The sequence below is a fragment of the Ottowia pentelensis genome (assembly GCF_964341695.1).
In genome coordinates this window covers 1,498,818-1,609,433 of record NZ_OZ224513.1, presented here as the reverse complement: position 1 = coordinate 1,609,433, position 110,616 = coordinate 1,498,818, and the positions used below count along the sequence as shown (strand labels likewise).

106 protein-coding genes and 1 pseudogene (2 of these 107 running past the window's edge) are annotated in these 110,616 nt (G+C 69.3%); 47 read left to right on the top strand and 60 right to left on the bottom strand.

Annotated features, from left to right (window positions below):
- On the bottom strand, window positions 1–843 hold the 5' portion of the coding sequence (locus ACWHMB_RS07765; RefSeq protein WP_377480217.1) for a M16 family metallopeptidase. The gene continues 567 nt to the left of window position 1, outside the view; the window shows 843 of its 1,410 coding nt (coding positions 1–843); its start codon is at window positions 841–843; its stop codon lies off the left edge, out of view.
- Between the two features lie 90 nt (window positions 844–933).
- On the opposite strand from ACWHMB_RS07765, the gene selD reads away from it, so the two are divergent.
- Window positions 934–2,031 (top strand): selenide, water dikinase SelD, encoded by a 1,098-nt coding sequence (gene selD, locus ACWHMB_RS07760; protein ID WP_377480220.1) that lies wholly within the window; start codon window positions 934–936, stop codon window positions 2,029–2,031.
- 43 nt (window positions 2,032–2,074) lie between these two features.
- Here the strand turns inward: selD and ACWHMB_RS07755 are convergent, their stop codons facing one another.
- The gene (locus ACWHMB_RS07755) at window positions 2,075–5,254 is read right to left on the bottom strand and encodes an IPTL-CTERM sorting domain-containing protein (RefSeq protein WP_377542594.1); all 3,180 of its coding nucleotides are present in this window, start codon (window positions 5,252–5,254) and stop codon (window positions 2,075–2,077) included.
- A gap of 290 nt (window positions 5,255–5,544) precedes the next feature.
- On the opposite strand from ACWHMB_RS07755, the pseudogene ACWHMB_RS07750 reads away from it, so the two are divergent.
- The 5 genes and pseudogenes from ACWHMB_RS07750 to ACWHMB_RS07730 form a co-directional block, all read left to right on the top strand.
- A pseudogene (locus ACWHMB_RS07750) lies at window positions 5,545–5,703 on the top strand (AIR synthase-related protein); the annotation flags it as partial.
- 69 nt (window positions 5,704–5,772) lie between these two features.
- Entirely contained in the window at window positions 5,773–6,696 is a 924-nt protein-coding gene (locus ACWHMB_RS07745) for a ketopantoate reductase family protein (RefSeq protein WP_293222835.1), read from the top strand.
- Window positions 6,697–6,748: 52 nt separating this feature from the next.
- Window positions 6,749–7,894, top strand: a complete 1,146-nt coding sequence (gene ftsY / locus ACWHMB_RS07740) for a signal recognition particle-docking protein FtsY (protein WP_377480226.1) — start codon at window positions 6,749–6,751, stop codon at window positions 7,892–7,894.
- Window positions 7,895–7,977: 83 nt separating this feature from the next.
- Window positions 7,978–9,069 (top strand): NAD(P)/FAD-dependent oxidoreductase, encoded by a 1,092-nt coding sequence (locus ACWHMB_RS07735; protein ID WP_447648493.1) that lies wholly within the window; start codon window positions 7,978–7,980, stop codon window positions 9,067–9,069.
- A gap of 77 nt (window positions 9,070–9,146) precedes the next feature.
- Window positions 9,147–9,341 (top strand): hypothetical protein, encoded by a 195-nt coding sequence (locus ACWHMB_RS07730; protein WP_293222841.1) that lies wholly within the window; start codon window positions 9,147–9,149, stop codon window positions 9,339–9,341.
- A gap of 25 nt (window positions 9,342–9,366) precedes the next feature.
- Here ACWHMB_RS07730 and ACWHMB_RS07725 read toward each other — a convergent pair whose 3' ends face one another.
- Window positions 9,367–10,344 carry a Bug family tripartite tricarboxylate transporter substrate binding protein gene (locus ACWHMB_RS07725; RefSeq protein ID WP_293222843.1) on the bottom strand — a complete coding sequence of 326 codons (978 nt, stop codon included), beginning with the start codon at window positions 10,342–10,344 and terminating at the stop codon, window positions 9,367–9,369.
- A 193-nt stretch (window positions 10,345–10,537) separates the two neighbouring features.
- On the opposite strand from ACWHMB_RS07725, the gene ACWHMB_RS07720 reads away from it, so the two are divergent.
- From ACWHMB_RS07720 to ACWHMB_RS07670, 11 genes are all read left to right on the top strand, one after another.
- Complete coding sequence (locus tag ACWHMB_RS07720) at window positions 10,538–11,482, top strand: GntR family transcriptional regulator (RefSeq protein WP_293222845.1); 945 nt, start codon at window positions 10,538–10,540, stop codon at window positions 11,480–11,482.
- Window positions 11,483–11,663: 181 nt separating this feature from the next.
- Window positions 11,664–12,485, top strand: coding sequence for an amidohydrolase family protein (locus tag ACWHMB_RS07715; protein ID WP_293222847.1), 822 nt, complete (start codon window positions 11,664–11,666; stop codon window positions 12,483–12,485).
- A gap of 36 nt (window positions 12,486–12,521) precedes the next feature.
- Window positions 12,522–15,284, top strand: coding sequence for an aconitate hydratase AcnA (gene acnA, locus ACWHMB_RS07710; protein WP_293222849.1), 2,763 nt, complete (start codon window positions 12,522–12,524; stop codon window positions 15,282–15,284).
- A 15-nt stretch (window positions 15,285–15,299) separates the two neighbouring features.
- Window positions 15,300–16,466 (top strand): 2-methylaconitate cis-trans isomerase PrpF, encoded by a 1,167-nt coding sequence (gene prpF, locus ACWHMB_RS07705; RefSeq protein ID WP_293222851.1) that lies wholly within the window; start codon window positions 15,300–15,302, stop codon window positions 16,464–16,466.
- Window positions 16,467–16,481: 15 nt separating this feature from the next.
- Window positions 16,482–17,216: an ABC transporter substrate-binding protein gene (locus ACWHMB_RS07700; protein ID WP_293222853.1), complete on the top strand. Its 735-nt coding sequence runs from the start codon at window positions 16,482–16,484 to the stop codon at window positions 17,214–17,216.
- A gap of 443 nt (window positions 17,217–17,659) precedes the next feature.
- Window positions 17,660–18,871, top strand: coding sequence for an ABC transporter substrate-binding protein (locus ACWHMB_RS07695; protein WP_377480235.1), 1,212 nt, complete (start codon window positions 17,660–17,662; stop codon window positions 18,869–18,871).
- A gap of 79 nt (window positions 18,872–18,950) precedes the next feature.
- Window positions 18,951–19,814, top strand: a complete 864-nt coding sequence (locus ACWHMB_RS07690) for a branched-chain amino acid ABC transporter permease (protein ID WP_293226515.1) — start codon at window positions 18,951–18,953, stop codon at window positions 19,812–19,814.
- A gap of 82 nt (window positions 19,815–19,896) precedes the next feature.
- Window positions 19,897–20,892, top strand: a complete 996-nt coding sequence (locus tag ACWHMB_RS07685) for a branched-chain amino acid ABC transporter permease (RefSeq protein ID WP_293226517.1) — start codon at window positions 19,897–19,899, stop codon at window positions 20,890–20,892.
- On the top strand, window positions 20,889–21,653 hold the full coding sequence (locus tag ACWHMB_RS07680; protein ID WP_377480239.1) for an ABC transporter ATP-binding protein: 765 nt from the start codon (window positions 20,889–20,891) through the stop codon (window positions 21,651–21,653). The genes ACWHMB_RS07685 and ACWHMB_RS07680 overlap by 4 nt, the downstream gene beginning before the upstream one ends.
- Window position 21,654: 1 nt before the next feature.
- Window positions 21,655–22,464, top strand: a complete 810-nt coding sequence (locus tag ACWHMB_RS07675; RefSeq protein WP_377480242.1) for an ABC transporter ATP-binding protein — start codon at window positions 21,655–21,657, stop codon at window positions 22,462–22,464.
- Between the two features lie 117 nt (window positions 22,465–22,581).
- Window positions 22,582–23,487, top strand: coding sequence for a CoA transferase (locus ACWHMB_RS07670; RefSeq protein WP_377480245.1), 906 nt, complete (start codon window positions 22,582–22,584; stop codon window positions 23,485–23,487).
- Between the two features lie 87 nt (window positions 23,488–23,574).
- Here the strand turns inward: ACWHMB_RS07670 and ACWHMB_RS07665 are convergent, their stop codons facing one another.
- From ACWHMB_RS07665 to ACWHMB_RS07645, 5 genes are all read right to left on the bottom strand, one after another.
- Window positions 23,575–23,961 carry a hypothetical protein gene (locus ACWHMB_RS07665; protein WP_293226527.1) on the bottom strand — a complete coding sequence of 129 codons (387 nt, stop codon included), beginning with the start codon at window positions 23,959–23,961 and terminating at the stop codon, window positions 23,575–23,577.
- 62 nt (window positions 23,962–24,023) lie between these two features.
- On the bottom strand, window positions 24,024–25,826 hold the full coding sequence (locus ACWHMB_RS07660; RefSeq protein WP_293226529.1) for a hypothetical protein: 1,803 nt from the start codon (window positions 25,824–25,826) through the stop codon (window positions 24,024–24,026).
- A 216-nt stretch (window positions 25,827–26,042) separates the two neighbouring features.
- Entirely contained in the window at window positions 26,043–26,693 is a 651-nt protein-coding gene (locus ACWHMB_RS07655) for a response regulator (RefSeq protein WP_293226531.1), read from the bottom strand.
- Entirely contained in the window at window positions 26,671–28,998 is a 2,328-nt protein-coding gene (locus ACWHMB_RS07650) for a hybrid sensor histidine kinase/response regulator (RefSeq protein ID WP_377480250.1), read from the bottom strand. Before ACWHMB_RS07650 ends, ACWHMB_RS07655 begins: the two co-directional genes overlap by 23 nt.
- Complete coding sequence (locus tag ACWHMB_RS07645) at window positions 28,998–30,101, bottom strand: ABC transporter substrate-binding protein (protein ID WP_377480253.1); 1,104 nt, start codon at window positions 30,099–30,101, stop codon at window positions 28,998–29,000. The genes ACWHMB_RS07650 and ACWHMB_RS07645 overlap by 1 nt, the downstream gene beginning before the upstream one ends.
- 153 nt (window positions 30,102–30,254) lie before the next feature.
- Here ACWHMB_RS07645 and ACWHMB_RS07640 point away from each other — a divergent pair, with 153 nt between their 5' ends.
- A complete protein-coding gene (locus tag ACWHMB_RS07640; protein WP_377480256.1) occupies window positions 30,255–31,721 on the top strand; it encodes an RNB domain-containing ribonuclease in 1,467 nt (488 codons plus the stop codon).
- A 110-nt stretch (window positions 31,722–31,831) separates the two neighbouring features.
- Here ACWHMB_RS07640 and ACWHMB_RS07635 read toward each other — a convergent pair whose 3' ends face one another.
- The 5 genes from ACWHMB_RS07635 to ACWHMB_RS07615 form a co-directional block, all read right to left on the bottom strand.
- Window positions 31,832–34,354, bottom strand: a complete 2,523-nt coding sequence (locus ACWHMB_RS07635) for a copper-transporting P-type ATPase (RefSeq protein WP_377480260.1) — start codon at window positions 34,352–34,354, stop codon at window positions 31,832–31,834.
- A 95-nt stretch (window positions 34,355–34,449) separates the two neighbouring features.
- Complete coding sequence (locus ACWHMB_RS07630; protein WP_377480799.1) at window positions 34,450–34,950, bottom strand: c-type cytochrome; 501 nt, start codon at window positions 34,948–34,950, stop codon at window positions 34,450–34,452.
- A gap of 32 nt (window positions 34,951–34,982) precedes the next feature.
- Window positions 34,983–35,489 (bottom strand): cupredoxin domain-containing protein, encoded by a 507-nt coding sequence (locus tag ACWHMB_RS07625; protein ID WP_377480263.1) that lies wholly within the window; start codon window positions 35,487–35,489, stop codon window positions 34,983–34,985.
- A 21-nt stretch (window positions 35,490–35,510) separates the two neighbouring features.
- The gene (locus ACWHMB_RS07620) at window positions 35,511–36,635 is read right to left on the bottom strand and encodes a copper resistance protein B (protein WP_377480266.1); all 1,125 of its coding nucleotides are present in this window, start codon (window positions 36,633–36,635) and stop codon (window positions 35,511–35,513) included.
- Entirely contained in the window at window positions 36,632–38,437 is a 1,806-nt protein-coding gene (locus tag ACWHMB_RS07615; RefSeq protein ID WP_377480269.1) for a copper resistance system multicopper oxidase, read from the bottom strand. The genes ACWHMB_RS07620 and ACWHMB_RS07615 overlap by 4 nt, the downstream gene beginning before the upstream one ends.
- On the opposite strand from ACWHMB_RS07615, the gene ACWHMB_RS07610 reads away from it, so the two are divergent.
- The 3 genes from ACWHMB_RS07610 to ACWHMB_RS07600 are packed head-to-tail and all read left to right on the top strand — an operon-like array spanning window position 38,436 to window position 40,654.
- The gene (locus ACWHMB_RS07610) at window positions 38,436–38,564 is read left to right on the top strand and encodes a hypothetical protein (RefSeq protein ID WP_377480272.1); all 129 of its coding nucleotides are present in this window, start codon (window positions 38,436–38,438) and stop codon (window positions 38,562–38,564) included. The two genes, ACWHMB_RS07615 and ACWHMB_RS07610, sit on opposite strands and share 2 nt — an antisense overlap.
- On the top strand, window positions 38,561–39,244 hold the full coding sequence (locus ACWHMB_RS07605) for a heavy metal response regulator transcription factor (RefSeq protein ID WP_293226548.1): 684 nt from the start codon (window positions 38,561–38,563) through the stop codon (window positions 39,242–39,244). The genes ACWHMB_RS07610 and ACWHMB_RS07605 overlap by 4 nt, the downstream gene beginning before the upstream one ends.
- On the top strand, window positions 39,245–40,654 hold the full coding sequence (locus ACWHMB_RS07600) for a heavy metal sensor histidine kinase (RefSeq protein ID WP_377480275.1): 1,410 nt from the start codon (window positions 39,245–39,247) through the stop codon (window positions 40,652–40,654).
- 53 nt (window positions 40,655–40,707) lie between these two features.
- Here ACWHMB_RS07600 and ACWHMB_RS07595 read toward each other — a convergent pair whose 3' ends face one another.
- On the bottom strand, window positions 40,708–41,334 hold the full coding sequence (locus ACWHMB_RS07595) for a DUF924 family protein (RefSeq protein WP_447648492.1): 627 nt from the start codon (window positions 41,332–41,334) through the stop codon (window positions 40,708–40,710).
- Window positions 41,335–41,427: 93 nt separating this feature from the next.
- Here ACWHMB_RS07595 and fusA point away from each other — a divergent pair, with 93 nt between their 5' ends.
- Window positions 41,428–43,479 (top strand): elongation factor G, encoded by a 2,052-nt coding sequence (gene fusA, locus ACWHMB_RS07590; protein WP_447648491.1) that lies wholly within the window; start codon window positions 41,428–41,430, stop codon window positions 43,477–43,479.
- A 169-nt stretch (window positions 43,480–43,648) separates the two neighbouring features.
- On the opposite strand, the gene ACWHMB_RS07585 is transcribed toward fusA, so the two are convergent.
- Window positions 43,649–44,128 (bottom strand): CHRD domain-containing protein, encoded by a 480-nt coding sequence (locus ACWHMB_RS07585; protein WP_377480284.1) that lies wholly within the window; start codon window positions 44,126–44,128, stop codon window positions 43,649–43,651.
- Window positions 44,128–44,754: a CHRD domain-containing protein gene (locus ACWHMB_RS07580; protein ID WP_377480287.1), complete on the bottom strand. Its 627-nt coding sequence runs from the start codon at window positions 44,752–44,754 to the stop codon at window positions 44,128–44,130. Before ACWHMB_RS07580 ends, ACWHMB_RS07585 begins: the two co-directional genes overlap by 1 nt.
- A gap of 150 nt (window positions 44,755–44,904) precedes the next feature.
- Here ACWHMB_RS07580 and ACWHMB_RS07575 point away from each other — a divergent pair, with 150 nt between their 5' ends.
- The 8 genes from ACWHMB_RS07575 (at window position 44,905) to ACWHMB_RS07540 (ending at window position 50,876) form a co-directional block, all read left to right on the top strand.
- Entirely contained in the window at window positions 44,905–45,318 is a 414-nt protein-coding gene (locus ACWHMB_RS07575; RefSeq protein WP_377480290.1) for a PaaI family thioesterase, read from the top strand.
- Between the two features lie 79 nt (window positions 45,319–45,397).
- The gene (locus tag ACWHMB_RS07570) at window positions 45,398–45,871 is read left to right on the top strand and encodes a DOMON-like domain-containing protein (protein WP_377480293.1); all 474 of its coding nucleotides are present in this window, start codon (window positions 45,398–45,400) and stop codon (window positions 45,869–45,871) included.
- On the top strand, window positions 45,868–47,073 hold the full coding sequence (locus tag ACWHMB_RS07565) for an exo-beta-N-acetylmuramidase NamZ family protein (protein ID WP_377480296.1): 1,206 nt from the start codon (window positions 45,868–45,870) through the stop codon (window positions 47,071–47,073). The genes ACWHMB_RS07570 and ACWHMB_RS07565 overlap by 4 nt, the downstream gene beginning before the upstream one ends.
- Before the next feature lie 67 nt (window positions 47,074–47,140).
- On the top strand, window positions 47,141–47,494 hold the full coding sequence (gene arsC, locus ACWHMB_RS07560; protein WP_377480300.1) for an arsenate reductase (glutaredoxin): 354 nt from the start codon (window positions 47,141–47,143) through the stop codon (window positions 47,492–47,494).
- Between the two features lie 5 nt (window positions 47,495–47,499).
- Window positions 47,500–48,114, top strand: a complete 615-nt coding sequence (locus ACWHMB_RS07555; RefSeq protein WP_377480302.1) for a chromate transporter — start codon at window positions 47,500–47,502, stop codon at window positions 48,112–48,114.
- On the top strand, window positions 48,111–48,707 hold the full coding sequence (locus ACWHMB_RS07550) for a chromate transporter (protein ID WP_293221049.1): 597 nt from the start codon (window positions 48,111–48,113) through the stop codon (window positions 48,705–48,707). Before ACWHMB_RS07555 ends, ACWHMB_RS07550 begins: the two co-directional genes overlap by 4 nt.
- Window positions 48,708–48,828: 121 nt before the next feature.
- The gene (locus tag ACWHMB_RS07545; RefSeq protein ID WP_293221053.1) at window positions 48,829–49,260 is read left to right on the top strand and encodes a tripartite tricarboxylate transporter TctB family protein; all 432 of its coding nucleotides are present in this window, start codon (window positions 48,829–48,831) and stop codon (window positions 49,258–49,260) included.
- A gap of 53 nt (window positions 49,261–49,313) precedes the next feature.
- Window positions 49,314–50,876, top strand: a complete 1,563-nt coding sequence (locus ACWHMB_RS07540) for a tripartite tricarboxylate transporter permease (protein WP_377480306.1) — start codon at window positions 49,314–49,316, stop codon at window positions 50,874–50,876.
- On the opposite strand, the gene ACWHMB_RS07535 is transcribed toward ACWHMB_RS07540, so the two are convergent.
- From ACWHMB_RS07535 to ACWHMB_RS07520, 4 genes are read right to left on the bottom strand one after another with little or no spacing between them, the layout of a single operon-like run.
- Window positions 50,809–52,221: a sensor histidine kinase gene (locus ACWHMB_RS07535; RefSeq protein WP_377480309.1), complete on the bottom strand. Its 1,413-nt coding sequence runs from the start codon at window positions 52,219–52,221 to the stop codon at window positions 50,809–50,811. The genes ACWHMB_RS07540 and ACWHMB_RS07535 overlap by 68 nt on opposite strands.
- Window positions 52,218–52,904: a response regulator transcription factor gene (locus ACWHMB_RS07530; RefSeq protein WP_293221043.1), complete on the bottom strand. Its 687-nt coding sequence runs from the start codon at window positions 52,902–52,904 to the stop codon at window positions 52,218–52,220. The genes ACWHMB_RS07535 and ACWHMB_RS07530 overlap by 4 nt, the downstream gene beginning before the upstream one ends.
- The gene (locus tag ACWHMB_RS07525; RefSeq protein WP_293221041.1) at window positions 52,901–53,851 is read right to left on the bottom strand and encodes an MBL fold metallo-hydrolase; all 951 of its coding nucleotides are present in this window, start codon (window positions 53,849–53,851) and stop codon (window positions 52,901–52,903) included. The genes ACWHMB_RS07530 and ACWHMB_RS07525 overlap by 4 nt, the downstream gene beginning before the upstream one ends.
- A 39-nt stretch (window positions 53,852–53,890) precedes the next feature.
- Window positions 53,891–54,562 (bottom strand): TetR/AcrR family transcriptional regulator, encoded by a 672-nt coding sequence (locus tag ACWHMB_RS07520; RefSeq protein ID WP_293221039.1) that lies wholly within the window; start codon window positions 54,560–54,562, stop codon window positions 53,891–53,893.
- A gap of 113 nt (window positions 54,563–54,675) precedes the next feature.
- On the opposite strand from ACWHMB_RS07520, the gene ACWHMB_RS07515 reads away from it, so the two are divergent.
- The 7 genes from ACWHMB_RS07515 to ACWHMB_RS07485 all read left to right on the top strand — a co-directional run bounded on the left by ACWHMB_RS07515 (window position 54,676) and on the right by ACWHMB_RS07485 (window position 58,624).
- Window positions 54,676–55,128 (top strand): VOC family protein, encoded by a 453-nt coding sequence (locus tag ACWHMB_RS07515; RefSeq protein WP_293221037.1) that lies wholly within the window; start codon window positions 54,676–54,678, stop codon window positions 55,126–55,128.
- 22 nt (window positions 55,129–55,150) lie between these two features.
- A complete protein-coding gene (locus ACWHMB_RS07510; RefSeq protein WP_293221035.1) occupies window positions 55,151–55,600 on the top strand; it encodes an SRPBCC family protein in 450 nt (149 codons plus the stop codon).
- Between the two features lie 131 nt (window positions 55,601–55,731).
- Window positions 55,732–56,382: a dihydrofolate reductase family protein gene (locus ACWHMB_RS07505; protein ID WP_293221033.1), complete on the top strand. Its 651-nt coding sequence runs from the start codon at window positions 55,732–55,734 to the stop codon at window positions 56,380–56,382.
- A gap of 54 nt (window positions 56,383–56,436) precedes the next feature.
- Window positions 56,437–56,922, top strand: a complete 486-nt coding sequence (locus ACWHMB_RS07500) for a VOC family protein (RefSeq protein WP_377480314.1) — start codon at window positions 56,437–56,439, stop codon at window positions 56,920–56,922.
- 22 nt (window positions 56,923–56,944) lie between these two features.
- Window positions 56,945–57,658 carry a DUF899 family protein gene (locus ACWHMB_RS07495; RefSeq protein WP_377480317.1) on the top strand — a complete coding sequence of 238 codons (714 nt, stop codon included), beginning with the start codon at window positions 56,945–56,947 and terminating at the stop codon, window positions 57,656–57,658.
- Entirely contained in the window at window positions 57,655–58,194 is a 540-nt protein-coding gene (locus ACWHMB_RS07490; RefSeq protein ID WP_377480320.1) for a DUF4256 domain-containing protein, read from the top strand. Before ACWHMB_RS07495 ends, ACWHMB_RS07490 begins: the two co-directional genes overlap by 4 nt.
- Before the next feature lie 43 nt (window positions 58,195–58,237).
- Window positions 58,238–58,624, top strand: coding sequence for a VOC family protein (locus tag ACWHMB_RS07485; RefSeq protein ID WP_377480323.1), 387 nt, complete (start codon window positions 58,238–58,240; stop codon window positions 58,622–58,624).
- A gap of 59 nt (window positions 58,625–58,683) precedes the next feature.
- Here ACWHMB_RS07485 and ACWHMB_RS07480 read toward each other — a convergent pair whose 3' ends face one another.
- From ACWHMB_RS07480 to rlmB, 3 genes are all read right to left on the bottom strand, one after another.
- Window positions 58,684–59,094 carry a hypothetical protein gene (locus ACWHMB_RS07480; RefSeq protein WP_377480326.1) on the bottom strand — a complete coding sequence of 137 codons (411 nt, stop codon included), beginning with the start codon at window positions 59,092–59,094 and terminating at the stop codon, window positions 58,684–58,686.
- A 5-nt stretch (window positions 59,095–59,099) separates the two neighbouring features.
- Window positions 59,100–59,453, bottom strand: a complete 354-nt coding sequence (locus ACWHMB_RS07475) for a hypothetical protein (protein WP_377480328.1) — start codon at window positions 59,451–59,453, stop codon at window positions 59,100–59,102.
- A gap of 74 nt (window positions 59,454–59,527) precedes the next feature.
- Entirely contained in the window at window positions 59,528–60,265 is a 738-nt protein-coding gene (rlmB, locus tag ACWHMB_RS07470) for a 23S rRNA (guanosine(2251)-2'-O)-methyltransferase RlmB (protein WP_377480331.1), read from the bottom strand.
- A gap of 66 nt (window positions 60,266–60,331) precedes the next feature.
- Here rlmB and ACWHMB_RS07465 point away from each other — a divergent pair, with 66 nt between their 5' ends.
- Window positions 60,332–61,807 (top strand): phospholipase D-like domain-containing protein, encoded by a 1,476-nt coding sequence (locus tag ACWHMB_RS07465; RefSeq protein ID WP_377480334.1) that lies wholly within the window; start codon window positions 60,332–60,334, stop codon window positions 61,805–61,807.
- 40 nt (window positions 61,808–61,847) lie between these two features.
- Here ACWHMB_RS07465 and ACWHMB_RS07460 read toward each other — a convergent pair whose 3' ends face one another.
- Window positions 61,848–62,603 carry an ABC transporter ATP-binding protein gene (locus ACWHMB_RS07460; RefSeq protein WP_377480337.1) on the bottom strand — a complete coding sequence of 252 codons (756 nt, stop codon included), beginning with the start codon at window positions 62,601–62,603 and terminating at the stop codon, window positions 61,848–61,850.
- A 44-nt stretch (window positions 62,604–62,647) separates the two neighbouring features.
- Here ACWHMB_RS07460 and ACWHMB_RS07455 point away from each other — a divergent pair, with 44 nt between their 5' ends.
- Window positions 62,648–63,250, top strand: coding sequence for an arylesterase (locus ACWHMB_RS07455; RefSeq protein WP_377480340.1), 603 nt, complete (start codon window positions 62,648–62,650; stop codon window positions 63,248–63,250).
- A gap of 58 nt (window positions 63,251–63,308) precedes the next feature.
- Window positions 63,309–64,367: a tRNA 2-selenouridine(34) synthase MnmH gene (gene mnmH / locus ACWHMB_RS07450; protein ID WP_377480343.1), complete on the top strand. Its 1,059-nt coding sequence runs from the start codon at window positions 63,309–63,311 to the stop codon at window positions 64,365–64,367.
- Here the strand turns inward: mnmH and ACWHMB_RS07445 are convergent, their stop codons facing one another.
- From ACWHMB_RS07445 to ACWHMB_RS07420, 6 genes are all read right to left on the bottom strand, one after another.
- Window positions 64,368–65,204, bottom strand: coding sequence for a DUF2189 domain-containing protein (locus ACWHMB_RS07445; RefSeq protein ID WP_377480346.1), 837 nt, complete (start codon window positions 65,202–65,204; stop codon window positions 64,368–64,370).
- 221 nt (window positions 65,205–65,425) lie between these two features.
- Complete coding sequence (locus ACWHMB_RS07440; protein ID WP_377480348.1) at window positions 65,426–66,619, bottom strand: PLP-dependent transferase; 1,194 nt, start codon at window positions 66,617–66,619, stop codon at window positions 65,426–65,428.
- A 25-nt stretch (window positions 66,620–66,644) separates the two neighbouring features.
- Complete coding sequence (locus tag ACWHMB_RS07435; protein WP_377480351.1) at window positions 66,645–67,325, bottom strand: ABC transporter permease subunit; 681 nt, start codon at window positions 67,323–67,325, stop codon at window positions 66,645–66,647.
- An 11-nt stretch (window positions 67,326–67,336) separates the two neighbouring features.
- Window positions 67,337–68,074 carry an amino acid ABC transporter permease gene (locus ACWHMB_RS07430; protein WP_377480354.1) on the bottom strand — a complete coding sequence of 246 codons (738 nt, stop codon included), beginning with the start codon at window positions 68,072–68,074 and terminating at the stop codon, window positions 67,337–67,339.
- On the bottom strand, window positions 68,071–69,003 hold the full coding sequence (locus ACWHMB_RS07425) for a glutamate/aspartate ABC transporter substrate-binding protein (protein ID WP_377480358.1): 933 nt from the start codon (window positions 69,001–69,003) through the stop codon (window positions 68,071–68,073). Before ACWHMB_RS07425 ends, ACWHMB_RS07430 begins: the two co-directional genes overlap by 4 nt.
- A 32-nt stretch (window positions 69,004–69,035) precedes the next feature.
- Complete coding sequence (locus tag ACWHMB_RS07420) at window positions 69,036–70,325, bottom strand: hypothetical protein (protein WP_377480361.1); 1,290 nt, start codon at window positions 70,323–70,325, stop codon at window positions 69,036–69,038.
- A 175-nt stretch (window positions 70,326–70,500) separates the two neighbouring features.
- Between ACWHMB_RS07420 and ACWHMB_RS07415 the strand changes: the two genes are divergently transcribed.
- Window positions 70,501–71,412: a LysR substrate-binding domain-containing protein gene (locus tag ACWHMB_RS07415; protein ID WP_377480364.1), complete on the top strand. Its 912-nt coding sequence runs from the start codon at window positions 70,501–70,503 to the stop codon at window positions 71,410–71,412.
- Window positions 71,413–71,496: 84 nt separating this feature from the next.
- Here ACWHMB_RS07415 and ACWHMB_RS07410 read toward each other — a convergent pair whose 3' ends face one another.
- From ACWHMB_RS07410 to ACWHMB_RS07315, 20 genes are all read right to left on the bottom strand, one after another.
- Entirely contained in the window at window positions 71,497–72,021 is a 525-nt protein-coding gene (locus ACWHMB_RS07410; protein ID WP_377480367.1) for a phosphoribosyltransferase, read from the bottom strand.
- A 70-nt stretch (window positions 72,022–72,091) separates the two neighbouring features.
- Window positions 72,092–73,423 carry an adenylosuccinate synthase gene (locus tag ACWHMB_RS07405; protein WP_377480370.1) on the bottom strand — a complete coding sequence of 444 codons (1,332 nt, stop codon included), beginning with the start codon at window positions 73,421–73,423 and terminating at the stop codon, window positions 72,092–72,094.
- 197 nt (window positions 73,424–73,620) lie between these two features.
- A complete protein-coding gene (locus tag ACWHMB_RS07400; RefSeq protein WP_377480373.1) occupies window positions 73,621–74,778 on the bottom strand; it encodes an ATP phosphoribosyltransferase regulatory subunit in 1,158 nt (385 codons plus the stop codon).
- A 106-nt stretch (window positions 74,779–74,884) separates the two neighbouring features.
- Window positions 74,885–75,076: a DUF2065 domain-containing protein gene (locus ACWHMB_RS07395; RefSeq protein ID WP_293220979.1), complete on the bottom strand. Its 192-nt coding sequence runs from the start codon at window positions 75,074–75,076 to the stop codon at window positions 74,885–74,887.
- Window positions 75,077–75,095: 19 nt separating this feature from the next.
- Window positions 75,096–75,992, bottom strand: a complete 897-nt coding sequence (gene hflC / locus ACWHMB_RS07390; RefSeq protein ID WP_377480376.1) for a protease modulator HflC — start codon at window positions 75,990–75,992, stop codon at window positions 75,096–75,098.
- 20 nt (window positions 75,993–76,012) lie between these two features.
- Window positions 76,013–77,437: an FtsH protease activity modulator HflK gene (gene hflK, locus ACWHMB_RS07385; RefSeq protein WP_377480379.1), complete on the bottom strand. Its 1,425-nt coding sequence runs from the start codon at window positions 77,435–77,437 to the stop codon at window positions 76,013–76,015.
- Window positions 77,434–78,636: a GTPase HflX gene (gene hflX / locus ACWHMB_RS07380; protein ID WP_377480383.1), complete on the bottom strand. Its 1,203-nt coding sequence runs from the start codon at window positions 78,634–78,636 to the stop codon at window positions 77,434–77,436. The genes hflK and hflX overlap by 4 nt, the downstream gene beginning before the upstream one ends.
- Before the next feature lie 83 nt (window positions 78,637–78,719).
- Window positions 78,720–78,968 carry an RNA chaperone Hfq gene (hfq, locus tag ACWHMB_RS07375; RefSeq protein WP_293223544.1) on the bottom strand — a complete coding sequence of 83 codons (249 nt, stop codon included), beginning with the start codon at window positions 78,966–78,968 and terminating at the stop codon, window positions 78,720–78,722.
- 126 nt (window positions 78,969–79,094) lie between these two features.
- A complete protein-coding gene (der, locus tag ACWHMB_RS07370) occupies window positions 79,095–80,435 on the bottom strand; it encodes a ribosome biogenesis GTPase Der (protein ID WP_377480386.1) in 1,341 nt (446 codons plus the stop codon).
- Window positions 80,436–80,454: 19 nt separating this feature from the next.
- The gene (bamB, locus tag ACWHMB_RS07365; RefSeq protein ID WP_447648490.1) at window positions 80,455–81,600 is read right to left on the bottom strand and encodes an outer membrane protein assembly factor BamB; all 1,146 of its coding nucleotides are present in this window, start codon (window positions 81,598–81,600) and stop codon (window positions 80,455–80,457) included.
- The gene (locus ACWHMB_RS07360; RefSeq protein WP_377480392.1) at window positions 81,597–82,274 is read right to left on the bottom strand and encodes a YfgM family protein; all 678 of its coding nucleotides are present in this window, start codon (window positions 82,272–82,274) and stop codon (window positions 81,597–81,599) included. Before ACWHMB_RS07360 ends, bamB begins: the two co-directional genes overlap by 4 nt.
- 17 nt (window positions 82,275–82,291) lie before the next feature.
- On the bottom strand, window positions 82,292–83,599 hold the full coding sequence (gene hisS / locus ACWHMB_RS07355; protein ID WP_377480395.1) for a histidine--tRNA ligase: 1,308 nt from the start codon (window positions 83,597–83,599) through the stop codon (window positions 82,292–82,294).
- A gap of 64 nt (window positions 83,600–83,663) precedes the next feature.
- Complete coding sequence (ispG, locus tag ACWHMB_RS07350; RefSeq protein ID WP_377480398.1) at window positions 83,664–84,929, bottom strand: flavodoxin-dependent (E)-4-hydroxy-3-methylbut-2-enyl-diphosphate synthase; 1,266 nt, start codon at window positions 84,927–84,929, stop codon at window positions 83,664–83,666.
- An 11-nt stretch (window positions 84,930–84,940) separates the two neighbouring features.
- Window positions 84,941–85,894 carry a helix-turn-helix domain-containing protein gene (locus ACWHMB_RS07345; protein ID WP_377480401.1) on the bottom strand — a complete coding sequence of 318 codons (954 nt, stop codon included), beginning with the start codon at window positions 85,892–85,894 and terminating at the stop codon, window positions 84,941–84,943.
- Window positions 85,887–86,711 (bottom strand): type IV pilus biogenesis/stability protein PilW, encoded by an 825-nt coding sequence (gene pilW / locus ACWHMB_RS07340; protein WP_377480404.1) that lies wholly within the window; start codon window positions 86,709–86,711, stop codon window positions 85,887–85,889. Before pilW ends, ACWHMB_RS07345 begins: the two co-directional genes overlap by 8 nt.
- Window positions 86,708–87,877 (bottom strand): 23S rRNA (adenine(2503)-C(2))-methyltransferase RlmN, encoded by a 1,170-nt coding sequence (rlmN, locus tag ACWHMB_RS07335; protein ID WP_377480407.1) that lies wholly within the window; start codon window positions 87,875–87,877, stop codon window positions 86,708–86,710. The genes pilW and rlmN overlap by 4 nt, the downstream gene beginning before the upstream one ends.
- Window positions 87,878–87,904: 27 nt before the next feature.
- The gene (ndk, locus tag ACWHMB_RS07330; protein ID WP_293221758.1) at window positions 87,905–88,330 is read right to left on the bottom strand and encodes a nucleoside-diphosphate kinase; all 426 of its coding nucleotides are present in this window, start codon (window positions 88,328–88,330) and stop codon (window positions 87,905–87,907) included.
- A 78-nt stretch (window positions 88,331–88,408) separates the two neighbouring features.
- Complete coding sequence (locus ACWHMB_RS07325; protein WP_447648489.1) at window positions 88,409–89,845, bottom strand: pseudouridine synthase; 1,437 nt, start codon at window positions 89,843–89,845, stop codon at window positions 88,409–88,411.
- A complete protein-coding gene (scpB, locus tag ACWHMB_RS07320) occupies window positions 89,842–90,561 on the bottom strand; it encodes an SMC-Scp complex subunit ScpB (protein ID WP_377480413.1) in 720 nt (239 codons plus the stop codon). The genes ACWHMB_RS07325 and scpB overlap by 4 nt, the downstream gene beginning before the upstream one ends.
- A gap of 144 nt (window positions 90,562–90,705) precedes the next feature.
- Complete coding sequence (locus tag ACWHMB_RS07315; RefSeq protein WP_377480416.1) at window positions 90,706–91,728, bottom strand: RluA family pseudouridine synthase; 1,023 nt, start codon at window positions 91,726–91,728, stop codon at window positions 90,706–90,708.
- Window positions 91,729–91,742: 14 nt separating this feature from the next.
- Between ACWHMB_RS07315 and ACWHMB_RS07310 the strand changes: the two genes are divergently transcribed.
- Window positions 91,743–92,546: an outer membrane protein assembly factor BamD gene (locus tag ACWHMB_RS07310; protein WP_377480419.1), complete on the top strand. Its 804-nt coding sequence runs from the start codon at window positions 91,743–91,745 to the stop codon at window positions 92,544–92,546.
- A gap of 16 nt (window positions 92,547–92,562) precedes the next feature.
- Here the strand turns inward: ACWHMB_RS07310 and ACWHMB_RS07305 are convergent, their stop codons facing one another.
- Window positions 92,563–94,551 (bottom strand): ATP-dependent DNA helicase, encoded by a 1,989-nt coding sequence (locus tag ACWHMB_RS07305; protein ID WP_377480802.1) that lies wholly within the window; start codon window positions 94,549–94,551, stop codon window positions 92,563–92,565.
- Between the two features lie 206 nt (window positions 94,552–94,757).
- Between ACWHMB_RS07305 and ACWHMB_RS07300 the strand changes: the two genes are divergently transcribed.
- Window positions 94,758–95,558 (top strand): PP2C family protein-serine/threonine phosphatase, encoded by an 801-nt coding sequence (locus tag ACWHMB_RS07300; RefSeq protein ID WP_377480422.1) that lies wholly within the window; start codon window positions 94,758–94,760, stop codon window positions 95,556–95,558.
- On the opposite strand, the gene ACWHMB_RS07295 is transcribed toward ACWHMB_RS07300, so the two are convergent.
- The 9 genes from ACWHMB_RS07295 to ACWHMB_RS07255 all read right to left on the bottom strand — a co-directional run bounded on the left by ACWHMB_RS07295 (window position 95,538) and on the right by ACWHMB_RS07255 (window position 106,922).
- Entirely contained in the window at window positions 95,538–95,948 is a 411-nt protein-coding gene (locus ACWHMB_RS07295; protein WP_377480425.1) for a hypothetical protein, read from the bottom strand. The genes ACWHMB_RS07300 and ACWHMB_RS07295 overlap by 21 nt on opposite strands.
- Window positions 95,945–97,057 carry a cell division protein ZapE gene (zapE, locus tag ACWHMB_RS07290; RefSeq protein WP_377480428.1) on the bottom strand — a complete coding sequence of 371 codons (1,113 nt, stop codon included), beginning with the start codon at window positions 97,055–97,057 and terminating at the stop codon, window positions 95,945–95,947. The genes ACWHMB_RS07295 and zapE overlap by 4 nt, the downstream gene beginning before the upstream one ends.
- Before the next feature lie 69 nt (window positions 97,058–97,126).
- On the bottom strand, window positions 97,127–98,554 hold the full coding sequence (lpdA, locus tag ACWHMB_RS07285; RefSeq protein WP_377480431.1) for a dihydrolipoyl dehydrogenase: 1,428 nt from the start codon (window positions 98,552–98,554) through the stop codon (window positions 97,127–97,129).
- A 27-nt stretch (window positions 98,555–98,581) separates the two neighbouring features.
- On the bottom strand, window positions 98,582–98,905 hold the full coding sequence (locus ACWHMB_RS07280) for a PspC domain-containing protein (protein ID WP_377480434.1): 324 nt from the start codon (window positions 98,903–98,905) through the stop codon (window positions 98,582–98,584).
- Window positions 98,906–98,917: 12 nt separating this feature from the next.
- Window positions 98,918–100,210, bottom strand: coding sequence for a 2-oxoglutarate dehydrogenase complex dihydrolipoyllysine-residue succinyltransferase (gene odhB / locus ACWHMB_RS07275; RefSeq protein WP_293223469.1), 1,293 nt, complete (start codon window positions 100,208–100,210; stop codon window positions 98,918–98,920).
- 70 nt (window positions 100,211–100,280) lie between these two features.
- On the bottom strand, window positions 100,281–103,154 hold the full coding sequence (locus ACWHMB_RS07270; protein ID WP_447648488.1) for a 2-oxoglutarate dehydrogenase E1 component: 2,874 nt from the start codon (window positions 103,152–103,154) through the stop codon (window positions 100,281–100,283).
- 174 nt (window positions 103,155–103,328) lie between these two features.
- Entirely contained in the window at window positions 103,329–105,245 is a 1,917-nt protein-coding gene (locus ACWHMB_RS07265; protein WP_293223463.1) for an AMP-binding protein, read from the bottom strand.
- 78 nt (window positions 105,246–105,323) lie between these two features.
- The gene (locus ACWHMB_RS07260) at window positions 105,324–105,923 is read right to left on the bottom strand and encodes an isochorismatase family protein (protein ID WP_293223460.1); all 600 of its coding nucleotides are present in this window, start codon (window positions 105,921–105,923) and stop codon (window positions 105,324–105,326) included.
- Window positions 105,924–106,010: 87 nt separating this feature from the next.
- Window positions 106,011–106,922, bottom strand: coding sequence for a LysR substrate-binding domain-containing protein (locus ACWHMB_RS07255; protein WP_377480440.1), 912 nt, complete (start codon window positions 106,920–106,922; stop codon window positions 106,011–106,013).
- Window positions 106,923–107,071: 149 nt separating this feature from the next.
- Between ACWHMB_RS07255 and pobA the strand changes: the two genes are divergently transcribed.
- The 4 genes in view from pobA to ACWHMB_RS07235 are tightly spaced (at most 45 nt apart) and all read left to right on the top strand, a layout consistent with a single transcriptional unit that may run on beyond the window.
- Window positions 107,072–108,286, top strand: coding sequence for a 4-hydroxybenzoate 3-monooxygenase (gene pobA / locus ACWHMB_RS07250; protein ID WP_293223454.1), 1,215 nt, complete (start codon window positions 107,072–107,074; stop codon window positions 108,284–108,286).
- Window positions 108,287–108,331: 45 nt separating this feature from the next.
- Window positions 108,332–109,360: an amidohydrolase family protein gene (locus tag ACWHMB_RS07245; RefSeq protein ID WP_377480443.1), complete on the top strand. Its 1,029-nt coding sequence runs from the start codon at window positions 108,332–108,334 to the stop codon at window positions 109,358–109,360.
- A 3-nt stretch (window positions 109,361–109,363) separates the two neighbouring features.
- Complete coding sequence (ligK, locus tag ACWHMB_RS07240; protein ID WP_377480445.1) at window positions 109,364–110,047, top strand: 4-carboxy-4-hydroxy-2-oxoadipate aldolase/oxaloacetate decarboxylase; 684 nt, start codon at window positions 109,364–109,366, stop codon at window positions 110,045–110,047.
- 13 nt (window positions 110,048–110,060) lie between these two features.
- Window positions 110,061–110,616: the 5' portion of an amidohydrolase family protein gene (locus tag ACWHMB_RS07235; protein ID WP_293223445.1), read on the top strand. 377 nt of this gene lie beyond the right edge of the window; only the first 556 of its 933 coding nucleotides appear in the window; its start codon is at window positions 110,061–110,063; its stop codon lies off the right edge, out of view.

Here is a 110,616-nt window from a genome sequence, read left to right as displayed (position 1 = left end):
CGGCACCTTGAAGGCCAGCGACACCACGGCCTGCTCGGCCGGCGCCTTGACCTCGATGCGCCGCTCGCCGGGCTGCGGCGGCTCGGGCTGCGGCTTGCGCGCGGGCACGGCGCGCGCCGGGATGGCGCCATAAGTCTTTTGCGCCAGCGCCAGCACGGCGGCCGCGTCGACGTCGCCCACCACCACCACGGCGGCGTTGGCCGGCACGTACCAGCGTTGGTAGAAGGCGCGCGAATCGTCGGCCGTGAGCGCGTCCAGGTCGCCCATCCAGCCCACCACCGGGCGGCGGTAGGGCGAGACCATGAAGGTGGCGGCCATCTGCTGCTCGAACAGGCGCGCGCGCGGGTTGTCGTCGGTGCGCATGCGGCGCTCTTCCTTGACCACCTCCAGCTCCTTGGCGAATTCGGCGTCGCTGTACTGGTTGTGGGCAAAACGGTCGGCCTCCAGCGCCATCACCTCGGCCAGCTTGCCGGCCGGCACCTGCTGGTAGTAGCCGGTGTAGTCGCGCGTGGTGAAGGCGTTCTCGCGCCCGCCCAGCGCCGCCACGCGGCGCGAGAACTCGCCCGCCGCCAGCGTGTCGGTGCCCTTGAACATCAGGTGCTCCTGCATGTGCGCCACGCCGCTGGTGCCGCTCACCTCGTCCATCGAGCCCACGCGCACCCACAGCATCTGCACGGCGGTGGGCGCGCGCCGGTCGGGCTTGACGATCAGGGTCAGGCCGTTGTCGAGGGTGAATTGACGCACCGCCGCATCGGGGGCGTCGGCCGCGGCCTGCGCCGGCAGCGCCACGGCGCAGGACAAGGCCAGCGCGGCCAGGGCGCGCGCAAGAGAAATGGAAGGCATGGGCTGCATGAGTGCGATCCGAACGGGATGGTTCCCGCCCGCGCAGTGTGCCCGAGATCGTCCCCGCGCCCGATCCCCGACAATCCCCGCATGACCACGACTTCTGCTACCCCGGGCGCCGAGCCGCGCCTGACCTCTCTCTCGCACGGCGGCGGCTGCGGCTGCAAGATCGCCCCCGGCGTGCTGTCCAGCATCCTGCGTGGCACCACGGCCATGCCGCTGCCGCCCGAGCTGCTGGTGGGCATCGAGACCGCCGACGACGCCGCCGTCTACCGCCTGAACGCGCAGCAGGCGCTGGTGGCGACCACCGACTTCTTCATGCCCATCGTCGACGATCCGTTCGACTTCGGCCGCATCGCCGCCGCCAACGCGCTGTCCGACGTCTACGCCATGGGCGGCACCCCCATCATGGCGCTGGCCCTGGTGGGCATGCCCATCAAGCTGCTGTCGGTGGCCACCATCGGCAAGATCCTGGAGGGCGGCGCCAGCGTGTGCCGCCAGGCCGGCATCCCGATCGCGGGCGGCCACACCATCGACTCGGTCGAGCCCATCTACGGCCTGGTGGCGCTGGGCCTGGTGCATCCGGATCGCGTGAAGAAAAACAGCGCCGCGCAGCCGGGCGACGTGCTGGTGCTGGGCAAGCCGATCGGCGTGGGCATCTATTCGGCCGCGCTGAAAAAGGGCGAACTCAGCGCCGAGGGCTACGCCCACATGATCGCCAGCACGACCCAGCTCAACACCGCCGGCCCCGACCTGGCGCAGCTGCCCGGCGTGCACGCCATCACCGACGTCACCGGCTTCGCCCTGGCCGGCCACGCCCTCGAACTGGCGCGCGGCGCCGGCGTCACGGTGCGGCTCGACTGGCCCGCCGTGCCCCTGCACCCCGGCGTGCGCGAGCTGGCCGCGCGCGGCATCGTCACCGGCGCCAGTGGACGCAACTGGGCGGCCTATGGCGACGAGGTGCAACTCCCCGCCGACTTCTCGGACACCGAGCGCGCCCTCCTGAGCGACCCGCAGACCAGCGGCGGCCTGCTGGTGGCCTGCGCGCCGTCCAGCCTGCGTCAAGTACTATCCGTTTTCGAGCAACAAGGGTTCGGCAAGGCGGCCGTCGTGGGCCGCGTCGAGGCGCGGGGCGCCGCGCCGCTCGTGGTGCAAGGCACGACCCGGCGCTGTGCGACCCCGGCCTAACAGGGCCAGCGCAGCGCGCCAGCCCGTCAGGGCCGGAGTGGGCTCAGCGTCGGCGCTTCCCCTGGCGCCGGCGCGCGGCCATCAGGAACATACCCAGGGCCAGAGCCATCAAGGCGTACTGCGACAGCGTCGGGACTGGTTGAACCGCCGGGCCGCCCGCTGCGGCCGGCACGCCGATAGCGCCTGGATCAATGATCGTGCCGTTGGCCACTAGGTCGTTGTCACCCAGCTGGCCATCGGTGATCGTGAAGGTCACCTGGTTGCCGCTCACCGTCGCGGGGATGGTGTAGTAGTGGTCGATCGTGTTGCCAGCTTCTTTGCCGTACTTGTAGTACTGCGCCCCGGGCGGAATGGCGCTGGGGTAGGTCACCGTGATGGTCACCCCACCGTTGGCGGCCGGGCAGCTGGTGGCCGTGAACCGGAAGAAGCCGTGCGGGAAGCTGACGCCCGCGGGCGGCGCCGCCGGTTGGGCCACGAAACCACTGCCACCGGTGACGAAGCCGCAGGCCGCGCCGCCCCCGGTGAGCGTGGCCGTGGCCGTGCCGGTGCCGGTGCTGGTGGGCCCCGTGATCGCGGTGACGATGCAGGCCACCGCCACGTTGGTGATGTTGGCCGCGCCCACCGTGCCCGAGCCATTGGTGACCGAGCATGTCTGGCCCGTCGGTTGCGTGCCCACGGTCACGTTGTAGGCGGCGCCGCTGGCCAGCGCGGTCGCGAAAGTGAAGCCGCCGTTGGCGTTGACCGTGACGCCGTCGCCGCCGTTGTTCAGCAGCCCGACCGACTTGCCTGCGCCCAAGCCCGACACCGTGCCGCCGATGGTGTAGGTGGACGGCGGGTTGTTAACGCAGGCCACCGCCACGTTGGTGATGTTGGCCGCGCCCACCGTGCCCGAGCCATTGGTGACCGAGCATGTCTGGCCCGTCGGTTGCGTGCCCACGGTCACGTTGTAGGCGGCGCCGCTGGCCAGCGCGGTCGCGAAAGTGAAGCCGCCGTTGGCGTTGACCGTGACGCCGTCGCCGCCGTTGTTCAGCAGCCCGACCGACTTGCCTGCGCCCAAGCCCGACACCGTGCCGCCGATGGTGTAGGTGGACGGCGGGTTGTTAACGCAGGCCACCGCCACGTTGGTGATGTTGGCCGCGCCCACCGTGCCCGAGCCATTGGTGACCGAGCATGTCTGGCCCGTCGGTTGCGTGCCCACGGTCACGTTGTAGGCGGCGCCGCTGGCCAGCGCGGTCGCGAAAGTGAAGCCGCCGTTGGCGTTGACCGTGACGCCGTCGCCGCCGTTGTTCAGCAGCCCGACCGACTTGCCTGCGCCCAGGCCGCTCACCGTGCCGCCGATGGTGTAGGTGGCGGCGAACGCCGGCACCATGACGATGCCCACGCCGGAGTCGCGGTCGAAGCCGGGCGCTTCGATGTCGAGCGCCGTGGTGTTCATGGCCGCCAGGACTTGCGCCCGGGTCAGCGCCGGGTTGTTGCCCTTGATCAGCGCCGCGATGGCCGCCGCCGTGGGCGCCGCCGCCGAGGTGCCGCAGAACGTGATGAAGCCGGGGGTCGAGGTCGATCCGCAGTCGGCCGCCGCCATGTCCACCTTGTTCAGCGTGGTGCCGCCACTGGTGCCGAACAGGAAATTGCCGGGCGTGATGGCCGTGCCGTTGGGCTGGTAGAACATCTTGCGCGGGCCGTCCGAGCTGTAGGTTTCCACCGGGTTGGCCGCGCCGCCCGTGAATGCCCCACCGCCGGCCGTGGCCACATTGACCGCCGCCACCGACACTGTGTTGGCCGCAGCGTTGTGGCCGAAGGTGCTGCCCGCGGTTCCGGTGCCGATGGGCAAGCGGCCGCGGTTCGTGTCCAGCCGGATGGCACGTGTCGCCGCGCCGGTGGACTTCACCACGTACAGCCGTGACCCGACCGGGAACCCGGCTCCGCCGAGTTGACTGATCTCGACTGGATCCTGCGTGCCGGTCTGGGCATTGCGACCGCTGCTCCCGAGCACTGTCGTGCCGCCCGCGTTCGTCACCACCAGGTCATAGTCGTTGCCGGACGCGCCAAGGGCATCGCTCCACTTCAGCGAAACGGTCGTCGTGGCCGCCGTGAGCGTGGTGTAGTTGAGGCCCCCGAAAGCGTGCGACTGAACCGGCGTTGCGCCGTAAAACGCTTGAACCGCCGGCGGAACCGGGGTGGCACTGGCCACGAAGTCGCCTTCGTAGGTTCCGGACCGGTTATGTGTCAGGTTGCCCGAGTTGGCTGCCGAGGAGAAATACAGCGCGCCACCTGTCGTGACCGTGTTCACCGCCTGAGCGATCGGCCCGTCCTGGAACGCGCCCTCTCTGAAATACGTGACGTCATCGACGATGATGTTGCAACTGTAGGGGGCCGCGCCGAGCGCCACGATGTTGGTGGCCATCGACGCCTCGCTGCCGCCGAAGCCGGTGGCGAAGTAGAGCGACGCACCAGGCGCCATGTCGTACACGATCTCCAGCATGGCAGTGCCTTCGTCGCCCGAGCCTGCCTGGCCCGGCAGGACGGTGACGGTGGCCGGCAGGTCGCCCGTGGCCTGGCGCGCCGCCAGCGTATTCACGCCGTCCGACAGCACGCAGACCCGGACGCCGGTGCCGGTCTTGCCAGCGGCGTGGGCCAGGTTGGCCTTGTGCGCGGTCACGCCCTGCCATGTCACGCTACCGACATTGGTCGCGGCGCCGGGGGACAGGTTTTTGAGGCTCTCGAGGCGCTCCCGGTACGCCTTCAACTCCTTTGGGCTGAGTTCGTACCGGTTGGTGGTGGCCTGTTCGCGTGGGCCGATCGTCTGCACATCGGCCCGACTGGCGATGTCGTTGATGGCCGCCACCGGCACGCGCGCCGTGATGGTGCGAAATGGCGCAAACTCGGATATGTCAGTACCGCCGTGCGCCTTGATGAAAGCCGTGAGGTGGGGCGAGACGTCACCTCTGATGACGATGAAAATGGTCTGGTCGGCCGCTACGTTCTGCTTGGCAAACTCCTTCACATTGCCCGGCAATTCGCGCATACGTTGAGCCTGGAGCTTGCCCTCCGCAGCGGCGCGCGTAAGCTCGACCAGCGCCGAATCCATTTTTTTCTCGGCTCCGGTCCAACTGGACTTGTCACCCAGCGGCGCCTGGCCGAAGGCCCCCGCCGACACCATGGCCAAGCCCAGCGAGAGACCCAGCGCCTTAATAAGCGATCCAAAACCAATGCATTTACCCATGAATCATCTCCTCCAGCCAATCGCTCAAATGTAGCGAAGTGCTTTCACCCCAGCAAGCTCAAACTGCGAACATCCGCGCATCACACGCCAATACTGACAACCGCGCGCAACATGCGTACCTTGGATTCATCCCGTTGGGCGCGCCGCCCGACGGTCGAAATGCACGGCCGTACCGACTGCAAGGCGACCCACGCGCTTCCGGCAACTGCTCGCAAAAGCCTTGGCTTGAACGTCTAGCACCGAGTCAAAATTCAGATCTTGCTGCCGCAAGAACAACTCGGGCCCCATGATTGCTGAGCGACCCGCAGACCAGCGGCGGCCTGCTGGTGGCCTGTGCGCCCGATGCGGTGGATGCCGTGCAGGCGACCTTCGCGCGCCATGGCTTCGAGCGCGCCGCCGTGGTGGGGCGCGTGACGGCACGGGCAGAACGCCCGCTGCAGGTGGATTGACCCCATCGCCCACGCCCGGGCGCGCAAGCGCATAGACTTTTTCGATCGATCGAAAAAGGTGCTTGGACGATGAAAATTGCAATCATGGGCACGGGCGGCGTGGGCGGCTATTTCGGCGCCAAGCTGGCCCTGGGCGGCAACGAGGTCGGCTTCATCGCGCGCGGCGCGCATCTCGCGGCGATCCAGGCCCGCGGCTTGACGGTGCACAGCCCGCTGGGCGACCTGCACCTGCCGGCGCCCCGCGCCACCGACACGCCGGCCGACATCGGCCCCGTCGACGTGGTGCTGTTCAGCGTCAAGCTGTGGGACACCGAAACGGCGGCCGCGGCGATCCAGCCGCTGATCGGGCCGCAGACGGTGGTGATCTCGCTGCAGAACGGCGTCGTCAAGGACGAGTTGCTGACCGCCGCGCTGGGCCGGCCGGCCGTCGCCGGCGGCGTCTGCTACATCGCGGCCACCATCGAGGCGCCCGGCGTGATCGCGCACGCCAATCCGCTGCAAAAGATGGTCTTCGGCGAATACGGCGGCCAGCGCAGCGACCGCCTGGAGCGCTTTCAGCAGGCCTGCGTGCGCTCGGGCATCGAGGCCGAGATCAGCGAGGACATCGCGCGCACGATCTGGGAGAAGTTCGTGCTGCTGATCGGCGTGTCGGCCACCACCGCCACCACCCGCTGCCCGATCGGCACGGTGCGCGGCCATCCGGCGTCGCGCCGGCTGCTCGAAGCGGTGATGCAGGAAACGGTGGCCGTCGGGCGCGCCGACGGCGTGAACCTGCCGGCCGACTATGCGCAAGACCGCCTGCGCTTTTGCGACACGCTGCCCGCCGCCATGACGGCCTCGATGCTGCACGACCTGGAGCACGGCCACCCGCTCGAAGTGCCCTGGCTCAGCGGCGACGTGAGCGAGCGCGGGCGGCGCCTGGGCGTGCCCACGCCCTACAACACCGCCGTGTTCGACATCTTGGCGGTGCGCGCGCAGGGCGCGCCGAAGTAGCGGACGGCGGGTTGCTCGGCGCGCCCGCCCCGCCTCCTAAAATCGGCGGCAAATGTTCAGTTTCTTCCGCCGCAAGAAGGCGCCCGAGGCGGCGCCCCCCGACACCAGCGAACCCGCCGCGTCTGTCGCCCCCGTCGTACCATCGCCCGAATCCGCGGCCAGTCCTGAAACGATAGCTGCCAGCGCAGATTCCGCGGGCGTTAGAACCGTTTTCGAGCCTAAAGCCGAAGCCCCCGCACCCGAGCCGGCGCCCGCCGCGTCCGAGCCGCCGCCCGCCCCCGAGCCCGTCGAATCGCCCACCCGCGGCGGCTGGCTGGGCCGCCTGAAGTCGGGCCTGCGCAAGACCGGCGGCTCGATCACCACGGTGTTCACCGGCACCCGGATCGACGAGGCGCTGTACGAAGAGCTGGAAACCGCCCTGCTGCTGGCCGACACCGGCGTGCCCGCCACCGAGCATCTGCTGGCCGACCTGCGTCGCCGCGTGAAGGAAGCCAAGGCCAGCGAGCCGGCGCAGGTCAAGGCGCTGCTGCAGGACGCCATTGCCGAGCTGCTGGCCCCGCTAGAAAAGACCCTGGTGGTGGGCGTGTACCACCCCACCGTGATCATGGTGGCGGGCGTCAACGGCGCCGGCAAGACCACCAGCATCGGCAAGCTGACCAAGCACCTGGCCGACGCCGGCGCCAGCGTGCTGCTGGCCGCGGCCGACACCTTTCGCGCCGCCGCGCGCGAGCAGCTGGCGGTGTGGGCCGACCGCAACCGGGTGGAGATCATCAGCCAGCAGGGCGCCGACCCCTCGGCGGTCGCCTTCGACGCCGTGGCCGCCGGCCGCGCGCGCCGGCTGGACGTGGTGCTGGTCGACACGGCCGGGCGCCTGCCGACGCAAAAGCACCTGATGGAGGAGCTGACCAAGATTCGCCGCGTGGTGACCAAGGCCGACATCACCGCGCCGCACGAGGTGCTGCTGGTGATCGACGGCAACACCGGCCAGAACGCGCTGGCGCAGGTGCGCGCCTTCGACGAGGCCATCGGCCTGACCGGCCTGGTCGTGACCAAGCTGGACGGCACGGCCAAGGGCGGCGTGCTGTGCGCCATCGCGCGTGAAAAGCCGCTGCCGGTCTACTTCATCGGCGTGGGCGAGAAACTGGAAGACCTGCAGACCTTCCAGGCGCGCGAGTTCGCGCAGGCCCTGGTCGACTGACCGCGCACGCCGGGCCTGCAACGGTTTGCAACGCCGGCGCCCCTTCATCGCGGCTTGACACGCAGCCCGTAAACTCGGGCCCCATGACCGTGAATTCCCCCCGAAAGCACCTGGTGCTGCTCGGGGCAGGCCGCGCGCACCTGCAGGTGCTGCGGGGCCTGGCCCGTCAGGCCGCCAGCGACTGGAGCGTGTCGCTGGTGGCGCCCCACCCCTACTACATCGAAGCCGGCATGCTGCCCGGCTACGTGGCCGGGCACTACACGCTGGACGACATCCGCGTGCCGCTGGACGGCCTGGTGCAGGCCAGCGGCGCCCAGTTCGTGCCCGCCCACGTGCTGGCGCTGGACCCCGCCGCGCGCCGCGTGCAGCTTTCGACCGGCGACGCCCTGCCCTACGACGTACTGTCGATCGACGTCGAACCCGCGGCCGCGCGCGACGCGGTCGAAGCGGCCATGCCCGGCGCGCGCGGCAACGCCATGTTCATGCGGCCCATGCACGCCTTCGTGCAGCTGTGGCCGCAGCTGCAGCAGTTGGCGCAGCAGCGCCCGCTGCAGGTGGCGGTGATCGCCGAGCGCCTGCCCGGCATCGAGCTGGCCATGGCCGCCGCGCACGCGCTGGCCGCGCCGCACGGCAGCCGCGTCACCCTGGTGGCGGGCGCCGAGCCCCTGCTGGCCGAGCTGCCGGCCAGCCTGCAGCGGCGCGTGCTGGCGCGGCTGAAGGCGCTCGACATCACCGTGCTGCAAGACCGCTGCACCGGCATCGAACAGGGAAGCATCACGCTGGCCAGCGGCGCCACCCTGCTGTGCGACGCGCCGCTGCTGGCGCACGGCCTGGACACGCCCGGCTGGCTGGCGGCGTCGGGCCTGCAAACGGCCGAAGACGGCGCGCTGCAGCTCAACGAGCGCCTGCAAAGCGACGGCCACCGCCAGGTGTTCGTGGTGCCGCCCGGCGCGCCGGCCGAGGTCGGCCCGGCGCTGGAGGCCAACCTGCGCACCGCGCTGGAAGGCGGCGCCTTCCGCAAGGCGCCGCTGGGCGCGGCGCGCCTGCACGTGGTGGGCGGCGGCCACGAGCACGCCATCGCGGTGTGGGGCCCGCTGGGCCTGGAAGGGCGCGAGGTCTGGCACTGGAAGGACCGGCGCGACCGCAAGCAGCTGGCCGCGCTGTTCGCTCGGTAGCAGCTTTGGAGCCAAGTCTCCAGGAAGGCGCTGCCTAACCTACCTAGCGGCATGCGATCGGCGACGCTGTTCGCGCGATGGGTGCCGACACCGACCCTCTGACCAACTTGGAGTACGAAGCCGTCATCTCAGCCATGCGCCACGTGTTCGCGAACGGCAAGTGCAGCATGAGCAACTACACCTCCGATGACCCTCGCGATTTACTCGCGCACCAAGACCTTCCGGTTGAAAATTTGCAAGAGCGCACGAAGCGCTGCCAAAAATTGCTTTAGCACGCGCAGGGGAATCGTGGGGAGATCAGTAGTCCAGCTTTACGTTACCCTCTTTGACGACCTTGGCCCAGCGTTCCGCCTGGGCCTTCATGAAATCGGCCATCTGTGCGGGTGTGCCGCCAACCGGCACTGCGCCTATGGCTACCAGGCGCTCGGACACGGCTGAATCCTTAAGCACGGCGTTCAACTCGCTGTTAAGCCACTGGACCACCGGTGCGGGCGTCCCAGCCGGTGCCAGGATGCCGTACCAGACCGGCACATCGAAGTCTTTTAGGCCCTCCTCAGCGAAAGTGGGAACGTTCGGCAGTTCTTGCAGACGCACACTACCCGTCACTGCCAACGCCCGAACCCTGCCACCCTTGATGTGGGGAAGCGCGGACGAAGCCGTGTCGAAGATCATGTCGATCTGCCCGCCAATGAGGTCCGTCACGGCCGGTGCGCTGCCCTTGTAGGGTACGTGCGTCATGCTCGTCTTTGTGAGCAGCTTGAACAACTCACCGCCCAGGTGCACTGAGGTCCCTGCACCGCCAGACCCAAAATTTAGCTTACCAGGACTCGCCTTGGCCGCCGCGACCACGTCGCTGACGGTCTTGAAAGGCGAACTGGCCCGGACAACGAGGACGGTCGGCGCCGTGGCGATATGAGCGACGGGTACGAAGTCCTTTTCCGGGTTGTACTTGAGATTGGAGTAGAGGTAGGGATTGATCGACAGCGTGATCTGGCCCAGCAGCAAGGTGTATCCGTCGGGGGTCGCGCGCGCCGCCAGTTCGTTACCGATGTTGGTGCCGGCGCCGCCACGGTTGTCGATGATGAAGGTCTTGCCGCTGTGCTCGCCCAGCTTGGCGACCACGAGACGTGCGATGTTGTCGCTGCCACCGCCCGCTGCGAACGGGACGATCACGGTGACGGGCTTGGTCGGGTAGTTCTGGGCCAAGGTGGGGGCGGCGGCACTGACCAGGGCGGAGGTGATAAGGGCGGCGCGGGCGAACAATCGGCGGTTCATGGGGCGTCTCTCAATGCAAGTGATTGAAAAAAATGGGGTGGCTCGTTAAAATGTGTTTATTGCACCATAAACGCAATAAAGCCGTCAACTCGTAAATGTAGTGGTTTTCCCTACACGCACGAAAACACAATTTTTGACAGTTGACGACTGCAAGCGCGTACACCCTCAGTACATCAGTCAGAATCGAAGCACCATGGCAACCGACCTCACCCTCAACCAGCAGAAGGCCCTGCGCGAAATCGTGGGCTACATCCGGCGCGAGCGCCTGGCGGTCGGAACGCGGCTGCCGGAATGGACGCTGGCCAAACTCACGGGCACCTCCAGATCGCCCATCCGGGTTGCTCTGGACCATCTGGTGACCACAGGCGTTGTGCGGTACGACAAGAACCGCGGCTATTCCGTACTCGCCGATGCCGCGCAACTGGCGAGCGATGTGGTCGATGAGGTGAATGCGGCGGACGATCCGCTGTATTTGCAGGTCGCGGACGCCCACTTGCAGCGCCGGCTGGCCGAGTCGGTCACGGAGGCCGACCTGACCCGCATGCTGGGCGCCTCGCGCGCCGATGTGCGCCGGGTTCTGGTGCGCGCCCAAGCCGAGGGCTGGGCCGAACGCGAAGCGGGCTACGGCTGGCGGCTGCTGCCGATGATCGACTCGTTGGAGGCCTATGACGACATGTACGCGTTGCGCCTGGCCATCGAGCCGGCCGGCCTGCTGAGCCCCAAGTTCAAGCCCAACATGCAGGAACTGGCCGAGCTGCGCAGCCAGCAGCAGGCCATTCTGGACGGCGTGCACCAGAGCGCGACCGAGCGCTTCGAGTCGAACGCCAGATTTCACGAAGCCATTGCGGCCTGGTCGGGCAACCGCCTCGCGCTGCAAGCCCTTCGGCGCCTGGACCAGCTCCGCCGCCTGGCCGAATATCGCCAGGCCCGGGAAGATCTGCCCCGGGCGGCGCTCGCCCGCGAGCATCTGGAAATCCTGGACGCCATCGAGCAGGGCGACAGCATCGCCGCCGCCAGCCTCATGAAGCGGCACTTGAGCGGCGCCCGGATGAAGAAGACCAACGACGCCGTTTTCAAAGCGGATCAGCAGCGGGCCGCGCCCCCGCCCGCGCCTGATCGCCTCGCACGGGCGCTCTGAGTTCCAAGCCCACGCCCCGCGGCGTGGTTCGTACGGCCAAGCTTTCCAAGTTCCGTTTGAGCGTGCATTCGCGCGCGACGGCCTCGGCCATACAGTTCAGTCTAATATTTCTCTTTTGCGTTGACAAACGCAGTTTAAACGTCTACAGTACATTTGCGTTTTAGAAGACATAAAGACAATCATGGCCGACATAGTGCAGTCGATTCCACAGTCCACGGACACGCACGCCCACGTGTTCCACCGTGGCCTGCGGTACGTCGAGAGCCGCCGTTTCACCCCGGTCTACGATGCCCCGCTGAAGCAGTATCTGGAAGAACTGGACCAGCACGGCATCGCGCGCGGCGTGCTGGTCGCGTTGAGCGTGCTCGGCACGGACAACAGCTACCTCATCGAGTCGCTGGGCAAGGCGCAAGGGCGCCTGCGCGGCGTCGTGGCCATCGACCCGGCCGCCGACCTGGCCAAGCTGAACGGCTATGCCGCCGCCGGCGTGGTCGGCGTGCGCGTGAACATGACCGGCGGCTTGTCGGTGCCGGACTTCGCCGCCGGCGCCTGGGCTGAAGCGGTTGCGGAGTGCGTCCGCCACGACTGGCACATCGAGATCAACGACCGCTGCGCGCGGCTGTCGGCATCGGTGGAGCCGCTGCTGGCCGCAGGCGCCCGCGTGGTCATCGACCACTTCGGCATGCCGGACCCCGTGCTCGGCACGCAAGACCCCGGCTTTGCCCGGCTGCTGGGCTTCGCGGCCAGCCGCCGCGTGTGGGTCAAGCTGTCTGGCGACTACCGGTTCGGCCCCGCGATTGCGCAGCAGGCCGCGCCCGCTTTGCTGGACGCGTTCCAGCCCGACCGGCTGCTGTGGGCCAGCGATTGGCCGTTCACGCAGCACGAGAGCAGCGAGCACTACGCCACCCAACTCGCCCGGCTGGAAAGCTGGGTTCCTGATGTCACAGCCCGGCAAACCGTGCTGTGCCGCACCCCGGCCGAACTCTTCAAGTTCGACGCCTGATTCCGCCCCACATACCCACATAAGAGAGCGCCCACGATGACCCACCCCTTCCAACCGTCGCAGTACGTCCGCGGCTTCACCACCGAAGACGGCCGCACGCACCGCTACTACTCCCTGTCCGCGCTGGAAGCCGATGGCTTCGCGGGTGTCTCGCGCCTGCCTGTCGCCATCCGCATCCTGCTGGAATCGGTGCTGCGCAACTGCGACGGCACCAAGGTGCTCGATGCGCATGTCCGCCAGCTCGCCACCTGGCAGGCCAATGCGGCGCGCGAGGCCGAAGTGCCGTTCATCGTGGGCCGGGTGCTGCTGCAGGACTTCACCGGCATTCCCCTGCTGACAGATCTGGCCGCCATGCGCAGCCAGGCGCAGCGCCGCGGCGCCGACCCCAAGGCCATCGAACCGCTGGTGCCCGTGCACATGGTCGTGGATCACTCGGTGCAGACGGAATTCTCGAACGTGCCCAACGCGCTGCGCAAGAACATGGAAGTGGAATTCGAGCGCAACCGCGAGCGCTATGAGTTCATGAAGTGGGGCATGCATGCTTTCAAGACCTTCAAGGTGCTGCCGCCCGGCACAGGCATCTGCCACCAGATCAACCTGGAGTACCTTGCCCAAGGCGTGATCGAAGCCGATGGCGTGGCCTACCCGGACACGCTGGTCGGCACCGACTCGCACACCACGATGATTAACGGCATCGGTGTGCTGGGCTGGGGTGTCGGCGGCATCGAAGCTGAGGCTGGCATGCTGGGCCAGCCGATCTACATGCTCACGCCCGATGTGGTCGGCGTGGAGTTGCGCGGCGCGCTGCGCCCCGGCGTCACGGCCACCGACGCCGTCCTGCAGGTGACGCAGACCCTGCGCGCGGCCAAGGTCGTCGGCAAGCTGGTCGAGTTCTTCGGCGAAGGCGCTGCCTCGCTCAGCGCGACCGACCGCGCCACCATCGCCAACATGGCCCCCGAGTACGGTGCCACCAGCGGGTTCTTTGCTATCGACGAGAACACCTTGCAGTATTTCTCGCAGACGGGTCGCACGGCCGAGCAGGTCGACCTGATCCGCCGCTACTTCACCGAGCAAGGCCTGTTCGGCGCACCAAAGGCCGGAGACATCGACTACTCGTCCACCGTCGTCGTCGACCTGGACAGCATCCGCCCATGCCTGTCCGGTCCCAAGCGCCCCCAGGATCGAGTGGATTTGGCCGACTTGGGCCTGCGCTTCGACGAAACCATGGTGCAGGACGCCAAGAGCGGCGGGTACGGCAAGCAGGCCGCGGATCTCGCGGCCCGCTACCCGGTAACGGCGGCGCCGGCCGGCGCCCCTGGCCCGGTCAGCAGCTTCGACATCGGCCATGGCGACGTGCTGGTCGCGGCCATAACTTCGTGCACCAACACGTCCAACCCTGAACTGCTCATCACGGCCGGCCTGCTGGCCAAGAAGGCAGTCGCCCGTGGCCTGCAGGCCAAGCCCTGGGTCAAGACGCTGTTCACGCCGGGCTCGCGCGCCGTCACGTCCTACCTGCAGGACGCCGGCCTGATTGGCGACATGGACAAGCTGGGCTTCGGCATCGCGGCCTACGGCTGCGGCGCCTGCGTGGGCAACATCGGCCCGCTCGACCCCGCGCTGGAGCAGTCCATCGTGTCCAACGACCTGGTGTGCTCGGCCGTGCTGTCGGGCAACCGCAACTTCGAGGCGCGCATCCACGGCAACCTGCGTGCGAACTTCCTGGCCAGCCCGCCGCTGGTCGTGGCCTTCGCGCTGGCCGGCACCACGCGCACTGACCTCACGAAAGAGCCCGTGGGCATCGACCCGCAGGGCAACCCGGTCATGCTGTCCGACATCTGGCCCACGCCCGAGGAAGTCCGCGCGCTGACGCACTTCGCGGCCAATGCGGAGCACTACACATCGGTGTACGGCAACCTGGACAACAGCAGCGACCTGTGGAACGCCATCGCGTCGAGCACCGGCGACGTGTACGACTGGCCCGAGTCGACCTATGTGGCCGAGCCCGACTTCTTCGGCAGCATGGGCAACGGCAACATCGTCGGCGCGCGCGCCCTGGCGATCCTGGGCAACTCGATCACGACCGACCACATCAGCCCGGCCGGCTCCATTGCCAAGGGCCTGCCGGCCGGCGAGTACCTGACCGCGCGCGGCGTGGCCAGGAACGACTTCAACACCTACGGCGCGCGCCGGGGCCACTTCGAGGTGATGACCCGTGGCACCTTCGCCAACGTGCGGCTCAAGAACTTCATGCTGGCCCCCAAGGCCGATGGCTCGGCCGACGAAGGCCCGTTCACGGTGCACCGCCCCACGGGCGAGCGGACCACGATCTTCGACGCCTCGGAGCGCTACCAGGCCGCGCAAGTTCCGTCCGTGATCTTCGCGGGCGAAGAGTACGGCAGCGGTTCCAGCCGCGATTGGGCTGCCAAGGGCACGCGCCTGCTCGGCGTGCGTGCCGTGGTTGCGCGCAGCTTCGAGCGCATCCACCGCAGCAACCTGTCCGGCTTGGGCGTGCTGCCCCTGCAATTCATCGGAGAGGACTCCGTGCAGTCGCTGGGCCTGGACGGCTCCGAGTCGTTCGATCTGCTGGGCATCGAGGCGGGTGTGAAGCCCTTGCAGACCGTCCAGCTTGTCATCCACCGCGCCGATGGCACGACCACCACGGCAAACCTGCTGGCCCGCATCGACACGCAGATCGAGGCCGAGTATTTCCGCCAGGGCGGCGTGCTGCCCTATGTGCTGGACAGCCAACTGGCTAGCCAGGGCGCCGCCACCCAACAACCCGCAACTGCCCAGGCCTGAACTTCGAGATTCACCATGACCCAACTTCGTATTCCCGCCGTCTACATGCGTGGCGGCACCAGCAAGGGCGTGTTCTTCATCGCCTCGGACCTGCCGAGCGACCCCCAGCAGCGCGATGCCGTGCTGCTGCGCGTCATCGGCAGCCCGGACCGCTACGGTAAGCAGATCGACGGCATGGGTGGTGCGTCGTCCAGCACGAGCAAGGTGGTGCTGCTGTCCAAGTCCTCGCGACCGGACTGCGACGTGGACTACCGTTTCGGCCAGGTGGCCATCGACCAGCCCGTGGTGGACTGGTCGGGCAACTGCGGCAACCTGAGCGCGGCCGTGGGGCCGTTCGCCATCTCGTCGGGCCTGGTGCACGCCCCGGCGGACGGCACGTCTACCGTGCGCATCTGGCAGGCCAACATCCAGAAAGTGATCGTCTCGCACGTGCCGATGCGCGGCGGTGAAGTGGTCGAACTCGGCGACTTCGAACTGGACGGCGTGACCTTCCCGGCCGCCGAGGTGAAGCTCGAATTTCTGGATCCTGCGGCCGATGACGATGGCGGCGAGGGCGGCTCCATGTTCCCAAGCGGTCGCAAGATCGACACGCTTCAAGTGCCTGGCGTGGGCGAGGTCGAGGCCACGCTCATCAACGCCGGCAACTCGACCGTGTTCATCGCCGCTTCGGCGCTGGGCCTCAAGGGCACAGAGCTGCAAGGCGACGTGAACGGCAGCAAGGAAATGTTGACTCGCGCCGAAGCGATCCGCGCGGCGGGTGCCATAGCCATGGGCCTGGTGGCCACGCCCGAGGAAGCGGCCAAACGTCCGCACACGCCCAAGCTGGCCTTCATCGCTGCACCGGCCGCCTACGTGGCGTCGGATGGCAAGAAGGTCGAAGCGTCGTCGGTCGAGCTGCTGGCCCGCATCTTCTCGATGGGCGTGCTGCACCACGCCATGACGGGTACGGGTGCCGTGGCGATCGCCGCCGCCGCTGCGATTCCCGGCACCCTGGTGCACCAGATCGCCCCCATCGGCGCGGATGGCCAGGTGCGTTTCGGCCATCCGTCCGGCTCCCTCGCGGTCGGCGCCGAAGCGGCCGAGATCGACGGCGAATGGGCGGTGCAAAAGGTCATCATGAGCCGGTCGGCCCGGCGCCTGATGGAAGGCGCGGTGCTGGTGCCGGCCAACCTGCTGCGTTGATTGGTGGCGCCGGACGTGACCTACTCGACACACGCCGTTGAAGCCCTGGCTCCACGGGGCAAGCTCCGCGCGACGGTGAACCTCGGCAACCCGGTGCTTGCGCACCAACTGCCGGGCCAGCCCCCGGGCGGGGTGTCGGTCGATCTTGCCAGGACGCTCGCCAACCGCCTTGGCGTGCCGCTGGAATTGGTGGTGTTCGACGGGGCAGGCAAGGCGGTCCAATGCCTGGAGTCGGACGAGGCCGACATTGGTTTCTTCGCCATCGACCCACTGCGGGCCAACTCCATTGCATTCACCGCGCCCTACATCCTGATTGAAGGCTGCTACCTAGTGCGCGACGCATCTCCGCTGCATGGCAACGACCAGGTGGACCGGGCAGGCACGCGCGTGGCGGTGGGCAAGGGCAGCGCCTATCACTTGTTCCTGAGCCGCGAGCTCCTCCATGCCGACATCGTGCGCATTCCGACTTCGCCTGCCGTCGTCGCCGCCTTCATTGAGGGCGGCCACGATGTTGCGGCGGGGGTCCGGCAACAGCTGGAGGCCGACGCACAGCGCCACGGAGGACTGCGCCTGCTGCCGGGCCGGTTCATGGTCATCGAGCAGGCCATGGCCGTTCCCAAGAGCCGCGGCGCGCTGGCCGCGTCCTTGCTCAAGAGTTTCGTTGAGGACATGAAATCGTCGGGCCTCGTTCTGGAGGCGCTTCGGCGCCACGGCGTCGAAGGGGCAAGCGTGGCGCCGCCAGCGGCCTGAAGGGGGTTTCGCGCGCGCGAAAGCGTGCGCTGAACAACCACCGGCGATGACACGGAAGGCCGGGCCGAGAAGATCAGGACAGCCTCTCCACCATCGCAGCAAGGGCCTTGGGCTGGGACTGCGCGAGGCTCTTGCACGAAATGCTTGGGGGAGCATGGCGAAGCTGCTGAGTCGGCTCGCCACCCGTGGCCGATCGCCCTCTTGCCGCAACCAGGGCGGCCGCGCGGTCCACCGCCCGCCCGGACAAGCCACCGCTTGGGAAAACCCTAGCTGGCGGGCACCGAACACGCACTATACTTCGCATAGACAGGCACTTTACTTCATGTTTCGACGCCGGCTTGCCCGCAATCCGCAGCGATTGCGGGAAAGCCAAGGGACGCAATCCCGGACCGATGAAACACAATGCAGCACCGTTTGACCGCCATCAACCCAGGAGATACCGCATGTCATCCACCCTCTCTCCCCGCAGCCCCAGCCGCCGCCTGGTGCTCTCGCGCAGCGCCGCCCTGGTGGGCGCCGGCACCGCCAGCCTGCTGCTGCCGCAGATAGCGCGGGCGCAGTCGAACAAGGTGCGGGTGGGCTTCATGCTGCCCTACACCGGCACCTACGCCCAGCTCGGCGTGGCGATCGAAAACGGTGTGCGCATGGCGATCGCCGAAAAGGGCGGCAAGCTGGGCGGGCGCGAGATCGAGTGGTTCAAGGTGGACGACGAGTCCGAGCCGTCCAAGGGCGTCGAAAACGCCAACAAGCTGGTGCAGCGCGACAAGGTGGACGTGCTGATCGGCACCGTGCACTCGGGCGTGCAGATGGGCATCCACAAGGTGGCGCGCGAGTCGGGCGTGCTCAACATCATTCCCAACGCCGGCGTGCTGCCGGTGACGCGCGCGCTGTGCGCGGCCAACGTGTTTCGCGCCAGCTTCACCAACAGCCAGCCCACGCTGGCACTGGGCAAGCCGATGATGGAGCGCGGCCTGAAGAAGGCGGTGTGGATCACCTGGAAATACGCCGCCGGCGACGACGCGTTCGAAGGCTTCAAGGAAAGCTACACCAAGGCCGGCGGCACCATCGTCAAGGAGCTGGCGGTGCCCTTCCCCAACGTCGAGTTCCAGGCGCTGCTGACCGAGATCGCCGCGCTCAAGCCCGACGCCGTGGCCTGCTTCTTTGCCGGCGGCGGCGCGGCCAAGTTCATGAAGGACTACGCCGCGGCCGGCCTGCACGACAAGATTCCGCTGTGGGGCTCGGGCTTCTTGACCGAAGGCACGCTGGACGCCGCCGGCGCCGCGGCCGAGGGCGTGATGAGCACGCTGCACTACGCCGACTCGCTGGACACGCCGCGCAACAAGCAGTTCCGCACCGCGTATGCGCAGCAGTTCAAGATGCAGCCCGACGTCTACGCCGTGCAGGGCTACGACTCGGGCCAGCTGCTGGTGGCGGGCGCCGCGGCGGTCAAGGGCGACCTGGCCAACAAGGCGGCGCTGTACAAGGCCATCGAGTCCACCGTGGTCGACAGCCCGCGCGGCAAGTGGACCATGAGCAAGGCGCACAACCCGATCCAGGACATCTACCTGCGCAAGGTCGAAAAGGGCGACAACGTGGTGGTCGGCGTGGCCGCCAAGGCGCTGGCCGACTCGGGCGCGGGCTGCAAGCTGACCTGAGCCGCCCCACGCAACGGCATGCCGTGGACGGCGGAGCGATCCGCCGTTTTTTCTGGCCCGATCGACCTTCCCCACTTCGATGGATTTCGCCAACTTCCTGATCCAGCTGCTCAACAGCGTGCAGTACGGGCTGCTGCTGTTCATGCTGGCCGCCGGCCTGACGCTGATCTTCGGCATCATGGGCGTGGTCAACTTGGCGCACGGCAGCTTCTACATGCTGGGGGCCTACCTGGCCTATGCGCTGTCGGCGCAGCTGGGCAGCTTCACCGCCGCCATCGTGGTGGGCACCTTGCTGTCGGTGGTGTTCGGCCTGGTGCTGGAGCGCGTGCTGTTTCGCCACTTCTACCAACGCGACCACCTGGACCAGGTGCTGCTCACGTTCGGCCTGATCTACATCTTCGAGGAATCGCGCTCGCTGCTGTGGGGCGACGACGTGCACGGCGTGCCGGTGCCGCCGCTGCTGACCGGCTCGCTGCCGCTGACCGAGACGCTGTCCTATCCGGTGTACCGCCTGTTCATGATGGCCATCTGCGTGCTGCTCGCCGTCGGCCTGTACCTGCTGATCGGCAAGACGCGGCTGGGCATGAAGATTCGCGCCGGCGCCTTCAACCGCGACATGACCGAGTCGCTGGGCATCAACATCAAGCTGATCCACGCCGTGGTGTTCGCCATCGGCGTGGCACTGGCCACGGTGGCGGGCATGATCGCCGCGCCGGTCTCCAGCGTCTACCCCAACATGGGCTCGTCGGTGCTGATCATGTGCTTCGTCGTCGTGGTCATCGGCGGCATCGGCTCGGTGCGCGGCGCGCTGGTCGCCGCGCTGCTGGTGGGCCTGGTGGACACCTTCGGCAAGGTGCTGCTGCCGCAGGTCTCCAGCATGCTGGTGTACATGCTGATGGCGGCGGTGCTGCTGTGGAAGCCCGAAGGTCTGTTTAAATCATGACGACCCCCACGCTCCCCACTTCGTGTGGTTCGCTGCCCCCCAAGGGGGCCTTCGCCACCTTCGGGCGGCCGGGCGGTGGCGCATGACCGCACCGACCACTCACCTCGAAGCCCTGCCCCGCGCCATGAAGGGCCTGCTGGCGCTGGGCCTGGCGGCGCTGGCGCTGTTTCCCTTCGTCGGCAGCGACTTCTACCAGCAGATGGTCGTGCGCATGATGATCCTCGCCATCTTCGCCATGAGCCTGGACCTGCTGCAGGGCGTGACCGGCCTGGTGTCGCTGGGGCACGCGGCCTACTTCGGCATCGCCGGCTACGCGCTGGCGTTTTTCACCCCGCAGGGCGAGCCCGCCAGCCTGTGGTGGACGCTGCCCGCCGCCGTGCTGACGGCCGGCGCGGCGGCGGCGGTGATCGGCTTTTTCGTCGTGCGCACGCGCGGCATCTACTTCATCATGGTGACGCTGGCCTTCGCGCAAATGGTGTTCTACCTGGTGTTCGACAACAAGGCGCTGGGCGGCTCGGACGGCATCTACATCAACTTCCGGCCCGACGCCGGCTTGTTCGACCTGGAGAACAAGCGCGTCTTCTACTACTTCACGCTGGCCTGCCTGGTGGGGGTGTTCGCCTTTTTGCGGCGCCTGCTGTGGAGCCCCTTCGGCCGCGCGCTGGCGGGCATCCGCGTCAACGAGCACCGCATGCGCGCCGTGGGCTACGGCAGCTTCGGCTACAAGCTGTCGGCCTTCACCCTGGCCGGCGCGCTGGCCGGGCTGGCGGGCTACCTGTGGGGCGCGCAAAGCGGCTTCGTCAACCCCGAGCTGATGGGCTTTCACCAAAGCGCGCACGTGATCATGATGGTGATCCTGGGCGGCATGGGCAACTTTGCCGGCGCCATCGTCGGCGCCTTCGCGTTCGAGATCATGCTCGACGTGTTCAAGGACCTGCCGGCCATCGGCGCCTTCGACACCGGCAAGCACTGGCAGCTGTGGATGGGCCTGTTCATCGTGGGAGTGATCTGCTTTGCGCCGCGCGGCATCCTGGGCGTGATCCAGCGCCTGACCACGCGTGGGGAGAAGGCTCGATGAGTGGCCAGCCCCTGCTCAGCGCCCGCCAGCTGACCAAGAAGTTCGGCGGCCTGGCCGCCGTCAACGAGGTTTCGCTCGACCTGTGGCAAGACCGCATCCACGTGGTGATCGGCCCCAACGGCGCCGGCAAGTCGACGCTGACCAACCTGCTGTCGGGCGACTTGCCGCCCACCTCGGGGCGCATCGAGCTGGCCGGCCAGGACATCACGCGCGCGGCGCCCGAGCAGATCTCGCGCCACGGCCTGGGCCGCAGCTACCAGAAGACCAACATCTTCCTGCCCTTCACCGTGTGGGAAAACATCCGCCTGGCGGCGCAGTCGCGCGCGCCGCAGCAGCCCTGGAACCCCCTGCGCTGGCTGCACAGCGCGCAGGCCGACCAGGCCACCCAGGCGCGCGCCGAGGCCGCGCTGGAACTGGCCGGCCTGGCCGAGCGCCGCCACGCCATCGCCGGCGCCGCCAGCCACGGCGAGCAGCGCCAGCTCGAAGTCGCCATGACCCTGGCCACCCAGCCGCGCGTGCTGCTGCTGGACGAGCCGCTGGCCGGCATGGGCACGGCCGAGGCCGAGCGCATGGTCGAGCTGCTGCTGCGCATCAAGCCCAAGCACGCCATGATGGTGGTGGAGCACGACATCGACGCCATCTTCACCCTGGCCGACCACCTGACGGTGATGGTCAACGGCACGGTGATCGCCAGCGGCGAGCCGGCGGCCATCCGCGCCGACCGGGGCGTGCAGGCGGCCTATCTGGGCGAGGACCACTGACATGGCCACCCAAGCCAACGCCAACCTGCCGGACGACCCCAACGACCCGCTGGGCCCGCGCCCGCGCGCCGACGATGTGCCGGCGCGCCCCGCCGCCGACGCCGAGCTGCTGATCCACGCCATCGGCCTGCACAGCTACTACGGCGCCAGCCACATCCTGCGCGGCATCGACTTTGCCGTGCGCCGCGGCGAGACCATCGGCCTGATGGGGCGCAACGGCATGGGCAAGAGCACGCTGCTCAAGTCCATCATGGGCCTGGTCAAGCCGCGCGCCGGCGGCGTGCTGGTGATGGGCAGGCCCATGACCGGCCGCGCGCCCTACGAGGTGGCGCAGCTGGGCGTGGCCTACGTGCCCGAGGGGCGCGGCATTTTCGGCAACCTGTCGGTCACCGAGAACCTCAAGATGGCCGCCCGCGCCGGCACGCGCGGCCAGCGCGACTGGACCTACGAGCGCGTGCTGCAGACCTTCCCGCGCCTGGCCGAGCGCCTGCACCACGGCGGCCAGCAGCTGTCGGGCGGCGAGCAGCAGATGCTGACCATCGGCCGCGCACTGATGACCAACCCCGACGTGCTGATCCTGGACGAGGCCACCGAGGGCCTGGCGCCGCTGATCGCGCGCGAGATCTGGCGCATCTGCGCGCTCATCAAGGGCAGCGGCATCTCCAGCGTGATCGTCGACAAGAACTGGCGCCACGTGACCGAGATCGCCGACCGCAATGTCATCCTGGTCAAGGGCGAGGTGGCGTTGGAGGCCAGCTCGGCGCAGATTCAGGCGCAGCCCGAGCTGCTGACGCAGCACCTGGGCGTGTGACGGCCGGCACGCAAAAACTCCGGTTTTGATAGCTGCTTGCGCTTGATGGACGGGCGCTAGAGGCCAATTTGGCTTGAATGTGCGGTATAACCGGGCGATTCACTCCACGCCCGCCCCATGCCCGCATCCAACCCTCCTCGCCCCCTGCGCGGCACGCGCATCGTCAGCCTGGCGCTCAACCTGCCCGGCCCGGCCGCGCTGATGCGCCTGCGCGCGCTGGGCGCGCGCTGCCTCAAGGTCGAGCCGCCCGGCCCGGCGCCCACCGTCAGCGGCGACCCCATGGGCCAGTACAACCCCGACGCCTACGGCCAGATGCACGCGGGCATCCGCTCCGTCACGCTCGACCTCAAGAGCGCGCGCGGCCGCGACCGGCTGGCGCGCGAGCTGGCCGCCACCGACGTGCTGCTGACCTCGTTTCGCCCCTCGGCGCTGGCCAAGCTGGGCCTGGGCTGGGCTGCCCTGCGCCGCGCCCACCCGCAGCTGTCGCTGATCGAAATCGTCGGCGCCGCCGGCGAGCGCGCCGAGGAACCGGGCCACGACCTGACCTACCTGGCCGAGGCCGGCCTGATCACCGGCACCGCCCTGCCCCCCACCCTGCTGGCCGACATGACCGGCGCGCTGCTGGCCGTCGAGGCCACCCTGGCCGCCCTGCTGCAGGCCCGCGCCAGCGGCCGCGGCGTGCACCGCGAGGTGACCCTGCTGGGCGCCGCCCAGTGGCTGGCCCTGCCGCGCGACTGGGGCCTGACCCTGCCCAGCGGCGCCGTCGGCGGCGCGCACGCGGGCTACAAGGTCTACCCCTGCAAGGACGGCCGCGTGGCCTTTGCCGCGCTGGAGCCGCACTTCGCCGCCGCCCTGTTCAAGGTCGCCGGCCTGCCCCCGCCCGACCTGCGCGCCCCCTTCGCCCCCGCCTCACACGCCACCATCGCCGCCTGGGCGCTGGGCAAGACGCGCCGCCAGCTCGACGCGCTGGGGCGTGCGCACGATATTCCGTTGTATACGCTGGCGCCGGTCAAGGCAGCTTAAAGCTTGACGCGCGCGATCTGGCGCTCCCGGCGCGGTCGGTGGAAGACCCTGTGCTCGCCCGTTTTTCTGCGCGACCGCGTGCGCGTTTCAGCGCGGCACCAGCTGCACGACCTGACCACTGCTGCCGCGCTTGAAATAAATGTTCGCGCCCACCATCCGCACGTCATTGCATGCCGATGGGATGGTCTTGAACTGATAGCACACGCGTCCGTCCTCGGCGCGCCAGGTGCCGCTGTCGGAGCGGCCGCCAAAATAGACCACTATGCCGCTGCTCGCGTCGGCGGCATGGTCGACGCGCGTGGTGCTGCCGTTGGGGTTGGCCAGGGTAAACGACTTGCCGCGCAGCAGCGATGTGATCTCGCCGGTCGCCGGGATGCGGGCGCCGGGCGGAAAGTCGGCGGCGGGCGGTGGCCCAGCGGCACAACCGGCCAGGACGGCCACGACGGACAACAGGGCAGGGACCATGGCTTTCATGACAACACTCCTTCATCTTGCAAGGTAGCGCCGCGGACCGGCAGGCCCGCGGCGGTGCTGGTTTACAGGCCCAGTTGGGTCTTGAACGCCGACCAGGCCGCGCCGTTCAGCCGCAGCGACTGGGCAAAGCGGTTCTGGTAGTCGGGCTTGGTGGCATGGGCGCGGTACACCCACCGGTTGGGCGGCCCGCCGCCCCAGTCGATCTGGGTGTAGACGACGTCGTAGCCGATGCTGGCGTCCACCGCCGGGTGGCCGGCAAAGCGCATGATCTGGGCGCCGTTGACGGTCACGATGCTGTAGGTGCCGGTGGTGGTGGTCTGGCAGTTGGGCGGGTTGGCGAAGTTGCCGCCGGGCGTGGCCAGGTCGCATTCGTAGTAGTGCGCCGCATTGCCAGCGCCGAACGCCACGCGCATGGTCTTCATGTCGGTCGACCCCAGCCCCATACTGAGCGTGGTGTTGCCGGCGTTCGTCCCGGTCGAGGTGTCGACGCTGGCAACCGCGTAATGCGCCACCACGCCCGACAGGGTGTCCCGACCGTCGGCCTGCGTGATGGCACGCGTCCAGGTGTCGGTGATGACGATGTCGGACGACAGGGTCAGTGCGCGGCGGTGGGTCTCCTCGGCGCCGGCCGGCAATGCCGCGCTACCCAGGGCACCCAGCAGGTTGGCGGTCGAGGTGCCGTCGTTGTTGATGCGGTTGAGCGCCCCCCGCCCCTGCCAGTTGGTCACCAGGTCGGCCAGGGTGCCCGTGACCGGGGTGCTCTGGTTGATGGTGATGGCCACCGACGTGCCGCAGTACACCGAGCGGCTGGGGTTGCCGCCGGTGGTGGTGATGACAGGCGTCGGCGTGTTGCGCCCGCACATCTGCCAGCCGGTGGGCGTGAGGTAAGCGGCGCGGTACAGGCTGGTGGCTGAGCCGAAGTCCGGCTGGGCGGCACCGCCGTTCTTGCGCGCGCGCTCGTCCGTGGCGGTGGCGGCCACCGTACCGGCCGGTCGCGCCGCGATCTGCAGGCTGCGCGAGTAATAGTTGCTGGCGTTGAACCAGATCAGGTTGTCCATCAACTCGTAGGCCGCGCCGGCGACTGCCGGGTTGTGCACCGCCAGCGGAATGCCCTCGCGCAGCGCCACCGAGGTGAAGGCCGCGATCCAGCGCGCGGTGTCCTGCACGTTGTCGTCGCTGGCCGGCGGATCGCCCTGATAGTTGTCGATCTTGCCGGCGGCAATGCCCAGCTGGCTGGCCACGTTGCTGCGCGCGGTCGATTCGGTCATGCCTGCGGCCACCCCGGCCTGAACCAGCGTGGTCAGCGGGTTGATGCCGCCGGCACTGCCCTTGGGACGCGTCATCACGTAGTCGGATCCGGTAGTGACAGGCTGGCCCGGCTTGTTGGCGTCGATCGTCACGTTGGCCTTGACCACGGCGATCAGGCGCGCGGCAGCGGCGTCGGCCGGCATGGTGGTCAGCGAGTACTGGCCGTTGACCCCGGTGGCGGCCGAAGCCGGCTCGCCCGCGTCGCAGGCGCCGTTGTCGTTCAGGTCCAGGCAGACCGTGGCGTTCTGGAGCGCGGCGTTGCGCGTGACCTGGCCAAACAGCGTGACAGGAGTCGGCGGCCCGGGGGGGCCGGGCGGCGGCGCCGGCGGCGGCGGAACCGGATCCGGAGGCGGCGGCGTCGGGTCGGGATCGGGGCTGGGTGCCGGCGCGGGTGCGGGCGCGGGCGCAGGCCCCGGGCCAGGGTTGGGCGCGGGGGCTGGCGCCGGATCGGGCGGCGCCGCCGGCGGGTCGTCGCCGTCGCCGCCGCAGGCCGCCAGCGACAGCACGGCGGAAGCGGCGAAAGCGTGGATCAGCAGGTTTCGGGTGCGGGCTTTCATGGTGTTCCTCCTGGGGTTTGCCTGGACCGGGTCTCTCGACACTGGGAACACTAAAAGAAACATATCCCCCGTACATCACCCAGTTGGGTGAGCGATGGAAGCCGATCGATTTGCTTTGAAGAACACCCAGCCGCTCCACCCGCGCCTGCGCGGCGGCTTTCGATCCAGCGCACTCGGCACCTGGACGACGGCGGTGTCGGCCGCGCGCCCGACGGTTCAGGAAGCGTCGTCCCCCAGCACCAGCCCCATGCGATTGGCCGCCACGATGGCCTGGGTGCGCGTGGTGACGGCGAGCGCACGCAACACGGCGCTGACGTGGGTCTTGGTGGTGTTGGGGCTCAGGCCCAACTCGCGCGCGATCAGCTTCATGGGCTTGCCCTCCAGAATCAGCCGCAGCACCTGCGTCTGGCGCGGGGTGAGCCCGAGTTCGGCCGGGCTGGTGCAGGCACGCGCCGGCACGGGCAGCGCGATGCCGGCCAGGCTGAGCGGTGGCACGTAGATGCGCCGCGCCAGCACGGTGCGCAAGGCCTCGAACATCTGGCCGGACGGGGCCGACTTCGGGATGAAACCCATTGCCCCCAGCTGGATCGAGCGCAGCACGGTGACCTGGTCTTCCTGCGAGGACAGCATGACCAGCGGCACGCCGGGGTGGCGCTCGCGCACCGTCTCCAGCGCCTGCAGGCCGTGCATGCCGGGCAGGATGAAGTCGAGCAGGATCAGGTCGATTCCGGCATCGCCGTCAAGAATGGCCAGCGCCTCGTCGAGGTTGGCGGCATGCGAGACCTGCACTGCCGCATCGAGCTCCTTGAGCAGCAGCGCCACGCCGTCGCGAAACAGCGCGTGATCATCGACCAGCAGAATCCTCATGGTCGGAGTCTGATTGCGTTTCCACCACCTCGCATCCCCCAGTTGGGTGAGCACCGAGTTCAGCCTCGATCGCCGCCAGCAGCCGGTCCGCGCCCACCGGCTTGTGCAGCAGCGGCAGGCCGGCGTCGGTGACGCGCCGCAGGTCGGCGGTGGCGGTATCGCCGGTGATGATGATCGCCGGCACCGGCTGGCCGATGTGCGCCCGAACCTGCCGCACGGCAGCCAGGCCGTCCTGGTGCTCGCGCAGCCGATAGTCGCTCAAGATCAGGTCGGGGTCGCGCAGGTGTTCGTCCAGCAGGGTCAGGCACTGCTCGGCCGACGCCGCGGTAAGCACGTGCGCGCCCCAGCTGTGGCACAGCGCCTGCATGGCACGGCGCGTGTCGGCCTCGTCGTCGATCACCACGACGAACGCGCCGGCGATGCGCGGCCTGGCCGCGAGCGCCTCGGGCTGCGCCGGCACCCGCGGCAGCGCCTCGGCGGTGGGCAGCAGGATCGAGAAGCAGGTGCCTCGGCCCGGCGCCGAACGCAATGCGTACCGATGGCCCAGCAGGTCGAGCGTGCGCTTGACGATGGCCAGGCCCAGCCCGAGCCCCTTGCCGCGGTCGCGCTCGGGGTTGTCGATCTGGTAGAACTCGTCGAAGACATGCGCCAACTGGGCCGGCGCAATGCCGATGCCGGTGTCCCACACCTGCAGCTCGATGCCGCCGGGGCGCCGGCGGCAGCCCACCAGCACCTTGCCGTGCTGGGTGTAGCGGATCGCGTTGGACACCAGGTTGCCGAGCACACGCTCCAGCAGCACCGCGTCGGTGTGCACGGCGCAACGGCTGGGTACCACCGACAGCCGCAGCCCCTTGCGGGCAGCCTCCGGCCCGTGGCTGGCCGCCACCCGGCGCAGCAGTTCGGCCAGGTCATGGTCGCCCGGCACCGGCCGGGCCATGCCGGCGTCCAGCTTCGAGATGTCGAGCAGGCCGACGAACAGCGCCTCCATCGCGGCGACCGAGGCCTGGATGTGGTTCACCAGCTGGCCCACCTCGGGCGTGACGGCCTGCCGGCGCAGCACGCCCACCAGCAGGCTGATGGTGTGCAGCGGCTGGCGCAGGTCGTGGCTGGCCGAGGCCAAAAAGCGCGTCTTGGCTTGGCTGGCCTGCTCGGCTTCGTCGCGCCTGGCGTGCAGCAAGGCGTTGGCGGCGGCCAGTTGCCGGGTGCGCTCGGCCACCCGGGTTTCGAGCTGCCGGTACGAGTCGCCCAGGCGCTCGGCCATCTGATTGAACCGGGTCGCCAAGTGGCCCAGCTCGTCACCCCGCGCCAGCTCGATGCGGTGCTCGAGCCGGCCCTCGCCGATGCGGTCGGCGCCCTCGGCAAGCTGCTGGATCGGGTGCACCACCCGGCGTGCCAGCACAGTGCCGACGGCCGAGCCCGCCAGCACGGCGAGCACCAGGATCAACAAGGCTGTGGCCAACGCCCGGTACACCGGTGCAAAGGCCTCGTCGCGCGGCTGTTCGGTGATCAGGCGCCAGCCGGGCACGCTCAGTTTGGTGAAGTAGGCCACGACCGATTCGCCCTCGGGCGTGTCGAACTCGACCAGATCGCCCGGATCGGCGCTGTCGTCGGCGATCGCCGCCTGCACGGCCGGGCGGGCCGTCCAGTCGGGGCGCGCCAGCACCTGCAAAAACTCGGGGTGCGCCAACAGGTGCCCCTCGCCGTCGACAAGGTAGGCATGGCCCTCGCGGCCGAAGCGGGTGTCGTCGATGATGTTGCGCAACTGCGCCAGGTCCAGGTTCGCGGCGAGCACGCCGCTGTGCTCCCGCCAGCCACGGCGCGCCATCACCACGCGCGGCTGGTTGCCGGTGTAGGTGACAGGACCGAACCACGGCGCGTCGGCCCGCGCGTTCAGAAACTCGGGCAAGCCGCTGCGGTCTTCACCCGTGCCGACGCGGTCCGACCCCATGCGCGAGACGCGCACACGCTCCATGCCGTGCGGGTCGATCCAGTACAGCTCGTCGATCGCCGGCGCTTGCCTCATCAGGCGCAGCAGCTCGACCTGGACGTCGGCGTCCACTTCGCCGATGTGGCCCGAATCCAGCAGCGACAGGCTGGCGCGCAGCAAGGTGCCGGCCTCGCGCATGAAGCGGTCGATGCGGGCCGAAGCCCGGTTGGCTTCGAGCGCCTGCTGGGCCTCCACGGCGGTCCGGGTCTCGCGCTGGATCAGCCACAGCTGGGCCACGCCACTGGCCGCCAGCACCAGCGTGACCAACGCGCTGATCCACAGCGCGTAGGTGTGCCACAGGCGGCGGCGCGCGAGCATCAGCGCGCGGCAGGCAAATGGGCGTCGGCCGTTGGCGCCAGCGTGCGTTCGCCCGGCCGGATCAGGCGATCAGCGCGCTCGATCAGCGCCGACGGCAGCGTCACGCCGATGCGCTCGGCGGTGTCGAGGTTGACGACCAGCGCCGCTTCGTACAGTTCTTCGACCGGCAACTCGGCCAAGGGACGGCCACGCAGTATCTGGTTCACATAGCGTGCTCCGCGCCCGCACATGCTGACGCGACCGATGGAGCCATAGCTGAGCAGGCCGCCATGGCGGGTGGCGAACCACGAGGAGTGCGAAATCGCCGGCAGCCGCACCCGCAGCGCCTGCTGCGCGTGCTCGCCGAGAAACACCGAGGAATCCGGCCAAATCAGCACCGCATCGACCCCGAGGCGCGCCAGTTCGTCCCAGGCGCGAGCGATATCGTCCTTGCCCGAGAAACGCACGCGCAGCCCCTCGACGTCGGCCTGCTGCAGCATGTCCGCAAAAAGTCCGAGGCCTTGTGCCCGCTCGTGCCCGATGTTGTCGCGGTTGGAGATCATGCCGATGCGGCGCGCCTGCGGAAACGCCCGCAGCAGCATTTCCATCGGCTTGATCGCGAATTGGCCTTTCAGGCCCAGCGAAACCCCCGTAACGTTGGCCAATGGGCGCAACTGCGCATCCAGAACCTTGCCGATATTGGTCGGCCCCATCACGACGATGGGCAGCTCCTTGGTGGCGTTCATCAGGGCTTCGGCCGGTGGGTTGTCGGTCGCGAGCAGCACGTCCGGGCGGCGCGCCACCATCGCCTGCGCCGCCGAGGCATAGCGGCTCGGATCGTTGGCGACGTCGTTCCATTCGAGCCTCACTTGCCCGTCGAACGACCAGCCTGCCTTTTCCAGTTCATCGCGCACCTCGTTCATGCAAAGCTTCACCGACTCGCTCGGGCCGAGGCCCAGGTAGGCGACGACGCGCGGCGGGGCCTGAGCGGGCACGGTTGCCCGCGGTGTGACGGCAGCCGGCACGTCGCTCTGCGCGCACAGCGGCGGGGAGACTGCCAACCCGACGGCAAGGGCCAGGGCGGCAGGAAGGCTGGGCCAATGAGGACGCTGCGTTGGCGACATGGGGCTCCCTCCATCTCGTGATGCAGGCTCGCAGCCTGCTGTTCGGCCCCATTATTGCGGCCGGACGGCGGTTCGGCAATCCAGACTGGGAGGGCCTGCGCGGGTCGCTCCGCTAAGATGGCCCGAGACAACCCCGACGGAGTTCCTGGACCCATGGCGCTGCACCCGCACCAAAAAGAAGAGCTGGCCGACCTGGCCGTGGCCGCCATGCGCGAGCGGGGTCTGCAGCCCGAGTTTTCCGCCCCGGCGCTACAGCAGTTGCGCGGCATCGACGGGCCGGGCCTGGCCGAGGGCACCGACATCGTCGATCTGACCGGCCTGCCCTGGTGCTCGATCGACAACGACGACTCGCGCGACCTGGACCAGCTCACCGTGAGCGAGACCCTGCCGGACGGCAGCGTGAAAATTTGGGTGGCGATCGCCGACGTCGATGCGCTGATCGAAAAGGACACGCCCATCGACCGCCACGCGCAGGTCAACACCACCAGCGTCTACACCTCGGCGCGCATCTTCCCGATGCTGCCCGAGAAGCTCTCGACCGACCTCACCTCGCTCAACCCCCACCAGGTGCGCGCGGCCACCGTTACCGAGATGGTGTTCGCGCCCGACGGCGCGCTGCTGCGCAGCCACATCCAGCGCGCGCGCGTGCGCAACCAGGCGCAGCTGGCCTACGACGCCGTGTCGGCCTGGATCACCGGCGACGGGCCCCTGCCCGAGGCGGCCGACCGCGTGCCCGGCATGGACCAGCAGCTGCGCACGCAGGATTCGGTGGCGCAGCAGCTGCGCGCGCGCCGGCGCGAACAGGGCGCACTTGAATTTCAAACGCTGCAGCCGCGCGCCGAGTTCGACGGCGACCGGGTGGTGGCGATTCGCCAGCAGGAGCAAAACCGCGCGCGCCAGTTGATCGAGGAGTTCATGGTCGCCACCAACGGCGTCAGCGCGCGCTACCTGGCCGGCAAGCGGCGCGCTTCCATCCGCCGCGTGGTGCGCTCGCCCGAGCGCTGGGCGCGCATCGCCGAGCTGGCGGCCGAACGCGGCACCACGCTGCCGCCCGAGCCCGACTCCAGCGCGCTCGAAAAATTCTTGCAAACCGAGCGCCGGCGCGACCCGCTGCGCTTTCCCGACCTGTCGCTCACCATCGTCAAGCTGATGGGCCGCGGCGAGTACGTGGTCGAGCGTCCGGGCGGCCCCAAGATCGGCCACTTCGGCCTGGCGGTGCGCGACTACTCCCATTCCACCGCGCCCAACCGCCGCTTTCCCGACCTGATCACCGGCCGCCTGATCAAGGCGGCGCTGGCGGACGTCTCATCGCCCTACTCGCACACCGAGCTGGAGATGCTGGCGGCCCACTGCACGCGCCAGGAAGACGCGGCCAACAAGGTCGAGCGCCAGCTGCGCAAGTCCGAGGCCGCCATGCTGCTGGAAGAGCGCATCGGCCAGCTGTTCGACGGCGTGGTCACCGGCCAGTCCAAGGGCAACACCTGGCTGCGCATCTTCGATCCGCCGGCCGACGGCAAGCTGCTGCCCAGCCGCGAGCTGAAGGTGGGCGACAAGGTGCGCGCCCGGCTGGTGGACACCAACGTAACGCGCGGCTACATCGACTTCGAGCAGGTCGATTGAGATCGACTGACGTTGCCGAAAAATTCATTTTTGATAGCTGCTCGCGCTTGATTGGCGGGCGCCAGCGGCCATTTTCTCTTAAATGATTACCCAAACCGTCGGCCGACTTGCTACATCTTGGCCCCGCGCAGTCGCAGTGCGTTGGTGATCACCGAGGCCGAGCTCAGGCTCATCGCCAGCGCCGCGATCATGGGCGACAGCAGCAAGCCGGTGAATGGATACAGCACGCCGGCGGCGATCGGTATGCCGATGCCGTTGTAGACGAAGGCGAAGCCCAGGTTCTGGTGCATGTTGCGCACCGTGTCGATGGAGATCTGGCGCGCGGCCGCGATGCCGCGCAGGTCGCCCTTGACCAGCGTGACCTGGCCGCTGTTCATGGCCACGTCGGTGCCGGTGCCCATGGCCACGCCCACATCGGCGCGGGCCAGCGCTGGCGCATCGTTGATGCCGTCGCCGGCCATGGCGACCACATGGCCTTCGCGCTGCAGTTTCTCGACCAGGGCCAGCTTGTCGGCGGGCTTGACCTCGCCATGCACCTCGTCGATGCCCAGCTTGGCGGCCACCGCCTGGGCCGTGGTCAGGCCGTCGCCCGTGGCCATGACGATGCGCAGGCCGCTGGCGTGCAGGATGCGGATGGCCTCGGGCGTGCTGGACTTGATGGGGTCGGTCACGGCCAGCAGGCCGGCCAGCCGGCCATCGACGGCCAGGTGCATGACGCTGGCGCCTTCGCCGCGCAGGCGCTCGGCGTCGGCCTTCAAGGCAGACACGTCCAGACCCTCCTGCTCCATGAGCGCGGTATTGCCCAAGGCCAGGCGCCGGCCCTCGACCGTGCCGCGCACGCCGATGCCGCTGCCCGACTCGAAGTCGGCCGGCTTGGCCAGTGGCAATTTTTTCTCGCGCGCCGCGCTGACGATGGCATCGGCCAGCGGGTGCTCGCTGCCCTGGTCCAGGCTGGCCGCCAGCCGCAGCACCTCGTCCGCGGTGTAGCCCGGGGCGGCGACGGCCGTGTCGAAGGCCGGCCGGCCCTCGGTCAGCGTGCCGGTCTTGTCCACGATCAGGGTGTCCACCTCACGCATCTTCTCGATCGCGCCGGCATCGCGGAACAGTACGCCCTGCGTGGCGGCGCGGCCCGTGGCCACCATCACCGACATCGGCGTGGCCAGTCCCAGCGCGCAGGGGCAGGCGATGATCAGCACGGCCACGGCGTTGACCAGGCCGTATACCCAGCTCGGCTCGGGCCCGAACAGGCCCCAGGCGAAGAAGGTCAGGATGGCGATCGCCACCACGACCACGACGAACTTGCCCGCCACCTTGTCGGCCATGCGCTGCATGGGCGCCTTGGAGCGCTGGGCATTGGCCACCATCTGCACGATCTGCGACAGCACGGTGGCCGCGCCCACCTTGTCGGCGCGCATGACCAGCGCGCCGCTGGTGTTGAGCGTGGCGCCGATCAGCTTGTCGCCCGCGCGCTTGGTCACGGGAACGGGCTCGCCGGTCAGCATGGACTCATCGACCGCGCTGCGGCCCTCGGTCACCACGCCATCGACCGGCACCTTCTCGCCGGGGCGCACGCGCAGCAGGTCGCCCACATGGACATGGGTCAGCGGCACGTCCTCCTCGCTGCCGTCGGCATTGATGCGCCGCGCGGTCTTGGGCGCCAGGCCCAGCAGGGACTTGATGGCCGCCGAGGTCTGCGAGCGCGCCTTCAGCTCCAGGATCTGGCCCAACAGGGTCAGGGAGATGATGACCACCGCCGCCTCGAAGTACACGGCCACGCGGCCCATGGCCACGAACGAGGCCGGGAACACGCCCGGCGCCACGGTCGCGACCACGCTGTAGACAAAGGCCGCCGACGTGCCCAGGCCGATCAGCGTCCACATGTTGGGGCTGCGCTTGCGGATGGACTGCACGCCGCGCACGAAGAAGGGCCAGCCGGCCCACAACACCACGGGCAGGGACAGCACCAGCTCGATCCAGCTCTGCGTGGCCGGTGCGAACCAACCCAGGCGATGGCCGAACATGGCCAGGAAGGTGACGATCAGCGTGAGCGGCAGCGTCCACCAGAAGCGGCGCTGGAAGTCGTGCAGCTCGCTGTTGTCCTCTTCGCCCAGCGGAATCACCGGCTCCAGCGTCATGCCGCAGATCGGGCAATTGCCCGGATGGTCCTGCCGGATCTCGGGGTGCATGGGGCAGGTGTAGATGGTACCGGCCGGGGCCTCCTGGGGCGGTGCAGCCGCCGTCATCCCGACGTGTTCGCCGATGGCGTGGCCGTGGTGATGGTGGTCGTGGGCTGAAGCCACCTGCCCTTCCGGAACCAGGTTCATGTGGCATATGGGGCAGTTGCCGGGGTGATCCTGCCGCACCTCGGGGTGCATGGGGCAGGTATAGATGGTGCCCGCCGGGGCCTGCTGTGGCGTCGCGGCCGTCGAGGCCTGTTCACCCGCTGCATGGCCGTGATGGTGATGCTGGTCACCCGAAGCTGCCTGGCCCTCGGGCACCAGGTGCATGTGGCACTTCGGGCAGTCGCCGGGATGATCCTGCCGCACCTCGGGGTGCATGGGGCAGGTGTAGATGGTGCCCGCCGGGGCCGGTTCGCCCTCCGCCTGGTCGTGGTGATGCAGATGCTCGTTCATGACAGTGCCTTCATCGATTGAATTCGATTCTGAACCTTCCCATCATGGAAGAGTCAACCCCTTCCACGCGCCCCACCCATCCCGCGCCCGGATGGCTAACGGGACAAGGACTTGCGGTACTCGACGTTGATCGCATCGTGACGCTGCCGCACCTCGGGCGGCCATTGCGCCTTGATCCACGACAGCACGGCCACGATCTCATCGTCGTTCAACACGCCATCGTAGACGGGCATGGCCGTGCGGTAGTCGGGCTGGTTGATCAGCCGGGCCAGGCCCTGCTTGGTGATGGCGAACAGCTGTTCGTCCGGATGGTGCCAGGTGTGGCCGCTCGCGTCGTGCGGCGGCGCCGGCAGCAGACCGTCAGGCCCGCGCTCGCGCCAGTCGGGCTGGCCCTCACCCCTGGCGCCATGGTAGGCCGCGCATTGCTGCGCGTAAATGCGCGCGCCAACGCGTAGCGCTTGGGGGTCATCGGGGCGCAGGCTGTGCAAGGAGCTCGCCTGCGACCCACTGGCGCGCAGGGAAAAATAGCCCATTCCTGCCACCAGCAGCAGGGTCAGCAAGCCGGCAGTGGCGAGGACCAGCGGCTTGCGTGCCAAGGCGGCGAAGCGCGGCACGCTGCCGACCGGACTCAAGGCGCAACCTGGACTTGCCCGACCATGCCGGCTTCGAGGTGCCCCGGTTCGGTGCAAGCGAAATCGACCTGGCCCGGCTGGGTGAACTGCCACACCATGCTGCCACGCTGGCCTGGCTTGAGGTTCAACTGGTTGGGCTCGCTGTGCGCCATGCCGGGATGGGCGCGCATCTGCACAGCGTGTTCCTTCAGTTCATCGAGCGATCCGAGCACCATTTCGTGCCTCACCTTGCCGGCGTTGCGCACCACGAAGCGCACCGTGTCGCCAACCTTCACGTCGATGCTGGAAGGATGAAAGCGCATGTCATCGTCCAGCACCACGTCCACGGTGCGCATGACCCTGGCCGGATCGCCCGGCTGGCCGAACAGGGCGGCGTGCTCGGACGCGCTCATATTGCCGTGCGAGGCCGGCATGTCGTGGCCGCCCGCGTGCGTGCCGGCGGCGAGCGCGGCCAGCGGAACCGCCGCGGCAGCAAGCAACGCAACAACGAATGTTTTCTTCATTCAAACAACTCCTGCAAAGAATCAGAACCAGAAGCTCACGCCGGCCACCCAGCGCGTCTGGCTCGCGCGGTCGCCCGCGGCGCGCACCAAATCCCGTGTGCGGCCAAAGCTGTGCTGCCACTCGACCCCGACGTAGGGCGCGATCTGGCGCGTGATTTCGTAGCGCAGGCGCATGCCGGCGCTGGCGTTGGCAAGGCCGCTGCCGATGGCATTGTCCGGATCGCTCTTGCCGTAGAAATTCCACTCGGTGCGCGGCTGCAGCACAAGCTTTTGCGTGAGCAGCAGGTCATACGATCCTTCGAACCGCAGCGCGGTGCGGCCGCCACTGCCCAGATACGCGGTCGCGTCGATCTCGAACCAATAGGGCGCCAGGCCTTGCACGCCTGCCGCGAGCCACTGGCGGTCCTTACCCGCGCCATGGTCCAGCCGCACGCCGAGCTGCGTATCCCAGTACGCGGCAATGGCGTGCCCCCAGAGCAACTCGGTGCGTGAATCGTGCAGCTTGCCCTTGGCGACATCGCCCTCGGCCTTGATGACCAGATGGTCAAAATCACGGCCGATGCGCGCCTGCAGGTCATACGTCGTGGCGTTTTCGCCGTGGCGCGCCCATGCCCGCTCCAGCCGGTTGACCTTGAGGTTGGCAAAGCTCCTCTGGTCGTCGAGCTGCAGGGGCGGCACGCCCGCCAGGGAATACTTGCCACTGCCGCGCACGAAGCCGTCCGAATAGCCATTGGGGTCGCGCGCGTCGGCGGGCGGGCTGCCGCCCTGCATTTGCATGTTGCCGTGGTCCATGGCGGGCGCCGCGCCGGTGTCCGATGGCGCGCCGGCGGCCGCGGCACCATGGCCCATGCCGGGCATGGCGCCGTACTCCATGGGCGTGGCAGCGTGGTTCATCGCGGGGGCGTTGGTCATCGCCTCAGGCATGCGGTCTTGCATGGGCATGCTGCCTTGGTCCATACCGCCCATCGGCGGCGCCACCGGCGCTGCCGTGGGCTGAGGTGCAGCGCCGTGCGACCCGTGCGCGCCGTGATCCTGGGCCAGGGCCGGAGCGCCGGCACCCCAGAGAACCAGCGTCAAGGCCACGGGAGCCAGGCGCAGCCCACGGGCGTGCGCGATGGCGTGGGTCAGGTTCGGATGCGTTGTCATGCCACCACCACCTCGCGGAACATGCCCATTTCCATGTGAAACATCAGGTGGCAGTGCCATACCCAGCGGCCGAGCGCATCGGCCGTGACGAGATAGCTCACGCGCTGCGCCGGCTGCACGGGGATGGTGTGCTTGCGGGCGACGAAATCGCCCGCGGCGGTCTCCAGCTCCTGCCACATGCCGTGCAGGTGTATGGGGTGGGTCATCATGGTGTCGTTGTGCAGGATCACGCGCAGGCGCTCGCCGTAGCGGAAATGCACCGGCGCGCTGGCGGCGAAGTCCAGTCCGTCGAACGACCAGGTGTAGCGTTCCATGTTGCCCGTCAGGTGCAACTCGATCTCGCGCTCGGGGCCACCCGCATAGAGCGAGCCGCCGATGGTCTTGAGGTCAGCCAGCGTGAGCACGCGCCGGCCGTTGCCGCGCAGGCCGACGCCAGGGTCATCCAGGTTGGTGCGCGGCATGTCCACGCGCATGTCGGTGCCGGGGCCCCACTCGGTGCGCGCGTGGCGCACCGTGGTGCCGGGCTTTTGCAATGGGTTGGGCGCCATGGGGTGCGCCATGCCGTGCATGCTGCCGTGGTTCATTCCGGCCATCGAGCCGTGGCCCACGGCGGCCATGTCGTGGCCGCTGCCTTGCGCCATGCCGCCCATCATGTCGGCCATGGTGAGCCACTGCACCGCATCGAGTGCGGGCACGGGCGCGCTCAGGCCCTCGCGCACGGCGAGCGTGCCCCGCGCATAGCCGGTGCGGTCCATCGATTGCGCGAACAACGTGTACGCGTCGTCCCTGGGCTGCACGATCACGTCGTAGGTCTCGCCAGGTCCGAAGCGGAATTCGTCCACGGTCACCGGCTCCACGTCCTGCCCGTCGGTTTGCACCACGGTGAGCGGCAGACCCGGTATGCGCACGTCATAAAACGTGTTGCTGCTGCCGTTGATGCAACGCAGCCGCACGCGCTCGCCGGGCTTGAAGAGCGCCGTCCAGTTGGCGCCCGGTGCGCTGCCGTTGACCAGGTAGCTGAGCTCGGTGGACGACAGGTCGGCCAGGTCGGCCGGGCTCATGCGCATGGCATTCCACATGTCGCGCTCCGCCATGGCCGCATCCATGCCCTTGGCGCGCACGTCCTGTACAAATTTGGCGAAGGTCGGGCGGTGCTGGTTGAACACGTCGCCCTGGGCCTTGAGTTTGGCCAGGGCGCGCATCGGGTCGCTGCCTGTCCAGTCCGACAGCAGCACCACATGTTCGCGCTCGGCGCGCAGGGTTTCGCCCGCGCGCGGCTCCACGATGAGCGCGCCGTACAAACCCGTGACCTCCTGCATGGCGCTGTGCGAGTGGTACCAGTAGGTGCCGCTTTGCTCCAGCGTAAAGCGGTAGGTGAAGGTCTCGCCGGGCGCGATGCCGGCAAAGCTGATTCCCGGCACACCGTCCATCTGAAACGGCAGGATGATGCCGTGCCAGTGGATCGATGCCGTCCCGCGCAGGCGGTTGGTGACGCGAATCGTCACCGTCTCGCCTTTGCGCATGCGCAGCGTCGGGCCGGGCAGGCTGCCGTTGACGGTGGTGGCGATGCCCGTGCGGCCGTCGAAATCGACGCGGGTCTCGGCCAGCGTCAGGTCGAAGACGGGGCCGCGCAACTCGGGCGCTGTTCCCGTGCGGGCTGCCGGCAGGTCTTGCAGCGCCCAGGCGGGCAGAGCGGCATCGAGCACGCTCAGTGCGGTGCCGGCCGCCAGCGTCCGCAAGAAACGCCGACGCTGCAAGGCCTGGCCCGAGGGGCCGGAGAGGGAATGACTCTTGAATCGCATGCCGAAGATTCTGGCGGGCCTGCCTTTCGGCAAGATGTTTTCAACATTACATTTCTGTCAGTTTCATGCCAGCAATCCACCGGCGCGGCACACTGAAGCGGGAACAGCCAAGGAGCCAAGCGGGTGAAGATATTGATCGTCGAAGACGAGCCCAAGACGGGCGCGTACCTGCGCCAGGGCCTGACCGAGGCCGGCTACGTGGCCGACCTGGTGCCTCATGGCACCGACGGGCTGCACATGGCCCTGCAGGGCGCCTACGACCTGGTGATCCTGGACGTGATGCTGCCCGGCCTGAACGGCTGGCAGGTGCTGCAGGCGCTGCGCGAACGCGGCCTGCGGATGCCCGTGCTGTTTCTGACAGCGCGCGACCAGGTGGAGGACCGCGTCAAGGGGCTGGAGCTGGGCGCCGACGACTATCTGGTCAAGCCGTTCTCGTTCGCGGAGCTGCTGGCCCGGGTGCGCATCATCCTGCGCCGCGCCCCTGCGGGCGGCGACGGTACGCTGCTGCGCGTGGCCGACCTGGAGCTCGATCTGCTGCGCCGCCGGGTCTCGCGCAATGGCCGGCGCGTGGACCTGACGGCCAAGGAGTTCGGCCTGCTGGAACTCTTGATGCGGCGCCACGGCGAGGTGCTGCCGCGCTCGCTGATCGCATCCCAGGTGTGGGACATGAACTTCGACAGCGACACCAACGTCATCGAGGTCGCCATGCGCCGCCTGCGCGTGAAGATCGACGAGGGCCACCCCGTCAAGCTGATCCAGACCGTGCGCGGCATGGGCTACGTGCTCGACGTGCCGCGGGAGGACTAGGTGGCGCTGGCGGCGCGTTGGGGCCGGCTGCCGTTGACGCGGCGCCTGACCCTGCTCTTCACCACCGTGGCGGCCCTGGTGGTGCTGGGGCTGGGCGCCCTGTTTCTGGTGGAGATCGAGCGCCATTTCGTCGAGCTGGACCGGATGGTGCTGCAGGACAAGCAGCACCTGATCGAGGAAGTCCTGCACAACGCCGGTTCGGTGGACGACGCGCGCCAGCGCCTGGGCGAGGCGCTGAGCTACCACCATGACCTCTACGCCCTGGTGCAGGATGGGCAAGGGGCGGTGGTCTTTCGGTCCGAAGGGTTCACGTCCACCATGCGCGGCGAGAAAACCCTGGGCGCCGGTGAGGCCCAGGCGTTTGGGGTGTTGCGCCACGGCGATGTGCGCTTTCACACGCTGGTCTTCAAGGCCGTGCCCGGCTACGCCGGCACCCCGCTTGGCGTCTGGATCGCCGCGGATACGCAGCACCACACGCAGTTTCTTGACGGCCTGCGGCGCAGCCTGACCCTCTACGTGCTGGCCGCCATCGCCCTGTGCGGCCTGCTCTCGTGGCTGGCTGCGCGCCAGGGCCTGGCGCCGCTGCGCGACATGAAGTCACGCGCCGCCAAGGTCACGGGCCAGAGGCTGGGCGAGCGCATGCCGGTGCAGGCCGTGCCAGTGGAGATGGCCGACCTGGCGCAGGAGCTGAACCGCATGCTGGACCGGCTGCAGCAGGACTTCCAGCGCCTGACCGACTTTTCCTCGGATCTGGCACACGAGCTGCGCACGCCCATCAGCAATCTGCTCACGCAGACGCAGGTGGCGCTGGCGAGCAGGCGCGACGCCGCAACCTACCGTGACATCCTGGCCTCGAACGCCGAGGAATTCGAGCGGCTGGCGCGCATGGTGTCCGACATGCTGCTGCTGGCCAAGACCGAGCGCGGCGTGGACCTGCCGCACAAGGAGCGTTTTTCCGCGCGCCAGGACGCGCAGGCGCTGCTCGACTTCTACGAGGCCGTGGCCGAGGAAAAGCGCATCCGGCTCCACTTGGAGGGCGATGGCGAGGTCGAGGGCGACCGCCTGATGTTCCGCCGCGCGGTGAGCAACCTGCTGTCCAATGCCCTGCGCCACACGCCCGAGGACGGGGACGTCGCCATCCACATCGCCAGCACCCCGCAAGCGACCACGGTGGTCGTGGAGAACACCGGCGCCGACATCGACCCCAAACTGCTGCCACGGCTGTTCGACCGCTTCTACCGCGCCGATCCTTCCCGGGCCCATCCGGATTCCGACGGCTCCGGACTGGGCCTGGCCATCACGCGCGCCATTGCCGAGGCCCATGGGGGCCGTGTCACGGCAACGTCGGGCCATGGGCTCACCTGCTTCGCCCTGGAGTTTCCCCGCGAACGAATCGGTGCTCCGAACTGAGAAGGCGTGGCGCCGTGTCCGCTGTCGTTCCAGGCCAGTGGATCGACACGGTGTCAGAACCCCGCCCCCGGCTGCGCCAGATAGGCCAGCTCGTCGGGCGTGCTGGCGCGCCCCAGGATGGCGTTGCGGTGCGGAAAGCGGCCGAAGCGCGCGATCACGTCCCGGTGCTTGTGGGCGTAGTCCAGCGTGCCGTCGAAGTACGCCCGGGGCGTCGCGTCGGGCTCATCGCGCAGGGCCGTGAACAGGGCCACGCTGCGCGCCTGCATGGCGGCGTCCTCGGCGTGCTCCAGCGGCAAGTAGCAGAAGATGCGCGCCATGGGCGGCACCGCCCGGTCGTGGCCGCGCGCGAGGCCCTCCAGCGCGATGGCCAGGCCCTTGGCGTCGGCCGCGAAGCTGTCGGGGCGGCCGCGAAACACGTTGCGGCTGAACTGGTCCAGCACGATCAGCAGCGCCAGGCGGCCGTCGGCGGTGTCGGCCCAGGCGTCCAGCCGGCCGGCGCACGCCGCCTCGATGGTGCTTGAAAAGCGCTGGCCCAGCATGGCGTCGAAGGCCTCGTCCTTCTGAAACCACTGGGTTTGCACGCGCGCCATGGCGGCGGCATCGAGCGGATAGGCGCCCAGCCACAGGCGCAGGACGTTGGCGGCCTGGGCCGGCAAGAGGGGGGATGCAGAGTCGGTCATACCCGCATTCTGGCGACGCCGGCGCGGGTTTGCCAGTGTGCACGCCCTGGCCCATGCTGGCATGATGAAGCGAACCTCGAGGAGTGAACCGCGATGAGCACCGACGCCGACGCATCCATCGAAACCCTGCGCACGCTGGCCCTGGTGGGCGCGTCGGGCAGCGGCAAGACCAGCCTGGCCGAGGCCCTGCTGCACGCCAGCGGCGCCATCGGCGCGATGGGCAGCGTCGAGCGCGGCAGCACGGTGAGCGACCACGACCCGACGGAAATCAAGGCGCAGCATTCGCTGCAGGCCTCGGTGCTGCACCTGCAGCACGAGGGCTGCCGTATCCACCTGATCGACACGCCCGGCCTGCTGGACTTCATCGGCCACAGCCTGCCCGCGCTGGAGGCGGTGGAAACCGCCGCCATCGTCATCAACGCCGCCACCGGCATCGAGCCGATGACGCGGCGCATGATGGAGCAGGCGGCCGAGCGCCAGCTCGACCGCCTGATCGTGGTCAACAAGATCGACGCCGAGGGCGCGGACCTGGCCGGCCTGCTGGCCGACATCCAGGCCGTCTTCGGCAAGGCCTGCCTGCCGCTGAACCTGCCGGACGCCGGCGCCAGCCGGGTGGCGGACTGCTTTTATCAGCGCGAGGGCGCGAGCGACTTCGGCGCCGTGGCGGACGCGCACCGCGCGCTGGTCGAGCAGGTGGTGGAGGTCGACGGCGCCTTCGTCGACCGCTACCTGAACGAGGGCGACGTCGACGCCAGCGAGCTGCACGCGCCGCTGGAGCAGGCGCTGCGCGAAGGGCACCTGGTGCCGGTGTGCTTCGTCTCGGCGCGCAGCGGCGCGGGGGTGAAGGAACTGCTCGACGTCATCGCCAAGCTGCTGGCCAATCCGAGCGAAGGCAACCCGCCCGACTTCCTGAACGGCACGGACGAGACCGCCACGCCGCTGCACGCCCGGCCCGACGCCACGGCCCACGTGCTGGCCCACGTGTTCAAGATCAGCATCGACCCCTACGTGGGCAAGCTGGGCTTCGTGCGCGTGCACCAGGGCACCATCACGCCGGGCTCGCAGCTGTATGTGAGCGAGGGGCGCAAGCCCTTCAAGGTGGGCCATCTGTACCTGCAGCAGGGCAAGGAGCACGTCGAGCTGCCCAGCGCCGGGCCGGGCGCGATCTGCGCCATCGGCAAGGTGGACGAGCTGCAGTTCGACGCCGTACTGCACGACGCGGCCGAGGACGAGGCGATTCGCCTCAAGCCCATGGCCTATCCGGTGCCGGTGCACGGCATCGCCCTCACGCCCAAGCGGCGCGGCGACGAGCAGCGCCTGTGGGAGGTGGTGGGCAAGCTGGTGGCCGAAGACCCCTGCCTGCGCCTGGAGCGCGCCGCCGGCACGCACGAAACCATCGTGCGCGGCCTGGGCGAGCTGCACCTGCGCGTGCTGCTGGAGCGCCTGCGCGAGGTGCACAAATTCGAGGTCGACACGCACCCGCCGCGCATCGCCTACCGCGAGACCATCACGCAGAACGCCGCCGCCCAGTACCGCCACAAGAAGCAGTCTGGCGGCGCCGGCCAGTTCGGCGAGGTGCACCTGCGCGTGGAGCCGCTGGCGCGCGGCGCAGGCTTCGAGTTCGTCGACCAGGTCAAGGGCGGCACCATTCCGGGCCAGTTCATGCCGGCGGTCGAAAAGGGCGTGCGCGAGGCTCTGGCCGAAGGCGTGATCGCCGGCTATCCGGTGCAGGACGTGCGCGTGATCGTGCACGAGGGCAAGCACCACCCGGTGGACAGCAAGGAGGTGGCCTTCGTCACCGCCGGCAAGAAGGCCTTTCAGGCCGCCATGCGCGAGGCCAGGCCCGTGGTGCTGGAGCCCATCGCGCGCCTGCAGATCACCGCGCCCGAGGGCGCCACCGGCGCCATCACGGGCGATTTGTTGGCGCGCCGCGGCATCGTCAGCGGCACCGACAGCGGGCGCGACGGCGAGCTGACCATCAGCGGCCAAGTACCGCTGGCCGAACTGGCCGACTACCAGAGCCGGCTGAACGCCATGACCGCCGGCCAGGGCCGCTATTCGCTGGCGCTGTCGCACTACGCGGCGGTGCCGCCGGCGGTGCAGCAGCAGCTGGTCAGCCAGTACCAGCAGCCGAGCGACGAGTGATGGCGACGCAGAAGGTGTGAATGAATCTAGAGTGCCCGAAAGGATCGCCCAAACACGTCCGATCAAGGCGCAAAGCGCAGTCGTAGCTCGGGCTACGGCGAGCATTTGCAACGCCGAGCGGGCGGGTTTGGGCGATCAAGGCGGGCACGAGGGGTTCGTTCGCACCTTCTTAACGGCGCTGCTCGATCAGCTGCCCACGCAATTCCCCTTCGGGGTAGCTGGCCGTCGTCAGGTTGATGTACCACTGGCCGGTCAGCAGGTCGGCGCGCTGGTGCGCCGTCAGCATGGCGCGGCCCTCGGACGGGCTGATGACCGAGCGGCCCAGCGACAGCACGGGCGGCGCCACCTCGCCGCCCATGCCGGGGCTGTGAAAGCTGGCGCTGCGCACGGGGCCGCTCAGGCCGTTGAAGCTGAGCTTCCAGCGCAGCAGGCCGGTGTTGCGGTTCAGCACCGCCACCAGCTCGCCGCGCGCCGCGCTGTCGTTGGCCGGCACCGCTTCGCGCCCGCTCAGCTGGGCGCTGAAGGCGGCCAGCTCGGGCAGGCGTTCGGGCACCGGCGGCGGGGCCACCGGGCGGCGCGGCGCCGGGCCCAGGGCGCAGCCCGCCAGCAGCGCGGCCAGCGCCAGGGTGATGGCAAGGCGCGAGCGCATCAGTTGACCACCCGCAACTGGCCGCGCAGCTCACCCTGCGGGTAGCTGCTGGTGAACACGCTGACGTACCAGCGCCCGCTCACCAGGTCGGTGGCCTGCTGGGGCGAGAGCGTGGCGCGCCCTTCGTAGCGGGTGCCGAAGGGGCTGGGCCAGATCATGGTGGCCGGGGCGTTTTGCGACGCATCGGCCGGGCCGCGAAACTCCACCCCCGTGATGGCGCCGGCCAGGCCGTCCCACGAGGCCTTCCAGCGCAGCACGCGGGTGCTGCTGTCGTACAGCGCGTCCAGCCGCCCCGCGGCGCCGCTGCGTGCCGGCGGGATCACGCTGGCGCCGTCCAGCAGGGTGGTCAGCGTCACCAGGTTGGGGTTGGCCTCGGGGCTGGATTCGGTCGCGGGCGGCAGCGCCTGCGGCGTCGATGGCGGCGCGGGCGGCACCGGCATGGACTGGGCACCCATGGGCTGCGGCGCCGGCGCCGGTGCGGGCGCCGCCGGCAGCGACTCGGGCATGCGAATGGGCGGCGGGCTGTAGCGCGGGCCCAGGTCCACGGTGCCGCAGGCACTGGCCAGCACGGCCGCCGCCAGCGCCACCAGCACGGCGCGCGCTCGGATCGCGTGGGACTCGGTCATGGGCAAACTCCTCACTTCGGATTCGGGTTTCAGGGGTTCCGCCTTTGGACAGGTCACGACGGGCCGCTTGCACTTGATTGTAGGCAAGCCATGCGGGCGTCCTGTATCCGTCCTGCTATGCTGGCCGCACACCCGCCACCCTGCCCCGCCATGCCCGATCTCGCCGCCCTGCAAAAGCTGCTCGACCCCCTGCTGCCCGGCCTGATGGGCGTGCGCCTGCTGGCGCTTTCACCCGAGCGCGTGCGCGCCGAGATGACGGTGCGCCCCGACCTGTGCACCGCCGGCGCGCGCCTGCACGGCGGCGCCTTCATGGCCTTTGCCGACACCCTAGGTGCGGTCGGCACGGTGCTCAACCTGAAGGCCGGGCAAAGCACCACCACCACCGATTCCAGCACCAAGTTCATCGCCGGCGCGGCCGTCGGCACCGTGGTGACAGGCGAGGCCGTGGCCCTGCACCGCGGGCGCAGCACCCAGGTGTGGCAAACCACCGTCACCAACGCCGACGGCAAGCTGTGCGCCGTGGTCACGCAGACCCAGTTGGTGCTGGAGCCCAAGGCGGTCTGACTGGACCATGAGCCGCTGGCCCCTGCGGCCCCACCCGGCCAGCCCGTGCGCAGCGGTCCAGCGGCTGGAGGTGAGCTTGATGCGCGAACCCGACGGCTGGCGGCTGAGCTATGCGCTGGCGGGCGCGCTGCCCGCCCTGCGCCTGCCACACCCTTCTGAGCACCCCGGCCCCACCGACGGCCTGTGGCGCCACACCTGCTTCGAGGCCTTCGTCGGCACGGCCAGCAGCCCGCGCTACCACGAGTTCAACTTCGCGCCCTCGGGCGACTGGGCCGCCTACGCCTTCGCCGCCGAGCGCCAGCGCGACCCCGCGGCGCCCACCGGGCCCGCCCCGCGCATCGCCTGCACGCACGATGCGCGCACGCTGCGCCTCACCGCCTGGCTGCCCGCCGACGCCCTGCCTGCCATGGGCGGCGTGCTCGGCCTGAGCGCCGTCGTCGAGACCACGGACGGCGCGCTCAGCTACTGGGCGCTGGCGCACCCGCGCGCGCAGCCCGACTTTCATCAGGCCGCCGGCTGGACGGCGCGCTTGCCCGACAATCGCCGACCATGAAATTCGGCCTCGAACGCTTCCTTGAAGACCCCGCCCTGCGCGCCCCGCTGGCCGGCCGCCGCGTGGCCCTGCTGGCGCATCCGGCCTCGGTCACGCGCGATCTGACGCACGCGCTGGACGCGCTGGCCGCCCTGCCCGACCTGCGCCTGACGGCCGCCTTCGGCCCGCAGCACGGCCTGCGCGGCGACAAGCAGGACAACATGGTCGAGTCGAGCGACTTCACCGACCCGCGGCTCGGCATCCCGGTCTTCAGCCTCTACGGTACCGTGCGCCGCCCGACCGACGCCATGATGGACAGCTTCGACGTGCTGCTGGTCGACCTGCAGGACCTGGGCTGCCGCATCTACACCTTCATCACCACCCTGCGCTACGTGCTGGAAGCCGCGGCGGCTTCGGCCAAGGCGGTGTGGGTGCTGGACCGGCCCAACCCGGCTGGCCGCCCGATCGAAGGCCTGACCCTGCGCGAAGGCTGGGAGAGCTTCGTCGGCGCCGGCCCCATGCCCATGCGCCACGGCCTGACCCTAGGCGAGCTGGGCCGCTGGTTCATCGCACACCTGGGGCTGCGGCTGGAATACCGCGTGATTGAGATGCAGGGCTGGCAGCCCGAGGCCGCGCCCGGCTTCGGCTGGCCGGTCGAACGAAGCTGGGTCAACCCCAGCCCCAACGCCGCCAACCTGAGCATGGCCCGCGCCTACGCGGGCACGGTGATGCTGGAAGGCACCGCGCTCAGTGAAGGCCGTGGTACCACGCGTCCGCTGGAGCTGTTCGGCGCCCCCGGCATCGACACGCGTCGCCTGCTGGCCGACATGCGCCAGCTGGCGCCCGACTGGCTGGCCGGCTGCCGCCTGCGCGAATGCTGGTTCGAGCCCACCTTTCACAAGCACGCCGGCCAGCTGTGCGCCGGCATCCAGATCCACATGGAAGACCCCACGCATTACGACCACGCCGCCTTCAAGCCCTGGCGGCTGCAGGCCCTGGCCTTCAAGGCGCTGCGCCGGCAAGCGCCCGACGATCCCCTGTGGCGCGACTTCGCGTACGAATACGAGCACGATCGCCTGGCCATCGACCTCATCAACGGCAGCCCGCTGCTGCGCCAGTGGGTGGACGACCCCACGGCCCCACCCACCGCACTGGACGCGCTGGCAGCGGCCGACGAGCAGGCCTGGCGGGCCGCGCGCCAGCCTTTCCTGCTTTATGAATGAAATCGGGCTACGGCGCCCGCCAGTCAAGCGCGAACAGCTATCGTTGTCATAGTATTCAGGAGTCATCATGAGCACCGTCACGATCTACCACAACCCGCGCTGCAGCACCTCGCGCAAGGCGCTTGATCTGCTGCGCGAGCGGGGCATCGGGCCCGTCATCGTCGAATACCTCAAGCACCCGCCCAGCGCCGCCGATCTCAAACGCATCGCCCGGGCCACCAGCCAGCCCCTGCACGCCCTGCTGCGCACCAAGCAGCCCGAATACCTGGAACAAGGCCTGGATGACGCCAGCCTCACGGACGACCAGCTGGCCGCCGCCATGCACGCCACGCCGGTGCTGATCGAGCGGCCCATCGTGGTCACGGCCAAGGGCGCGCGGCTGGGGCGGCCGATCGAGCGCATTCTCGAAGTGCTGGACTGAGCGCCATGCCCGCCACCGCCCAAAGCGACGCCGCGCCCGGCGCTCCACGCTCGCGCGCCGACCTGTTCTGGTCCTTCAGCTGGATCGCGCTGCAGGGCTTCGGCGGCGTGATGGCGGTGGTGCAGCGCGAGCTGGTCGAGCGCAAGCGCTGGCTCACGCGCGAGCAGTTCGTCGAGGACTGGGCGGTGGCGCAGATCATGCCCGGCCCCAACGTGGTCAACCTGTCGATGATGATCGGCGACCGCCACTTCGGCCTGTCGGGCGCGCTGGTGGCGCTGGCCGGCATGCTGGCGCTGCCCAGCGTGCTCGTGCTGCTGCTGGCGGCCGGCTTTGCCAGCGTGGCCGACTCAGCCCTGGCGCAGGGCGCGCTGCGCGGCATGGGCGCGGTGGCGGCAGCGCTGATCATCGCCACCGGCCTCAAGCTGATCGGGGCGCTGCGCGGCAACCCGATGGGGCGCGCGGTGTGCCTGGCGCTGGTGGCGCTGACGGTGGTGGCGATGCTGGTGTTCAAGGTGCGGCTGGCGCTGGTGCTGGGGGTGCTGGGCGGCGCGGGCTGCCTGTGGGCCTGGCACTGCCTGCGCCCTGCTGCCGCCAACGTCGGCGAGGCGCCACGGCCATGACGATCACCCTGAACGCGGCCGACTGGCTGGATTTGTTCGTGCGCTACCTGTCGCTGTCGCTGCTGGCGGTGGGCGGGGCCATCGGCACGGCGCCGGAGATGCACCGCTACCTGGTCGTCGACCGCCACTGGCTGACCGAATCGCAGTTCAACGGCTCGATCGCGCTGGCCCAGGCCGCCCCCGGGCCCAACGTGCTGTTCGTGGCGCTGATGGGCTGGAACGTGGGGCTGAACGCTGGCGGCGGCGCGGCCGCCGGCTGGCGCGCCTATGGGCTGGCGGGTGCCGGCGCCGTGGTCACCATGCTGGGCATGCTGCTGCCTTCGGGCGTGCTGACCTACACCGCCACGCGCTGGGCGCACCGCAACCGCACGCGCCGCTCGGTGCGCGCCTTCAAGGCCGGCATGGCGCCGATCGTCATCGGCCTGCTGCTGGTCACCGGCTGGCTCCTGACCGCCGCCCACGACCAGCCGGCGCGCGACTGGCGCCTGTGGCTGCTGACGGCGGCCGCCACGCTGGTCGTCTGGCGCACGCGCCTGCACCTGCTGTGGCTGATCGGCGCCGGCGCCCTGCTGGGCGCGCTGGGCTGGGTGTAGGCGCCGCGCCGCAGCGCCGGCGCCACCTGTCGGGAAGCTGTCGTACGTAGTTGCCGAACTGGTGACGCGCGAGGTCGTCGCGAACAATGAAAAGGTCACGCTTTTCGGGTTCGACCTCGACATGAACAATCAAAACCTGCTCAAGGGGCTGCTGCTGGCGGCCGTCGCGCTGGCCTTCGGCGTGGGCGCGTTCCGTTACCCCATCGGTTCGTTTTCACGCGCCGGGCCGGGCCTGTTCCCGCTGGTGATCAGCGGCATCCTGATGGTGATCGCCCTCATCACCATCATCCGGTCGCACTTCGTGCCGCGGGTGCCGCTGGACTTCAGCATCCGCAACATCGTGATCATCATGATCGCGCTGTGCGGCTTTGCCGTGGTGTCCCAGTACGTCAACATGGTGCTGGGCATCATCTTCATGGTCTTCGTCTCGGCCATCGCCGGCGAAGGCTATTCGTGGCAGCGCAACGTCAAGATTTCGCTCGTGCTGATCGCCGTCGCCTACGCGTTCCACTACCTCCTGGGGCTCAATCTGCCCCTGCCAGGTCCCTATTGATCCTGCCTCGACGCACCTTGCGGGGCCAACGCCACCTTTTCGGGAACTGACACATGGAAACGCTGCACAACCTGGCCTTCGGCTTTGAACATGCGCTGACGCTGCACAACCTGCTGTACTGCGCCATCGGCTGCTCGGTGGGCACCCTGGTGGGCCTGCTGCCCGGCCTGGGGCCGCTGGCCACCATCAGCCTGCTGCTGCCGCTGACCTACTCGATCTCGACCACCGGCGCGCTGATCATGCTGGCGGGCATCTACTACGGCGCCCAGTACGGCGACAGCGTGAGCGCCATCACCATGAAGATGCCGCACGCCAGCAGCATCGTGGCCTGCATCGACGGCTACCAGATGACGCTCAAGGGCAAGACCGGGCTGGCGCTGTTCACCGCCGGCGTGTCCAGCTTCATCGGCGGCACGGTGGCCATCGTGGTGCTGGCCTGGCTGGCGCCCACGCTGGGCGAGGTGGCGTTCAAGTTCGGGCCGGCCGATTATTGCGCGCTGATGATGTTCGGCTTTTTGTGCGTCAGCTTCGTCACCACCGGCAGCGTGTTGAACGGCTTTGCCATGTGCATGATCGGGGTGCTGCTGGGCATGGTGGGCACCGACGTCAACAGCGGCATGGAGCGCTACACCTTCAGCCTGCCCAACCTGGCCGACGGCGTGAGCCTGGTCAGCCTGGCGCTGGGCTGCTTCGGCATCGCCGAGATCACCAAGAACCTGGACGCCCACGAGCAGCGCTCGCCCTTCAACGGCACCATCAAGCTGATGCCGACCTGGCCCGAGTTCAAGCGCATCTTTCCGAGCGCGCTGCGCGGCAGCGCGGTGGGATCGTTCATCGGCATCCTGCCCGGCGGCGGCGCGGCCATTGCCCAGTTCGCCGCCTACGCGCTGGACAAGAAGGTCAGCAAACACAAGGACGAGATCGGCACCGGCGCCATCGAAGGCGTGGCCGGCCAGGCGGCCGCCGACGAAGCCGCGGCGCGCACCAGCTTCATTCCGCTGATGAGCATCGGCATCCCCGAGAACGCGGTCACGGCGCTGATGCTGGGCGCCTTCATCATCAAGGGCATCCAGCCGGGTCCCAACATGATCGCCAGCCACCCCGAGCTGTTCTGGGGCCTGGTGGCCAGCATGTGGGTGGGCAACGTGTTTTTGCTGGTGCTGAACGTGCCGCTGGTGCGCTACCTGCTGTCGATCTTCAAGATTCCGTACAACGTGCTGTTCCCGACGATTCTGTTCTTCTGCTGCATCGGCACCTACAGCATCAACAACAACCTGGACGACATCTACACCACGGCGCTCTTCGGCCTGATCGGCTACATCTTCATGCGTTTCGGGCTGGACGCCGCGCCGCTCATGCTCGGCTTCATCCTGGGCCCGATGCTGGAGGAAAACTTCCGCCGCACCCTGCTGCTCAGCCGCGGCAGCTTCGACATCTTCGTCGAGCGCCCGATCAGCGGCACCTTGCTGGCCCTGATCGCCATCTTCATCACCTGGCAGCTGCTGGCCTTCTTCTTCAAGACGCGGGCCAAGAAGCGGGAGGCGGCGCTCACGGTGCCACCGCTGATTCCGGCGGCGCTGGCCGATCAGGTGTCGAAAAGCGGATCCGCACAGTAAAGCCGCTGCCGGCCGCGGTCGTCTCGATCGCGGCCGTCGCGCCATGCAGGCGGGCGATGTCGGCCACGATCGCCAGCCCCAGCCCGCTGCCGCTGCCGGCGGCGCCGCGACCCCGGTGAAAGCGCCGCCACAGCGACTCACGCTCGTCGGCGGGCACGCCGGGGCCGTCGTCTTCCACGCTCAGTTCGGCGCCGCGCTCCTCCAGCGTGCGGGTGCGCACCGTGACCTTGGCGCCGCGCCCGGCATGCTCGATGGCGTTGTGGATCAGGTTGCCGATCAACTCGTCCAGCAGCACCGGATAGCCGTCGACCGCCGCCGGCTCCAAGTCGAAGCCCAAATCCTGCCCCGCCTGCAGCGCGGGCGCCAGCCATTGGTTGGCGCTGTCGGCGGCCAGCCGGCGCAGGTCGACCCGCTGGGGCATGGGCCGGGCCTCCAGCGCCGCGCCTTCGGTGCGCGCCAGTGACAGCAGCTGCTGGGCCAGGCGGCTGCCGCGCTCGGCCGCCAGGTGCAGGCGCTCCAGCGCGGGTTGCAGGGCCGCCGGATGCTCGCTGGCCAGCAATTCCGACGCCTCGACGCGCACGATGGCCCAGGGCGTGCGCAACTGATGCGCTGCATCGGCCACGAAGGCGCGCTGCGCGCCGGCGGCGTCGCGCAGCCGCGCCAAGAGGGCATTGAGCGACTGCACGAAGCCCGCCACCTCGCCGGGCATGCTGCCGGCGTCGATGGGGCGCAGCTGCCGCACGCTGAGCCGGCCGATGGCGTCCGACGCACGCTGCAGGGGCCGCAGCACGCGGTTGACCGCCAGCAGCGCCAGCAGCGCCAGCGGCAGGGCCAGCGCCAGGGCGCCGACCGCCGCCGCCAGCACGGCGGCGCGCAGGGCCGCCGTGCGCTTGCCCATGGTTTCGGCCACCAGCACCGGGCACACCCGGCCGTCCTGGGCACAGCGGTAGCCAAACGCGGCCACGCGCATCGGCCGGCCCTGCATGGAGCCGTCGAAAAACAGCCACTGGCCGGCAGCCAGCGTGGCCGGCGCCTGCGCCGCCAGCTCCGCACTGCCGCCCAGCACGTGCCCGGCCGGGTCGGCCACGGCGAACACCGTTTGATCGATGAGGTCGGCGCTGAGGGCCTTGGCGGTCTGTTCGCTGATCGGCAGGCTGATCTGCCCCCCGTGGTCCTCGACGATCTGCGACAGCGCCACCGCCGTATCGGTCAGCGAGCGGTCCAGCGAGTCGAGCGCCGGCGTCAGCACCAGCACGTAAATCATGGCGGCGGCCAGCGGAATCAGCGCGGCCAGCGACAGCGCCAGCCACAACCCGAAGGTGCGCCGCAGGCTGGGGCGGGTCATCGCGCGCTGTCCGTCGGCGCGGCGGGCTCCAGCAGATAGCCCAGGCCGCGCACCGTGCGCAGCCGCACGCCGGCGGGCTCGATCTTGCCGCGCAGGCGCGACATCAGCAGCTCCATCGCGTTGTCGGAGGTGGCGGCGTTCCAGTCCGGAATCAGCGCGGCGAGCTGATCGCGCGCCACGATGGCGCCGAGGTGCATGAGCAGGTATTCGATGACGATGGACTCGCGCGCGGTCAGGTTCAGCGCCTGCTCGCCGTTGTAGGCACGGCGCAGCGCGGCGTCGAAGCGCAGCGCGGCCACCTGCAGCACCCGGCTGCGCCGGAACTCGTGGCGCCGCACCAGCGCGTGCAGGCGCGCCAGCAGCTCGGGCACGGCAAAGGGCTTGACAAGGTAGTCGTCGGCCCCGTTGGCCAGGCCCAGCACGCGGTCGTCGATGCTGTCGCGCGCGGTCAGCATGAGCACCGGCAGGTTCGAGCCCTGCGTGCGCACCCGATCGAGCGTCTCCAGCCCGTCGATGCCGGGCAGGCCGATGTCGAGCACCAGCGCGTCGTAGTCGTCCTGCAGCACCGACTTGGCCACCGGCTCGCCGCGATGGCTGACGTCGACGTGCCAGCCACGCGCACGGATGGCCTCGGCGACCGATTGCGCCAGCGTGACGTCGTCTTCGACCAGCAGGATGTTCATGTCGATCGGGCGCGTGCCGCCTGGTCCAGCCACACGCCCAGGCCCTGGGCGTTCAGCTCGATGTCGATCACCAGCCATTCGGCGGCCGCGGCCTCGCCGCCGGTCCAGCCGTGGCGCGCGGCGCGGCCGGTGTAGAGCGCGCGCAGCTCGGCACGGAGATGCGCGTGGCGTTCGCTCCCCGACAGCGCCGTGGCGGCGCGGCCGATGCCCACCATGGCGTCGATCTGCTCGTGCAGGTCGGCGGCCAGGCGCTTCACCGGGGTCAAGGGGCCGTAGTGGGTGGGACAGACCGCCGCCGGCTTGAGGGCGAGCAGCCGGTCGATGGAGCGGTGCAGCGCCGGCGGGTCGAACTCGCTTGGCGAGGTGGCCGGCACGATGAACGGCCCCTGCGCGGTATCGAACTCGCGGTAGGACACGCCAAAGGTGTCGCCGCTGAAGACCCAGCCCGAGGCCGGATCGAAGATGGCGTTGTGGTGCCGCGCATGGCCCGGCGTGTCCAGGCAGATCAGGCGCCGGCCGGCCAGGTCGACCTCGTGGCCGTCGGGCGCCTCGACCACGCGCCCGGCCGGCACCGGCACCAGGCGGCCGTAGCTACGCTGCATCTCGGCCTCGCCGTACACCGCCGCGGCGCCGGCCCACAGGCGGCTGGGATCGATCATGTGGCGCGCGCCGCGCGGGTGCACCACCAGGCGCGCCTCGGGCAGCTGGCGCAGCAGCTCGCCCGCGCCGCCGGCGTGATCCAGATGCACGTGGGTCAGGATCAGCCAGTCCACGTCGGCCGGCGCCAGGCCCGCATCGGCCAGGGCCGCCAGCAGGCGCGGCACCGAATGGTTGACGCCGCAGTCGACAAAGGCGCCGCGGCCCTTCTCGACGATCAAATAGGCCGCGTCGAGGCGCGGGCGCACGAAGCCGGTGTCGATGACGTGGATGCCGTGGGAGTCGTTCATGGGGGCAAGGACTTGCGACGAGTGTCGAATTCTGGCCCATCAGGCCACCGCGTCGGCCAGCAGCCCGCGCTCCACCATCGCCACCTGGCGCTCGGCCAGCGCCAGGCGCGCCGGTTCGTCCAGCGCGCGCAGGGGGCCGTCGATCATCAGGAAGGCCATGCCATGCACGGCCGACCAGGCCATGAACTCGGCCCCCGGCCGGCGCTCCGGCGGCAGCAGGCCAGCCGCCACCATGGCATCCAGCGCGTCGCCCAGCAGCTCGAACGGATCGCGCCCGCTGGCGCCGCGCGGCGCCGGATCGTCCAGGGCGAACTCTTGCAGACCGAACGGCCGCGCGGCAAACGCGGTGCGAAACAAGCCCGGCTGCTGCCAGGCAAAGCGCAGGTAGCCGACGCCCACGCCACGCAGGGCCGCGCGCGCGCGCCAGCCGGCATCGCGCTCGCGGCGCGTGGCGGCGCTCACCTCGCGTTCGATCTCCTGTGCCAGCAGGGCCAGCGCGGCGGCGCGCACGGCGTCGAACAAGGCCTGGTGGCTGGCGAAATGCCGGTAGGCGGCGTTGGGCACCACGCCGGCGCGGCGCGTGGCCTCGCGCAGCACGACGGCGGTGGGCCCGCCTTCGCGCGCCAGTTCGACACCGGCATCCAGCAGGGCGCGGCGCAGGTCGCCATGCCGATAGGTGCGGCGCGCGCTTGATTTTGCGAGGTCCGACATTTGGAAACAGATCTTATGTGGACAGCGTCCAAATCCCTACGTAGCATAAGTGTACGGCGTCCACAATTTTTGCACCAGTGGGCACATTTCAATCCCTCACCGAGGACCCGGCCATGCAATTCATCCCCTACCTCAACTTCGATGGCAACTGCGCCGAGGCCTTTGCCTTCTATGCCAAGCTGTTTGGCGGCACCATCGTGTATCAGGGCACCTTCGGCGAGATGCCGGCGCAGCCCGGCATGCCGCCGCTGCCCGAGGCGGCGAAGAAGCGCATCATGCATGTGCACATGCAGGTGGGCACGCAATCGCTGATGGCGTCCGACACCATGCCCGTCGCGCCGGGGCAGGACCCGGCGATCTGCGGCGGCGGCTACCAGAAGCCGCAGGGCCTGTGGGTGTCGATCGGCGTCGCCGATACCACCGAAGGCCGGCGCGTGTTCGACGGCCTGGCGCAGGGCGGCGCAGTGGCCATGCCCTTTGCCAAGACCTTCTGGTCCGAAGGCTTCGGCATGGTGACCGACCGCTTCGGCACGCCGTGGATGGTCAACGTGGCCACGCAGGCTTGACCGGCGCTCACCGGGGATCAGCATGTCCGACGACCGCACCATCCGCCTGCACCGCGTGCTGCGCACCACGCCCGACAAGCTCTACCGCGCCTTCACCGAAGCGGACGCGCTGGCCAAGTGGCTGCCTCCGTACGGCTTCACCTGTCGGGTCCAGCAGCACGACGCGCGCGTCGGCGGTGGCTTCCGCATGTCCTTTCACAACTTCGGCAGCGGCAAGGGGCACTCGTTTGGCGGCGAATACCTGGAGCTGGTGCCGGGCGAGCTCATCCACTACACCGACCGCTTCGACGACCCGAACCTGCCGGGCGTGCTGGAAGTGAGCGTGCGGCTCAAGCCCGTGAGTTGCGGCACGGAGCTGGCCATCACGCAGTCCGGCATTCCGCAGGCCATTCCGCTGGAAGCGTGCTACCTCGGCTGGCAGGAATCGTTGGCGCAGCTGGCCCAACTGGTGGAGCCGGACATTCCGGGTTGAACGCGGGTGACGCAACCGGCCGTTCCCATCGAACGTGGCAAAGCACGGCCTGCAGACCCGCTCGCTTGCGCGGCGCGGCGGCTGCTGTTCAGCGCATGGCCCTCGAGTGGATTGAGAGAAGGTGCTTGATCATGTCCAAAGTACGTGTTGCCAGCTTCAGCATTTCGCTCGACGGCTACGGCGCCGGTCCCGACCAAAGTCTTGAAAATCCGCTGGGCATCGGCGGCAAGGATCTGCATGGCTGGTTCATCGGCACCCGCTGCTGGCAGCGCATGCAAGGTCAGGAAGGAGGCGAAGGCGGCGTCGACGACGACTTCGCCGCCCGCGGCTTCGCGGGCGTGGGCGCCTGGATCCTCGGGCGCAACATGTTCGGCCCGGTGCGCGGCCCTTGGCCGGACGACAGCTGGAAAGGCTGGTGGGGCGACAACCCGCCCTATCACGTGCCGGTGTTCGTGCTGACGCACCATGCGCGCGCACCCATCACGATGGCCGGCGGCACCACCTTTCACTTCGTCACCGGCGGCATCCACGACGCTCTGGCGCAGGCGCGCCGGGCCGCCGGCGATCTCGACGTGCGCATCGGCGGCGGCGCCGACACCATCCGGCAATATCTGCGCGCGCGGCTGATCGACGAGTTGCACCTGGCCGTCTCGCCAGTGCTGCTGGGCCGCGGCGAGCGGCTGTTCGACGACCTGGACATGCGCGCGCTGGGCTACGCGTGCGAACGCTTCACGGGCACGCCCAAGGCAGCCCACTTCGTGCTGGGCCGCACGCCCGCGTGATGTCCGGGCAGCCCAGCGCGCCAGGGCGCGCCAACTTCCACAAGGAGCCATGACATGAGCACTCCCGCCAAGAACACCATCTGCCTCTGGTTCGACCGCAATGCGGAAGAGGCGGCGCGCTTTTATGCGGCCACCTTCCCCGACTCGGCCGTCGGCGCGGTGCACCGCGCGCCAGGCGACTACCCCGACGGCAAGCAGGGCGATGTGCTGACCGTCGAGTTCACCGTGCTCGGCATCCCCTGCCTGGGGCTCAATGGCGGCCCCGTCTTCAAGCACAGCGAGGCGTTCTCGTTTCAGGTCGCCACCGTCGACCAGGCCGAGACCGACCGCTACTGGAATGCCATCGTCGGCAACGGCGGCCAGGCCAGCGCGTGCGGCTGGTGCAAGGACCGGTGGGGCCTGTCGTGGCAGATCACGCCGATCGCACTGACCCGCGCCTACACCAGCAGCGACCGGGCCGCCGCCAAGCGCGCCTTCGACGCCATGATGAGCATGGGCAAGATCGACGTCGCCGCCATCGAGGCGGCGGTGCGCGGTTGATCGAACGAAGGAGAACGCCACCATGAAAGACTCTGCCCGGCCGCCGGTCGTCGATCGCGCGGCGTGGGAACGTGCCCGCGCCGAACTGCTGGCCCGCGAAAAGGCCCACACGCGCGCCGGCGATGCGCTGGCCGCCGCGCGCCGGCGCCTGCCGATGACGCCCATGCCCGCCATCACCGTGGTCGGCGCCCAAGGCCCCGTTCCCCTGCACGAGGTGTTCGAGGGCCGGCGTCAACTGCTGGTCTACCACTTCATGTGGAAGCGCGGCGCGCCGCACGACAAGCAGTGCGAAGGCTGCACCCACAGTCAGGTCGCGATGGACACCGCTGTGCGCGCCTATCTGGCCGAGCGCGACGTGAGCTACGCCGTGTTCAGCCGTGGCCCCTGGCCCGAGCTTGCGGCCTACCGCGACTTCATGGGTTGGACGGCGCCCTGGTATTCGACGCAGGATTGCCAGGACGACGAGATGGCCACGCGCAACGGCGGCGACCTGCGCTGCTACCTGCGCGTGGGCAGCGAGGTCTTCATGAGCTATGAATCGACGCAGCGCGGCATCGAGGCGATGCTGCCCACGCTCCAGCTGCTCGACCTCACGCCCTACGGCCGGCAGGAAACGTGGGAAGACTCGCCCGCCGGCTGGCCGCACCAGGACGAAGCCGGATCCTGGTGGCGGCGGGACGGCCGTCCCGTGGCGCAGTGGACCCGCATCGCGGCAGCCAACGCCGACCAGCCATGACCAACCAGGAACGCGACAAGCTCCTGCGCGCGCTGCAGAACCGCTTCGACCAGCACCAGCGGCGCCATCCCGCCATCGCCTGGGCCGCGGTGCAGCAGCGGCTGCTGGGCCAACCCGAGGCGCTGCGTGCCCTGCACTGGATGGAAGGCACGGGCGGCGAGCCGGACGTGATCGCGCAGGACACGGGCGCCTGCGTGTTTGCCGACTGCTCGCCCGAGAGCCCGCCCGGGCGCCGCAGCCTGTGCTACGACCGTGCCGCGCTGGACGCGCGCAAGGCCAACAAGCCCGGCGGCAACGCCCTCGATACCGCCGCCGAGGCGGGGGTCGATCTGTTGAGCGAAGCGCTGTACCAGCACCTGCAGACGCTGGGCGAGTTCGACACCAAGACCCCCAGCTGGCTGCTGACCCCGTCGGGCGTGCGCAGCCGCGGCGGCGCGCTGTTCGGCGACCGGCGTTTCGGCCGCGTGTTCATCTATCACAACGGCGCCGAGTCCTACTACGCGGCGCGGGGTTTCCGCGCGTCGCTTCGGGTTTGATAGCGCCCGGCCCCATCCTCTCGCAATCCATCCGGAGTCCCACATGGCACACAATCCCGTCGTCTGGTTCGAAATCTACGTGCAGGACATGGCCCGCGCCCAGCGCTTTTACGAGGACGTGCTGCAGTGCAAGCTGCAGCCCCTGACCCCGCCCGACAGCGTGGCCGGCGGCACGAAGATGATGGCCTTTCCCATGGACATGGCCGCGCCCGGCACGGGCGGCATGCTGGTGCAGATGGCCGGCGTGCCCTCGGGCGGTGGCGGTACGCTGGTGTACTTCGGCTGCGACGATTGCGCCCTGCCGCAAGGCCGCGTGCTGGCCGCAGGCGGACGCATCGACAAGCCCAAGTTCGCGATCGGCCCCTACGGCTTCATCGCGCTGGTGGTGGACACCGAGGGCAACTGCGTCGGCCTGCATTCGATGCAGTGAGCCTGGAGGCGATGCTGGTCGGCGTCGTGGCCAAGATCGCACGCGGTCAGAGCGCGACCCTAAGAGAACCAGCGCAAAAACGCGGCAGCGGCCAGCGCGGTGGCACCCAGCGCCGCCAGCACGCGCCACCTCGCCGCGCCGCCCCCACCACCGGTCGCCGCCTGCGGGCGCAGCAGCGCCAGCGCCAGCAGCGCCACGGCCGTCAGCGCACACAGCAGCTTGAGCACCAGCGCGCCGATGGCGATGCCGTGGATGTCCGGCAACTGGCCGTAAAAATGGTAGCTGACCAGGCCGAACAGGCCGCCGCTGGCCAGCTGCAGCGCCCAGCCCGCCAGCGCCAGCCACAGCACGCCACGCGCACCCGCCGATTTGGCGGTGGCCAGCGCGTACAGCGGCGCGGCGACCACGATCACGGCGCCGAAGTTGTGGCCGACCTGGGTCAGCGCATAGGCGAGGTTTTGCCCGTCCAAGCCGGCTACTCGACGCTGACGGTCACGCAGCGCTGCAGCCCGATGGGCACATGCGCCTTGTTGGCGACCTTGATGCAGATCTCGTGCGTGCCGGCGGCCAGCGTCTCCAGCGTGTAGCTGCCCTTGAGCTGGCGCAGGATGCCCGTTTCCTTGCCGTCCACGTAGACGTGCACGTGGTCGCCGCCCGGGCCGGGCACCACGGCGTACACCAGCTTGTTCTGGTTCATCGCGTCCAGCTTGGCGCCGTCCTTGGGCGAGTCGATGGTGATGGAGCCCTCGGCCGCCAGGGCGGCCGGCGCCAGCCAGGCAGCGCCCGACATCAACGCGAGCAAAAGAGTGAAGGCAGGCAGGCGGCGCATGGCAGCTCCAGTCGGACGGGGGGATGGCCCCAGCATACCGCGCGACGCCGGCACGCGCCAGGCGCGGCCAGCGATCAGCCCCCGCGCTGGCGCCGCGCCTCGTACAGGCACACGCCGCTGGCCACCGACACGTTCAGGCTTTCCACCGCGCCCTGCATGGGGATGCGCACCAGCGTGTCGCAGGTCTTGCGCGTGAGCTGGCGCAGGCCCGGCCCCTCGGCGCCCAGCACCAGGGCGGTGGGCACCTTCAGGTCGGCCGCATACAGGCTTTGCTCGGCCTCGCCGGCGGTGCCGATGACCCAGATGCCGCGCTCCTTCAGCTCGTTCAGCATGCGCGCCAGGTTGGTGACCATGAAGTACGGCATGGTCTCGGCCGCGCCGCTGGCCACCTTGGCCACGGTGGCGTTGATGCCCGCCGCGTGGTCCTTGGGCGCGATCACGGCGTGCGCACCCGCGCCGTCGGCCACGCGCAGGCAGGCGCCCAGGTTGTGCGGGTCGGTCACGCCGTCCAGCACCAGCAGCAGCGCGGGCTCCGTCAGGTCGTCCAGCAGTTCGTCCAGCGTGCGCCCGCCTTCCAGCGCCTGCACGCGCGCCACCACGCCCTGGTGCCCCACCCCGCCGGCCAGCCGCGCCAGGCGCGCCGCATCGGCCTCGATCACGCGCACGCCGGCCTCGGCTGCGCGGCTCAGAAACTGCTTCATGCGCGCGTCGCGCCGCGTGGGGTCGACGTAGACCTCGACGATGGAGGCGGGCGCGGTCTTCAGGCGCACGCCCACGGCATGAAAACCGAACAGGACTTTGGGGGCAGACATCGGGCGATTATCGACGCCGGCCCGTCATCAACACTCAGGCATGATCGGCCCACCCCACTGCCCGCCATGCTGCACCTGCCCCACATCTCGCCCCTGGAGCACAGCGCCTTCGTCGCGGCCGGCCTGCTGACCTACATCGTGGTCACGCGCGTGCGCCGCCAGCGCCGCCACCCCTATGCCGCCATGGCCTGGGTGCTGGGCATCGCGGCCTTTCCCTATCTGGGCCTGCCGCTGTTCCTGATCTTCGGCACGCGCAAGCTGATCCGCCCCGCCACGCGCCGCCAGCCAGCCCCCACCGGCCCCTGGGCGCACGCCGTGCCGCTGTGGACGCGGCGCCTGCTGGCCGCGGTGGGCGTGGCCGCTGCCCAGCCGCAGGCCAGCGTGCGCTTCGACGCCGACGGGGCCGCCGCGCTGGAGCGGCTGCGCGCGCTGATCGCCGGCAGCCGCCACACGCTGGACGTATGCACCTACGTGCTGGGCGACGACGAGGTGGGCGCCACCGTGGCCGCCGACCTGGCCGAGCGCGCGCGCGCCGGCGTGCGCGTGCGCCTGCTGCTGGACAGCATCGGCAGCCTGAAGAGCGCGCACAGCCACGACGCGCTGCTGAAGGCGGCCGGCGTGCACACGCGCATGTTCGTGCCCGCGCTGGGCATTCCGGGGCGCGGGCGCGCCAACCTGCGCAACCACCGCAAGCTGGTGGTGGCCGACGGCGCGCGCCTGTGGGGCGGCGGGCGCAACATCGCCAACGAATACTTCATCGGCCGCGTGGGCGAGCCGGCCTGGCTGGACCTGAGCTTCGTCGCCTGTGGCCCGCTGGCGGCGCAGGCGCAGGCGCTGTTCGAGAACGACTGGCGCATCGCGCGCGGCGTGCGCAAGGCGCCGCGCCTGGACTATGCCCAGCGCCTGGCGCGGCGCGAGGCGGAGTCGGGCGTGCACGCGGGCGCCACCCCCGATGCCGCCACCGCCGCACCCGCCCCCGCGCCCACCATCGCCACCCCCGCCCTGCCCCCGCTGGCGCAATGGGTGCCCAGCGGGCCCGACTTTCACGAAGACATCCTGCACGCGCTGCTGGTCTCGGCCATCTTCCACGCCGAGCGCCGCCTGCTGCTGGCCACGCCCTACTTCGTGCCCGACGAGGGCTTGCTGGAGGCCCTGCTGCTGGCCGCGCGCCGCGGGCTGCAGATCACCCTGGTCATCCCCGAGCGCTCCAACCACCGGCTGGCCGACTGGGCGCGCGGGCGTGCGCTGCGCGAGCTGGCCGCCGCTGGCGCCGACGTGCGCCTGCTGCCCGGCATGCTGCACGCCAAGGCGGTGGTGGTCGACGAGGTGCTGGCCCTGTGCGGCTCGGCCAACCTGGACAGCCGCAGCCTGTTCATCAACTACGAGGCCATGGCCGCCTTCTACGGCCCGGCCGAGATCGACTGGCTGGGCAACTGGATCACCGAGACCGCCCAGCGCGGCCAGCGCGCCTCGGCCCGGCCGCCCAGCTGGTGGCGCGACATCGGCGAGGGGCTGGTGGCCACGGTGGGTTTTCAGCTCTGACGACCCGTTTCAAGCCAAATACGGCTGCAGCGCCCGCCGATCAAGCGCGGGCAGCTACGGTATCGATAGTATTTCCGGGCATCCGGCTGTCCTGCGCGATGCGCCCGGCCTCCACCGTCAGCACGCGCTGGCAGCGCGCGGCGATGGCCCGGTCGTGCGTCACCAGCACCAGGGTGGTGCCCAGCTCGCGGTTCAGCTCGAACATCAGCTCCATCACCGTCTCGCCGGTGGCGAAGTCCAGGCTGCCCGTGGGCTCGTCGGCCAGCAGCACGGCCGGGTGCACCACGAAGGCGCGCGCCAGCGCCACGCGCTGCTGCTCGCCGCCCGACAGCAGCTTGGGGTAGTGGCGCAGGCGCTGGGCCAAGCCGACGCGCGCCAGCATCTCGCCGGCCTGGGCGCGCGCGTCGCGGCGGCCGGCCAGCTCCAGCGGCAGCATCACGTTTTCCAGCGCGGTCAGGTTGCCCAGCAGCTGAAAGCTCTGGAACACGAAGCCGATCTGCTGGGCGCGCACCGCCGCGCGCGCGTCCTCGTCCACCGCGAACAAATCCTGCCCGGCCAGCCGCACGGTGCCGCGCGTGGGCGTGTCCAGCCCGGCAATGATGGACAGCAGCGTGCTCTTGCCCGAGCCCGAGGCGCCGACGATGGCCACAGTCTCGCGCGCGGCCAGCTCGAAGTCGATATCGCGCAGAATATCCAGGGTGCCGGTGGAGTCGGTGACCGACTTGAAGACATGCTCCACCGCGATGATGGGCGCGCTGGCCGCGCCGGGCGGATGTTCCGCAGACTGATCCGTCATGTATCTAAGGGCCATTTGATTTGATTCGACGACACTTTATCCGCTTGGCGCTGGCCGCCCCCGCAGCAAAGGCCCTGGCGGCCGCCAATCCCCCCGTGATCCTGGTGCTGGGCGACTCGCTGAGCGCCGAATACGGCATTGCCCGCGGCAGTGGCTGGGTGGCGCTGCTGCAGCACAAGCTGGCGGACGAGAAGATCGCCGCGCAGGTGGCCAACGCCAGCATCTCGGGCGACACCACGTCCGGCGGCCGCGCACGCCTGCCCGCCTTGCTGAAGAAGCACCACCCCGCCGTGGTGGTGATCGAGCTGGGCGGCAACGACGCGCTGCGCGGCCTGCCGCTTGCGATGACCGAGGCCAACCTGAACGCCATGACGCAGGCCGCGCAGCAGGCCGGCGCCAAGGTGCTGCTGGCGGGCATGCAGCTGCCGCCCAATTACGGCGCGCAGTACGGCCAACGCTTCGAGGCGCTGTTTGCCCAGGTGGCGCAGGCGCACCAGGCGGCGCTGGTGCCCTTCCTGCTCAAGGGCGTGGCCGACGGGCCCGACCCGACCCGGCTGTTTCAGCCCGACCGCATCCACCCCGTGGCCGCCGCGCACCCCATCATCCTGGGCAATGTGTGGCCCACCTTGAAGACCTTGCTGCCATGAGCGCGCCGGGCCGCTCCCAAGCGCGAACCCCGCAGCGCGTAGCGCGGAGGGTGCTCCAATGAGCGTGCACCGCATCGCGGCCGGCGAGGCGCTGGCGCGGCTGGACGGCTTCGACACCGTCATCGACGCACGCAGCGAAAGCGAGTTCGCGCTCGACCACCTGCCCGGCGCCGTCAACTGGCCCAGCCTGCACGACGACGAGCGCGCGCGCGTGGGCACGCTGTACGTGCAGGTCAGCCCGTTCGAGGCGCGCAAGCTCGGCGCCGCGCTGGTGGCGCGCAACATCGCCGCGCACATCGAGCAACACTGCATCGACAAGCCCAAGGGCTGGCAGCCGCTGCTGTACTGCTGGCGCGGCGGCCAGCGCAGCGGCGCGCTGGCGCTGGTGCTGGGGCAGATCGGCTTTCGCGTGCACCTGATCGAAGGCGGCTACAAGGCCTTTCGCGCCGCCATGCTGGCCGACCTGCCGGCGCGCATCGAGCCGCTGTCCTTTCACGTCATCTGCGGCCCCACCGGATCGGGCAAGACGCGCCTGCTGCACGCGCTGGCCGCCGCCGGCGCGCAGGTGCTGGACCTGGAGGGCCTGGCGCGGCACCGCGCCTCGGTGCTGGGCGCCATCCCCGGCGTGCCGCAGCCGACGCAAAAGCACTTCGAGATGTGCGTGTGGGACGCCCTGCGCGCGCTGGTCGCCACGCGGCCGGTGTATGTGGAGGCCGAGAGCAAGAAGGTCGGCAACCTGACGCTGCCCGAGCCGCTGATCGCCGCCATGCGCGCCAGCGCCTGCCTGCGCGTGGAGCTGGCCGAGGACGAGCGCGTGGCCCTGCTGCTGGAGGACTACCCCTTCTTCGTCAGCGACCCCGCCTATTTCGGCCAGCGCCTGGACACCCTGGTGGCGCTGCGCGGGCGCGCCGTGGTCGACGGCTGGAAGGCGCAGATCGCCGCCGGCCGCACCGAGGCCGTGGTGCGCGAGCTGCTGGAAAAGCACTACGACCCCGGCTACGCCAGCTCGACGCGGCGCAACTTCGCGCGCTTCGAGCAGGCGCGCGTGGTGCGGCTGCGCGATCGCTCGGCGGCGGCGATGGCCGAGGCCAGCGCTGAAATTCTGGCCGCCGGGTGATCAGTCGGCGCCGGCTGCCGCCGGCGGCTCCTGCCAGCGCACCGCGCCGCGATACGCGTGCCAGCTGGCATGGCCCAGCACGGGGCCGACCACCAGCAGGCCCGCGCCCCAGGGCAGCAGGGCGACGGCCACCAGCAGGGTGATCAGAAAGCCCCACCACAGCAGGGTGACGGGGTTGGCCGCCACCACGCGGATGCTGGTGATGACGGCCGAGATGGCGTCGGTGCCGCGGTCCAGGATCATCGGGATCGACACCACGGCGGTGGCGTAGACCAGCAGCGCGAACAACCCGCCGACCAGGGCGTAGACCATCACGAACTCCATGTTCTCGGGGTTGAAGATGGCGCGGATGACGCCGGTGGTGGACGGCATGCCGGTGTAGAAGAACACCGCGAACACCACCAGCGAGGCGCGCCCCCACAGCAGCTCCAGCACGATCAGCACCAGCACCAGCAGCGCCAGGCTGCGCAGGTGCGGCTCCCAGCAGGTGGCCGAGGCGCCCAGCGTGGGCGGCTGGCCTGCCTCGCGCCGGCGGCTGACCTCGTACAGGCCCATGGCCAAAAACGGCCCCAGCAGCAGGCAGCCCGAGGCGATCGACATCACGTATTCGGGCCGGTTGCGAAACACCAACCCCAGCACCAGCGCCATGCCCCAGAAGCACGCGCCGTAGAACAGGCCGATGCCCGGCGCCGCCCTGAAGTCGGCCCAGCCGGCGCGCAGCCAGCGCAGCGGATCGAGCAGGCCCAGCGGCTGCATGAGGGCCTGCGGCACCGTGGACGGCGGCGGCACGTAGGGCTGGTAGGCGGCGGGCTCGGCCGGGGGCTCGGGTTCGGTCATGGCGCGGCACGATAGGGGCAAAACCATGCTCGCTCAATGGGGACTGACCCCAACCCTTCGCGCCGACTGCGCCGTCGCTGTACTGGACTTCACCCCCTCTCCCTCTGGGAGAGGGTTGGGGTGAGGGCCACGCGCTGCAGACCTTGTGTAGATTTTAATCGAATCAGCCTATGGCGCCCGTCAATCCAGCGCTGATAGCTATAAATTCTATAGTATCGACATCAAATACCGAAGGCCCGTTGCGCCGCCTGCGCCAGGTCGGCCTGCAGGTCGGCCACTGCCTCGAGGCCGGCGGAAAAGCGCACCACCGTGCCGCGCGCCAGGTGCGCCGGCCAGCCGCGGGCGCGGATGGCGGCCAAGTCGTAGGGCACCACCAGGCTGATCGGGCCGCCCCAGCTGTAGCCCAGCCGGAACAGGCGCAGGCCATCGCAAAAGGCATCGACTTGCGATTGGGTGTAACGGGCGTCGACCATCACGCTGAACAGGCCGGCCGCCGCGCCGCACACCTGCTGCCAGTGGGCGTGGCCGGGGCTGCCGGCCAGCGCCGGGTGCAGCACCTGGGCAAACACCGGCTGCTGCGCGCACCAGCGCGCCAGCTGGCGCGCCGCCTGGTCCTGCGCGTGGTAGCGCAGCGCGATGCTGGGCAGCGCGCGCAGCAGCGTCTCGGTGTCGCCGGCGCTGACGCCGAAGCCCAGGCGCATGTGCGTCAGCAGGATGCGGCGATGCAGCGCCTCATCGCGCGTCACCACGCTGCCCATCAGCACGTCGCCGCCGCCGCTGGGGTATTTGGTCAGGGCGTGCACCGACACGTCGACGCCCAGGCCCTGGCCGTCCAGGTCGAAGGGGTTGAAGGCCAGGCCGGCGCCCCAGGTGTTGTCGAGCACGCAGGTCACGCCGCGCGCGTGGCACAGGCGCACCTGCTCCAGCAGATCGGGAAACTCCAGCGTGATCGAGCCGGCGGCCTCCAGCCACACCAGGCGCGTGCGCTCGTTGATGCGCGCGGCCAGGTCGGCCACGTTCATGGGGTCGTAGTACTGGTGCGTGATGCCCCAGCCGGCCAGCTCGCCCTCGGTCAGCGCCTTGTTGGGGCCGTAGGCGTTGTCGGGGATCAGCACCTCGTCGCCGGTCTTGAGCAGCGCCAGCGAGGCGCAGGCCACCGCCGCCAGGCCGCTGGGCAGCAGCACGGCATGCTTGCCGTGCTCCAGCGTGGCGATGCGCTCTTCGAGCGTGAAGCTGCTGGGCGTGCCGTGCAGGCCGTAGGTGTAGCCGCTCTTGTCCTTCCAGTCGCGCGTGCGCATGGCCGCGACGTTGGGAAAGAAGACCGTGGAGGCCTTGTGCAGCGCCGGCAGCGGGGCGTCGAAGCCGGCGGGGGGCTGATAAGGGTGGTGGATGAGCTGGGTGGTCGGGTCGGTCATGCACCGATGGTAGTGCAGTGACCGCCTAGGCTTGGCGCAATCGAAGCTGCACCAGCTTGACCATGCCACTGAGCGTGACGCAGATCACCCAGTAGACAAGCCCGGCAAAAAGAAGCATCTGGACCACCGTGCCGTCCCGCTCGCCGATGCGAACGGCGTTACTGAAAAAATCCCCCAGGGCGATGACGTAAACCAGCGAGGTATCCTGAAAAATCACGATGCATTGGGTCAGGATGATGGGCAGCATGGCTCGAAAGGCCTGGGGCAGGATGATGTGGCGAAAGGCCTGCAACGTGGTCATACCCAGTGATCGGGCGGCCTGAAACTGACCTACGGGCAATCCCAGAATGCCAGCACGAATGATTTCGGCGAAGAACGCGGCTTCCAGCATGGAGAAGGCAACCATGGCGGAAACCAGCCGTATGTCGACGCTCGGCGACAGGTCGAAGATTGATTTGAGTAGTTGCGGCACGATCAGAAAGAACCACAGCAGCAACATCACCAGAGGAATCGAGCGAAACAGGGTGACGTAGGCGCGCGCGAAGGCGTTGAGCGCCCGCACGCGAACCACGGCGCAAACGGCGAGCAGCGTGCCCAGGGCAATGCCGCATGCAATGGCCACCAGAGTGACCTTCAGCGTGATCCAGGCGCCTTCGGCCAGGATGGCCCGCGCATCCCACAGTGAGGCAAAGTCGAATTGCAGCAAGTTGTGAGCCCCTATTCGCCCATCAAACCTGGGCGGGCAGTCAGCCGACGAACCCAGTTCATCAGTTGCAGGATCACCACGTTCAAAATCACGTAGGCCAGCGTAACCATGATGAACGACTCGTAGGGCTGGGCGGTGTAGTCGACCAGTTGCCGCGCCTCACCACTCAGTTCGAGCAAGCCGATCGTCGAGGCGACGGCTGAATTCTTCGAAATGATCAGAAACTCGGAAGTCAGCGGCGGCAAGATGCGGCGAAACACCTGCGGCAGGATGATGTGGCGATATGTCTGCGCTACCGTAAAACCGACCGCCCGCGCAGCCTGAACCTGACCCTTGTCCAGCGCCTGAATGCCGGCACGCAGTTGTTCGCAGATTCGGGATCCGGTGTAGACCCCCAGTGCAAACACCGACGTGACGAAAAACTGGATGGCCGGATCGATGCTCTTGATCGCGTCTCCCATGGACCGTGGCAGCAGTTCCGGCACCACGAAGTACCAGATAAAAAACTGCACGATCAGCGGCACGTTTCGAAAAATTGAAACGTAACCCATCCCGACGAAGCGGGGAACCCGCCCCGGCAGCGTCCGCATGACCCCGAACAGCGTACCGAAGATCAAGGCAATGATCCAGGCCAGCAGCGTGAGCGCCGCCGTGATCAGAAAGCCATGAACAATCCAGCCGAGGTAGGTCGAGTTCTCACCGGTTGCGACCTCCTGCAGCAGGATCGGCCAGTTCCAGTGGTAATTCATTTCGCCTCAGGGTCGATCTTGTCGTTCGGATGTGCAAACAGGTGTTGCATGGCCTGCGACATCGGGAAATCCAAATTTAGGTTCTTGGGCGGGATTGGGCTCATGAACCATTTCTTGTAGATCGCCTCGCCCTTGCCCGAGGTCTCGGTCTGCGCAATGACATCGTCCAGCAGGTGCTTCATCGGGGCGTCGCCCTTGCGAACCATGCAGCCATAAGCCTCATAGGACTGGGGCGTGCCGGTGATCACGTAATCTTGCGGATTGCTGGTCTTGGCGCGCTCACCCGCCAACAGAGCATCGTCCATCATCATTGCCTTGGCCCGACCCGTGGACAAGGTGAGGAAGGACTCGGCGTGATCCTTGGCGCTGATGATGCGCATGCCCATGTTTTGATCCGCATTGAGCTTGCGTAGCAGGATCTCCGACGTGGTGCCCGCGCCGACCACGACGTTCTGGCCCTTGAGATCGCCAAAGTCCTTGATGCCGGAGTCCTTCTTCGCCATCAAGCGTGTGCCGATGATGAACAGGCTGTTGGAAAAATCAACCTGCTGGGCGCGCGAGGCATTGTGCGTGGTCGTGGTGCACTCGAAGTCGATCGTGCCGTTCTGCAGCAACGAGATCCGGTTTTGCGACGTGATCGGCAACCAGCGCACCTTCAGGTCTGGCGCATTGACCTGCTGTCGAATGCGCTCCAGCACCAGATTCGCGAAATCAATCGAATAGCCGATTGGCTGCTTGGCATCGTTGTAGTAAGAAAATGGAATCGACGCTTCGCGAAAACCCACCACCACGATGCCATCGTCCTTGACCTTCTTGAGCGTTCCCGAAAGGTCGGCCGCCAAGGCGATCGATGGGGCGATACCAGAAATCAGGGCAAGCGCCACGATATTTCGAATGCGGCGCTCAACTTTGGACAAGACAGGCTTCATGTTTATCTCCTTCGGTTTGGGTGTGGGATGGTTCAACGGGAATCGACCAGGGTACTGACGTCGATGACGTACATCTGGCGTTCGTGCTCATGCACCGAATCGATGCATACCTGACGACCGTCCCGGCTCCAGCGCGGATGCAGGTCGCAGCGGTTTTCCTTGCGCAGCCCTGGGTCGGTGTAGAAGCTGCCCAGTTCGTGGAGAACCCGCTGATCGCAGTCGTACAGGATCAGGAGCCGTTCATTGGTATGGGGGTCGGGATAGGTATCGGTGAGCAACCAGCGCGGATTGACCGGCGAGTAGGTCATGTGGCCGTTCTCGGTCAGGATGCCATCGCCAATGATCTCCACAGCTCCACCATCGGCGTCGGTATACAGGTGGTAGTGAATACTGCCGTCGTGCGGCCCCCAGACAATGATGTGGCTATCGTCGCGCCACAAAGGATGTGAGATCTGGTACTCCGATTTTTCATAGTCGTAGGTCCCCACGGCTGTCGGGTCGAAGTCGTCGGCGAGTTGAGGCAGCGGGTGGTCGGAACACTCCAGCAGGCGCATGTTGCGGCCATCGGGGTCCATCGTGATCAGACGATGCAAGAAGCACGTCTCATCCTCAACACGCTCCGTCCAGCGATGCAGAAACAGCACCCGCGACGAGGAAGGGTTGATCTCGATGTGGCTGACCCAGTGCAGCGCCTTGTCCATCGAGGGCCGATGGTTGAAATTGCGCAGATCGGCGTAGCTCACCAGCAGTTGGGTCGCGCCCGTCTCGAGGTCGACGCGATGAATGCCGTCGTCCGCCGGATAAAGAGGCAAATCCCGGCGCTTGCCGAATCGCTCACAATAGCCAATCGTCTCGTGCGTGACGTACAAGCGGCTGTAGTCCACGCTGAGCGCATAGCGGCTGTTGGGCGCCGCCACGTAGATGGGAGTGTCGATCTGGTAGGTTTCGCCCGTATCCAGGTTGTGAATCGCAGCACCGAATCCGGGGTAGATCCCACCCGAGGTATCGCGACGTACGTTGTAGATGAACTGTCGACCGGGTCGCCCTTCGAGCCATTGAAGCTGGCAGCCCATTTGCCAGTTCCAAGCGGTCGTTACCCCGCATGCGTGAAAGCGGTCGCCATCTCGGGTGTCGAAATAGCCGACCTGTGCCCGCATGTCGGGAGTGAGGTCGGCCGTCATGCAATCAACTTGGTTGGCCAGTACCAAGCGATCGTCCAGGTCCCACACCGTCTTGTCGTAGTAGCCGAAAAAGTGATGCAAGGGGCCTTGGCCCAGACGCCGGATGGGGTAGCGCGCAGCCAGATTCTTCGATTGAGTCATGGGTTTCGAGAGCAAGAAATTTCCGACAAACCACTCATGCGGAGCCGGTCAGAATTAATTCTAGGAATCGATATCGATATAAGATAATTCTTATTTCTGTGTGATCTATTCACTTTCGATATATATACAAACCTGATCGGCGACACCGATCCGTCTTGGCAATCCTTTCAAGGGCATGACCCGTTCGCTCAACTTCCAGCAGATCCAAGCCTTCAAGGCCGTCATGGAATCGGGTACTACCACGCGTGCCGCCCAGATGCTGAACACCACCCAGCCCTCGATCAGCCGGCGGCTGGCGGAGTTGCGCCAGGCCACGGGCCTGGAGTTGTTCGATCTCCACAACGGGCGCCTGCGTCCCACGCGTGAAGGCCAGCAGTTGTACCGATCGGTGCGGCAGCACTTCGAAGGGCTGGAGCACATTGAAACCGCGGTGCGGGTGCTACGGAAATCCGGCACGGGCGTCTTGCGTATCGGCAGCACACCGACCTTGGCGGCTGGCTTGCTGCCCCGAGTCATCGCTCCGTTCATGCGACAGCACCCAAGCATCTACATCAACCTGCAGACGCATGGAACCCCGCAACTCAAGGAGTACTTAAGCCAGGGGCTGCTGGACTTCGTCCTGACCACCGGACACATCGAGCACAGCGACGTCATCACGACTACGCTGCTGCAGACGCACGCAGTCTGCCTGCTGCCACGAGAGCACACGCTGACGCAGTGCAACGCCCTGAAACCCGATCAGCTACGCACTCAGCGCCTGATCCTGCTGGACGAGAACGACGACATCATGATCGCCATGCGGGAGCATCTTCAGTTACAGCCCGGACACGCGGACCTGGCCGTGGAGACCAATTCGTCACTGACGATTTGCGCGCTGGTGGCCGCAGGGGTCGGCGTAGGTGTTGTCAATCCGTTCGTCGCCAACGCCTTCGCCGATCAGTTGGTGGTCCGGCAGCTTCATCCACCCATTCCGGTCACGGTCACCCTCATGCGCGCTGCGGCCTTGGCCCCCTCGATGCTCGCAAGCCGCTTCGTGGAAATGTTGACCGCTCAATCGTGGTCGGATCTCGCTGATCCCACGAAATAAGTCGAGGTATCACGAACCATCCCAACCCCATTCGCATCAGGTTGCAACGGGCCACGTGCGCCAGCAGCCGCGCACCCTGCTATCTCAAACCTTCCACTTGGCCAGCAATTTGTCGGGCGACATGCCGTCGTAGCCCTCGAAGGGCTGGTGGATCCAGGGGTTGGTGGGCAGGTGCTCGACCGAATAGTCGGCCTCGAAGCTGGACGTGCCCTTGGTCCAGATGACGGCGGTGCGCAGCTCGGTGATCGGCTGGTAGTTGGTGCGCAGGCGCGCGACCACGGCCTGCAGCGTGACGCCGGTGTCGGCCAGGTCGTCGACCAGCAGCACCTTGCCGGCGATCTGGCCCTGCGGCGTGGTGATGTAGTGGGCGATGTCCAGATGGCCCTGCACGGTGCCCTCCTCGGCGCGGTACGAACTGGTGGACATGATGGCCAGCGGCACGTCGAAGATGCGAGAGAGCACGTCGCCCGGCCGCATGCCGCCGCGCGCCAGGCACAGGATGGTGTCGAAGCGCCAGCCCGACTGGTGCACCTTGATCGCGAGCTTTTCGATCAGGTCGTGGTATTCGTCGTAGCTCACGTACAGGTGCTTGCCGTCTTCGGTCAACATGCCGGTAACTCCTCGATTGATAGCTGATTGCGCAGGTGTATCGCGGGCCAGAGCCCGATTTGACTTGAAATCAGTCGGCCAGGAAGGGGTGGTGCATCATGATGGTGTGCTCGCGGTCGGGGCTGGTGGACACCAGGTGGATCGGCACCCCGCAGGCGTGCTCGATGCGCTGCAGGTACAGGCGCGCCGCCACGGGCAGCTGCTCGTAGTCGGTCACGCCGACGGTGCTTTCGCTCCAGCCTTCCATGGTCTCGTAGATGGGCTGGCAGCGCTCGATCTCGTCGGCGCCCAGCGGCAGCAGGTCGATGCGCCGGCCGTCCAGCTCGTAGCCGGTGCACAGCTTGAGCTCTTTCAGGCCGTCCAGCACGTCGAGCTTGGTGATGCACAGGCCCGACAGACCGTTGACTTGGGCGCTGCGCTTGAGCAGCGCGGCGTCGAACCAGCCGCAGCGGCGCGGCCGCCCTGTGGTCACGCCCATTTCGGCGCCGACGGTGGCCAGGTGGTGGCCGACGGTACCGGGCGTCTGCCAGTCCAGCTCGGTCGGAAACGGCCCGCCGCCCACGCGCGTGCAATAGGCCTTGGTGATGCCCAGCACGTAGTGCAGCAGGCCGGGGCCAACGCCCGAGCCGGCGGCGGCGTTGCCGGCCACGCAGTTGCTGGAGGTGACGTAGGGGTAGGTGCCGTGGTCGACGTCCAGCAGCGTGCCCTGCGCGCCTTCGAACAGCAGGTTGGCGCCGCGCTGGTGGGCCTCGTTCAGCTCACGCGAGACGTCGGCGATCATGGGCCGCAAAAATTCGGCGTGGCGCATGGCCTCGTCGAACACCGGCTGGTAGTCGATGGCCGGCGCGCCCAGCAGCTGGGTCAGCACGTGGTTGTGCAGCTGCAGCAGCACCTTCAGCTTCTCGGCAAAGCGCTCGGGGTGGCGCAGGTCCTGCACGCGCAGCGCGCGGCGCGCGATCTTGTCTTCATAAGCCGGGCCGATGCCACGGCCGGTGGTGCCGATCTTCTCCAGCCCGCCCTGCTCGCGAAAGGCCTCGCGCGCCACGTCCAGCGCGGCGTGAAAGGGCAGGATCAGCGGGCAGGCCTCGGACACGCGCAGGCGCGAGCGCACCTCGACACCGGCCTTTTCCAGGCTTTCGATCTCCTCGATCAGCTTGGCCACCGACAGCACCACGCCGTTGCCGATGTAGCAGGTGACGCCGGGGCGCATGATGCCGCTGGGGATCAGGTGCAGCGCCGTCTTGACGCCGTTGATGACCAGCGTGTGGCCGGCGTTGTGGCCGCCCTGAAAGCGCACCACGCCCTGCGCGCTCTCGGTCAGCCAGTCGACCAGCTTGCCCTTGCCCTCGTCGCCCCACTGGGTGCCGACCACGACCACGTTGCGTCCGCTTGTCACACTCATTGCCTATCGCTCCAAAAAAATCCGATCGTCATTCGCCGCCCCGAAATGCCGTCCGCGGCCATTCCTCCCCAAGAGCCTCAAGGCCGCGGAGCATGCCACGCCAGCGATCGCCGTGGCCGGGGTTCCCACGGCGACAGGCGATGCCCCTTGAGGGGGAGGCGCAACATCGCGCAGCGAGTGAAGCAACGGGGTGGTCATCACAGGGCGACAACGGCCCAGCGCTCGCCATGCGGCACCAGCTCGCGGTCGCAGTGAAATTCGTCGAGCTCGCCGTCCTCGCCCGGCAGCACGCGCAGCACCGTCTCGCCTTCACGGCGCAGCGCGGCCACGGCGGCAGACAGGCCCGGCGCGTCGCCCCAGGGCGCGCGGATGGCGGCACGCAGGGGCTGCGGCGCGGCCGCGCGCACCAACTGCTTGAGGTCCAGGCTGAAACCGACGGCGGGCCGGTCGCGGTCGCGCTTGTGGCCGAACACCGCGCCCACGCCGTCGTAGCGCCCGCCGCGCAGCAGTGCGTCGCCCGCGCCCGCGGCGTAGACCGAAAAGCGCATGCCGCTGTAATAGCCCCAGCCGCGCGCGTCGGCCAGGTCGAAGCCGATGCGCACGCCTTCCAGGCGCTCGGCCAGCCACTTCAAGTCCGATAGCGCTGCGCGCACGTCGGGCAAGGGCTGCAGGGCTTTTTCGGCCTCATCGAGCACGCCGGCGTCGCCGTACAGCTGCACCAGGGACTGCAGGCCTTGGCGCACCGCCAGGGGCAGCGCAGCACTGGCCTCGGCCAGGGCGCTGGCGTCCTTGCTGGCCAGCGCGCGGTGGATGTCGGCGCGCTGCGCCTCGTCGCTCACGTCGGCCAGCAGGGCGCGCACGATGCGCGCGTCGGCCAGGTCCACGTTCAGGCCCTGCACGGACGCGGCGCGCAGGCAGTCCAGCGCCAGGCGCAGCACTTCGAGGTCGGCCTCGCGGCCGGCGTAGCCGTAGATCTCGGCGCCGAACTGCAGCGGCTCGCGCGTGGCGTGCGGGCGCTCGGGGCGGGTGTGCAGCACCGGGCCGCAATAGCACAGGCGGGTGACGGCGCCGCGCCCCAGCAGGTGGGCGTCGATGCGCGCCACCTGCGGCGTGGTGTCGGCGCGCAGGCCCAGGGTGCGGCCCGAGAGCTGGTCGACCAGCTTGAAGGTCTGCAGGCCCAGCGCCTCGCCGGTGCCGGTAAGCAGGGATTCGAGGTGTTCGATGAGCGGCGGGATCACCAGCTCATAGCCATAGCCGCGCGCGGTATCGAGCAGCGCGCGACGGAGTTCTTCGATGTGCCGGGCCTCGGAGGGCAGAACGTCGGCAATGTGATCCGGCAGAAGCCAGGCGGACATGGCAAGGCCTTGGCGGCGCTGTTGAAAACAGGATTCTACCGGGCGTGTGTCGCGCCCGTGGGTGCGGGGTGGCAGGCCCCGGCGCCGACGCCGCGCCGCGGTCGGGTCAGTCGGCGTTCAGGATCAGCAGCAGCAGGCCGGCCAGCAGCGCCAGCAGGCCGAAAAAGCGGATCTGCCCGTCGTGCAGCTGCAGCAGCTGCGTGAAGGCGCGCCGCCAGGCGGCGGGCGCCACCAGGGGCAGCAGGCCCTCGAAGATGAAGACCAGGCCCACGGCCGTCAGCAGGGTCTCGCCGCTCATGACGCGCTCCCTGCGCCCGTCAGCGCGTGCCCGCTGTCGGCGGCGCCTGGCGCAGGGCCTTGAAGAAGTCCGACGAGGCCGGGTCGACCACCAGCAGGTCGCCCCGCTTGCCGATGCTGGCCTTGTAGGCGTCCAGGCTGCGGTAGAACTCGGCGAACTGCGGGTCCTTGCCGAAGGCCTCGCCGTAGATGGCGTTGGCCTGGGCGTCGCCCTCGCCGCGCACCTTCTCGGCATCGCGCGCGGCGTTGGCCACCGTCACCTCGCGCTGGCGGTCGGCGTCGGCGCGGATCTGCTCGCCCTCGGCGGCGCCGGTGGAGCGCAGTTCGTTGGCCACACGCTGGCGCTCGGCCTCCATGCGGCGATAGACCGACTCGGTGATCGAGGCCACGTAGTCGGCGCGCGTGATGCGCACGTCCACGATGTCGATGCCCCAGGGCTTGGCGCCCTTGACGGCGTCGCTCACCTCGCGCTTGACGTCATTCATCAGGCTGTCGCGCTGCGACGCGATCAGCTCGCCCACGGTGCGGCGGTTGATCTCCTCCTGGAAGGCGTTGCGCACCACGCGGTTGAGCTGCAGCGCGCCCGCGGCCTCGTCCAGCCCCACGTTGCGGATGTAGGCCTGCGGGTCGGTGATGCGCCAGCGCACGTACCAGTCGATGACCACGCGTTGCTTCTCGGCGGTCAGCAGCGGCTCGGTGTCCATGCTGTCGAGCGTGAGCAGGCGCTTGTCGATGTAGCTGACGTTCTGGAACGGCGGCGGCAGCTTGAAATTCAGCCCCGGCTGGGTGATCACTTCCTTGATCTGGCCGAGCTGGTAGACGACGCCGAACTGGCGCTGGTCGACCACGAACAGCGTGGAGCCGAGCAGGCCCAGGACGACGAGCAGGGCAACGCCGAAAAATCCGATCTTGTTCATGAGCGCAGGGGTTTCATTTCTCAGCGGAAGTCGGCCGGACGGCTGCGCGCGTTGTCGCGGCTGCGGCCGTTGTCGTGGCTGCGGGTGTCGGTGGTGGGTGCCGGCGCGCTCGCGGGCGCGCTGCCCGATGCCGGCGCGCTGCTGGTGGCGGGCGCCGGCGCGGGGCTGCCGGCGGCCTGCATCAGCTTGTCCAGCGGCAGGTACAGCAGGTTTCCGCCGGCGCGGCTGTCCACCAGGATCTTGTTGACGCCACCATAGATCTGCTGCATGGCGTCGATGTACATGCGCTCGCGCGTGACCTGCGGCGCCTTGCGGTACTCGGTCAGCACCGACGAGAAGCGCTGCGAGTCGCCCTGCGCCTGCGCCACCACGCGCGCCTTGTAGCCCTCGGACTCTTCCTTCAGGCGCGCGGCGGTACCGACGGCGCGCGGCACCACGTCGTTGGCGTAGGCCTGTGCCTCGTTCTTGACGCGCTCGCGCTCCTGCGTGGCCTTCAGCACGTCGTCGAACGCGGCCTGCACCTGCTCGGGCGGGCGCACGCCGCCTTGCTGCATGTTGACGGCCACCACCTCGATGCCGACCTTGTAGCGGTCCAGGATGGCCTGCATGTGGTCGCGCACGCGCGGGGCGATCTGGTCGCGCTCGTCGGCCATGGCGTTGTCCATGGTCATCTTGCCGACCACCTCGCGCACGGCGCTTTCGGCCACCTGCACCACGGCGTCGTCGGGGTTCTTGCTTTCAAACAGGTACTCGCGCGCGTCGTTCAGGCGGTATTGCACGGCGAACTTGATCTCGACGATGTTCTCGTCGCGCGTGAGCATGGCCGACTCGCGCAGGCCGGTGGCCTTCATCACCGTGTCGCGCCCCACGTCGACCGAGCGGATCTGCGTCACGCGCACGGTTTCCTGGCGCTGGAACGGCCAGGGCAGGCGCCAGTTGAAGCCCGCGCCCACGGTGGAGTGGTATTTGCCGAACTGCGTGATGACGGCCTGCTGGCCTTCCTGCACGATGAAGAAGCCCGAGCCCAGCCAGATCAGCACGGCGATGGCCGCGATCACGCCGATGCCCAGTCCGGCATTCTTCATGTCGGGCTGAAAGTCGCCGCCGCCGCCGTTGCCGGAACCACCGCCGCGGCGGTTGCCGCCGCCGCCGTTGCCGCCGCGCCCGCCCAGCAGGCCGCCCAGCTTGCGATTGAAGTCGCGCCACAGCTCGTCCAGGTCGGGCGGGCCCTGGTTGGGGCCGTTGCCGCGCGGCGGCTGCGGGGGTGGAGGCGGTGGCGGTGGCGGTGGTGGCAGGGGCGAGGCGCGCCGGTCATCGGGGCGCGCGGGTTCGTCCGCGTTGGCGGGCCCGTCGCCGCGTCCCCACTGCGGGTCGTTCAGGTTGAACATGCCCCGGATCCGGCCCGGCCAACCTGCCGGACGCAAGGCATTGAAACGTGAGCTCATTCGTCGATTTCTCGGCTGTTCATCCATCCATTGTGCCCAATCGCATCGGCGCCCCCCGCGGGTGCGGTTTTGCGCGCCTGCACTGCGACCTGCACGCGGCGCGCCAGTTCCCCGCGCAGCGGCCCCAGGCCCTCGCCGGTGCGGGCGCTGACAAAAAAACGTGCCAGCGGCTGGCCGGCGACCTCCATCACGTCCTGCAGCGCCGCCGGCTGCTGGCCGGCGGGCAGTGCGTCCAGCTTGTTGAACACCACCAGTTGCGGCACGCCCTCGGCGCCGATCTCGTGCAGCACGCGCTGCACCTCGGCCATCTGTTCGGGAAAGGCCGGGTTGGCGGCGTCCACCACGTGCAGCAGCAGGTCGGCATCGGCCGCCTCCTGCAGGGTGGCCTCGAAGGCCTCGACCAGGCCGTGCGGCAGATCGCGAATGAAGCCCACCGTGTCCGACAGCGAGGCCGAGCCCGCCGCCTCGCCCAGATACAGCTGGCGCGTGGTGGTGTCCAGCGTGGCAAAGAGCTGGTCGGCCGCATAGGCGCGCGCCTTGACCAAGGCGTTGAACAGGCTGGACTTGCCGGCGTTGGTGTAGCCCACCAGCGAGATGTTGAAGGTCTGGCGCCGCTCGCGCTGGCGCCGCTGGGTCTGGCGCTGGCGCTTGACCTTGGCCAGCCGCTCCTTGGTGCGCTTGATGGCCTCGCCGATCATGCGCCGGTCCAGCTCGATCTGCGTCTCGCCCGGGCCGCCGCGCCCGCCGATGCCGCCCTGCTGGCGCTCCAGGTGCGACCAGCGGCGCACCAGGCGGGTGCTGAGGTATTGCAGGCGCGCCAGCTCGACCTGCAGCTTGCCCTCGTGGCTGCGCGCGCGCTGGGCGAAGATTTCGAGGATCAGCAGCGTGCGGTCGTTGACCGGCAGGCCGATGGTGCGCTCCAGGTTGCGCTGCTGCACGGGCGACAGCGCCTGGTCGAACAGCACCTCCTGCGCGCCCTCGGCGGCGGCCAGCAGGCGGATTTCGTCGGCCTTGCCGCTGCCCACGAACAGGGCGGCGTCGGGCGCGGGGCGCTTGCAGGTCAGGCGCGCCACCGGCTGCATGCCGGCGGTTTCGGCCAGCAGGCCCAGCTCGACCAGGTCGCGGTCGAAGTGCGGTGCGCCCAAGTCGACGCCGACCAGGACGGCGGCGGTGCGGGGCGCGGCGGAGGCGGGTGACAACGTCGGGTGCAGCGGGACGGTCGTTGCCGGTCTGCTACAAAACAGGAAGCTGCTTGCGCAGGCCGGACAACGTCAAGACGCGGTTATTGCTCGGATTCGGGGGTTTCGGCGGCGGCGCTGAAATTGACCGCGCGGCCGGGCACGATGGTTGAAATGGCGTGCTTGTAGACCATTTGTGTCACCGTGTTGCGCAGCAGCACGACGTACTGGTCGAAGGATTCGACCTGCCCTTGCAGCTTGATGCCGTTCACCAGATAAATCGACACCGGAATGTGCTCCCGGCGCAGGGTGTTCAGAAACGGGTCTTGTAGGAGTTGCCCTTTGTTGCTCACGATATTCTCCGTGTTTCGTTCGGAAGTGAAAGAGGATGGAAGTTACCACATGGGGGCAAGCTTGGCGAACTCAAGGGTTGCCGCGCCCCAATGGGCCGATGGCGCCGGCCGGCCCGGCGCGGCGCCCTACGCGTCCTTGTCGGCGTAGGGGTTGTGCGCCGTCTTCATCTCGATGCGCAGCGGCGTGCCGACCAGGTCGAAGGCCTTGCGAAAACGCCCCTCGAGGTAGCGCTTGTAGACCTCGGTGACGCCTTCGAGCGAGTTGCCGTGCACCACGATGATCGGCGGGTTCATGCCGCCCTGGTGGGCGTAGCGCAGCTTGGGGCGGTACATGCCCGAGCGCTTGGGGGTCTGGAACTGCACCGCCTCCTGCAGCACGCGGGTGAGCTGGGGCGTGGGCAGCTTGCGCATGGCCGCCTGGTGCGCCTGCGTGATCGACTTCCACACCGGGCCCAGGCCCTGGCGCTTTTGCGCCGAGATGTAGTGGATGTTGGCGAACTTGAGGAAGCCCAGCCGCGCCTCGATGTCGCGCTGCACCCATTCGCGCCGATAGGCGTCCACCGCGTCCCACTTGTTGACGGCCAGCACTACGGCGCGTCCGGCCTCCAGGATGAAGCCGGCGATGTGCGCGTCCTGGTCGGTCACGCCCTGGGTGGCGTCCAGCAGCAGCAGCACGACGTGGGCCGACTCGATGGCCTGCAGGGTCTTGACGACCGAGAACTTCTCGATCGCCTCGAACACCTTGCCCTTGCGGCGCAGGCCGGCGGTGTCGATCAGCGAATATTTCTGCCCCCCGCGCTCGAAGGGCACGCGGATGGCGTCGCGCGTGGTGCCCGGCAGGTCGAAGGCCACCAGGCGCTCCTCGCCCAGCCAGGTGTTGATGAGGGTGGACTTGCCGACGTTGGGGCGCCCGGCCACGGCCAGACGGATGCTGCCGTCGTCCTCGGCCGCCTCCTCGTCCTCGGCCGCGGGCAGGGGCAGCGCGTCCAGCGCCAGCTCCAGCATGCCGCGCACGCCCTGGCCGTGCGCGGCCGACACCGGCACCACCGCGCCCAGGCCCAGCTCGTAGAACTCGGCCAACTGGGCGCCCTCGGTCATGCCCTCGGCCTTGTTGGCCACCAGCAGGCAGGGCTTGCCCAGGCGGCGCAGGTAATTGGCGATGTCGTGGTCCTGCGCCGACAGGCCGGCGCGCGCATCGACGATGAAGACCACCGCGTCGGCCTCGGCCACCGCCTGGCGCGTCTGCTTGGCCATTTCCTTGTAGATGCCCGACTCGGCCGTGGGCTCGAAGCCGCCGGTGTCGATCACGATGTACTCGCGCGCGCCCAGGTGGCCCTGGCCGTAGTGCCGGTCGCGCGTGAGGCCGGCGAAGTCGGCCACGATGGCGTCGCGGCTCTTGGTCAGCCGGTTGAACAGCGTGGACTTGCCGACGTTGGGGCGGCCCACCAGGGCCAGGACGGGTTTCACGCGCGGCGCCTTGGCTCGATCAGTCCGGACGGTAGGCGTAGACGCCGCCGGCGCGCGTGACCACCACCAAGGTGTTGCCCGCGGCCACCGGCGTGGCGGCGATGCCCGAGCCGTCGGTCGTCAGGCGGTCGAGCGCGCTGCCGTCCTGGCGCGACAGCAGGTGCACCAGGCCGGTGCTGTCGCCCAGCACCACCGAGCGGCCCAGCACCAGCGGGCCGGTCAGCTCGCGCCACTTCAGGCGTTCGGTCTGCCAGGCGCGCTCGCCGGTGGCGGCGGTCCAGGCCATCACCGAGCCGTCGGCCTCGGCGCCGTACAGGTTCTTGTCGTCGCTGGCCAAGCCCGTGGCGCCGTTGGCCGGCTTGCTCCAGCGCAGGTTGCCCTGGGTGGTGTCGACGCAGCCGACGGCGGTCTGGAACGCGCGCGCGCAAACCACCGGCCCCTCGCGGCCGACGCCGGCCGCCAGGTCGACCAGGCGCTCGACGTCGTTGGTGCCGCGCGCGGCGGCAATCGGCGCTTCCCACAGCACGCGGCCCTGGTCTGGGTCGACCCCCACCAGGCGCCCGGCCAGCCCCGCCACCAGGGTGTTGCCCACCGGCAGCAGCACGCCCGCCTGGCGCAACACCAGGGGCTCACTCTGGCGCTCCAGGTTCCACAGCTTGGCGCCATTGCCGCCGTCCAGCGCGGTCAGCGAGCGGTCGGCACCCAGCACGAACACGCGCCCGCCGGCCACCAGCGGCGCGGTGTAGCTTTGCGTGGGCAGGCGATGGCGCCACAGCACGCGGCCACCGGCCAACGCCACCACCTCGTTGGCGCGCGTGACCACGGCGGCCGTGCGGCCGTCGCCGCCGACGCCGGCGCTCAGGGGCGCGCCAACGCTGGCACGGCCCAGTTCGGCGCCGTTGCGGGCGTCCAGCGTCACCACCGTGCCGTCGCTGCTGGCCAGCAGCACCTGGTTGCCCAGGGTGTGCACCTGCAGCGGAAACGCGATCGGCCCCAGCGTGACGTGCCAGGCCTGCCGCACGCCGATCAGGTCGACGTTGGGCGGCAGCTCGGCCGGCTTGGGTCGCGGCGAGCCGCTGGCGCAGCCCACCACCAGCGCGGCGGCGGCCAACAGGGCCAGCAGGCCCGTCGGGCGGCGCGCGCCGGACGTCGAGGGCCGGCTCACGAGGCCGCTCCCGCCGTGGCGGCGCCGGCCTCGGGGTCGATGCCCAGCGCGTTCAGCTTGATCGCCACCAGGCGCCGGTAGTCGCCGCGGTCGGCGCCCAGGCCCTGGTAGGCCTTGCCGAATTCGGCCGCGGCCTCGGTGCGCTTGCCCTGCAGCAGCAGCACGTCGCCACGGCGGTCGGCGGCCAGCGGCACGAAGGCGGCGGGAAAGCTGGCCGACAGGGTCTTCAGCGCCTCGTCGTAGGCCTTCTCGCCGGTCTGCAGCGAGGCCAGACGCAGGCGCGCCACCGCCTGCAGGCCGTCGTCGGGCGCCTTGTCGGCCACCCAGGCCAGCGCGGCACGGGCCTCGGGGGCCTTGCCCTTTTCATCCAGCACCTTGGCGGCCAGCAAGGCGCCCTGCGCGGCATAGGCGGTGCCGCCGAAGCGGTCCTTGATGTCGCCCAGCACGCGCTCCAGGTGCGCCACGTCGCCGGCGTCGGCGCTGCGCTCCAGCTCGGAATACAGCGCCGAGGCCAGCGCGCCCTGGCGGCGCTGCCAGTAGTTCCAGCCGTTCCAGGCCGCGTAGGCGCCCAGCGCGACGATCAGCACCCAGGTGATGAGGTTGCCCCAGGTGTTCCAGTAGTGGCGCAGCTGGTCGAGTTGTTCCTGCTCTTCGAGGTCGAGATGTTTGGCCATGGGCGGTCAGGTTCGGGTCAAGCGGGGGATTTTAGGGCGTCGGCCCAGGCGGCCGGATCGGTCAGCGACTGGCGCTGCTGCGCGCCGGCGCCGTCGCGCAGGGCCTTGACGGTGACTTGGCCGGCGGCGATTTCGTCGGCGCCGAAGATGAGCGCGAAGCGCGCGCCCGAGGCGTCGGCCTTCTTGAACTGGCTCTTCATGCTGCCCAGGCCGGCCTCGCCGCCGGCGTGCATCTGCACCGCCACGCCGCGCGCGCGCAGCGCCTGCAGGCAGGGCATGGCGGCGGGCACGCTGGCGGCGTCGGGCAGGATGGCGTAGGCGTCGGGCACGGGCTCGGGCACCCGCACGCCCTCCTCGCCCAGCAGCTCCAGCACGCGCTCCACACCCATGGCCCAGCCGACGGCCGGCGCGGGTTTGCCGCCGATCTGCTCGATCAGGTAGTCGTAGCGCCCGCCGCCGCAGATGGTGCCCTGCGCGCCCAGGCTGTCGGTGATGAACTCGAACACCGTGAGGTTGTAATAGTCCAGCCCGCGCACCAGGCGCGGGTTGATCGAATACGGCACCCCGGCCGCGCGCAGCACGGCCTGCACGGCCTCGAAGTGCGCGCGCGAGGCCTCGCCCAGGTGGTCCAGCAGGCGCGGCGCGCCGTCGACCAGGGCCTGCATCGCCGGGTTCTTGGTGTCCAGGATGCGCAGCGGGTTGCTGTGCAGGCGCCGGCGCGCGTCCTCGTCCAGCTGCCCGGCATGCGCCTCGAAGTATTCGATCAGCGCGGCGCGGTGCGCACGGCGCTCGTCGGGCTCGCCCAGGCAGTTGAGCTCCAGCCGCCAGTGCCGGATGCCCAGCTGCGCCCACAGGTGCACGGCCAGCAGGATCAGCTCGGCGTCGACCTCGGGGCCGCCGAAGCCCAGGGCCTCGGCGCCGATCTGGTGGAACTGCCGGTAGCGGCCGCGCTGCGGGCGCTCGCGCCGAAACATCGGGCCCATGTAGTACAGGCGCTTGCCGCCGTCGTACAACAGGTTGTGCTCGACCACCGCGCGCACCAGGCCCGCCGTGTTCTCGGGGCGCAGGCTCAGGTGGTCGGCCTTGCCGTGCTGGTCGGGCCGGTCCTCGAAGGAGTACATCTCCTTCTCGACCACGTCGGTGACCTCGCCCAGCCCGCGCGTGAACAGCTGCGTGTGCTCCATGATGGGCGTGCGCACGTTGCGGAAGGCGTAGGCCGCCATGGCCTGACGCACCTGGTCTTCCAGCCACTCCCAGCGCGCGGACGCGGGCGGCAGGATGTCGTTCATGCCCTTGATGGCGGCGATGCGGGTGGGTGCGGACATACTATCGTTATGATAGCTGTTCGCGCTTGACTGACAAGCGCTACAGCCTTGTTTGACTTGATTTTCAGGCGGCCGGGCCGCCGCCGAAGCGCCGCTCGATGTAGCGCTCGACGAGCTGGTGAAACTCTTGCGCGATGTGCTCGCCGCGCAGCGTCACCGCCTTCTGGCCGTCGATGTACACCGGCGCGGCCGGCATCTCGCCCGTGCCGGGCAGGCTGATGCCGATGTCGGCGTGCTTGCTCTCGCCCGGGCCGTTGACGATGCAGCCCATCACCGCCACGCGCAGCGCCTCGACGCCGGGGTACTTGATGCGCCACACCGGCATCTGCGCGCGCAGGTGGTCGTCGATCTGCTTGGCCAGCTCCTGAAACACCGTGCTGGTGGTGCGCCCGCAGCCGGGGCAGGCGGTGACGCTGGGCACAAACTTGCGCAGGCCCAGCGCCTGCAAAATCTCGCTGGCGATCACCACCTCCTGCGTGCGCGACTCGCCCGGCTGCGGCGTCAGACTGACGCGGATGGTGTCGCCGATGCCCTCCTGCAGCAGGATGGCCAGCGCCGCGGTCGACGCCACCGTGCCCTTGGTGGCCATACCCGCCTCGGTCAGGCCCAGGTGCAGCGGGTAGTCGCAGCGGCGCGCCAGCTCGCGGTAGACCGCGATCAGGTCCTGCACGCCGCTCACCTTGCACGACAGGATGACCTGCGCCGGGTCCATGCCCAGCTGCACGGCCTGCTCGGCCGAGCCCAGCGCCGACTGGATCAGCGCCTCGTACATGACCTGGCGCGCGTCCCAGGGCTCGACGCGCCGGGCGTTGTCGTCCATCAGGGCGGCCAGCAGGTCCTGGTCCAGGCTGCCCCAGTTGACGCCGATGCGCACCGGCTTGTCCCACCTGAGGGCCGCCTCGATCATCTGCGCGAACTGGGTGTCGTGCTTGGCACCCTTGCCCACGTTGCCGGGGTTGATGCGGTACTTGGACAGCGCCTGCGCGCAATCCGGAAACTCGGTCAGCAGCCGGTGGCCGTTGTAGTGAAAGTCGCCCACCAGCGGCACGTCGCAGCCCATGCGGTCGAGCCGCTCGCGGATCGGCGCCACCTGCGCGGCGGCCTCGGGCGTGTTGACGGTGATGCGCACCAGCTCGCTGCCGGCCACCGCCAATTCCTTGACCTGGCGCGCGGTGGCCGCGGCATCGGCGGTGTCGGTGTTGGTCATCGACTGCACGCGCACCGGCGCGTCGCCGCCCACCGTCACCACGCGCGCACCCCAGGCCACGCGCGCCTGGCGCGAGTGGCGCGCCGCCGGCTGCGCCACGGCAATGGCCTGCGGGACTGTCACGGCTTGATCCATCACTTCACCTGAAAACGCGCCACCGTGCTGGGGCCGAGCGAGCGGATGTCGAACGGCTGGCCGCGCACGCTGGCCTGCACCATGTCCTTGCGCCCGATGGTGACCGACAGCGGCAGCGCGCCATCCAGCGTCACGCTTTCGCCCGCCTGCAGGGCGCGGTTGATCAGTTGCTTGCCGTGCGCGTCGTGCACCGTCACCCAGCTCTCGCCGCTGGCGGCGAGGCTCAGGGGTGCGGCGCTGACCGCGGGCGCGGAGGCCGCGGCCTCGGGCGGCGGCACGGGCGCAGTCGCCGCCGCCGGCGCTGCGGCTTCGGCGACGACCGGAGCCGCGGGCGGCGCCGGCGGCTCGGCCGGCACCGGCTCGGCGGCCGCCGTCGGGCTCTCGGCGGGGTTCGCGGCCGCGACCGGGGCCGGCTCGGGCTCGGTCAGACGGATCGGCCAGGTCGGCCACAGCCACAGCAGGGCGGCGCCCAGCAGCAGTACGGCGATGACGACCAGCAGCGGACGCGAGAAGGCGCTGGACCAGGCGGCCGAGCCACCTTCGCTGGCCGCATGAAACGGTGCGTTGACCTCGGACGCCGGCACGCGCAGGCCCGGCGCGGCGGCCGGCATGAGGGCCAGCACCGGCGCCGGATCGACCCCGAAGGCGCGGCAGATGGCCGAGGTCAGTGCGCGCGCGAAGGTCATGTCGGGCAGTTGGTCGAAGCGGTCGTGCTCCAGCGCCTCGATCTTTTGCAGCGACACCTTCATGGCGCTGGCCAGCACGCCGGCGTCGACCCCGGCGGACTCGCGCATCTGGCGCAGCATGGCGCCGGCCGTGGCGGGGGCGCTGGGGGCGGCGGACCGCTCCAGCGGCGCCGGCCGCGTGGCCTCCAGCGGGGCCGGCCGGGTGCCGTCCAGGGATGCGGGCCGCGTGGCCTCGATCGGGCCGAAGCCGGACGGGCGTTCACTCATCGAAACGCCCCCGCTCGTAGGAAATCAGCTCGTTGGAGGCCGGAAAGCGCCGGCGCAGCTGGCCGGCCAGCTGCTCCATGGCCTTGCGGTCGTTCAGGCGCTGCTCGACCTTGATGCCCAGCCACAGCGACTGCGCATTGGCCAGCTCGCTGTTGTTGAGCCGGCGGATGTAAAAGCGCGCGCGCTCGTTGTCGCCGCGCTGAAACAGCAGCAGCGCCAGGTTGTAGGCGGTGACGGGGTTGCCGGCGTCGAGCTCGTAGGAGCGCATCAGCGTCGCCTCGGCCTGCCGGGCCTGGCCGGCGCGCGCCTGGCAGATGCCCTGCACCATCAGCGTGTTGGCACGGCCCAGGTAGGCCGGCACGGCGACGGCGCGCTCGAACAGGGCCTGCGCCTCGGCGTAGCGGCCGGTCTGGCACTGCAGCCAGCCCAGGTTGTGCATGGCGTTGGCGTCCTGCGGGTCGAGCTCGAGCGCGCGGTTGAAATGCGTGAAGGCGCGCGCGTTGTCGCCCATGGCCGCGTAGATGCTGCCGGCCACGTCGTAGGCCTTGGGGTAGCTGGGGTCGGCCTGCAGCGCCGCCTTGACGGCCTCCAGCGCCACCGGGTATTGGCCGTTTTCGTAGTAGCCGCTGGCCAGCGCCAGATGGGTTTCGGCACGCCGGCGCGCGGCGCTGTCGTCCATGTGGGTCGCCAGCTCGGTGGGCGCGGCGCCCGCGCCGCCGCCGGGGGCGGCACAGCCGGCCAGCAGCGCCGATCCGGCCAGGGCCAGGGCGGTCAGGGCCAGCGAAACGCGGGGGCGGCGCGGCGGCAAGGTCTTCATCCGGTCTTTCCTTCGGGTGCGGCACCCACGGCGGGCGCGTCGGCGCGCCGGCGCGTGTAGCTGCGCTGGCGCGCCATGCGCTCGTGCACGCGGGTGCGGTCCTTCACATCGCCGGCCAGCTGGCCGCAGGCGGCGTCGATGTCGTCGCCGCGCGTCTTGCGCACGGTGGTGACCAGCCCCGCGTCATTGAGCAGCTTGCCGAAGGCCAGCACGCGCGGCATCGGCGAGCATGTCAGGCCCGACTGCGGGAACGGGTTGAACGGGATCAGGTTGAACTTGGCGCGCAAGCCCTGCGCGCCATGGCGGCGCATCAGCGCGATCAGGGCCTGGGCGTGCTGGGGCGTGTCGTTGACGCCGTCGAGCATCACGTATTCGAAGGTGATGAAGTCGCGCGGCGCATGCGGCAGGTAGCGCGTGCAGGTGGCCAGCAGCTCGTCGATCGGGTGCTTGCGGTTGAGCGGCACCAGGTGGTCGCGCAGTTCGTCGTCGGGCGCGTGCAGCGACACCGCCAGCGCCACCGGGCAATCGCGCGCCAGCCGGTCGATCATGGGCACCACGCCCGAGGTCGACACCGTCACGCGCCGGCGCGACAGGCCGTAGCCGTGGTCGCTGAGCATGGTGCGCAGCGCGGGCACCACGCGGTCGTAGTTTTGCAGCGGCTCGCCCATGCCCATCATCACCACGTTGGTGATAACGCGCTCGGTGCTGCCCAGGTGGCGGCGCAGGAAGTGCTCGGCAAACCACAGCTGGGCCACGATCTCGCCCGTCGTCAGGTTGCGCGAAAAGCCCTGGTGGCCGGTGGAGCAAAAGCGGCAGCCGACGGCGCAGCCGGCCTGCGACGAAATGCACAGCGTGCCGCGGTCATCCTCGGGGATGAAGACGGTCTCGATGGCGTTGCCGCCGCCGACGTCGAACAGCCACTTGATGGTGCCGTCCTTCGAGATGTGCTGCGTGGTGACGGCGGGCGCCGCCACGTGGGCGCTGCCGGCCAGCTTGTCACGCAGCGACTTGGCCAGATCGCTCATCTGGCCGAAGTCGGCCACGCCGCGCTGGTGAATCCAGCGAAACAGCTGCGTGGCGCGAAAGCGCTTTTCGCCCAGCGTCTCGCAGAACGCGGCCAGCGCGTCCAGGTCGAACTCGAGCAGATTGACGCCAGGATGGGACATGCCAGCGGGCTCGCGCCCTGCGCCGCTTCAGCGGCTGTAGATGCCCATGCCGGAAAAGAAGAACGCGATCTCGACCGCGGCGGTCTCGGGCGCGTCGGAGCCGTGCACGGCGTTGGCGTCGATCGAGTCGGCGAAGTCGGCGCGGATGGTGCCCTTGTCGGCCTTCTTGGGGTCGGTGGCGCCCATCAGGTCGCGGTTGCGGGCGATGGCGTCCTCGCCTTCCAGCGCCTGGATCATCACCGGGCCGGAGATCATGAACTCGACCAGGTCCTTGAAGAAGGGGCGCTCCTTGTGCACGGCGTAGAACTGCTCGGCCTCACGGCGCGACAGGTGCTGCATGCGGGCGGCGACGACCTTCAGGCCGGCGGCCTCGAAACGGGCGTAGATCTGGCCGATGACGTTCTTGGCGACGGCGTCGGGCTTGATGATGGACAGGGTGCGCTGGATGGCCATGAATGACAGGTTCCTGATATTGAAACGAAATGATTTTTTGCTGAATGAACAAAGCTTTTGATTTTAACGCGCGCACCGTCAGCCGGCCGGCCGACCGCCGCCGGAGCCCCGGCGCGGACCCCGAGGCCCCCCCGTGCCCGGTGCACGCGGGCCCCGGGCGTCGCCGCCACCCGGCCCGCGCGTGCCCCGGGCCGCGCCGGGCGCACCGGACCGCGCGCCCTTGAAGCCGCCGGCACCCGGGCCGCCCGGGCGCGGGCCACCCCGGTTGGCGGGTGGGCGATAGCTGTCGGCGCCGATGTAGCCCTGCGAGGTGCGCATCGGATCGGGCTGGCCGTCGCCGCGGCCGCGCGCCGGCGACGGGCCCGGCGGGCCGGCGCGGCGCGGGCGCGGCGCCGGTGGCCGGGCGCCGGGCGCCATGTTGGGCCGCGGGCCGCTGCCACGGCCCCGGTTGGCGCGCCCGCCGCGGCGCGGCGCGTCGGCGCGGCCCGGCTGCGGCTCGTGCGCGCCACGCAGCACGTGCTCGGGCGTGCCCGAAGCCTCGCCCAACGCGCGGATGTCGCGCTCGCCCAGCTCCATCCACTGGCCGCGGCGCAGGCCGCGCGGCAGCAGCATGGCGCCGTAGCGGATGCGGATCAAGCGGCTGACGGCGTGGCCCACGGCCTCGATCATGCGGCGCACCTCGCGGTTGCGGCCCTCGCCGATGGTCACGCGGTACCACTGGTTGGCGCCGTCGCCCTGCCCTTCGGCGGTGATGGCGCTGAACTGCGCCAGGCCGTCGTCGAGCGGCACGCCGTCCAGCAGGCGCTGCCTCTCCTCGTCGCTCAAGGGCCCCAGCACGCGCACGGCGTATTCGCGCTGCAGCCCGAAGCGCGGGTGCATCAGGCGGTTCGCCAGTTCGCCCGAGGTGGTGAACAGCAGCAGCCCCTCGGTGTTCAGGTCGAGCCGGCCCACCGACTGCCACTTGCCCTGCGGCAGGCGCGGCAGCTTGCGAAACACCGTGGGGCGGTTGCCCGGGTCGTCGTGCGTGACCACCTCGCCCACCGGCTTGTGATAGGCCAGCACGCGCGCCGGCGGCGGCGCGATGCGCACGCGGATCGGCTTGCCGTTGAGCTTGACCTGGTCGCCGAACTGCACGCGCTGGCCGATGTGCGCCGGCTGGTTGTTGACCGTGATGCGGCCCTGCAGGATGAGCTGCTCCATCTCCAGCCGCGAGCCCAGGCCGGCCTGCGCCAGCACCTTGTGCAGCTTGGGCTGCTCGGGCTGCGGCAGCAGCACGCGCTTGGGTGGCGCGGCGGGCGCGTCGGCCTGCGCGTCGAAGCGGCCCGACACCAGGTCGTCGAAGGCCACCGGCGCGTCGTCCCCGCCGCCGCTCGCCGGACTCTCGGGCTCTCCTGATTCGATAACTGATGGCGCTTGATCGACGGGGGCTGGAGCCTGATTTGGCTCAAATTCCGGTACCGGTGGCGGCGCGGCCGGCCCGTCGCCGGGTGGCTGCTGGGGCTCTTGCGGGTTCATGGCGTGGGGCTTTCCTCGGTGTCGTCTTCGGCGGCCACGGGCGGTGCGGCGTCGGCGTCCACCATGGGGGCAGCCGCTTCATCTCCGGTCACCGGTTCAGGCTCGGGTGATGGCGCGGCGACCTCCGCGTCCTCGGCCTGCCCGGCGGTCGGGACCGGCGCCTCGTCGCCCGCCAGGGCCTCGAACATGCCGGGCACGGGCTCGGCGGCGTCTTCCAGCACGGGCAGCTGATCGAGCGACTGCAGGCCCAGGTCGTCGAGGAACTGGCGCGTGGTGGCGTACAGCGCCGGGCGCCCCACGGTCTCGCGGTGGCCGATGACCTCGACCCAGCCCCGGTCTTCGAGCTGCTTGAGCAGCAGCGAGTTGATGGTGACGCCGCGGATGTCCTCCATGTCGCCGCGCGTGACGGGCTGGCGGTAGGCGATGATGGCCAGGGTCTCCAGCGTGGCGCGGGTGTATTTGGGCGGCTTTTCGGGGTGCAGGCGGTCGAGGTATTCGCGCAGCTCGGGCCGGCTCTGAAAGCGCCAGCCGCTGGCCACCGGCACCAGTTCGACGCCGCGCAGCGCCCAGTCGTCCTGCAACTCCAGCAGCAGCGACTTGAGGGTATCGGGCCCCAGCTCGCCGGCAAACAGCACCTGCAGCTCGCGCAGGGACATGGGCTGCTGGGCGCAGATCAGGGCGGTTTCAAGAATGCGCTTGGCGTCCGCGGAAGTCACGGCTTGGGTCTCTTTGACAGGGCGCGCCGGGGCAGGCGCGCGGTGCGGGCCGCAAGACCCGAAGGGACGGACCTGGCGCGCGCGAGGCGCCAGGCTGGCGTCGAACGGAACGCGGGATGGCCCACTGCGGCCGCTGGCGCGTCGTCAAGCGGGGATTGTAAGGCCCCAGGCCGCCAGCGCCGCGGCCAGATCGAGCGGCAGCGGCGCCACGACATCGAGCGGCGCGCCCGTGATCGGGTGCGCCAGCGACAGCCGCCGCGCGTGCAGCGCCTGGCGCGTCAGGCCGGCCGCCGGCGCGCCGCCGTACAGCGCGTCGCCCACCAGCGGGTGGCCCAGGTGCGCCAGGTGCACGCGAATCTGGTGCGTGCGGCCGGTGCGCAGCAGGCAGCGCAGCAGGCAGCCCGCATCAAAGTTGGCCAGCCATTCGCAGCGCGTCTGCGCCGCCTTGCCAGGGTGGCGCGCCAGATCGACCACGGCCATGCGCAGGCGGTTGCGCGGGTCGCGCCCGATCGGGGCGTCGATCTCGCGCGCGGGCGGCCCCTGCCAGGGCCGGTGCGCCAGCGCCAGGTATTCGCGGTGCACCTGGCGCGCGCCGATCTGCGCCACCAGCGCGTCCATGGCCGCGCGCGTGCGCGCCACCACCATCAGGCCGCTGGTGTCCTTGTCCAGCCGGTGCACGATGCCGGCGCGCGGCAGCTGGCTTGCCCGCTCGTCCCGCGCCAGCAGGGCGTTCAGCAAGGTGCCGTTCCAGTGGCCGGGCGCGGGGTGCACCACCAGGCCGGCGGGCTTGTCGATGATGGCCAGATGCTCGTCCTGGTAGGGCACGACCAGGTCCATGGCCTGCGGCACGAAGGCCTGGCTCATCGGCGTCGGACGCAGCTCGATGGCCAGCACGTCGCCGGCGCGCAGCTTGTGCGCCGGCTTGGTCACCGGCGCGCCGTTCAGGCGCAGCGCGCCGGCGCCCACCAGCTGCTGCAGGTAGCTGCGCGAGAACTCGGGCAGCTGCGCCGCCAGCACGCGGTCGAGCCGCTGGCCGTGGCCGTCGGCCGGCACCGTCAGGCTGCGCGTTTCCTGCTCGGCACCCGGCTCGCCGGCGTCGTCCTCGGCGCCGGTTTCCGGGCCGTCCGCGAAGGGGGTGGCCGATATAATCGAAGGAGCTTGACTCAACAGGATTGCCCGCAATGCAACGTGCCCGATTATCGGCGGCGACGGCAGCAGCCGTGATGGCAGCCAGCCTGCTGGCGGCCTGCGCGTCCAAGCCGGTCGACAAGACCGCGGGCTGGAGTCCCAACCGCATCTACGCCGAGGCCAAGGACGAGCTCGACCACGGCGCCTACGACAAGGCGGTGCCGCTGTTCGAGACGCTGGAAGGCCGCGCCGCCGGCACGCCGCTGGCGCAGCAGGCGCAGCTGGACAAGGCCTATTCGCAGTTCAAGGACGGGCAAAAGGCCGAGGCCATCGCCACGCTGGACCGCTTCATGCGCCTGCACCCGGCCAGTCCGGCGATCGACTACGCGCTGTACCTCAAGGGCGTGATCAACTTCAACGACGAGCTGGGGTTGTTCTCCTTCCTGTCGCGCCAGGACCTGTCCGAGCGCGACCAGAAGGCCGCCAAGCAGGCCTTCGAGTCCTTCGACGAGCTGGTCAAGCGTTTTCCCGATTCGCGCTACACGCCCGACGCCAAGGCGCGCATGCGCTACACCGTCAATGCGCTGGCGCAGTACGAGGTGCACGTGGCGCGCTACTACTACCAGCGCGGCGCCTACGTGGCGGCCGTCAGCCGCGCGCAGCAGGCCATCAAGGACTACCGCGACGCCCCCGCGCTGGAAGAAGCGCTCTACATCCTGGTGCGCTCCTACGACAAGCTGGGCATGACCCAGCTCAGCGACGATGCCAAGCGCGTGCTGGAGCAGAATTATCCGCACAGCACCTACCTGGCGCGCGGCTTTCAGGGCGACAACAAGCCCTGGTGGCAGCTTTGGTAGTCGGGCGCTGAAGCCGTCAGAACGGCGGCTCTTCCAGCAGCGCGTTTTGCGCCGCGGCGGTGTCGCCGTCGACCGCCAGCTCATCCAGCGCCGCATCGAAGTCCTCGCGCCCGGCCAAGCGCCGCATCGGCGGCAGCGCGGCCAGCAGCCGGCGCCCATAGCCCATGCTGGCCAGGCGCGGATCGCAGATCGCCAGCACGCCGCGGTCGCTTTCGCTGCGGATCAGCCGCCCGGCGCCCTGCTTGAGCGCCACCGCCGCCTCGGGCACCGAGTAGCTTGAAAACGCGCTGCGCCCGGCCGCCTCGATGCGGCGGCAGCGCGCCTCGACCAGCGGATCGCCCGGCGGCGGAAACGGCAGCTTGTCGATCACCACCAGTTGCAGCGCGTCACCCGGCAGGTCCACCCCTTCCCAGAACGAGCCGGAGCCGACCAGCACGCAGCCGGGCCGGCCCGGCGCACCGGCCTGGCGAAAGCGTGCCATCAGCTCGCGCTTGGGCAGGCTGCCCTGCACCAGCACCTCGATCCCGCTGGCCGCGTCGAAGCGCTGGCGCAAGGCCTCGTCGACGTCGCGCAGCGCGCGCAGCGTGGTGGTCAGCACCAGGGTGCGCCCGCCCAGCCGCTGCGCGCCGTCGCCGGCCAGCTGCGCCACCTGCAGCGAATGCGCCGCATCGCCCGGCCGCGCGCCCTGCGCCGGCACGTAGAGCGCGGCCTGTCGCGCATAGTCGAAGGGGCTGTCCACGCGCAGGATGTCGGCCTGCTCCAGACCGCAGGGCTGGGTGAACCAGGACAGGCGCGCGTCGTCGCCCAGGGTGGCCGAGGTGAAGACCCAGGCGCGCGTGCGCTCTTGCGCGTCGGGCGCCGGCGCGGTTGACGTGGGTTCTTCGGCGCCGCGCTCGGACTGGGCCTTGCCCAGAAGCCGCGTGTGCACCGCCTCGGCAATGTCCAGCGGCGATTCGCGCAGGCGCAGGGCGGCGCCGACGTCCACCCAGCGCACCAGGGCCGGATCGCCGGGCGCCTGGAAATGCGCCGCGCGCTCGCCCAGCAGCGCCACGCGCTCGTGCAGGCGCCGCAGGTCCGGGCTTTGCTCGTCCACCGCCGCCAGCGCGTCGGCGGCGGCGGTCAGCGCCGCGCCCACGCGCGCCAGCGCGGCCTGCCAGGCGGCGGCATCCACGTCGTCGGGCGTGGCCTCGCCCCAGCGCAGGCGGGTGTTGCCGCGCGCCGGCCCGCCCGTCAGGCGCAGCTCGCGCGCGGCCTGCTCCACGCCGGCGGACAGCGCGTTCCAGTCGGCCTGGCCGCGGGCGTGCTTGAGGCCCGCGGCCAACAGGTCGCGCGCCAGGTCCAGCAGCTGACCGGTACCCAGCTGCTGGCCCAGAAACTGGATGCCGATCTCGTTGAGCTGATGGGCCTCGTCGAACACCACCACGCGCACCGTGGGCAGCAGCTCGGCCATGCCCGACTCGCGGATCGCCAGGTCGGCAAAGAACAGGTGGTGGTTGATGACCACCACGTCGGCGGCCAGCGCCTCGCGCCGCGCCTGGTTGACGTGGCAGGCGCGAAACTGCGGGCAGTCGGCGCCCAGGCAATTCTCGCGCGTGCTGGTCACCAGCGGAATCAACGGCGAGCGCTCGTCCAGGCCGGGCAGCTCGGCCAGATCGCCGGTGCGCGTGGTCTTTGCCCAACGCTCTATTTTCGATAGCGTCTGGCGCAGATGCGGTGCCGGCGAATCGATGTTTTGGCTCGCCTGTTCCAGTCGGTGCAGACACAGGTAGCTGCCGCGCCCCTTGAGCAGGGCGGTGCGCATCGGCACCCCCAGCGCCTGCGTCAGCAGCGGCAGGTCGCGCCCGTGCAGCTGGTCCTGCAGCGCCTTGGTGGCGGTGGACAGCAGCACGCGCTCGCCCGACAGCAGGGCCGGCACCAGGTAGGCGAAGGTCTTGCCCACGCCGGTGGCGGCCTCGGCCACCAGCACGCCGCCCTGCGCCACGGTACGCGCCACCGCCGTGGCCATGCGCAGCTGGCCGGCGCGCGGGGCAAAGCCGGCCGCGGCGCGGGCCACCGGGCCTTCGGGCTCGAAGGCGGCCAGCACGGCATGTTCCAGCGGGAGGGGCGAATTCACGGAATCGAGCGACAACGAAGCACAGCAGCGGCCGGCGGGCGCGCCGACATCTCATAATACGGCGTCGCCAGCCACGGCAGCATCAGGGGAACACACGCATGGACAAGGGCTACCGACTCAGCGCCGCCACCGGTCTGCACAAGGGCGACCGCGATTACCAGCAGGACCAGGTGGCCCTGCTCACCCACCCGCGCGCCAGCGGCTGCCTGCTGGGCGTGGTGGCCGACGGCATGGGCGGGCGCACCGGCGGGCGCAAGGCGGCCGACCAGGTGCTGCTGACGGCGCGCCAGCTGTTCGAGCGCTACGACCCCGACACCGACGACGCCGCCGCGCTGCTGCGCCAGATCGGCCAGGAGGCGCACCTGGTCATCAAGCTGACGGCCATCGCCGCCGAGCAGGAGCCGCACAGCACGATGGCGCTCTTCTTGCTGAACCCCGGCGGCGAATGCCACTGGCTGCATTGCGGCGACTCGCGCATTCACCACTTTCGCGGCACGCAGCTGGTGCGGCGCAGCACCGATCATTCGTACGTGCAGACGCTGGTGGCGCAGGGCCAGCTGAGCGAGGAAGAAGCCAACGACCACCCGCAGTCCAACGTGCTGACCTCGTGCCTGGGCACCGAGCCCGAGCCCACCTTCACCGCGCAGTTCATCCCGCGCCTGCAGATCGGCGACACGCTGCTGGCCTGCTCGGACGGCGTGTGGCATTACTTCAACACCGAGGAGCTGGGCTCGGTGCTGAACACGCTGAACCCGCGCGAGGCCAGCGAATTCCTGATCGAGAAGGCCCGCCAACGCGCCAACGGCGTGGGCGACAACCTGTCGCTGGTGATCCTGAAGGTGGAGCCGCCGGTGGAGACCAAGCCGACGCGGCGCTCCTCACTGGCGTCCTTGAACTGACGGCGACGGCGCGGCCGGCGCCGCCTTCTGCCCGATTTCGCGCAGGCGCTCGGCGGTGCGCCGCTCGCGCTCCAGCGCGTTGAGCTGCAGGTCTTGCTGGCGCAGCGCATCCAGCGTGCCGCGGCGCTGGCGCTTGGCCGCGCTCAGGCAGTCGTTGACGGCAAAACGGCGCCAGCACACCAGTTCCTCGTCGCGATAGTGCTGCTGGGCCGCCTCGCGCTGCTGCGCCAGGCGCGCGCGCTCGGCCTGCAGCCAGGGGCCGAAGGGCTGGTCGGCCGGCGCCTGCAGCTCCACGGACGAGACGGCCGGCGCCGCCGGCAAGGGCCCTTGCGCGCAGCCGCCGGCCAGCAACGGCAGGCCCAGGATGAAAGGCAGGACGGCCCGGTTCATGTGAGGTGCGTGTCCACCGTGCGGTGCGGTTCGGCCAGATATTCGAGCGACTGCATCTCGGCCAGGCGCGAGACGGTGCGCGGAAACTCGTGCACCAGCGGGCCTTCGGTGTACAGCCCCTCGGGCTCGACCTCGGCCGACATGATCAGCTTGACGCGGCGGTCGTACAGCACGTCGATCAGCCAGGTGAAGCGCCGTGCCTCGGACGCCATGCGCACCGGCATGTGCGGCACGTCGGACAGCAGCACGGTGTGGAACTGGCTGGCGATCTCCAGGTAGTCGTTTTGCGAGCGCGGCCCGCCGCACAGGGTGCGAAAGTCGAACCACACCACGCCGCCGGCGCGCCGGCGCGCGCGGATCTCGCGCGCCTCGATGCGCAGCACCGGGTCTTCGTCGGGCCCGCTGGCCAGGCGCTCGAAGGCCGCCGTCATGGCGGCGTCGGCGGCCGCGCCCAGCGGCGTGTGATAGAGCTGCACGTCCTGCAGCGTGCGGTGCCGGTAGTCGACGCCGTTGTCGACGTTGACGACCTCCATGCGCTCGTTCAGCAGCTCGATGGCCGGCAGGATGCGGTCGCGGTGCAGGCCGTCGGGGTACAGCTCGTCGGGCTTGAAGTTGCTGGTGGTGACGAAGCCCACGCCGTTGTCGAACAGCGCCTTCAGCAGGCGATACAGGATCATCGCGTCCGTGATGTCGGCGACGTGGAACTCGTCGAAGCAGATCAGCTTGAAGCGCCGCGCCATGCGCCGGCCCAGCTCGTCCAGCGGGTTGACGGTGCCCTGCAGGGCGGCCAGCTCGCGGTGCACCTCGCGCATGAACTCGTGAAAGTGCAGGCGCGTCTTGCGCTTGATCGGCACCGCCTCGAAGAAGCAGTCCATCAGGAAGCTCTTGCCGCGCCCCACCCCGCCGTACATGTACACGCCCTTGGGGATGTCGGGGTGGTTGAAGAGCTTTTTCAGCGCGTTGGAACGCCGGCTCTTGTAGGCCGCCCACTCGTCGGCGCAGCGCTGCAAGGCGCCCACCGCGCGCAGCTGCGCGGGGTCGGCGTGGTAGCCGCGCGCGGCCAGCTCACGCTCATAGGCGGCGCGCACGGCGCTCACGACGGCATCCATGAACTATTGTTTTAATAGCTGTCCGCGCTTTCTACACGCGGGCTGGCGGTCAATTTATCTTGAAATCGATCAGAAATTGAGCGTGCGCTTGTCCACCGCCAGCGCCGCCTCCTTGGTCGACTCGCTCAGGGATGGGTGGGCGTGGCAGATGCGCGCGATGTCCTCGCTGCTGGCACGGAAGGCCATGGCCACGCAGGCCTCGGCGATCAGCTCGCTGGCCTGGGGGCCGACGATGTGCACGCCCAGGATTTCATCGCTCGCCGCGTCGGCCAGGAACTTGACCATGCCCGTGGTGTCGCCCAGCGCGCGCGCGCGGCCGTTGGCCATGAAGGGGAAGGTACCGGCCCGGTACTTCACGTCCGCGGCCTTCAGCTGCTGCTCGGTCTGGCCGACCCAGGCGATCTCGGGATGGGTGTAGATCACCCAGGGCACCAGGTTGAAGTCCACGTGGCCGTGCTGGCCGGCGATGCGCTCGGCCACGGCCACACCCTCTTCCTCGGCCTTGTGCGCCAGCATGGGGCCGCGCACCACGTCGCCCACCGCCCACACGCCGGGCAGGTTGGTGCGGCAGTCGTCGTCGACCAGCACGTCGCCGCGCTCGCCCAGCTTCAGGCCCACGGCCTCGGCATTCAGCCCCGTGGTATTGGGCACGCGGCCGATGGAGACGATCAGCTTGTCCACCTCGAGCGTCTGCGCCTCGTCCTTGGCGTTGGCGTAGGACACGGTGACGCCCTTCTTGCCGGCCTTGACCTCGCCCACCTTCACGCCCAGCTCGATCTTCAGGCCCTGTTTGTCGAAGGCCTTGCGCGCTTCCTTGGCGATCTGCTCGTCCACCGCGCCCAAAAACGTCGGCAACGCTTCGAGCACCGTCACCTCGGACCCCAGGCGGCGCCACACGCTGCCCATCTCCAGGCCGATCACGCCCGAGCCGATCAGGCCCAGGCGCCTGGGCACCGCGCCAATGGCCAGCGCGCCGTCGTTGCTGAGAATGCTTTGCTCGTCGAACGGCGCGCCCGGCAGCGCGCGCGCGCTGGAGCCGGTGGCGACGATGATCTGCTTGCCCACCAGCGTCGCGGGCTTGTCGCCGGCCACGGCAATCTTATAGCCGCCATCGACGGCCCTGGCGAATGAACCGCGGCCGTGAAAGAACGTCACCTTGTTCTTCTTGAACAGGTACAGGATGCCGTCGTTGTTTTGCTTGACCACGGCGTCCTTGCGGCCAATCATGGTGGCCACGTCCATCTTCAGGTTGCTCAGGCTGATGCCGTGCTCGCCGAAGTGCTTGCCCGCCTGCTCGAAGTTCTCCGAGCTTTGCAGCAGCGCCTTGGACGGGATGCAGCCCACGTTGGTGCAGGTGCCGCCCGGCGCGGGGCCGCCGGCGGCGTTCTTCCACTCGTCGATGCAGGCCACGTTGAAGCCCAGTTGCGCCGCGCGGATGGCCGCGATGTAGCCGCCGGGGCCGGCGCCGATGACGATGACGTCGAATGATGTGCTCATGATGTTGGGTGAGTTGGGGTGCCGCGCCTATTCGGCCGGCACGAAGATCCACAGCAGAAGATAAACGACGATGCCGGCGCCGCCCAGCAGGGTCAGCACCGCGAAGATCAGGCGCCAGACCCAGCTGTCGAGGCCGGTGGCCCGCGCCAGGCCGCCGCAGACGCCGCCGATCCAGCGGTCGCCGGTGCTGCGCCGCAGGCGGTTGACGGCATCCAGCGCGGGCGGCGGCAGCGGCGGCGGTGGCGCCTCCGGGCCCAGCAGCCGTTCCTTGGCGCGCGCGAACTCGGCGTCGCTCAAGGTGCCGCGCTGGCGCAGCTCATCGAGTTTGCTGAGTTCGTCGGCGATCGACATGGCAGCGCGCGATCAGAGGTCGAACAGCAGGCGCGACGGGTCTTCCAGCGCGTCCTTCATCGCCACCAGGCTCAGCACGGCCTCGCGGCCGTCGATCAGCCGGTGGTCGTAGCTGAGCGCCAGGTAGTTCATCGGCCGCACCACGACCTGGCCGTTCTCGACCACGGCGCGGTCCTTGGTGGCGTGCACGCCCAGGATGGCGGACTGCGGCGGGTTGATGATGGGGGTGGACATCATCGAGCCGAAGGTGCCGCCGTTGGAGATCGAGAAGGTGCCGCCGGTCATCTCCTCGATGCTCAGCTTGCCGTCCTTGGCCTTCTGGCCGTATTCGGCGATCTTCTTCTCGATGTCGGCAAAGCTCATCTGATCGGCGTTGCGCAGGATGGGCACCACCAGGCCGCGCGGCGAGCTGACGGCGATGCCGATGTCGAAGTAGCCGTGGTAGATGATGTCGTTGCCGTCGATCGAGGCGTTGACGGCCGGGAACTTCTTGAGCGCGTGCACCGCCGCCTTGACGAAGAAGCTCATGAAGCCGAGCTTGACGCCGTGCTCCTTGACGAAGGCGTCCTGGAACTTCTTGCGCAGGTCCATCACCGGCTGCATGTTGACTTCGTTGAAGGTCGTCAGGATGGCGTTGGTGGACTGCGACTGCAGCAGGCGCTCGGCAATACGCGCGCGCAGGCGCGTCATGGGCACGCGCTGCTCGGGGCGCTCGCCTAGCTTGGGCGCGACGGGCGCCGCCACCTGCGGCAGCGCGCTGGTCGGCGCACCGGTCGGAATATTGGCAGGTTTTTGGCCTGCAGCGCCCGCCCCACCTGCGCCAGCAGCTCCCGATTGAATAGCACCCAAGACATCGCCCTTGGTCACCCGGCCGTCCTTGCCAGTGCCGGCCACGGAGCCGGCGGCCAGCTGGTTGTCGGCCATCAGCTTGGCGGCGGCCGGCATGGCGATGCCGGACTTGCTGCCACCGATGACGGCGGCAGCGGGCGCAGCGGCGGCGGGCGCCGGGGCTGCTGCGGCGGCCGGCGCGGCAGCCGGCGCCGGCGCGGCAGCACCCGCGACGGCGGCGGTGTCGATCTTGGCCAGCAGCTGGTCGGCCACGACGGTGGCGCCGTCGGGCTGCACGATTTCGGCCAGCACGCCGGCGGCCGGGGCCGGCACTTCGAGCACGACCTTGTCGGTCTCGACCTCGATCAGGATCTCGTCGACCTTGACGGCCTCACCGGCCTTTTTCTTCCATTGCAGCAGGGTGGCCTCGGACACGGATTCGGACAGCTGCGGGACTTTGACTTCTACGATGGCCATGGGATGTGTTTCCTGGTTCGGTTCGGTTGGGCGCGGCGGGGCGGGCGCGCCCCGTGCCGCGCGGAGGCAATCACTTGTTCAGCACGAAGCCCTTGAGGCGCCCGAAGGCGGCATCGACCAGGGCCTTTTGCTGCTCCTGGTGCAGGTGGGCGTAGCCCACGGCGGGCGAGGCCGAGGCGGCGCGGCCGGCATAGCCCAGCTTCTGGCCGGCCACCATGTTCTCGTGGATGTAGTGCTGCACGAAGAACCAGGCGCCCTGGTTCTGCGGCTCGTCCTGGCACCACACGATCTCGGTGGCGTTGGGGTACTTCTTGAGCTCGGCGGCAAAGGCCTTGTGCGGGAAGGGGTAGAGCTGCTCGACGCGCAGGATGGCCACGTCGTGCGAGCCCTTTTCCTCGCGCTTTTTCACCAGGTCGTAGTAGACCTTGCCCGAGCAGGCCAGCACGCGCTTGACCTTGTCGCCCTTCAGGTCGCCGCTGTCGGGGATCACCGTCTGGAAGCTGCCGCCGGTGAACTCGGCCAGCGGCGAGGTGGCGTCCTTGTTGCGCAGCAGGCTCTTGGGCGTGAAGATGACCAGCGGCTTGCGCAGCGGACGGATCATCTGGCGGCGCAGCACGTGGAAGATCTGGCTGGCCGTGGTGGGCTGCACGATCTGCATGTTGGTGTCGGCCGCCAGCTGCATGAAGCGCTCGACGCGGGCCGAGCTGTGCTCGGGGCCCTGCCCTTCGTAGCCGTGCGGCAGCATCAGGGTCAGGCCGTTGACGCGGCCCCATTTGACCTCGCCCGAGGCGATGAACTGGTCGATCAGCACCTGCGCGCCGTTGGCGAAGTCGCCGAACTGCGCCTCCCAGATCACCAGGGTGTTGGGGTCGTTGGAGGCGTAGCCGTACTCGAAGCCCAGCACCGCCTCCTCGGACAGGATGGAGTCGATGACCACGAAGGGCGCCTGGCCCTCGGTGACGTTCTGCAGCGGCGTGTAGGAGCCCACGTCCCACTTCTCGCGCTTCTGGTCGTGCAGCACGGCGTGGCGGTGCACGAAGGTGCCGCGCCCGCTGTCCTCGCCCGACAGGCGGATCGGGTAGCCCGAGGCCACCAGCGAGGCAAAGGCCATGTGCTCGCCCATGCCCCAGTCGACGTTCATCTCGCCGCGGCCCATGGCGGCGCGGTGCTCCAGCACGTTCTTGACCAGGTTGTGGACGGTGAAGCCCTCGGGCACGGTGGTGATGCGCTCGGCCAGGCGCTTCCACTCGGTGAGCGGGATGGCGGTGTTGGCGGCATCGGTCCACTTGGTGGCCAGGTACGGCGACCAGTCGACCGCGTACTTGCTCTTGAAGTTGGTCAGCACCTGGTCGACCGTGTGGCGGCCGGCGTCCATGGCGGCGCGGTAGGCGGCCACCATGGCGTCGGGGCCGTCGGCCGGCAGCACCTGCTGGGTGACCAGCTTGTCGCCGTACAGCTTGCGCGTTCCGGGGTGGGCGGCGATCTTCTTGTACATCAGCGGCTGGGTGAGCATGGGGGTGTCCTGCTCGTTGTGGCCCAGCTTGCGGAAGCACACGATGTCGACCACCACGTCCTGGTTGAACTGCTGGCGGTAATCCAGCGCCAGCTGGGTGCACAGCACCACGGCCTCGGGGTCGTCGCCGTTGACGTGCAGCACCGGCGCGTCGATCATCTTGACCACGTCGGTGCAGTACAGGGTGGAGCGCGTGTCGCGCGGGTCGCTGGTGGTGAAGCCGATCTGGTTGTTGATGACGATGTGCACCGTGCCGCCGGTGTAGTAGCCGCGCGTTTGCGCCAGCGCCAGCGTCTCCATCACCACGCCCTGGCCGGCAAAGGCCGCGTCGCCGTGCACCAGCACCGGCAGCACGCTGTCGCCCTCGGCGTCACCGCGGCGATCCATGCGGGCGCGCACGCTGCCCTCGACCACGGGGTTGACGATCTCCAGGTGCGAGGGGTTGAAGGCCAGCGACAGGTGCACCGGCCCGCCCGCGGTGGACACGTCCGAGCTGAAGCCCTGGTGGTACTTGACGTCGCCGGCGGGCAGCTCTTCGGGCGCGGTGTGGTCGAACTCGGCAAACAGCATCGAGGGCATCTTGCCCAGGGTGTTGACCAGCACGTTCAGGCGGCCGCGGTGGGCCATGCCGATCACGATTTCCTGCACGCCCTGCTTGCCGGCGGACTGCACGATCTGGTCCATGGAGACGATGAAGCTCTCGCCGCCCTCCAGCGAAAAGCGCTTCTGGCCCACGTACTTGGTGTGCAGAAAGCGCTCCAGGCCCTCGGCTGCTGTCAGGCGCTCGAGCACGTGCTTCTTCTGCTCGGCGTCGAGCTGCGGGTTGGCCCGCACCCGCTCCAGGCGCTCCTGCCACCAGCGCTTTTGCACCTGGTCGGTGGCGTACATGAATTCGGCGCCGATGGTGCCGCAGTAGGTTTCGCGCAGCGCGTTGATCAGCTCGCGCAGCGGCATGCTTTCCTTGCCGAAGAAGGTGTTGCTGACGTTGAACACCGTCTCCATGTCGGCGTCGGTGAAGCCGTAGAAGGACGGCTCCAGCTCGGGAATTTGCGGGCGGTCGGCGCGCTTGAGCGGGTCGAGGTCGGCCCAGCGCGCGCCGACGTTGCGGTACGCGGCGATCAGCTGCTGCACCGCCGTGCGCTTGCGCCCCAGCTCGGAATCGGCGCCGGTGGCCACCACCACCTGCGTGCCGCCCTGCTTGGCGCGCTCGGCAAAGGCGTTGATGACCGGCAGGTGCGGCACGTCGCGCGCGTTGCTGCCGTCGGCGGCGGGCACGTGCTGCAGGGCGTCGAAGTATTCGCGCCAAGAATCGGGAACGCTGCCCGGGTTGGCCAGGTAGCTCTCGTACATCTCCTCGACGTACGGCGCGTTGCCGCCGAAGAGATAGCTGTTGCCTTCGTACGTTTGGTAGACGGACTGGGTGTCACTCATTGCGCATGCCTTTTGCACCCCTTCAGGGCGCTCAAGATGGTTGGGAAACCTTCCGCGTCACGGCTGAACCGGTTGGCGGACGCGACTGGCTGGGAAGGGCCTGGATTTCGCAAAGAACGAATTCTGCCACCGATCGGCGGGGCGTGCGGCCGCGTGGGGCTCGCCGCACCGCCGTCAGTTGTCCGAGCGCGGATAGCCCAGGCTGTGCAGCGCGGCCGAAATTTCGGGCAGCACGCTGTCGTCCTCGATGGTGGCGGGCACCTTCAGCGCCTCGCCGTCGGCCATGCTGCGGATGGTCACGCGCAGCACCTTGCCCGAGCGCGTCTTGGGCAGGCGCGCGATCACCTGCACGCTCTTGAAATCGGCCACGGCGCCGAGCTGGGCCCGCACCTTGGCCACCAGCTCGGCACAAATCTCGGCCTCGGACTGCGTCACGCCGGACTTGAGCACCACCAGCCCGACCGGCACCTGGCCCTTGAGCGCATCGACCACGCCGACCACCGCCGCCTCGGCCACCGCGGGGTGCGCGGACAGGATTTCTTCCATCTGCCCGGTGGACAGGCGGTGGCCGGCCACGTTGATGATGTCGTCGATGCGCGCCATCACCCAGCCATAGCCGTCGGCATCGAAGTATCCGGCGTCACCCGACAGGTAGTAGCCCGGGTAGCGCTCGAGGTAGGTTTCGACGAAACCGGCGTCGTTGTTCCACAGCGTGGTCAGCCCGCCGGGCGGCAGCGGCAGCTTGATCACCAGGCTGCCGATGTCGTTGGCCGCTTTCTCGCGGCCGTCCTCGTCCAGGATGTGGATGTCGAAGCCGGGCACCGGCTTGGTGGGCGAACCGGGCCGCACCGGCAGCGCCTCGATGCCCATGCAGTTGCTGATGGCGGGCCAGCCCAGCTCGGTCTGCCACCAGTTGTCGATCACGGGCACGCCCAGAATCTTGCCGGCCCATTCGATGGTGTCCGGGTCGCCCCGCTCGCCGGCCAGAAACAGCATGCGGAACTTCGACAGGTCGTACTGCTTGACCAGCGCGCCACTGGGGTCTTCCTTCTTGATGGCGCGAAACGCCGTCGGCGCGGTGAACAGCACGTTCACCTTGTGCTCGGCGCACAGGCGCCAGAAGGCGCCGGCATCGGGCGTGCCCACCGGCTTGCCTTCGTACAGGATGGTGGTGCAGCCCTGCAGCAGCGGCCCGTAGACGATGTAGGAGTGACCCACCACCCAGCCCACGTCCGACGCCGCCCAGTACACGTCGCCCGGCTGCGTGCCGTAGACCGCCTCCATCGACCAGCGCAGCGCCACCGCGTGGCCGCCGTTGTCGCGCACCACGCCCTTGGGCTTGCCCGTGGTGCCCGAGGTGTAGATGACGTACAGCGGATCGGTGGCGGCCACCGGCACGCAGTCGGCCGGCGTTGCGCGCGCCATCGCCTCGTCCCAGTCGATGTCGCGCCCGGGCAGCATGCTGGCCTGCAGCTGCGGGCGCTGCAGGATCAGGCAGGGGGTGTGCGGCACGCCGGCGATCTGCAGCGCCTCGTCCAGCAAGGGCTTGTAGGGCACGCTGCGCCCGGGCAGCAGCCCGCAGGAAGCGGAAATCATGGCGGCGGGCCGGGCGTCGACCACGCGCTTGGCCAGCTCGGGCGCGGCAAAGCCGCCGAACACCACCGAATGCACGGCGCCGATGCGCGCGCAGGCCAGCATGGCGACCACGGCCTCGGGCACCATGGGCATGTAGATGACGACGGTGTCGCCCTTCTTCACGCCCATCGCCAGCAGCGCGCCGGCGCAACGCGCGGTCAGCACCTGCAGTTCGCGGTAGCTGATCTTGCGCTGCGTGCCGGCCAGCGGGCTGTCGAAGACCAGCGCCAGCTGGTCGGCGCGGCCGCGCTCGACGTGGCGGTCGACACAGTTGTAGCAGGTGTTGAGCACGCCGCCGGCAAACCAGCGGTAAAAGGGCTTGCGCGTGTCGTCGATGACGCGGTCCCAGCGCTTGATCCAGTCGATGCCCTCGGCCTTGTCGGCCCAGAACGTCGCCGGGTCGGACTGTGCTGCCGCGAAAGCCTTGGCGTAGTCGCCGCGGGGGGTGCCGCTCATCTGGTGTCTCCTGTCATCGGGCCGTCTGCCCTGCCGCCCGATGATAGACCGGAGATCTTGACAAGCGCCTGACGCTGGTCAGCGAATCAGGCCCTGCCAGTCCTTGAAGCGCGGATGCCCGGCGTCGCCCAGCCACTCGAAGCCCACCATCTCGGTGCTGACCAGCTCGCCGCCCGCGCTGGCCAGGCGGTCGTAGGCGGCGTCGCGGTTGCGCTCGGTGCGCGAGCCGCAGGCGTCGGTCACCACCCACACGTCCCAGTCCTGGTCCAGCAGGTCCAGCGCGGTCTGCAGCAGGCACACGTGCGCCTCGCAGCCGGCCAGCACCAGGGTGCCGCGCTCGGGCTCGGCCGAAGCCGGCTTTTGCAGGTGCCTGGGCAGGCTGCGGGCGTTGCCGCGCTGGGGCGGCGCCGGCGGCGCCAGCAGCGGCTGCAGCTCGGCCGCGCCGCTGAACGCCGTCTTGGCGACGATGCGCTCGCACAGCGCCGCCAGCGCCTCGTCGGTGGTGCCCAGCTTGGCCGGCACCTGCTCGGTGGCCCACACCGGCACCTGCAGCCAGCGCGCCATCTGCGCCAGTCGGCGCGCGTTGGCCAGCACGGCCGCCCCGTCGTGAATGGCGGGCATCAGGCGGGCCTGGAAATCGACCAGCACCAGTTGGCAGTCGTCGGCTTGCAGCAGCATGGTTGGAACCTCTCGTTCAAATGACCGCACCCCGCCGCGTCGGCCGCGGCCGTCGGGCGCTCTTCGGGATCCAAGTGTCGGTCATATTCAGCCCAGGTAGTGCGGCGTGAGCTCGTGCAGCAGGGCCAGTACCGCGCGCTGGGCGCCGGTGCCGGGGCGCAGCGCGCTCGCCGCCGTGAACAGCGGGATCTGCAGGCGCTGGCCCGGGCCGATCTCGATGGGGCGCAGCTGAAAGATGGCGGGCCGCGCGCCCGCCGCCAGTGCATGGCGCGACAGCACGGCGCAGCCGGCGCCGTCGGCCACCAGGTCGAGAATGGCCGCCACGCCGTCGATCTCCAGCGCGACCACGGGCTGGGCGCCGATGGAGGCCAGCTGGTGCTCGACGTGCATGCGGATGGCATTGGGGCGGCTGGGGATCACCAGCGGCAGGCGCGCCAGCTCCGGCAGGCCGACGGGCGTGCCCGACGGTGCGTGGCGCGGCGCCCGCGCGCTCTGCACCAGCACCAGCTCGTCCATCGCCAGCGGCGCGATTTCCAGGCCCGGCACGGGGCGCGCGTTGTACAGCACGGCGATGTCCAGGCGCCCGCTGGCCACCTGCTCCTGCATGTTGGTCGACAGCGCCTCGGCGATCGACAGGTGCGCCTCGGGCAGTTGGCGGCCGAAGGCGCGCACCAGGGGCACCGCCAGCGCACGCGCCACGCTGGGCGGCAGGCCCACGGCCACGCGCCCGGTCAGGCCGCCGCGCAGCCGCGCCAACTCGTCGCGCGCGCGCCCCACCTGGTGCAGGATGCCGCGCGCGTGCTCCAGCAGCACCTGCCCCGCCTCGGTCGGCACCGCGCCGCGGCCATGGCGCTGCAGCAGGTTCTGGCGCAGTTCCACCTCCAGCAGGCGCACTTGCCGGCTGAGCGCCGGCTGGGCCACATCCAGCGCCAGCGCGGCACGGCTGAAGCTGCCCAGTTCAGCCACATTCACGAAGTATTCGAGTTGACGCAGATCCATTTATGGCCTGATTTGTGATGTCTTGCTGCAAGGTATGCCATTTTGCTCTAGCTGCTAGTGTCCCAAGTCGATAGCGGGACCATTGGCCTTGCTGAACAATGGCTCAAAAGCAAGGCATCGGGCCTTGCAAGCGCCATCAGGAGACAGGCATGAGCACGGCCCAGACATCGAGAACCCAAGTCGCCATCGTCGGCGCCGGCCCGGCCGGGCTGCTGCTGGGCCAGTTGCTGCACAAGGCCGGCATCGACGCCGTGATCATCGAGCGCGTGAGCGCCGACTACGTGCTGGGCCGCATCCGCGCCGGCATCCTGGAGCAGGTCAGCGTCGATCTGCTGGACGAGGCCGGCGTGGGCACGCGCATGCACGCGGAAGGCCTGGTGCACGGCGGCGTGGAGCTGATGTGGGACGGCCGGCGCCACCGGGTGGACCTGAACAAGTACAGCGGCGGCCAGAACGTGATGGTCTACGGCCAAACCGAGGTCACGCAGGACCTGATGCAGGCACGCGCCGCGGCCGGGCTGAGCACGATCTACGAGGCCAGGAACACGGCGGTGCACGACTTCGACACCGCCCGCCCCTACGTCACCTGGGACAAGGACGGCCAGTCCTACCGCCTGGACTGCGACTTCATCGCCGGCTGCGACGGCTTTCACGGCGTGTGCCGCGCCAGCGCGCCGCGCTCGGCCATCACCGAATACGAGAAGGTCTACCCCTTCGGCTGGCTGGGCCTGCTGGCCGACACGCCGCCGGTCAATGACGAGCTGGTCTACATCAACAGCCCGCGCGGCTTTGCCCTGTGCAGCCAGCGCAGCAAGACGCGCAGCCGCTACTACCTGCAGGTGCCGTTGACCCACCACGTGGAGGACTGGAGCGACGACGCCTTCTGGCAGGAGCTCAGGCTGCGCCTGGACGACGAAGGCCGCGAGCGGCTGGTGACCGGCCCCAGCCTGGAGAAAAGCATTGCCCCGCTGCGCAGCTTCGTCACCGAGCCGCTGCGCTTCGGCCGCATGTTCCTGGCGGGCGACGCCGGCCACATCGTGCCGCCGACCGGCGCCAAGGGCCTGAACCTGGCGACCACCGACGTCAAGTACCTCTGCAACGCGCTGGTCGAGTTCTATCGCGACAAGAGCGAGGCCGGCATCGACGACTACTCGCGCAAGTGCCTGGGCCGCATCTGGCGCGCCGAGCGCTTCTCGTGGTGGCTCACGCAGCTGATGCACCGCTTTCCGCACGACGAGCAGATCACGGCCAAGTTCCAGCACGCCGAGCTGGACTACCTGACCCACTCCGAGGCCGGCCTGCGCACCATCGCCGAAAACTACGTCGGCCTGCCGCTGGACTTTGCCGAGCGTTCGCTCATGTAATGTAGGAAGGCGCCAGGCCGCCTTCACGCACCGGAAGAACCCATCATGATCATCGACTGCCACGGCCACTACACCACCGCGCCCGCCGCCCTGGGCGACTGGCGCAACCGCCAGATCGCCGGCATCCAGGATCCGGCCGCCATGCCCCGCGTGGCCGAGCTGAAAATCTCCGACGACGAACTGCGCGAGTCGATCGAAAGCAACCAGCTGCGCCTGATGCGCGAGCGCGGCAGCGACCTCACCGTGTTCAGCCCGCGCGCCAGCTTCATGGCGCACCACATCGGCGACTTCCAGGTCTCCAGCACCTGGGCGGCCATCTGCAACGAGCTGTGCTTTCGCGTGTCGCAGCTGTTTCCCGACCACTTCATCGGCGCCGCCATGCTGCCGCAGTCGCCCGGCGTCGATCCGGCCACCTGCATTCCCGAGCTGGAAAGGTGCGTGCGCGACTATGGCTTCGTCGCCATCAACCTCAACCCCGATCCCTCCGGCGGCCACTGGACCAGCCCGCCGCTGACCAACCACCACTGGTACCCCATCTACGAGAAGATGGTCGAGTGGAACATCCCGGCCATGATCCACGTCAGCACCTCGTGCAACGCCTGCTTTCACACCACCGGCGCGCACTACATCAACGCCGACACCACGGCGGTGATGCAGCTGATCCAGGGCGAGCTGTTCAAGGACTTTCCGACGCTCAAGTTCGTCATCCCGCACGGCGGCGGCGCCGCACCCTACCACTGGGGGCGCTACCGCGGCCTGGCGCAGGAGCTGAAGAAGCCGCTGCTCACCGAGCACCTGCTGCACAACGTGTTTTTCGACACCTGCGTGTACCACCAGCCGGGCATCGACCTGCTGACCCAGGTCATCCCGATCGACAACATCCTGTTCGCCAGCGAGATGATCGGCGCCGTGCGCGGCATCGACCCGGAGACGGGCCACTACTACGACGACACCAAGCGCTACATCGAGGCCACGGCGAACCTGAACGCCGAGCAGCGCTACAAGGTGTATGAAGGCAATGCACGGCGCGTGTATCCGCGCCTGGATGCCGCATTGAAAGCGAAAGGAAAATAAGCCATGTACGAATTGGGCGTCGTCTATCGCAACATCCAGCGCGCCGACCGCGCGGCCGCCGACGCGCTGGCGCACTTCGGCAGCGCCACGGTGCACGAGGCCATGGGCCGCGTGGGCCTGCTCAAGCCCTACATGCGCCCCATCTACCCCGGCGCGCAGGTTTCGGGCACGGCCGTTACCGTGCTGCTGCAGCCGGGCGACAACTGGATGCTGCACGTGGCGGCCGAGCAGATTCGCCCCGGCGACGTCGTGGTGGCCACCGTCACCGCCGACTGCACCGACGGCTACTTCGGCGACCTGCTGGCCACCAGCTTCAAGGCGCAGGGCGCGCGCGCCCTCGTCATCGACGCCGGCGTGCGCGACGTGCGCACCCTGCACGAGATGGGCTTTCCGGTCTGGAGCAAGGCCATCAGCGCCAAGGGCTGCATCAAGGCCACGCTGGGCTCGGTCAACATCCCCATCGTCTGCGCCGGCATGCTGGTCACGCCCGGCGACGTCATCGTGGCCGACGACGACGGCATCGTCTGCGTGCCCGCCGCGCGCGCCGCGCAAACGCTGGAGGCGGCGCAAAAGCGCGAGGCCAACGAGACCGGCAAGCGCGAGATCTTCGCCGGCGGCACGCTGGGGCTCGACTATTACAAGATGCGCGAAGGCCTGGCCAAGGCCGGCCTGCGCTACATTGATTGAAGCAGGCCACGCCATGTCCAAGCCGACCACAGGCCCATTCACCAAGACAGCCGGCTGGCTGGACTGGTACGACGGCCCCAGCCAGCCGCAGTTTCGACTGCCCTCCGGCAGCGTCGATGCGCATTGCCACGTGTTCGGGCCGGGCGACGAGTTTCCCTATGCGCCCGAGCGCAAGTACACGCCCTGCGACGCCAGCAAGGCGCAGTTGTTCGCGCTGCGCGACCACCTGGGCTTTGCCCGCAACGTGATCGTGCAGGCCACCTGCCACGGCGCCGACAACCGCGCGCTGGTCGATGCCCTGCAGGCGGCGGGCGGCAAGGCGCGCGGCGTGGCCACCGTGCGCCGCGACGTCAGCGACGCCGAGCTGGAGCGCCTGCACGCCGCCGGCGTGCGCGGCGTGCGCTTCAACTTCGTCAAGCGCCTGGTGGACTTCACGCCGCGCGACGAGCTGATGGACATCGCCGGCCGCATTGCCAAGCTGGGCTGGCACGTGGTGATCTACTTCGAGGCGGTCGACCTGCCCGAGCTGTGGGACTTCTTCACCCGCCTGCCGACCACCGTGGTCGTCG

What these genes read in the sequence shown, in the direction of transcription:
- ACWHMB_RS07325 (WP_447648489.1), bottom strand. Translation starts at nt 89,845, where the DNA reads ATGAACCCGCAAGAGCCCCAGCAGCCACCCGGCGACGGGCCGGCCGCG.
- ACWHMB_RS07475 (WP_377480328.1), bottom strand. Translation starts at nt 59,453, where the DNA reads ATGCGCCGCCTGCCTGCCTTCACTCTTTTGCTCGCGTTGATGTCGGGC.
- ACWHMB_RS07565 (WP_377480296.1), top strand. Translation starts at nt 45,868, where the DNA reads ATGAAATTCGGCCTCGAACGCTTCCTTGAAGACCCCGCCCTGCGCGCC.
- ACWHMB_RS07245 (WP_377480443.1), top strand. Translation starts at nt 108,332, where the DNA reads ATGATCATCGACTGCCACGGCCACTACACCACCGCGCCCGCCGCCCTG.
- hisS (WP_377480395.1), bottom strand. Translation starts at nt 83,599, where the DNA reads ATGTCCGCACCCACCCGCATCGCCGCCATCAAGGGCATGAACGACATC.
- ACWHMB_RS07485 (WP_377480323.1), top strand. Translation starts at nt 58,238, where the DNA reads ATGGCACACAATCCCGTCGTCTGGTTCGAAATCTACGTGCAGGACATG.
- ACWHMB_RS07680 (WP_377480239.1), top strand. Translation starts at nt 20,889, where the DNA reads ATGAGTGGCCAGCCCCTGCTCAGCGCCCGCCAGCTGACCAAGAAGTTC.
- ACWHMB_RS07595 (WP_447648492.1), bottom strand. Translation starts at nt 41,334, where the DNA reads ATGACCGACTCTGCATCCCCCCTCTTGCCGGCCCAGGCCGCCAACGTC.
- ACWHMB_RS07280 (WP_377480434.1), bottom strand. Translation starts at nt 98,905, where the DNA reads ATGTCGATCGCCGACGAACTCAGCAAACTCGATGAGCTGCGCCAGCGC.
- prpF (WP_293222851.1), top strand. Translation starts at nt 15,300, where the DNA reads ATGACCCAACTTCGTATTCCCGCCGTCTACATGCGTGGCGGCACCAGC.
- ftsY (WP_377480226.1), top strand. Translation starts at nt 6,749, where the DNA reads ATGTTCAGTTTCTTCCGCCGCAAGAAGGCGCCCGAGGCGGCGCCCCCC.
- ACWHMB_RS07675 (WP_377480242.1), top strand. Translation starts at nt 21,655, where the DNA reads ATGGCCACCCAAGCCAACGCCAACCTGCCGGACGACCCCAACGACCCG.
- ACWHMB_RS07540 (WP_377480306.1), top strand. Translation starts at nt 49,314, where the DNA reads ATGGAAACGCTGCACAACCTGGCCTTCGGCTTTGAACATGCGCTGACG.
- ACWHMB_RS07640 (WP_377480256.1), top strand. Translation starts at nt 30,255, where the DNA reads ATGGCGCTGCACCCGCACCAAAAAGAAGAGCTGGCCGACCTGGCCGTG.
- ACWHMB_RS07440 (WP_377480348.1), bottom strand. Translation starts at nt 66,619, where the DNA reads ATGACCGACCCGACCACCCAGCTCATCCACCACCCTTATCAGCCCCCC.
- ACWHMB_RS07615 (WP_377480269.1), bottom strand. Translation starts at nt 38,437, where the DNA reads ATGCGATTCAAGAGTCATTCCCTCTCCGGCCCCTCGGGCCAGGCCTTG.
- ndk (WP_293221758.1), bottom strand. Translation starts at nt 88,330, where the DNA reads ATGGCCATCCAGCGCACCCTGTCCATCATCAAGCCCGACGCCGTCGCC.
- ACWHMB_RS07670 (WP_377480245.1), top strand. Translation starts at nt 22,582, where the DNA reads ATGCCCGCATCCAACCCTCCTCGCCCCCTGCGCGGCACGCGCATCGTC.
- ACWHMB_RS07725 (WP_293222843.1), bottom strand. Translation starts at nt 10,344, where the DNA reads ATGAACCGCCGATTGTTCGCCCGCGCCGCCCTTATCACCTCCGCCCTG.
- ACWHMB_RS07430 (WP_377480354.1), bottom strand. Translation starts at nt 68,074, where the DNA reads ATGAATTACCACTGGAACTGGCCGATCCTGCTGCAGGAGGTCGCAACC.
- ACWHMB_RS07570 (WP_377480293.1), top strand. Translation starts at nt 45,398, where the DNA reads ATGCGCGAACCCGACGGCTGGCGGCTGAGCTATGCGCTGGCGGGCGCG.
- ACWHMB_RS07685 (WP_293226517.1), top strand. Translation starts at nt 19,897, where the DNA reads ATGACCGCACCGACCACTCACCTCGAAGCCCTGCCCCGCGCCATGAAG.
- mnmH (WP_377480343.1), top strand. Translation starts at nt 63,309, where the DNA reads ATGAGCGTGCACCGCATCGCGGCCGGCGAGGCGCTGGCGCGGCTGGAC.
- ACWHMB_RS07495 (WP_377480317.1), top strand. Translation starts at nt 56,945, where the DNA reads ATGAAAGACTCTGCCCGGCCGCCGGTCGTCGATCGCGCGGCGTGGGAA.
- ACWHMB_RS07625 (WP_377480263.1), bottom strand. Translation starts at nt 35,489, where the DNA reads ATGAAGAAAACATTCGTTGTTGCGTTGCTTGCTGCCGCGGCGGTTCCG.
- ACWHMB_RS07555 (WP_377480302.1), top strand. Translation starts at nt 47,500, where the DNA reads ATGCCCGCCACCGCCCAAAGCGACGCCGCGCCCGGCGCTCCACGCTCG.
- rlmN (WP_377480407.1), bottom strand. Translation starts at nt 87,877, where the DNA reads ATGTCCCATCCTGGCGTCAATCTGCTCGAGTTCGACCTGGACGCGCTG.
- ACWHMB_RS07270 (WP_447648488.1), bottom strand. Translation starts at nt 103,154, where the DNA reads ATGAGTGACACCCAGTCCGTCTACCAAACGTACGAAGGCAACAGCTAT.
- ACWHMB_RS07550 (WP_293221049.1), top strand. Translation starts at nt 48,111, where the DNA reads ATGACGATCACCCTGAACGCGGCCGACTGGCTGGATTTGTTCGTGCGC.
- ACWHMB_RS07745 (WP_293222835.1), top strand. Translation starts at nt 5,773, where the DNA reads ATGAAAATTGCAATCATGGGCACGGGCGGCGTGGGCGGCTATTTCGGC.
- ACWHMB_RS07515 (WP_293221037.1), top strand. Translation starts at nt 54,676, where the DNA reads ATGCAATTCATCCCCTACCTCAACTTCGATGGCAACTGCGCCGAGGCC.
- ACWHMB_RS07645 (WP_377480253.1), bottom strand. Translation starts at nt 30,101, where the DNA reads ATGTCGCCAACGCAGCGTCCTCATTGGCCCAGCCTTCCTGCCGCCCTG.
- ACWHMB_RS07255 (WP_377480440.1), bottom strand. Translation starts at nt 106,922, where the DNA reads ATGGATCTGCGTCAACTCGAATACTTCGTGAATGTGGCTGAACTGGGC.
- acnA (WP_293222849.1), top strand. Translation starts at nt 12,522, where the DNA reads ATGACCCACCCCTTCCAACCGTCGCAGTACGTCCGCGGCTTCACCACC.
- ACWHMB_RS07410 (WP_377480367.1), bottom strand. Translation starts at nt 72,021, where the DNA reads ATGTTGACCGAAGACGGCAAGCACCTGTACGTGAGCTACGACGAATAC.
- ACWHMB_RS07420 (WP_377480361.1), bottom strand. Translation starts at nt 70,325, where the DNA reads ATGACTCAATCGAAGAATCTGGCTGCGCGCTACCCCATCCGGCGTCTG.
- ACWHMB_RS07260 (WP_293223460.1), bottom strand. Translation starts at nt 105,923, where the DNA reads ATGCTGCTGCAAGCCGACGACTGCCAACTGGTGCTGGTCGATTTCCAG.
- ACWHMB_RS07415 (WP_377480364.1), top strand. Translation starts at nt 70,501, where the DNA reads ATGACCCGTTCGCTCAACTTCCAGCAGATCCAAGCCTTCAAGGCCGTC.
- ligK (WP_377480445.1), top strand. Translation starts at nt 109,364, where the DNA reads ATGTACGAATTGGGCGTCGTCTATCGCAACATCCAGCGCGCCGACCGC.
- ACWHMB_RS07305 (WP_377480802.1), bottom strand. Translation starts at nt 94,551, where the DNA reads ATGGCCACGGCGGTGGCGCGTACCGTGGCGCAGGGCGGCGTGCTGGTG.
- hflC (WP_377480376.1), bottom strand. Translation starts at nt 75,992, where the DNA reads ATGAACAAGATCGGATTTTTCGGCGTTGCCCTGCTCGTCGTCCTGGGC.
- ACWHMB_RS07695 (WP_377480235.1), top strand. Translation starts at nt 17,660, where the DNA reads ATGTCATCCACCCTCTCTCCCCGCAGCCCCAGCCGCCGCCTGGTGCTC.
- ACWHMB_RS07465 (WP_377480334.1), top strand. Translation starts at nt 60,332, where the DNA reads ATGCTGCACCTGCCCCACATCTCGCCCCTGGAGCACAGCGCCTTCGTC.
- pobA (WP_293223454.1), top strand. Translation starts at nt 107,072, where the DNA reads ATGAGCACGGCCCAGACATCGAGAACCCAAGTCGCCATCGTCGGCGCC.
- ACWHMB_RS07730 (WP_293222841.1), top strand. Translation starts at nt 9,147, where the DNA reads ATGGGTGCCGACACCGACCCTCTGACCAACTTGGAGTACGAAGCCGTC.
- ACWHMB_RS07610 (WP_377480272.1), top strand. Translation starts at nt 38,436, where the DNA reads ATGCCGAAGATTCTGGCGGGCCTGCCTTTCGGCAAGATGTTTTCAACA.
- ACWHMB_RS07530 (WP_293221043.1), bottom strand. Translation starts at nt 52,904, where the DNA reads ATGAACATCCTGCTGGTCGAAGACGACGTCACGCTGGCGCAATCGGTC.
- ACWHMB_RS07265 (WP_293223463.1), bottom strand. Translation starts at nt 105,245, where the DNA reads ATGAGCGGCACCCCCCGCGGCGACTACGCCAAGGCTTTCGCGGCAGCA.
- ACWHMB_RS07525 (WP_293221041.1), bottom strand. Translation starts at nt 53,851, where the DNA reads ATGAACGACTCCCACGGCATCCACGTCATCGACACCGGCTTCGTGCGC.
- ACWHMB_RS07655 (WP_293226531.1), bottom strand. Translation starts at nt 26,693, where the DNA reads ATGAGGATTCTGCTGGTCGATGATCACGCGCTGTTTCGCGACGGCGTG.
- ACWHMB_RS07395 (WP_293220979.1), bottom strand. Translation starts at nt 75,076, where the DNA reads ATGAGCGGCGAGACCCTGCTGACGGCCGTGGGCCTGGTCTTCATCTTC.
- arsC (WP_377480300.1), top strand. Translation starts at nt 47,141, where the DNA reads ATGAGCACCGTCACGATCTACCACAACCCGCGCTGCAGCACCTCGCGC.
- ACWHMB_RS07345 (WP_377480401.1), bottom strand. Translation starts at nt 85,894, where the DNA reads ATGAGTGAACGCCCGTCCGGCTTCGGCCCGATCGAGGCCACGCGGCCC.
- pilW (WP_377480404.1), bottom strand. Translation starts at nt 86,711, where the DNA reads ATGAAGACCTTGCCGCCGCGCCGCCCCCGCGTTTCGCTGGCCCTGACC.
- ACWHMB_RS07405 (WP_377480370.1), bottom strand. Translation starts at nt 73,423, where the DNA reads ATGAGTGTGACAAGCGGACGCAACGTGGTCGTGGTCGGCACCCAGTGG.
- ACWHMB_RS07735 (WP_447648493.1), top strand. Translation starts at nt 7,978, where the DNA reads ATGACCGTGAATTCCCCCCGAAAGCACCTGGTGCTGCTCGGGGCAGGC.
- ACWHMB_RS07665 (WP_293226527.1), bottom strand. Translation starts at nt 23,961, where the DNA reads ATGAAAGCCATGGTCCCTGCCCTGTTGTCCGTCGTGGCCGTCCTGGCC.
- ACWHMB_RS07545 (WP_293221053.1), top strand. Translation starts at nt 48,829, where the DNA reads ATGAACAATCAAAACCTGCTCAAGGGGCTGCTGCTGGCGGCCGTCGCG.
- ACWHMB_RS07535 (WP_377480309.1), bottom strand. Translation starts at nt 52,221, where the DNA reads ATGACCCGCCCCAGCCTGCGGCGCACCTTCGGGTTGTGGCTGGCGCTG.
- selD (WP_377480220.1), top strand. Translation starts at nt 934, where the DNA reads ATGACCACGACTTCTGCTACCCCGGGCGCCGAGCCGCGCCTGACCTCT.
- ACWHMB_RS07650 (WP_377480250.1), bottom strand. Translation starts at nt 28,998, where the DNA reads ATGCTCGCGCGCCGCCGCCTGTGGCACACCTACGCGCTGTGGATCAGC.
- ACWHMB_RS07505 (WP_293221033.1), top strand. Translation starts at nt 55,732, where the DNA reads ATGTCCAAAGTACGTGTTGCCAGCTTCAGCATTTCGCTCGACGGCTAC.
- ACWHMB_RS07575 (WP_377480290.1), top strand. Translation starts at nt 44,905, where the DNA reads ATGCCCGATCTCGCCGCCCTGCAAAAGCTGCTCGACCCCCTGCTGCCC.
- ACWHMB_RS07425 (WP_377480358.1), bottom strand. Translation starts at nt 69,003, where the DNA reads ATGAAGCCTGTCTTGTCCAAAGTTGAGCGCCGCATTCGAAATATCGTG.
- ACWHMB_RS07585 (WP_377480284.1), bottom strand. Translation starts at nt 44,128, where the DNA reads ATGCGCTCGCGCCTTGCCATCACCCTGGCGCTGGCCGCGCTGCTGGCG.
- hflK (WP_377480379.1), bottom strand. Translation starts at nt 77,437, where the DNA reads ATGAGCTCACGTTTCAATGCCTTGCGTCCGGCAGGTTGGCCGGGCCGG.
- ACWHMB_RS07295 (WP_377480425.1), bottom strand. Translation starts at nt 95,948, where the DNA reads ATGAACCGGGCCGTCCTGCCTTTCATCCTGGGCCTGCCGTTGCTGGCC.
- ACWHMB_RS07490 (WP_377480320.1), top strand. Translation starts at nt 57,655, where the DNA reads ATGACCAACCAGGAACGCGACAAGCTCCTGCGCGCGCTGCAGAACCGC.
- ACWHMB_RS07520 (WP_293221039.1), bottom strand. Translation starts at nt 54,562, where the DNA reads ATGTCGGACCTCGCAAAATCAAGCGCGCGCCGCACCTATCGGCATGGC.
- ACWHMB_RS07500 (WP_377480314.1), top strand. Translation starts at nt 56,437, where the DNA reads ATGAGCACTCCCGCCAAGAACACCATCTGCCTCTGGTTCGACCGCAAT.
- ACWHMB_RS07460 (WP_377480337.1), bottom strand. Translation starts at nt 62,603, where the DNA reads ATGACGGATCAGTCTGCGGAACATCCGCCCGGCGCGGCCAGCGCGCCC.
- fusA (WP_447648491.1), top strand. Translation starts at nt 41,428, where the DNA reads ATGAGCACCGACGCCGACGCATCCATCGAAACCCTGCGCACGCTGGCC.
- ACWHMB_RS07300 (WP_377480422.1), top strand. Translation starts at nt 94,758, where the DNA reads ATGGACAAGGGCTACCGACTCAGCGCCGCCACCGGTCTGCACAAGGGC.
- ACWHMB_RS07620 (WP_377480266.1), bottom strand. Translation starts at nt 36,635, where the DNA reads ATGACAACGCATCCGAACCTGACCCACGCCATCGCGCACGCCCGTGGG.
- ACWHMB_RS07635 (WP_377480260.1), bottom strand. Translation starts at nt 34,354, where the DNA reads ATGAACGAGCATCTGCATCACCACGACCAGGCGGAGGGCGAACCGGCC.
- odhB (WP_293223469.1), bottom strand. Translation starts at nt 100,210, where the DNA reads ATGGCCATCGTAGAAGTCAAAGTCCCGCAGCTGTCCGAATCCGTGTCC.
- ACWHMB_RS07580 (WP_377480287.1), bottom strand. Translation starts at nt 44,754, where the DNA reads ATGACCGAGTCCCACGCGATCCGAGCGCGCGCCGTGCTGGTGGCGCTG.
- ACWHMB_RS07445 (WP_377480346.1), bottom strand. Translation starts at nt 65,204, where the DNA reads ATGACCGAACCCGAGCCCCCGGCCGAGCCCGCCGCCTACCAGCCCTAC.
- ACWHMB_RS07715 (WP_293222847.1), top strand. Translation starts at nt 11,664, where the DNA reads ATGGCCGACATAGTGCAGTCGATTCCACAGTCCACGGACACGCACGCC.
- ACWHMB_RS07360 (WP_377480392.1), bottom strand. Translation starts at nt 82,274, where the DNA reads ATGGCCAAACATCTCGACCTCGAAGAGCAGGAACAACTCGACCAGCTG.
- ACWHMB_RS07660 (WP_293226529.1), bottom strand. Translation starts at nt 25,826, where the DNA reads ATGAAAGCCCGCACCCGAAACCTGCTGATCCACGCTTTCGCCGCTTCC.
- ACWHMB_RS07400 (WP_377480373.1), bottom strand. Translation starts at nt 74,778, where the DNA reads ATGTCCGCCTGGCTTCTGCCGGATCACATTGCCGACGTTCTGCCCTCC.
- ACWHMB_RS07690 (WP_293226515.1), top strand. Translation starts at nt 18,951, where the DNA reads ATGGATTTCGCCAACTTCCTGATCCAGCTGCTCAACAGCGTGCAGTAC.
- ACWHMB_RS07310 (WP_377480419.1), top strand. Translation starts at nt 91,743, where the DNA reads ATGCAACGTGCCCGATTATCGGCGGCGACGGCAGCAGCCGTGATGGCA.
- ACWHMB_RS07720 (WP_293222845.1), top strand. Translation starts at nt 10,538, where the DNA reads ATGGCAACCGACCTCACCCTCAACCAGCAGAAGGCCCTGCGCGAAATC.
- rlmB (WP_377480331.1), bottom strand. Translation starts at nt 60,265, where the DNA reads ATGTCTGCCCCCAAAGTCCTGTTCGGTTTTCATGCCGTGGGCGTGCGC.
- ACWHMB_RS07510 (WP_293221035.1), top strand. Translation starts at nt 55,151, where the DNA reads ATGTCCGACGACCGCACCATCCGCCTGCACCGCGTGCTGCGCACCACG.
- zapE (WP_377480428.1), bottom strand. Translation starts at nt 97,057, where the DNA reads ATGGATGCCGTCGTGAGCGCCGTGCGCGCCGCCTATGAGCGTGAGCTG.
- ACWHMB_RS07755 (WP_377542594.1), bottom strand. Translation starts at nt 5,254, where the DNA reads ATGGGTAAATGCATTGGTTTTGGATCGCTTATTAAGGCGCTGGGTCTC.
- lpdA (WP_377480431.1), bottom strand. Translation starts at nt 98,554, where the DNA reads ATGAGCACATCATTCGACGTCATCGTCATCGGCGCCGGCCCCGGCGGC.